The organism is Kitasatospora sp. NPDC034035 (assembly GCF_055575755.1).
Window position 1 is genome coordinate 1 of record NZ_JBVISA010000012.1, and the last position, 114,498, is coordinate 114,498.

Below are 114,498 nucleotides of genomic sequence, written 5' to 3' on the forward strand. Positions count from 1 at the left end.
GCCCGGTTACATTCCGAACCCGGAAGCTAAGCCTTACAGCGCCGATGGTACTGCAGGGGGGACCCTGTGGGAGAGTAGGACGCCGCCGAACAATCATTCAGAAGAACCCCCATCCGGATCCCGGATGGGGGTTCTTCGCGTTTCCCGGAAAATCGGCCGGACCCCGCCGGCCGGCCCCTGCCGAGTGACCCCCGCCAAGTGGCTGGTCCACCGTCAATATGCCGCTAAAACCGCCTGATCAGTGCATTGATCAGCGGAAAATCGCTGCTCACGCCGTAGTCTCGAAGGGGCGGGGAACAGGTGTCCGGGGGTGGCTCCCGGGCATGGCCGGATCAAGAATGGTGCTCATGGGACGAGGCAGGCTGCGCATCTACCTCGGGGCGGCCCCCGGGGTCGGTAAGACGTACGCCATGCTCGCCGAGGCGCACCGGCGGCACGAGCGCGGCACGGACGTCGTGGTGGCGTTCGTGGAGGACCACGGCCGCCGGCGTACCGCGGACATGGTCGCCGGGTTGGAAGTCGTGCTGCGGCAGCAGGTGGTGCACCGGAGCGCGCGGTTCTCCGAGATGGACCTGGACGCCGTCCTCGCCCGTCGCCCGCAGGTGGCGCTGGTGGACGAGCTGGCGCACACCAACGTGCCCGGCTGCCGCAACGAGAAGCGCTGGCAGGACGTCGAGGAGCTGCTGGCGGCCGGGATCGATGTGATCTCCACCGTGAACGTGCAGCACCTGGAGTCGCTCGGCGACGCCGTCGCGGGCATCACCGGAGTGCGTCAGCGCGAGACGGTCCCGGACGAGGTGGTCCGGCGGGCCGATCAGATCGAGCTCGTGGACATGTCCCCGCAGGCGCTGCGGCGGCGGCTGGCGCACGGGAACGTGTACGCGCCGGAGAAGATCGACGCGGCGCTCGCCAACTACTTCCGCCCCGGCAACCTGACCGCGCTGCGCGAGCTGGCGCTGCTGTGGACCGCCGACCGGGTGGACGAGTACCTGCAGAAGTACCGGGCCGAGCAGGGCATCGAGGGCACCTGGCAGGCCCGGGAGCGGATCGTGGTGGGCCTCACCGGCGGAGCCGAGGGGGCGACGCTGATCCGCCGGGCGGCCCGGATCGCGGCCAGGGTCTCCGGCGGTGAGCTGCTCGCCGTGCACATCTCCCGTTCGGACGGCCTGGTGGGCTCCGGCTCGCCGCAGACGCTGATCGAGCAGCGCGCGCTGGTGGAGAGCCTCGGCGGCTCCTTCCACGCCGTACTGGGTGACGACCCGGCCGCCGGGCTGCTGGACTTCGCCCGGGGCGTGAACGCCACCCAGATCGTGCTGGGCACCAGTCGGCGGCCCGCCTGGCAGTACCTGTACGGGCCGGGCGTCGGCACCACGGTGACCCGGGAGGCCGGGGACATCGACGTCCACATGGTCACCCACGAGCACGCCGGGCACGGGCGCGGCAGGGTTCCGGTCCGCCGGATCACCGACCTGGGCCGGACCCGGACCATCGCCGGCTGGTTGATCGGCCTGGCCGGTCCGCCGCTGATGGCGATCGTCCTGACGGCGATCGGCGGGCTGGGGCTCTCCACCGACATGCTGCTGTTCCTGTCGCTGACGGTGTGCGCGGCGCTGGTCGGTGGGCTGCTGCCGGCGATCGGCTCGGCGCTGGTCGGCTCCTCGGTGCTGAACTACTACTTCACGCCGCCGCTGCACACCTTCACCATCAACGAGCCGCAGAACATCATGGCGGTGGCGATATTCACCATCGTCGGCATATCGGTGGCGTCCGTGGTGGACCTGGCGGCTCGCCGGACCCACCAGGCGGCCCGCAGCCAGACCGAGGCGCAGACGCTCAGCGCGCTGGCCGGCACGGTGCTGCGGGGCGCGCCGAACGGGGACGGGGTGCTGACCGCGCTGATGGAGCAGGTCCGGGAGACCTTCGGGCAGGAGAGCGCCGCGCTGTTGGAGCGCCCGGAGCCGCTCGGCCCCTGGGTGCCGGTGGCCACCGCCGGGCCGCGGCCGCCGGAGCGGCCGGAGACGGCCGACGTGGACGTCCCGGTCGGCGAGAGCCTGGCGCTGGTGCTGCGCGGCCGGGTGCTGCCCGGGGCGGACCGGCGTCTGCTCGGGGCCTTCGCCGCGCAGGCCGCCGTGGTGCTGGAGCGCCGCCGGCTGTCCCGGGAGGCCGTCGCGGCCAGGCGGGAGGCCGAGGGCAACCGGATCCGTACGGCTCTGCTGGCCGCCGTCTCGCACGACCTGCGCACCCCGCTGGCGGGTATCAAGGCGTCGGTGAGCTCGCTGCGCTCGGCGGACGTCGACTGGGATCCGGAGGACGAGGCCGAGCTGCTGGCCGGGATCGAGGACGGCGCCGACCGGCTGGACCACCTGATCAACAACCTGCTCGACATGAGCCGGCTGCAGACCGGGACCGTCACCCCGCTGATCCAGGAGACCGACCTGGACGAGGTGGTGCCCTACGCGCTCGGCGGGGTGCCGCCGGACTCCGTCCGTCTGGACGTGCCGGAGACGCTCCCGATGATCCGGGCCGACGGTGGGCTGCTGGAGCGCTCGCTGGCCAACCTGGTGGAGAACGCCGTCAAGTACAGCCCGGACGGCGTCAAGGTGCTGGTCAAGGCCGATGCGCTGGTGCAGCCGGGGGTGCCGGGCCGGGTCGAGCTGCGGATCGTCGACCGCGGGCCGGGGGTGCCCGAGGAGGCCAAGGAGAAGATCTTCGCGCCGTTCCAGCGCTACGGCGACGCGCCGCGCGGCGCCGGCGTGGGTCTCGGGCTCGCGGTGGCGCGCGGCTTCGTCGAGGCGATGGACGGCAGCGTCACCGCCGAGGACACCCCCGGCGGCGGCCTGACCATGGTCGTCAGCCTGCCGGCCGTCGAGCGGCCGCCCGAGCCGGCGGAGTCGCCCGAGCCGCCGGAGCCGGGTGAGCCGAACGGCGGCGGGAGCGGCGCGGTCTCGGAGCTGATCACATGAGAAGGAAAGCCGAAAGCCGAAATCCCGTTCCACAGTCCTCAACTCACGACAAGCCCTGAAAGGCGGAGCCCGTAAATGACCCGGGTCCTCGTCGTGGACGACGAACCGCAGATCGTCCGCGCGCTGGTGATCAACCTCAAGGCCCGCAAGTACGAGGTGGACGCGGCCCATGACGGCGCGAGCGCCCTGGAACTGGCCGCGGCCCGCCATCCGGACGTCGTCGTCCTCGACCTCGGCCTGCCCGACATGGACGGGGTCGAGGTGATCCGCGGGCTGCGCGGCTGGACCCGGGTGCCGATCATCGTGCTGTCGGCCCGGCACGCCTCGGACGAGAAGGTCGAGGCCCTGGACGCCGGCGCCGACGACTACGTCACCAAGCCGTTCGGCATGGACGAGCTGCTCGCCCGGATGCGGGCCGCCGTGCGGCGGGCCGAGCCGGTGGCCGGGGAGGCCGACTCGCTGGTCGTCACCGAGAGCTTCACGGTCGACCTCGCCGCCAAGAAGGTCAACCGGGACGGCGCCGACGTACGCCTCACCCCGACCGAGTGGCACCTGCTGGAGGTCCTCGTCCGCAACGCGGGGCGGCTGGTCAGCCAGACCCAGCTGCTGCAGGAGGTGTGGGGCCCGGCCTACCGGACCGAGACCAACTACCTGCGGGTCTACCTCGCCCAGCTGCGCCGGAAGCTGGAGCGGGACCCCTCGCACCCGCGCCACTTCATCACCGAACCGGGAATGGGATACCGGTTCGAGAGCTGACCGCCGTTGCCCCCGGCGGCCGTACGACCTGCCGCCGGGGGCCCGGAAACCGGTACCCTTCCGACATGAGTGGTGACAACAGCAGTGGCCAGCCGCAGGGGCGGTTCCGCCGCATGCTCAGTCGGCTGACCTCCTCGGCCGAGGAACTGGACGCCGAGGACCTGCGTCAGGAGAGCGCCGCGGAGTCGGGATGCAGGCCGATCGCCGGCTGCGCGGACCGCGACCTGGTCACCGTCGCGGGCACGCTGCGCACGGTGACGCTCCGCCCGCGGGCCGGGGTGCCGGCCCTCGAGGCCGAACTCTTCGACGGCACCGAGGCCTTGGACGTGGTCTGGCTCGGCCGTCGCTCGATCGCGGGCATAGAGCCCGGCCGCAGGCTGGTCGCCAGCGGTCGGATCAGCCACGCGCGCGGGCGCCGCGTGCTGTTCAACCCCCGCTACGAGCTGCGTCCGGTCGGACACGGGAGCGAATGAGCGTGAGCAACCAGCCCGGCGGCGATGCCGCCCAGCTCGACCTGGCCCACGACGCGGCGGCCGAGGAGGCCGCCCGCAAGGCCGCCTCCAAGGAGGCCGCCGACACGGTCATGAAGGCCTTCGGCGGCGTGCGCGGCATGATCGACATGACGCTGCCCGGCCTGGTCTTCATCGTCACGTACAACCTCACCCACCAGGTCAGCACCTCGGCCTGGGCCGCGCTCGGCCTGAGCGCCCTGTTCGTGGTGGCCCGGCTGGCGAAGCGGGAGACCATCCAGCACGCCTTCAGCGGGGTGTTCGGCGTCGCACTCGGCGCCTGGATCTCGATGAAGAGCGGCAAGGCCGAGGACTTCTACCTGCCCGGCCTGCTCTGGAACGTCGCCTACAGCCTCGCCCTGGCGGTCTCCGCGCTGGTGCGCTGGCCGATGATCGGGGTGATGCTCGGCCCGATCACCGGCGAGATGTTCACCTGGCGCAAGGAGAACCCGGGTCGGCTCGCCGCCTACACCAAGGCGACCTGGGCCTGGGTGGTGATCATGGGCCTCAAGCCGGTGATCCTCTTCCCGCTGTACTTCACCCACAACGTCAACCTGCTGGGCTGGCTGAAGGTCGCCCTCGGCATCCCGCCGATGCTGCTGGCGATGTACGTCACCTGGCAGATCCTGCTGAAGGCGCCGCCGCCGATCAAGGCGCCGCTGGACGACGAGGAGGAGCCGGCGAAGTAGCCGTCTCCGCACGGCCGAGGGCCCGCACCCGTTCGGGTGCGGGCCCTCAGCCGTGTTTCGGGGTCCTACCGTCCTACTGGGCGCCGGAGGTGGCCGACAGCAGCTCCTCCAGCTCCTCCTCGCGCTCCTGGGCGGCGACGAAGAGCAGCTCGTCGCCGCCCTCCAGGGTGTCGTCCTTGCCCGGCACCAGCACCCGGCCCTCGCGGATGATGGTCACCAGCGCGGTGTCCTGCGGCCAGGCCACGTCGCCGACCCGGGTGCCGACCAGCTCGGTGTCGGAGGCCAGGGTCAGCTCGACCAGGTTGGCGTTGCCCTGGCTGAAGCGCATCAGGCGGACGAGGTCGCCGACGCTGACCGCCTCCTCGACCAGGGCGGACATCAGGCGCGGCGTGGACACGGCCACGTCCACGCCCCAGGACTCGTTGAAGAGCCACTCGTTCTTGGGGTTGTTCACCCGGGCGACCACCCGCGGCACCGCGTACTCGGTCTTGGCGAGCAGCGAGACGACCAGGTTGACCTTGTCGTCGCCGGTCGCGGCGATCACCACGTGGCAGCGCTGCAGGGCGGCCTCGTCCAGCGAGGTGATCTCGCAGGCGTCGGCCAGCAGCCACTCCGCCATCGGCACCCGCTCCACCGAGATGGAGTTGGGGTTCTTGTCGATCAGCAGGACCTCGTGGCCGTTCTCCAGCAGCTCGCCCGCGATCGAGCGGCCCACGGCACCGGCCCCGGCAATGGCGACCCGCATCAGTGACCCTCCTCCTTCGGCCCCTGCGCGAACGCGGCCTCGACGGCCGTCAGGTCGGCCCGGCGCAGCATCACGTGCACCAGGTCGCCCTCCTGCACCACCATCTGCGGCGTGGGCAGGACGCCCTCGCCGAGCCGGGTGACGAACGCCACCCGGGTGCCGGAGGCCTCTTCCAGCAGGCCGATCCGGTGGCCGACCCAGCGCGGGTCGTACGCGACCTCGGCCAGCTGCACGCCGCCGCTCGGGTCCTGCCACAGCGGCTCGGCGCCGCTCGGCAGCAGCCGGCGCAGCATCTGGTCGGCGGTCCAGCGGACCGTCGCCACGGTCGGGATGCCCAGGCGCTGGTACACCTCGGCGCGGCGGGGGTCGTAGATCCGGGCGGCGACGTTCTCGACGCCGAAGTTCTCCCGGGCCACCCGCGCGGCGATGATGTTGGAGTTGTCGCCGCTGGAGACCGCGGCGAACGCGCCGGCCTCCTCGATGCCCGCCTCGCGCAGGGTGTCCTGGTCGAAGCCGACACCGGTCACCCGGCGCCCCTTGAACCCGGCGCCCAGCCGGCGGAACGCGGTCGGGTCCTGGTCGACCACGGCCACCGAGTGGCCCTGTTTCTCCAGCGCTCTCGCGAGGGCGGACCCCACGCGGCCGCAGCCCATGATGACGATGTGCACCGGCGCTACCTCACCCGTTCCGTCGGGGTACTGACCTGCGCAAACACCGTTCATCTCCCTTTCTCGCCCGGCTGTCCGGGACGAGCGTTCTCGTGGGGCGCCGGCCTCGGCAACACCCGACAATCCGAGTGTTGCCCACCGACTCGTATCCGACACGCTAGCCGGTCCATAGAACGCAGTCGCGACGAAGGGGGGGACAAACGGCGGAGCCTTGTCCGGGAAGCCCCTACGATTCCTTAACGTGCCTATGCCGAAAGACCTTCCGAAACGCATCCTGATCGGGCGCGCGCTGCGCAGCGACAAACTGGGCGAGACCCTTCTCCCGAAGCGGATCGCGCTGCCCGTGTTCGCCTCGGACGCGCTCTCCTCGGTCGCGTACGCCCCCGAGGAGATCCTGCTCACCCTGTCCATCGCGGGCACCTCGGCGATTCACTTCTCGTGGCAGATCGGCCTCGTCGTCGCGATCGTCATGCTCGCCGTGGTGGCCTCGTACCGGCAGAACGTGCACGCCTATCCGAGCGGCGGCGGCGACTACGAGGTCGCGACCGTGAACCACGGGCCCAACTCGGGCATGGTGGTGGCGGCCGCCCTGATGGTCGACTACGTGCTCACCGTGGCCGTCTCCACCACCTCGGGCGTGGCCAACGTCGTCTCCGCCGTTCCCTCGCTCCGCGGCCACGAACTGACCTTGTCGGTGATCGTGGTCGTCCTGCTGATGGGCATGAACCTGCGCGGTGTGCGCGAATCCGGTACCGCCTTCGCCGTTCCCACCTACGCCTTCATGATCGGCGTCATCGGGATGGTCGGCTACGGGGTGTTCCGGCACTTCGCGCTCGGCCAGGACATGCCCGCCGAGAGTTCCGGCTTCCACCTCATGCCCACGCCCGGCAACGGTTCGCTGGCGGGCTTCGCGATGGTCTTCCTGCTGCTGAAGTCCTTCTCCTCCGGCTGCGCCGCGCTCACCGGCGTGGAGGCGATCTCCAACGGCGTGCCGGCCTTCCGCAAGCCCAAGAGCAAGAACGCCGCCACCACGCTGCTGATGATGGCGAGCATCGCCGTCGTGATGTTCATGGGCATCATCTGGCTGGCCCGCCTCACCGGCGTCCAGATGGCCGAGAACCCCGCCGAGCAGCTCGGCGGCGCCGCCTCCGACTACCACCAGAAGACCGCGCTGGCCCAGATCAGCGAGGCGGTCTTCAACAACTTCACGCCCGGCTTCTACTTCGTCGCCGCCGTGACCGGCCTGATCCTGGTGCTCGCCGCCAACACCGCCTTCAACGGCTTCCCGGTGCTCGGCTCGATCCTGGCCCAGGACCGCTACCTGCCGCGTCAGCTGCACACCCGCGGTGACCGGCTGGCCTTCTCCAACGGCATCATCCTGCTGGCGATCGCCGCGATCCTGTTCGTCATCGCCTTCGACGCCGACCCGAACCGGCTGATCCAGCTCTACATCGTCGGCGTCTTCGTCTCCTTCAACATGAGCCAGTCCGGCATGATCCGGCACTGGACCCGGCTGCTGCGCACCGAGGCCGACCCGGCCAAGCGCCGCCACATGCAGCGCAGCCGGGCGATCAACACCTTCGGCCTGGTGATGACCATGGCCGTGCTGATCGTCGTCCTGGTCACCAAGATCAGCCACGCCTGGATCGCGATCGCGGCGATGGTCGTGCTGTTCGTGATGATGAAGGGCATCCGGCGCCACTACGACCGGGTCTCCGCGGAGCTCATCGCCGCCGAGGAGGCGGACGACGTGGTGCTGCCCACCCGGGTGCACGCCATCGTGCTGGTCTCCAAGCTGCACAAGCCGGCGCTGCGCGCCCTCGCGTACGCCAAGCTGGCCCGCGCCCACACCCTGGAGGCCCTCACGGTCAACGTGGACCCGGCCGACACGGCGGCGCTGCGGCAGGAGTGGGACGAGCGCGGCATCGAGGTGCCGCTCAAGGTGCTGGACTCGCCGTTCCGCGAGATCACCGGGCCGATCCTGGACTACGTGAAGAACCTGCGGCGCAGCAGCCCGCGCGACGTGGTCTCGGTCTACATCCCCGAGTACGTGGTCGGCCACTGGTACGAGCACCTGCTGCACAACCAGAGCGCGCTGCGGCTCAAGGGCCGACTGCTGTTCAAGCCCGGTGTGATGGTCACCTCGGTGCCTTGGCAGCTGGAGTCCTCCGAGCGGCGCAAGCCGCAGAAGGCCTGGTCGGCGCCGGGTGCCGTCCGGCGTGGCGAGCCTCGGGCGCCGAAGGCCGTAAAGTCGAAGGATTCCGTCTCCACCGGTGCGAGCGCCGGCGACACCTCCGACCGCAGCAAGGACTCCTCCCAGTGACGCGCAACACTCCGCCCCGCTCCTCGGGCTCCTCCGGCAAGGGCTCCCACCGGGGCGGCTCCAAGCCCGGGCAGGTCGCCCGGCCGCGCTGGGGCCGGCCGTCCCGTCCGGAGGCCACCGACCGCGACGGCCTGACCGCGCGCACCGCGCCGGTCGTTCCGGGGGAACCGACCCCGTCGGAGGACCGGACGCCGGTCCGGGACGCGGGCGGCAAGAACGCGGGCAAGGGCACGGCCGGCAAGGGCGCCGGGAAGGGCGCTGCGAAGGGCGCGGGCGGCAAGGGTGCCGAGAAGAGCGCCGCCGGTACCGGCGGGGCCGCTCGGAAGGCGCCGCGCAAGCAGGCGGTGCGGCCGCCGAAGGTCCTGCGCACCGCCGCGCGGGTGCCGCGATCCGAGACGCCGTCCGGCGAGCCGCTGGCCGGACAGCGGTACGAGGTCGAGATCGGCCCGGTCGCGCACGGCGGCGGGCACTGCGTGGCCCGGCACGAGGGGCGGGTGCTGTTCGTGCGGCACGCGCTGCCCGGTGAGAAGGTCGTCGCGCTGGTGACCGAGGGCACCACCACCTCGCGGTTCCTGCGGGCCGACGCGGTGGAGGTCCTGGAACCCGCCAAGGAGCGGATCGAGGCGCCGTGCCCGTTCGCCGGACCCGGCAAGTGCGGCGGCTGCGACTGGCAGCACGTCACCCCGGGCGGGCAGCGCAAGCTCAAGGCGGCGGTGCTGACCGAGCAGCTGGCCAAGCTGGCCGGGCTCACCCCGGCCGAGGCGGGCTGGGACGGCAGCGTCGAGCCGGTCGGCGGCAAGCTCCAGGCCGGGGAGGTGCCGGCCTGGCGTACCCGGGTCCAGTACGCGGTGGACCCGGAGACCGGGAAGGTCGGCCTGCGCAAGCACCGCTCGCACGACCTGCAGCCGGTGGACCGCTGCCTGATCGCCGCCGAGGGCGTCACCGAGCTGGGCATCGAGGCCCGGGACTGGCCGGGCGTGGCCTCGGTCGAGGTGTTCGCCGCGTCCGGTTCCTCGGACCGCCAGGTGGTGCTGACCCCGCGGCCCGGCGCCCAGCTGCCGCTGGTCGAGCTGGACAAGCCGGTGTCGATCGCCCGGGTGGACGAGCAGGGCGACGTGCACCGGGTGCACGGGCGCAGCTTCGTGCGCGAGCGGGCGGCCGGGCGGACCTGGCGGATCAGCAACGGCGGTTTCTGGCAGATCCACCCGGAGGCGCCGGACACCCTGGTCGACGCCGTGCTGGACGGCCTGGACCCGCAGTGGGGCGAGAACGCGCTCGACCTGTACTGCGGCGTCGGCCTGTTCGCGGGCGCGCTGGCCGACCGGGTCGGCGAGGAGGGCGCGGTGCTCGGCATCGAGTCCGCCAAGCAGGCCGTGGTCGACGCCCGGCACAACCTGGCCGCGCTGGACAACGTGCGGATCGAGTGCGACCGGGTCGAGACGCTGCTGCCGCGCACCGGCATCACCGCCACCGACCTGATCGTCCTGGACCCGCCGCGTTCGGGCGCCGGGCGCGAGACCGTGGCGCACCTGGTCGGCCTGGAGGCGCGCCGGATCGCGTACGTGGCCTGCGACCCGGCGGCGCTCGCCCGGGACCTGAAGTTCTTCAGCGAGGGCGGCTACCGGCCGGTGTCGCTGCGGGCCTTCGACCTGTTCCCGATGACGCACCACTTCGAGTGCGTGGCGATCCTGGAGCCGACCGGGAAGTGACCCGTTCGGCCTAATCGGCCGATTCGGCCTCATCGGTAGGTTCGGTCGGTCTGACGCTGGTCGGAGGCTGGTCGGACTCAGGAGGCGGTACCCGCTCGGCGGGTGCCGCCTCCTCGTCGTTGCACGGCGGGGCAGGGCAAGGCAGGGCGGGCCGGATCGGGCCGGTCAGGGCTCGTTGTGTTCCTCCTCGTCGGCGCTGTGCGGGAGGTCGATGCCGTGCTGGGAGGCGAGCCGGAGGAGCGAGGCGACCCGGCCCTCGTACGCCTGGACGCCGTCGGCGTCCCCTTCGGCCCGCGCCGCCATGAGGTCCCGGCGGGCCTGGGCGAGCTGCTCGCGCAGCTCCTGGTCGAACATGGCTGTCATTGCCGGCCTCCACACCGGTCGGTGCCGCTCAGTGGATCGCTCAGGGGAGTTCAGAGTCCCGGATGGTGAAGGACTCTTCAAGTCTCGCTCCTCCTGCCGGGGGTGGGGTGGCGGTGGGCGGGTATGGGAGATGGGCGGCCCGGAGCGGTGGCGGGTGACGGCTTCGGCTGCGGATGGCGGGTTCGACCACGGCTTCGGTGACGGGGAGGTTGCGTGGGGGCGTGCGGCAGGTGTGCGGGCGGTGGGCGTGCGCCCTTGTTGTGCTAGCACTTCGGCGCTAGCTTGAAGGGCATGGCCAAGAAGCAGCTGAACGTCCGTGTGGACGCCACGACCGCGGAGATGGCCCGGGAACGGGCGGAGCAGCAGGGGATCAGCATGAACCAGTACATCGAGCGCCTGGTCCAGCAGGACATGGGCGAGTCCGGCCGGGCCTTCGTCGACGCGGCCGCGCAGTTCATGAAGGAGTACGAGTCGGCCTTCCTCGCCGAGTTCGGGGAGCCGGGCGATATCCAGGACGTGCGCCGTTGAAACTGGAGGTCGACCTCTCGTGGCTGCTCATGACCGCCGAGCAGTACACGCCCGGTGACCCGCAGGTCACCGACTACGGCTCGCTGCTCGCGGCCGTCACCCGGCACCAGGCCGAGATATTCGACATCGCGGTCTACCCCGAGCCGCAGGACCGCGCCGCGGCGCTGATGCACCAGCTGATCCGGGTGCCGGCCCTGGAGAAGACCAACGAGCTCTTCGCGACCGCCGTCGCGTACGCCTACCTCGTCGCCAGCGGCTGCACCGTCGCCACCACCGCCCGCGAGGTGCGCAGCCTCTCCCGGGCCATCCGCGAGGGACGGCTCGGGGTGTCCGGCGTCGCCGAGCGGCTGGCGGCGTGGGTGGTGGACGAGGCCGAGGGGGAGGGTGTCACCGGGGCGGACGAGGAGGACGAGGACGACGACTGACCTTCGTGGCCGTCGTCCCCATCGGCCCCATCGGCCGCATCGTGGCTGCTGTCCCCGCCGTCGCCGTCGTGTCTCGCTGGGGTGTGTCCGCTGCGCCACCGGCCCGGCTAGGCCTGGGGCGAGGCGGGCTCCGCGATCAGGGCCGTCGCGAACAGGCGGAAGCCGGCCCGGCGGTAGATCCGGGCGACGTCCTCGTCGGAGGCGGACAGGAACACCGTCCGTACGCCGTTGGCCCGGGCGTGAGCGACCAGGGCCGCCGTGACCGCGAGGCCCAGGCCGCGCCGACGGGCGGAGGGCAGGGTGCCCACGCCGACCAGCTCGCCGACCGGGCCCACCGGGTTGTACTGGCCGGCGGACAGGACGTCGCTGCCGTCCAGCGCGGCGGCTAGGGCGGTGACGCCGTCGGTGATCCGCTGCACGGTCCGCGCCACCCCGCCATCGGCCGTCAACCTCGCCGCGCTCTCGGCCAGTTCGGCCGCGCCGGCCGCGCCGATGGCGGTGCCCGGGGCGCCGAACGCCACGTGCGGAACGGCCACCGCCTCGGCCAGCTCGGGCGCGTCCGCGGCCAGTACCCGCACCTCGACCCCCTCCGCCGGTACCGGCGCCGGGGCCGGCTCGTCCTGCGGGCCCAGCACCAGCAGCGGGTGCTCGTGCACCGTCAGGCCCGCCGCTTCGGCCGCCGCGCGCAGCTCGGGGTTCTGCTCGGCCACCCACTCGAAGGCCTCCGGAACGCCCAGCTCGCGCTGCCGCTCCAGCACCCGGCGGACGTCCTCGGCGGTGGCGGCCGGGCCGTCGTGACCGAGCGTCGGGCGGGCGTAGTAGTGCCAGCCGGTCTCGCCCCTGCGGACGAAGAGGGTCAGCGGGCCGAAGTCCTCAGTACGGGCGGCGCTGCGCGGTACGGCGTCGTAGTAGTGCTCGATCTCGTCGAGCAGCGGGCGGTCGGGAGCATGATCGTCAGAAGTCACGGCGTGCATCCAAGCAGGCGCGCGGGTGGGCTGCCACCGATTTGCGGGCGCCGATCCGGCCGGTCGGGGGTCGGACGGGAGCGCTTCGGGCGGCGATTGTTGCCGAACGCTTACCGGTCCGCAGCGATCTTGTGCGCACACAGCGTGCATGCTGATGCTTTTACAGCTCTGCCGAGGGGGACGGCGGACGTCTGAACTCGGCGAGGCAAGGGGGAAGACAGGCCCATGAGGCTCTGCTTTCTGGTGGAGGAACACTACCGGCACGACGGCATGCCGCTCGATGTGGCACGCCAACTCACCGCGTGGGGGCACCGGGTCGACGTGCTGCGCCCCGGGGACTCGCTGCTGGCGATCTCCGAGGCGGTCCGGGCCGGCAGCCACGACGCCTGGGTGCTCAAGACCGTCTCCGGCGGGCCCGGGCTGACCCTGCTGGAGGCGGCCGCCGCCGTCGGCCTCACCACGGTGAACGACGTGCGCTCGATCCGCGGCGTCCGGGACAAGGCGCTCGCCGCGGTGATCGGCCGTACCCGAGGGCTGCCCGTCCCGGTGACGTACGCGGCCGCGCGGTGGGAGCGGCTCGCGGAGATCCCTGCGGCCGAGTACCCGCTGGTGGTCAAGCCCGCCGACGGCAGCTCCGGGCGCGCCGTCCGGCTGGTGCGCAACCCCGACCACCTCTTCGAGGTCGGGCCCGAGCTGGCCGGGGAGGGGCTGCTGATCGCTCAGCCGTACGTGCCGAACTCCGGCACCGACCTCAAGGTGTACTGCGTCGACGGCGACCTCTTCGCGACGGAACGCTCCTCCCCGCTGCACCCCGGGCAGGGCGTGCGGGAGCGGCAGGTGCCGCTGCCGGCGAGCGTCGCGCGGATCGTGGCGCAGGTCGGCGAGGTGTTCGGGCTGGACCTGTTCGGGGTCGACGTGCTGCTCGGGCCGGACGGGCCGGTGGTGGTCGACATCAACGACTTCCCGAGCTTCCGGCAGGTGCCGGACGCCGTGGCGAGGGTCGCCCGGGCGGTGCTGCGGCTCGCGCGCAGCGGGACGGCCGTCTCGGTGCCCGGCGAGCCCGCCGCCGCACTGGTGTCGGCGGGCGGGGTGCCCTACGGGCAACTGGGCTTCGGCGAGGGGGAGCTGCTGTGAGGGTCGGGCTGATCGCCGGGGACCCGGGGCACCCGGTGCTGGCGGCGACCGCCGCGCTGCTGGTGGAGCGCGGCCACGAGGTGGTGGCCGTTCCGCCCGCGGGGCCGGTCGGGGAGGCCCCGGGACTCGCGGACCTTGAGGGACTCGCGGACCTTGCGGGACTTGCGGATGTCTACCTGCTCAAGGCTCGTACGCCCCAAGCGCTGGCGCTGGCCGGTGAGTTGGAGCGACGGGGCGCGCCGGTGGTCAACTCGGCGGCGGCGACGGAACTCTGCCAGGACCGGGTGCGGATGGCCGACCTCGCGCGTGCCGCCGGACTGCCGTTCACGGCGACGGTCGACGCCGGACGACTGGGCGAACTCGCCGTCCCCGCCTACCCGTTCGTGGTCAAGAGCCGGCACAGCAGGCGGCGCGACCTGGTCGCGCGCGTCGACGGCCCGGACCGGCTGCGCGAACTCGCCGAGCGCTGGGCCGAGGAGCCCGTCGTCACCCAGCCGTTCGTCCCCGGGACCGGCTGGGACCAGAAGCTGTGGGTGATCGACGGGCAGGTGTTCGCCGCCCGGCGGCGGTCCGAGCTCGCCTCCGAGTCGGGGGAGTCGGGGCCGGCGGCGGACTGGGAGCCGCCCGCCGAGCGGGCAGCGCTCGCGCTGCGCGTGGGCGAGGTGTTCGGGCTCGACGTGTACGGGGTCGACCTGCTCGACGGGCCGGCCGAGCCCGTCATCGTCGATGTCAACGCCTTCCCCGGGGTCCGGGGTCGGCCCGGCGCGCCCGAGGCGCTCGCCGGGCTCGCGCTGCGGGTCGCGGCGGAGCAGGGGCGACCGCTGGTGGGGCGGGGGTGAACGCCGGCGGAGCCGGGCCGGCTGCTGGTGGGGCCGGGGTACCAGGCCGGACGCCGGGCCGGTTCGCACGGTCAGGCAGGAGGGGTCGTTAGGCTGGCTGGCGCCCCGACCGGCCGGGGCGCACGGCGAGAGAAGACGGAACGTTGCTGCAGGACATCGAGCGCTACCTGGCCTGCCCCCTCTGCGCGCAGGCCCTCACCCGGCACGACCGCAGCCTGCGCTGCACCGCCGGGCACAGCTTCGACCTCGCCAAGCAGGGCTACGTCAGCCTCCTCGCCGGCGACGCCCACACCGGCACCGGGGACACCGCCGAGATGGTCGCCGCCCGCGCCGACTTCCTCGCCGCCGGGCACTACCGGCCCATCGCGGACGCCCTCGCCGAGGCCGCCACTGAGGCCGCCCTCGACGAGGCCGCCGCCGCCGCGCCCGCCGGTGAGCCCGACGGGCTGGTCGCCGACCTCGGTGCCGGCACCGGCCACTACCTGGCCCACGTCCTCGACGCCCTGCCCGACCGGGTCGGCGCCGCCCTCGACATTTCCAAGTACGCGCTGCGCCGCGCCGCCAAGGCGCACCCGCGGATCGGCGCCGTCGTCTGCGACGCCTGGCGCCCGCTGCCGCTGCTCGACGGCTCCGCCGAGCTGATGCTCAACGTCTTCGCCCCGCGCAACGGGCCGGAGATCCGGCGGGTGCTGCGCCCCGGCGGCACCCTGCTGCTGGTCTCGCCCACCGCCCGACACCTGCGGGAACTCGTCGACGCCCTGGGGCTGCTGTCGGTGGACGAGGAGAAGCAGCGGCGGATCGACGAGAAGCTCGGCCCCTACCTGACGCCGGTGGGGCGGCGGGAGGTCGAGTTCACGCTGCGGCTCGGCCCGCAGGACGTGCGTACCGTCGTCGGCATGGGGCCCAGTGCCTGGCACACCGATCCGGAGCGGCTCGGTGCCGCGCTCGCGGCGCTGCCGGACCCGGTCGAGGTGACCGCCTCGGTGACGGTGGCCGCCTACCGGCGCTGAGCGCTTCGGGGCAGCTCGGGCCGCTTCGGGGCGCGAGCGGGGTGGGCGGTCAGCGGGTCGGGGTGGGGCGCCACGTTGGGATGAATCTGCCGTGCAGGCACGTTTCTGCCGGTCGGCCTGAGGCTAACGTCCGACGGGTGAACCGCGACGCCACCAGGCCTGCCGGGCCGGCCCCCCTCCGACCGGACGCCCCAGGGCCCGACCGGCCGCCCGTGCCACGCCCCACCGTCGAGGAGCTCCGGCTCACCTCGTTCAAGTCCTACCGGCGTGCGGTCCTGCCCCTCGCGCCCCTCACCGTGCTGCACGGGCCCGCCGGGGTCGGCAAGTCCAACGCCCTCGACGCGCTGGCGGTGCTGTCCCGGCTCGCGCTCGGCGAGGAGATCGCCGACTCGCTGGACGGGCTGCCCGACCGCACCGGCCCACTTGCCCTGCCCGTCCGGGGCGGACTGGACGGTTGCGTCCCGCACGGGCGGGACGCGATCATCCTCGGCTGCACCGTCCGCTCCCCGCACGGCCGGATCCGGCTCGACGTCGTGATCCGCACCGACGGCCCGGTCCGGATCGCTCGGGAGTCGCTCACCCTCGACGGCCGGACCCTCGTGGACACCGGCGAGCAGGACGTCCGCAACCGGCGGGTCAACGTCTGCTGGCACAACGACACCCGGCAGGGCGACATCCGGGCGCCCTTCCCCAGCGGCACCATGATCACCGCGCAGCTGCCGCTGCGGGTCGCGGGCTCCTCGGCCGGCGAGTGCCTGGTCCTGGCCGCCACCGAGGACCTGCTCACCGCGCTGCGCGAGGTCTTCCCGCTGCACCCCGTCCCCGCCCTGATGCGCGGCTGGGCCCGGGCCGACCCGCAGGCCCGGCTGCGCGGCAACGCCGCCAACATCTCCGCCGTCATCGCCCGGCTGGGCAACGAGTGCCCGCGCCGGTACGGGCAGCTGCTGCGCGTCGTGCAGTCTGCCGCGCCGCACCCACTGCTCGGGCTCACCGTGGCCGAGCGCGAGAGCGACGCGGGCGTACGGCGCGTCCTGGCCGTCTTCGACGAAGGCGTCCTCGGGCGCACCGGCGCCGACCAGGCCTCCGACGGCATGCTGCGCCACCTCGCCTTCGCCGCGGTGCTGCTGACCGGGGCCGGGGTGCTCGACCTCGACGTGGCCGCCGAGGTGCCGTGGGCGCACCGGCAGCTCATCGTGCTGGCCGAGGACCTGGGGGCCGGGCTCTCCACCGAGCAGGCCGCCTCGCTGCTGCGACTGGCCCGGGAGATGGCGGAGCGCAGCCAGCTCCGGGTGGTGGCCGCGCTGCAGGAGCCGGCGGCGGCACGGGAGGCACTGGGCGGTGCGGGCGAGGTGCGGTCGGGGGACGTTCGGGCGGCGGACGTTCGGGCGGGCGAGGTGCGGTCGGGTGCGGTGGTGGTCGTCGAGTGCCGGAGGGACCCGGACTCGGGGTTCACGGTGCTGCGGCCGGAGACGGGCCGGGTACCGGTCCAGGGCGGACGCGGGGAGGGGACGGACGGGGCCGCGGAGGGGGAGCGGTCGGCGGTGGAGGGGCCCGGGCCGGCGGCGGGCGGCGATGGGGTAGACCTGGAGGGGTGAGCGAACGAGTGACGGGACCGGGGGAGCCGACCCTGGAGGCCCTGCGGCAGCGGCTGGTGGACTTCGCGGCGGCCCGGCGGTGGGAGCCCTTCCACACGCCGAAGAACCTGGCGGCGGCGCTGAGCGTCGAGGCGGGGGAGCTGCTGGAGATCTTCCAGTGGCTGACGCCCGAGCAGGCGGCCGCGGTGATGTCCGAGCCGGAGCGTGCGCACCGGGTGCGGGACGAGGTCGCGGACGTGCTGGCGTACCTGCTGCAGTTCTGTACGGCGGTCGGGGTGGACCCCCTGGAGGCCCTCGCGGCCAAGATCGAGCGGAACGAGCACCGCTTCCCGGTGCCGGACGGATCGGCTGACGTCAACTCGGACGTGGGCGACCAACCCTTGTGAGGGACAGAAGTTATCCACAACCCCGGACTTGTCCACAGCTTCTGACAAGACGGATGCGGGCCCTCGCCCTCCCTCGCACGCTTACGCCGTGACCACCCGGCCGCCCCCTCGGCGGCCCGGGTCGACGGCGACAGCGAGCGAGAGGAGCGGTGGCCATGGAGGCACTGCGACTGATCAAGACGGCCCGGTACGCCCTGACCGAGGCCAGGCACGTACCGGATGTGCTGGCCGAGGCGCGGCAGGCGGCGCTGCTCACCGAGGCGGTGGGCGCGCGGCTGGCGGAGTCGGAGGACGAGGAGCTCACCGGGCTGGGCCAGCGGCTCTCCGAGGCCGGGGCGCATGCGGCGCTCTGCCTGGACCGCTCCGTCGTCCGGGCCGCCCTGGTGAGCGGCGGCCGGGCCGCGCGGCTCACCGAACTCGGGGAGCCGGCAGCGGCTCTGGGGGCGTTGGACGGGCTGCTGCAGGAGGTCGGGGAGACGCTCGTGGTGCTGGCCTGCGGGGCCGACACCGAGAGCCTCTACTGGACGTGCATCGACGGTGTTGACGCGGTGTCGGAGTGCAAGGACCTGGCCGGGCGACTGCGGGAGGCGGCGCTCCGGGTCGAGGGGACGGAGTGTGTGGCGCTCGGCGGGGCGGAACCCGAACGGGCCGACTGTGGTTCGCCGTTACTCGTCGTCCGGCTCGGACCGCCGGACGGCGAAGGGTCACCGGACGGCGAAGGGGCACTGGGCGGCGAAGGGGAGCCGGGCAGCGAAGGAGCACTGGACGGCGGCCCTCCGCCGGGCGACACCGGTCCGCCGGACGACATCGGCCCGCCGGGTGAGGGCGGGCCGACGGAACGGCAGCGCGCGGCCGGCTACCGGGTGCCCGGCGCGGCCGTGGCCTCGGAGGTGTCCGTGCCGGTCGGGTAGGGGGTGGGGTCGATGGTCGGGAAGGCGATGGGGTCGGCGTTCCGGGCGCCGGAGGACTGCAGCGCGGCGAGATCCGCGGTGACCGAGGCGAGCAGTTCCTGCATCCGGTCCAGCAGGCTCTTGGGGGTGGCGGGCCCGGCCCAGGCGCCGTCGGCCGAGCCCGTCGGGCTGCTCGGGAGCTGCGGCGTGGCAGATGGTTCGGACATGGCGGGACCTCTTCGGATCGGTGGTGCGGTGTGCCGCAACGGCCAACGACCCGCGCCGGTGGCGGGTCACCGGGCACCACCCGATGCGGTCCGACTCCGGTACGCCGTAAGCCTCCCGGGTGAGCCGGGGTTGCCGCCCCGCCACGGCCTGGGCTAGGCGGCGGCCTGGCGCAGCGCGATGCGGACCGGCACGGCACGGCGGTGAGGAGAAACAGAGGTGGGGGAAGGCGGAGAAGGGGGAGTACCCACCCCTTGCCACTCTCAACGTATAGCGCATGGGGGGTCTTGCGGCAAGGCCCCCGTGGTGCCGCACAATCGCAGGCCTCAGATCGGAGCTGATGCCATGACCCCCCTGACCACCAGCGCGTTCGACCTTCCCGACCGCCTCGTCGCCAAGGCCGACCCGGCGCTGATCGGCGGCGACGAGCGGCACTTCGCCGCCGTCGCGGAGAGCCTCGAGCAGGCGATCGCCGAGCTGTCCGACCGCCTCGACGCCCTGCGCCGGGCGCCGGGCGGTCTGGGCCGGGAGGCGATGGACCGGGACATCGAGGTCCACAGGCTGACCGGTCGGCTGCGCGCCCTGCGCCGCTTCGGCCTGGACCTGTGCCTCGGGCACGTCGTCGGCGCGGACGACCCCGAGCCGGTGTACATCGGGCGGCTCGGCCTCACCGACAGCGAGGGGCGCCGACTGCTGGTCGACTGGCGCTCGCCCGCGGCCGAACCGTTCTTCGCGGCGACCCACGCCGACCCGATGGGGCTGGTGAGCCGACGCAGGTACCGCTGGACCGGCGGCCGGATCGGCGACTACTGGGACGAGGTGTTCACCGCCGAGGCCCTGGAGGGGCACGCCGCGCTGGACGACCAGTCCGCGTTCATCGCGGGCCTGGGCGGCAACCGCTCGGCCCGGATGCGGGACGTGCTGGCCACCATCCAGTCCGACCAGGACGCCATCATCCGGGCCGGCTCCCGGGGCGCCCTCGTGGTCGACGGCGGCCCGGGCACCGGCAAGACCGTCGTCGCGCTGCACCGCTCCGCCTACCTGCTCTACTCCGACCCGCGGCTCGGCCACCGGCGCGGCGGCGTGCTGTTCGTCGGCCCGCACCAGCCGTACCTGGACTACGTCGCCGATGTCCTGCCGAGCCTCGGCGAGGACGGTGTGCGGACCTGCACCGTGCGGGACCTCGTCGCCGAGGGGGCGAAGGCGGGGGTCGAGGCCGATCCGGAGGTGGCCCGGCTGAAGTCCTCGGTCGACCTGGTGAAGGCGATCGAGAAGGCCGTCCGGTTCTACGAGGAGCCGCCCACCGAGGGGATGGCGGTCACGACCTACTGGTCCGACGTCTGGCTGAGCGCCGAGGATTGGTCCGACGCCTTCGACGCGCCGGACCCGGGCACCCCGCACAACGAGGCGCGCGAGCAGATCTGGGAGGAGCTCGCCACGATCCTCATGGAGAAGCTGGACGCGGACGAGGAGGAGGTGTCGCCCGAGCTGTTCCGCCGGTCGCTGCGGCAGGACCGGGAGCTGGTGGAGACCCTCAACCGCGCGTGGCCGCTGCTCGAAGCGGCCGACCTGGTCGGCGACCTCTGGTCGGTGCCCGCCTACCTGCGGATGTGTGCGCCGTGGCTCGACCCCGAGGAGGTCCGCAAGCTGCAGCGCAAGGACGCGCCCCAGGCCTGGACACTGTCCGACCTCCCGCTCCTGGACGCCGCCCGGCAGCGGCTCGGCGACCCGGAGGCGGCCGGGCGGCAGCGCCGGCGCGAGGCCGCGGCTGCCGCCGAGCGCGCCCGCATGGCCGACGTCATCGGGGACCTGCTCCAGGCCGACGACGACGGCGAGGGAGCGGTGACGATGCTGCGCGGACGCGATCTCCAGGACACCCTCGTCGACGAGACCGCCCTGCCCGTCGCCGACCCCGAGCCGCTGGCGGGCCCGTTCGCGCACATCGTCGTGGACGAGGCCCAGGAACTGACCGACGCGCAGTGGCAGATGCTGCTCCTGCGCTGCCCGTCCCGGAGCTTCACCATCGTCGGGGACCGCGCGCAGGCCCGGCACGGCTTCGCGGAGTCCTGGCCGGAGCGGCTGGAGCGGATCGGACTCGACCGGACCACGGTCGCCTCGCTGAGCATCAACTACCGGACGCCGGAGGAGGTCATGGCCGAGGCCGAGCCCGCCATCCGGGCCGCGCTGCCGGACGCCAACGTGCCGACCTCCGTCCGCAGCAGCGGCATCCCCGTCGTGTACGGGTCCGTGTCGGAGCTGGACGACGTCCTGGACGGCTGGCTCGCGGAACACGCGGAGGGTGTCGCCTGTGTGATCGGCGCACCGGACGTCCGGGACCGGCCCCGGGACCGGCCCCGGGTCCGGTCGCTGACCCCGGAGCTGTCGAAGGGGCTCGAGTTCGACCTGGTCGTCCTGGTCGATCCGGAGGCGTTCGGAGGAGGCATCGAGGGAGCCGTCGACCGCTATGTCGCGATGACCCGGGCGACCCAGCGGCTCGTGATCCTCAGGAGTACGTGAGACCGGAGAGCCGAGAACCGGGGAGTCGAGAACCGGAGAGCCAAGAACCGGAGAGCCAAGAACGGACAGAAGGGACAGGAGATACGCGAGGGAGCGGAGGGAGAAACGAGCCGGAACGCCCGTCGCCCGGTCGAGTGACGCGGGTGTCGGCCGACGGCGTCCGGACGCCAGACTGGGGCGATGGACGAGGAGGAATCGCTGGCGTCGTGGGCGGCCAGGCGGGAGCAACGGCTGCGGCCGGTCGGTCAGTTGCGGGCCGTACGGCTCGCGGGCAGGCAGCGGGGCGCCCATGTGGCGCCGGGCGAACCGAGGCTGATCGTGCGCTGGGACGGCTACCAGTGGTTGCCGGAGACGGTGGCCGAGGACTACGCCGCCGCCCAGCGGATCCTGCACGGGATCGAGGGTGACGGCCTGCTGCGCCCCGCCTTCCCGGTGCAGCGGCCGAAGAAGGCGCCGGGGCGCCACCGCAAGCCCCGAGAGGTGTGAGCCGCCGGGCGCCCGGAAATGCGAACGGGGTCCGGCGCCGCCCGGCGCCGAAACCCCAACCGCCTCTGCCCGTAGGTCAGTTGTGGGCGTGCAGGTCCGCGTTCAGGCCGCCCCAGGAGCCGGAGCGGGCGATGACCTCGACCGCGCCGGTCTGCGAGTTGCGGCGGAACAGCAGGTTGTCCTGGCCGGACAGCTCGACGGCCTTGGCCACCGTGCCGTCCGGGGTGGTGACCCGGGTGCCGGCGGTGACGTAGAGGCCGGCCTCGACCACGCAGTCGCTGCCGAGCGAGATGCCGATGCCCGCGTTGGCGCCGAGCAGGCAGCGCTCGCCGACCGAGACGACCTGCTTGCCGCCGCCGGACAGGGTGCCCATGATCGAGGCGCCGCCGCCGATGTCGCTGTGGTCGCCGACGACGACGCCCGCGCTGATCCGGCCCTCGACCATGGAGGTGCCCAGCGTGCCGGCGTTGAAGTTGACGAAGCCCTCGTGCATCACGGTGGTGCCGACGGCCAGGTGCGCGCCGAGCCGGACCCGGTCGGCGTGGGCGATGCGCACACCGGTCGGGGCGACGTAGTCGGTCATCCGCGGGAACTTGTCGATCCCGTACACGGCCAGCTGGCCGCCCTGGGCGCGCACCGCGAGGCGGGCCTGCTCGACCTTGTCCACCGGGACGGGGCCGATGCTGGTCCACGCGACGTTGGCCAGCAGGCCGAAGATGCCGTCCAGGTTCTGGCCGTGCGGCTTGACCAGGCGGTGGCTGAGCAGGTGCAGGCGCAGGTACACGTCGTGCGTGTCGAGCGGCTTCTCGTCCAGCGAGGCGATGGTGGTGCGCACGGCGACCACCTCGACGCCACGGCGCGCGTCGGCGCGCAGCGCCTCGGCCGCGCCGGCGCCGAGCTCGGCCTCGGCCTGCTCGGCGGTCAGCCGGACGGTGCCGGCCGGGCCGGGCTCGGCGGCCAGCACGGGGGCGGGGTACCAGGTGTCGAGGACGGTGCCGTCGGCGGCGATGGTGGCCAGACCGGCGGCCACGGCGCCGTTCGCCGGGGAGGTCGATGCGAGGGAGGTGGATTCAGCAGTCACATCGTGCACGTTAACCAATGCTGGGCCCCGGTGCCGAACACGCCCACCGTGCGGACCTGCCCACCGTGCGGCCGCGCCCGACGGATGTCCCGGCCACCGGGGGGCGGGACGGGAAAACCCGGTGCTCAGGGCCTGTCCGCTGGGCAATACTTCGGCGGGTGTTCATGTCGATCTCCACCACCGGCAGCGCCGAGAACCCGGCCACGGATCTCGGGTTCCTGCTGCACAAGCACCCTGGCAAGGTCCAGCGGTTCACGACGTCGCACGGCGAGGCCCACGTCTTCTACCCCGAGGCGGGGGACGAGGTCTGCACGGCGGCGCTGCTGCTGGACATCGACCCGGTCGCGTTGGTCCGCAAGGGCCGGGGCGACGGCAAGGGGCGAGGCGGTTCGCCCGACTTCGCGCTCGCCCAGTACGTCAACGACCGCCCGTACGCCGCGTCCTCGCTGCTCGCGGTGGCGCTGCGGACGGTGTTCCGGTCCGCGATGAAGGGCGCCTGCCCGGCCCGCCCCGAACTGCCGGGGCAGGCCCGCCCGCTGCGGATCGAGCTGCCCGCCGTGCCCGCGAACGGCGCGGGCGAGGGCGGCGGCCCGGCGATGGTGGCCCGGCTGTTCGAGCCGCTGGGCTGGCGGGTCGAGGCGACGGCGATCGCGCTGGACGAGGCGTTCCCGGAGTGGGGCGACTCCCGGTACGTGCGGATCGCGCTCGCCTCCGACACCGTACGGCTCGCCGACGCGCTCCAGCAGCTCTACGTGCTGCTGCCGGTGCTGGACGGCGCCAAGCACTACTGGGTCGCGCCGGACGAGGTGGACAAGCTGCTCGCCGCCGGCGAGGGCTGGCTGGCCGTCCACCCGGAGCGTGCCCTGATCACCCGCCGCTACCTCGCCCGGCGCTGGTCGCTGACCCGGGCCGCGATGGAGCGCCTGGAGCTGGCCCGGCTCGCGGAGGCGGACGACCGCGAGGCCGAGGAGATCGACAACGCGGTCGACGACCGGCCCGCGGAGGAGACCGGTGGGGACAACGGCGGGGAGCGCAGCGAGGAGACCGCCGGATTGACCGGCCGGCAGGACGGCCGGGAGCACGCGGAGCCGGCGCAGCCCCGCCCGCCGTCCCTCGCCGAGCAGCGCCGGACCGCGATCCTCGACGCCCTCCGCGAGACGGGCGCCACCCGTGTCGCCGACCTCGGCTGCGGCCAGGGCGAGCTGATCGGCGAACTGCTGAAGGACACCCGGTTCACCGAGATCCTCGGCGTGGACGTGTCCGTCCGGGCACTGCAGGCGGCCAACCGCAAGCTGCGCCTGGAGCGCCTGCCGGAGCGGCAGGCCGCCCGGGTGAAGCTGGCGCAGGGCGCGCTGACGTACACCGACGCCCGGTTGAAGGGCTTCGACGCGGCGGTGCTGTGCGAGGTGATCGAGCACCTGGACCTGCCGCGGCTGCCCGCCCTGGAGTACGCCGTGTTCGGCGCCGCCCGTCCGGGGGCCGTCGTGGTCACCACGCCGAACGCCGAGTACAACGTCCGCTGGGACACCCTGCCGGCGGGCAGCGTCCGGCACGCCGACCACCGCTTCGAGTGGTCCCGCGCCGAGTTCCGCGCCTGGGCCGAGAAGGTCGCGGCCGCCTACGGCTACACCGTGCTGCTGCGCCCGGTCGGCCCGCAGGACGGGGAGGTCGGCGCACCGACCCAGCTCGCCCTGTTCACCGCCGCAGCGTCGACCGACACAGCGACGACCGCCGCAGCCACGACGACCGACACAGCCACGACCACCGCCACGACGATGCCCGAAGGAGGCGACCCCCGATGACCGACGCCGCAGTCGACGAAACGGCCGAGAGCGCCGCCCCCCGCCGCCTCCCCGTCACCGACGTCTCCCTCGTCGTCCTGATCGGCACCAGCGGCGCGGGCAAGTCCACCTTCGCCCGCCGCCACTTCCTGCCCACCCAGGTCGTCTCCTCCGACTTCTGCCGCGGCCTGGTCGCCGACGACGAGAACGACCAGTCCGCCTCCGCCGAGGCCTTCGACCTCCTGCACTACATCGTCGGCAAGCGCCTGGCGGCCGGCCGGCTGACCGTCGTGGACGCCACCAACGTGCAGCCCGAGTCGCGCCGCCAGCTGGTCCGGATCGCCCGCGAGCACGACGTGCTGCCGATCGCGATCGTCCTGGACGTCCCGCCGGGGGTGTGCGCCGAGCGCAACCGGTCCCGTCCGGACCGCCAACTGCCCGCCCACGTCATCCCGCGGCAGAACCGCGAGCTGCGCCGCTCCTTGCGCGGCCTGGAGCGCGAGGGCTTCCGCAAGGTGCACGTCCTGCGCGGCGAGGCCGAGGTCGCGTCGGCCGGGATCGAGCTGGAGAAGCGTTACAACGACCTGCGCCACCTCACCGGCCCGTTCGACATCGTGGGTGACATCCACGGCTGCCGCTCCGAGCTGGAGACGCTGCTGACCCGTCTCGGCTACGCCCTGACCCGGGACGCCGAGGGCCGTCCGGTGGACGCCGCGCATCCCGAGGGCCGGACCGCCGTCTTCGTCGGCGACCTGGTCGACCGGGGCCCCGACACCCCGGGCGTGCTGCGCCTGGTGATGGGCATGGTGGCGGCCGGCCACGCGATCTGCGTGCCCGGGAACCACGAGAACAAGCTCGGCCGGGCGATGGACGGCAGGAAGGTCACCGTCTCGCACGGCCTGCAGGAGTCGCTGGACCAGTTGGCGGGCGAGTCCGAGGAGTTCAAGGCCCAGGTGCGTGCCTTCATGCGCGGCCTGGTCAGCCACTACCTGCTGGACGGCGGCGCCCTGGTGGTCTGCCACGCCGGGCTGCCGGAGAAGTACCAGGGCCGCAACTCGGGCCGGGTCCGCTCGCACGCGCTGTACGGGGAGACCACCGGCGAGACCGACGAGTACGGCCTGCCGGTGCGCTACCCGTGGGCGGAGGAGTACCGCGGCCGGGCGCTGGTGGTCTACGGCCACACCCCGGTGCCGACGGCGAGCTTCGTCAACAACACCATCTGCCTGGACACCGGCTGCGTCTTCGGCGGCAGCCTGACCGCGCTGCGCTACCCGGAGCGCGAGCTGGTGAGCGTCGAGGCCGAGCGCGAGTGGTACGCCCCGGTGCGCCCGCTGATCACCGACGCGCCGGGCGCCCGCGAGGGCCGTCCGCTGGACCTCGCCGACGTGGCGGGGCGCCGGATCGTCGAGACGGCCCTGCACGGGCGGGTCGCCGTCCGGGAGGAGAACGCGGCGGCCGCGCTGGAGGTGATGAGCCGCTTCGCGCTGGACCCGCGGCTGCTCGCCTACCTGCCGCCGACCATGGCGCCGAGCGCCACCTCCCGCCGGGACGGCTACCTGGAGCACCCGGAGGAGGCCTTCCTCGCCTACCGCGCGGACGGCGTGCGGCACCTCGTGTGCGAGGAGAAGCACATGGGCTCGCGCGCGGTGCTGCTGGTCGCCCGGGACGGGGCCGCGCTGGAGCGCCGCTTCGGCGTGGCCGGCCCGGGCGCGATCTGGACCCGCACCGGCCGCGCGTTCCTCGCCGACGACGGGCTGACCGCCGCCGTGCTCGACCGGGTCCGGGCGGCCGCCGAGCGCGCCGGCCTCTTCGAGGAGCTGGGTACCGGTTGGCTGCTGCTGGACGCCGAGCTGATGCCGTGGTCGCTGAAGGCGGTGGAGCTGCTGCGCCGTCAGTACGCGGCGGTCGGCGCGGCGGCGGGCGCCGCCCTGCCGGAGGTGCTGTCCGCGCTGGAGCGGGCGGCCGGGCGAGGCCTGGACCTGGCCGGGCTGACCGCCCGCCAGCGGCAGCGCTCCGCCGACGCGCGGGCGTTCACCGAGGCGTACCGGCGCTACTGCTGGCCGACCGAGGGCCTGTCGGGCATCCGGCTGGCGCCGTTCCAGCTGTTGGCCGCCGAGGGGGCGAACCTCGCGGTGCGCCCGCACGACGAGCACCTGGCCTGGATCGACCGCCTGGTGGCCGCCGACGACACGGAGGAGCCCGTGCTGCGCCGCACCGGCCGGATCCTGGTGGACACCGAGGACGAGGCCTCGACGGCCGCCGCCACCGCCTGGTGGGAGGAGCTGACCGGGGCGGGCGGCGAGGGCATGGTGGTCAAGCCGCTGGCCTCGCTGGTGCGGACGTCGCGCGGCGAGGGCCGTCCGGGCGGGCTGGTGCAGCCCGGGGCGAAGGTGCGGGGCCGGGAGTACCTGCGGATCATCTACGGCCCGGACTACACCGAGCACCTCGACCGGCTGCGGCAGCGCGCGCTGGGCCACAAGCGCTCGCTGGCGCTGCGCGAGTACGCGCTGGGCCTGGAGGCGCTGGACCGGCTGGCGGCCGGGGAGCCGCTGTGGCGGGTGCACGAGCCGGTTTTCGCGGTGCTGGCGCTGGAGTCCGAGCCGGTCGACCCGCGCCTGTAGCGGCGGCGGCTCCGGAGCACGGGTGAGGGGAGTCCCATCGGGTGGGGCTCCCCTCACCCGCTCCGCTTCTGTATAGAAATTCCGAGTATCGTATACACTTGCCAGCCTTCCCCTCGTCCCGTCACCCCAGGAGCCCGGTATGGCCTTCAACCTCCGGAACAGGCACTTCCTCAAGGAGCTCGACTTCACGCCCCAGGAGTTCCGCTTCCTGGTGGACCTCGCCGCCGGGCTCAAGGCGGCGAAGTACGCGGGCACCGAGCAGCCCCGGCTGCGTGGGAAGAACATCGCGCTGATCTTCGAGAAGACCTCCACCCGCACCCGTTGCGCCTTCGAGGTCGCCGCCCACGACCAGGGCGCCACCACCACCTACCTGGACCCGTCGGCCTCGCAGATCGGCCACAAGGAGTCCATCAAGGACACCGCCCGGGTGCTCGGCCGGATGTTCGACGGCATCCAGTACCGCGGCCACGGCCAGGAGGTCGTCGAGGAGCTCGCCGCGCACGCGGGCGTGCCGGTCTGGAACGGCCTCACCGACGAGTGGCACCCCACCCAGATGCTGGCCGACGTGCTCACCGTCACCGAGCACACCGTCAAGCCGCTGACCGACGTCGCCCTCGCCTACCTCGGCGACGCCCGCTCCAACATGGGCAACTCGCTGCTGGTCAGCGGCGCCCTGCTCGGCATGGACATCCGGATCGTCGCCCCGCGCGCGCTCTGGCCGACGGAGGACGTGCAGAAGTCGGCGCAGGCCCTGGCCGAGTCGACCGGCGCCCGGATCACCCTGACCGAGGACGTGGCCGAGGGCGTGGCCGGCGTCGACTTCCTCTACACCGACGTCTGGGTCTCGATGGGCGAGCCCAAGGAGGTCTGGGCCGAGCGGATCGAGCAGCTCAAGCCCTACCAGGTCTCCATGGACACGGTCCGGGCCACCGGCAACCCGGCTGTGAAGTTCCTGCACTGCCTGCCCGCCTTCCACGACCTCGGCACGGTGGTCGGACGGCAGATGTACGAGGCGACCGGCATGACCGAGCTGGAGTGCACCGACGAGCTGTTCGAATCGCCGCACTCCATCGTGTTCGACCAGGCCGAGAACCGCCTGCACACCATCAAGGCGGTCCTGGTCGCCACCCTCGGCTCCTGAGCGGGCGGGCCGCTTCGGGGCACCGCCGGCTGCCGCGGTCCACGTCTCGAGAAGGCTCGAGAAGTCTCGAGAAGCTCCTGCGGGCTACTTCGCGAGCTTGACGCAGGCCACCCGGTCGCCCGCCGCGTGCGGGCCGGCCGGGGTGCCCGCGTGCAGCACCAGTGAGCGCGCCTCGCCTGGCCGCGGCTGCCAGTCCACCGCGGTCGTGGCGGTGCCCTCGCCGGCCCCGTCGGTGCGCAGTACCAGTCGCAGTTCGTTGCGCGCGTTGGCGAACGCCGGGTCGGTGGACGGCTGCACCGGGTCGGCCACGTCCTGGTAGTGCGGCCCGGAGGACGCCGGGTCGGCCCCGCAGCTGCCGGTGTGCAGGTGCGCCGGGAACTCGTGGTCGGGGGCGAGCCCGGACATCGTCAGGGTGAGCACCGTCCGCCCGGGCAGCGAGCGGTCGGTGACGACCCGGGCATGCGAGCCGTACGGCACCAGGTCGTCCGCGTAGCTGATGGCGGCCGGCGGGACGAAGGCGGTGGCCGGGTCGAAGTCGGCCTCGACGACGGAGACCGGCGAGGCGGCGGGGGCGAGCAGGGCCAGTGGCAGCAGGGCGGCGGCGAGCGGAGCGGTCATCGGTCGGGCCTTCCACGGACAGGGCGACGGTCACCCTGCTAACGGCCCCGGCCCCCGAAGGACACCGCCGGCCCGTGACGGACACCGCCGGCCGGGAGGGAGAGCCGGCCGGGAGGGAGAGGCTGCCGGGAGGGAGAGGCGGCCGGGAGGGCCGGCAACCGCCCTCAGGCCGACTCGCGCCGGATCCCCCGGATCTCGCAGCGCGGCCCGCTGGCCCGCATCAGCCGCAGGTCGGCGGTGATCAGCGGCGCCCCGTACCGTTCGGCGACCGCGACGTAGGCGGCGTCGTCCGGGGTCAGGTTGTCCTTGAGCTCCCAGATCCGGCCGAGCAGCGGCGCCACCTCGACCTTGCGGATCGCCACCGCGGCCAGCTCGCCGGTGAGTTCGGCGACCCGTTCGGCGGTCAGTTCCTTGGCGAGGTAGAGCCCGCGCAGCGACTGCATCACCTCGACCACGATGTGCTCGGGCGCCAACCACTCGCCGTCGGCGGCGAGTTCGGCCCGGGCGGCGGCCCCGCGCGGGCCCTCGTCGGCCAGCGCCAGCACCAGCGCGGACGCGTCCACCACGATCATCGAAGGCCCCCTCTGCCGGTCACGTCACGGGTCACCGTACCCGGCCCCGGACTCGGCCCGCGGAGGCGGATGTCGACAGCGGTTCAGCGTCCGAGGAGGACTCCGGGCAGGAGTCCCGGCAGGAGCCCGGGCAGGAGGCCGGCGAGCATCGAGGCGGCGTTGGCGGTGGCGGAGGCGGCCCAGGGGAGTGCGGTGCGCGGCGACAGTCCGGTGAGCGGGGTGAGCAGGGCGCCCTCGACCAGGCAGACGCAGGCCTCGCCGAGCCCGAAGGCGGTCCAGTACGCTGCGGCGGGCCCGGTGGAGTACGGCCGCAGGGAGTGCCAGAGCAGCGGGTGCGTCGCCAGGTTGACCAGGACGGCGGCAACGGCGGCGCGGGACGCCCGCAGGCCGCCGGCCCGGGTGAGCGCGACGGTGTAGACGGGGACCTCGACCAGCAGGGTCAGGGCCAGGGCGAGGGCGTAGGGCACGGCGGGGATCGTGCCACGGGGAGGGGACCATGGCCACCGAGGTCGCACCCGTACCGGTGTCGACGGCCGCGCCGGTGTGGCCCGCGCCCGGGCCGGCGGCCCGCCTGGGCGTCGCGCCGTTCGCGGGTTTCGCACTGTCGGCGGCGGTGGCGCTGACGCTGGCCCTGCGGGCACCGACCGGCCTGGCGGTGCTGGGGCTGGCCGCCTTCGGCCTGCTGCACAACGTGCTGGAGCTGCGCTACGTGGCGGGCCGTTTCGCCACTGTGCTGGCCGGCCCGCTGCTGCGGCTGCTGCTGGCGCTGGTGACCGGCATCGTGGTGTGCCGCCTGCTGCCGCCCTCCCGGGTGTCCCAGGGGGCGGAGATCCTGCTCGGGTACGGTCTGCTGGCGGCGGCCTGCCGGTACGGGCTGCGCGGTCGGCCGCGGCTGCTGGCGGGGAGCGCGGTGCTGCTGGTCGGGGCCGGCGCGGCCTCGCTGGCCTTTCCCGCGTACCACTTCGTGGTGCTGGCCCACCTGCACAACGTGGTCCCGCTGCTGTTCCTGGCCGAGTGGTCGCGCCGGCTGCGGCGGGGGCGGGCGGCGTTCCTGGTGTTGCAGGGCGTCTGGGTGCTGCTGGTGCCGGCCCTGTTGCTGAGCGGTCTGTCGGACGGCCTGTTGTCGCAGCGCCCGGGTGGTTGGACGGACCGGCTGGCGGCCGCCTACACCCCGCCGGCCTGGCTGACGCCGGAGGCGGGCCTGCGCTTCCTGGCGGTGTTCGCCTTCCTGCAGACGATGCACTACGTCGTCTGGGTCTGGTTCCTGCCCAGGTACGCGCCGGAGGCGGCGGAGCGCTTCGACGCCCGGGTGCCCGCGTTGCGCGGTGTGCGGGCGTGGGCGCTGGGTGCGGGGGCCGGCGCGCTGTTGGCGCTGCTGTTCGCGGTGGACTACGCGCAGGGCCGGTCGCTGTACGCGGCGCTGGCCGGGTACCACGCGTATCTGGAGTTCCCGGTGCTGTTGATGCTGGTTCTGGGCCTCGGCGCGGAGCAGGCGCCTACCGAGCGGAGCGCGGATGGAGGGGAGGTGAAGACATGAGGACGATCCTGCTGGCGGACATCGCCCCCTCGCCGACCGGCGGTTCCGGTGGTGAGCTTGTGGTGGTGCTGCTGATGGCAGCCGCGGTGGTGGCGGGTGCGGTCTGGCTGATCAGGCTGGAGCGCAAGCGGCGCGGCCCGGACGACGAGTGAGTCACGGCATGCACTATGGTTTATCTCGACATCGAGATAACTGCCCCTTACGATATATCTCGACATCAAGATACTTGCCGAGAGGCGCTCACCGGCGATGCGGGCAAGGTCGGCCTAAGTAAGGCTGACCTTACCACCGCGTGGCGGCCGGATATCGCACGAAGCACCCAGAAGGAGTCAGTCGTGTCCGCGAACAGCTTCGACGCCCGCAGCTCGCTGCAGGTGGGCGACGAGTCGTACGAGATCTTCAAGCTCTCCGCCGTCGAGGGTTCCGAGCGGCTGCCGTACAGCCTCAAGGTGCTGCTGGAGAACCTGCTCCGCACGGAGGACGGCGCGAACATCACCGCCGACCACATCCGCGCCCTCGGCAACTGGGACAACAACGCCCAGCCGAGCCAGGAGATCCAGTTCACCCCGGCCCGCGTGATCATGCAGGACTTCACCGGTGTCCCGTGCGTGGTCGACCTCGCCACCATGCGTGAGGCCGTCAAGGAGCTGGGCGGCGACCCGGCCAAGATCAACCCGCTGGCCCCGGCCGAGCTGGTCATCGACCACTCGGTCATCGCCGACAAGTTCGGCACCAAGGACGCGTTCACCCAGAACGTCGAGATCGAGTACGGCCGCAACAAGGAGCGCTACCAGTTCCTGCGCTGGGGCCAGACCGCCTTCGACGAGTTCAAGGTCGTCCCGCCGGGCACCGGCATCGTCCACCAGGTGAACATCGAGCACCTGGCCCGCACCATCATGGTCCGCGGCGGCCAGGCCTACCCGGACACCTGCGTCGGCACCGACTCGCACACCACCATGGTCAACGGCCTGGGCGTGCTGGGCTGGGGCGTCGGCGGCATCGAGGCCGAGGCCGCCATGCTCGGCCAGCCGGTCTCCATGCTGATCCCGCGCGTGGTCGGCTTCAAGCTGACCGGTGAGCTGCCGGCCGGCACCACCGCCACCGACCTCGTGCTCACCATCACCGAGATGCTGCGCAAGCACGGTGTGGTCGGCAAGTTCGTCGAGTTCTACGGCGACGGCATCGGCTCGATCCCGCTGGCCAACCGCGCCACCATCGGCAACATGTCGCCGGAGTTCGGCTCGACCTGCGCGATCTTCCCGATCGACACCGAGACCATCAACTACCTGCGCCTGACCGGCCGTGACGAGCAGCAGCTCGCCCTGGTCGAGGCCTACGCCAAGGAGCAGGGCCTCTGGCACGACCCGTCGGTCGAGCCGGTCTACTCCGAGTACCTCGAGCTGGACGTCTCCACCGTCGTCCCGTCGATCTCCGGCCCGAAGCGCCCGCAGGACCGCGTGATCCTGGCCGAGGCCGCGAGCAAGTTCGCCGAGGCGCTGCCGACCTACTCCGCCGAGGCCTCGAAGCCGACCGCCGTCACCGCCCCCGACGGCTCGACCTACGAGATCGACAACGGCGCGGTCGTGATCGCCTCGATCACCTCCTGCACCAACACCTCCAACCCCTCCGTCATGCTGGGCGCCGCCCTGCTGGCGAAGAAGGCCGTGGAGAAGGGCCTCACGGTCAAGCCGTGGGTCAAGACCACCCTGGCGCCCGGCTCCAAGGTCGTCATGGACTACTACGAGAAGGCCGGCCTGCTCCCGTACATGGAGAAGCTGGGCTTCAACCTGGTCGGCTACGGCTGCGTCACCTGCATCGGCAACTCGGGCCCGCTGCCCGAGGAGGTCTCGGCCGCCGTCAACGAGGCCGACCTGGCGGTCGTCTCGGTGCTCTCCGGCAACCGCAACTTCGAGGGCCGGATCAACCCCGACGTCAAGATGAACTACCTGGCCTCCCCGCCGCTGGTGGTCGCCTACGCCCTCGCCGGCAACATGAACGTCGACATCACCAAGGACGCCCTGGGCCAGGACGCCGACGGCAACGACGTCTTCCTCGCCGACATCTGGCCGACCGAGCAGGAGGTCGCCGACACCGTCGCCGGCTCCATCGACGAGGCCATGTTCGACAAGGGCTACCAGGACGTCTTCGCCGGCGACCACCGCTGGCAGTCGCTCCCGGTCCCGACCGGCAACACCTTCGAGTGGGACGCCGAGTCCACCTACGTCCGCAAGCCCCCGTACTTCGAGGGCATGGCCAAGACCCCGAGCCCGGTGACCGACATCGCCGGCGCCCGCGTCCTGGCCAAGCTGGGCGACTCGGTCACCACCGACCACATCTCCCCGGCCGGCAACATCAAGCCGGGCACCCCGGCGGCGCAGTACCTGACCGCCAACGGTGTCGAGAAGCGAGACTTCAACTCCTACGGTTCCCGTCGTGGCAACCACGAGGTGATGATCCGCGGCACCTTCGCCAACATCCGCCTGCGCAACCAGATCGCGCCGGGCACCGAGGGCGGCTACACCCGCGACTTCACCCAGGCCGACGCGCCGGTGTCGTTCATCTACGACGCTTCGCAGAACTACCAGGCCGCCGGCACCCCGCTGGTCGTCCTGGCCGGCAAGGAGTACGGCTCCGGCTCGTCCCGCGACTGGGCCGCCAAGGGCACCGCGCTGCTCGGCGTCAAGGCCGTCATCGCCGAGTCCTACGAGCGCATCCACCGCTCGAACCTGATCGGCATGGGCGTCCTGCCGCTGCAGTTCCCGGAGGGCGAGAACGCCGACTCCCTCGGCCTCACCGGCGAGGAGACCTTCTCCTTCACCGGCGTGACCGAGCTCAACGAGGGCCGCACTCCGAAGACCGTCAAGGTCACGGCCGTCGCCGCGGACGGGGCCGTCAAGGAGTTCGACGCGGTCGTCCGCATCGACACCCCCGGTGAGGCGGACTACTACCGCAACGGCGGCATCCTGCAGTACGTGCTGCGCTCGCTCATCGGCTGAGCCGACGCCTAGCGCCTGAAGGGGCCGGACCGCACACCGCGGTCCGGCCCCTTCCGCATGCCGCACCGGCCTCCGCGGGCACCACCGGCGCCGACTTCCGCGTGCCGCACCGGCCTCCGCAGGCAGCACCGCCTTGGGCACGCCATGCAGAAAGGGGGCCCACCGCACGGGTGGGCCCCCTTCGCGCGAGGACCGTCAGGCCCGGTCGCAGGCCTGCGCCCGCAGCGCGCGGGCCAGGTCGTCACGGCGCTCCAGCACCAGGCGGCGCAGCGCCGGCGCGGCCTGCGGGTGCCCGTCCAGCCAGGCGTCGGCCTCGGCCAGGGTCTGCTCGTCGGTGTGGGCGCCCGGGAAGAAGCCGGCGACGAAGCGGATCGCGATCTCGATGGTCCGATCGGCCCAGATCTTCTCCAGCAGCTTGAAGTACGGGGCCGCGTAGAGGGTGGTCAGGTCGCGGTGGGCGGGCAGGGCGAAGCCCGCGATGTTGGCCTCGACCAGGGCGTTCGGCAGCTCGTCCGAGTCGACCACGGCCGACCAGGCGGCGGCCTTGGCCTCCGGGGTGGGCCGGGCGGCCAGGCACTGGGTGTACTGGCGCCTGCCGCTCGCGGTGTTGTCGGCGGCCAGCTCGGCTGCCAGCTCCTCGTCGGTGGCCTGGCCGGCGGCGGCCAGGGCCAGCCACAGCGACCAGCGCAGCTCCTGGTCGACGTCCAGGCCGTCGATCCGGGCGCTGCCGGCCAGCAGGCCGCGGACCAGGCCGAGGTGCTCGGCGCCGCCCGCGGTCTGGGCAAGGAAGCGGGCCCAGGCCAGCTGGTGGTCGCTGCCGGGGACGGCGTCGCGCAGCTCGCGCAGGGCGCCGTCGGCGAGCAGCCGGCCGCCCTCGCCGCGCCAGGCCGGGTCGGCGTACAGGTCGACGGCGGTCTTGGCCTGGCCGTGCAGCGACTGCAGCACGCCGATGTTGCCCTCCTGGCCGGCGAAGCGCAGCACCAGGGCGACGTAGTCGCGGGCCGGCATCAGGCCGTCCCGGGTGAGGTTCCAGACGGCGGACCAGGCGAGGGCGCGGGACAGCTCGTCGTGGATGTCGCCGAGGCCGGCGCGCAGGGTCTCCAGGGAGTCCCCGTCGAAGCGGATCTTGCAGTAGGTCAGGTCGTCGTCGTTGAGCAGGACGAGCGCCGGGCGGGGGCGGCCGGCCGCCTCGGTGACGACGGTGCGGGCGCCGGTGACGTCCAGCTCGATCCGCGCGGTGCGCACCAGGGCGCCGTCGGCGTCCCGGTCGTACAGGCCGACCGCGATCCGGTGCGGGCGGAGGACATCGCCGTCCTGCAGGACGGCGAGCTCGGTGATCCGGCCCTCGGCGTCGGTGGTGACCTGCGGGGTGAGCGCGTTGACGCCGGCGGTCTGCAGCCAGGCGGCGGCCCAGGTCTTGAGGTCGCGGCCGCTGGTCTCCTCCAGGATGTCCAGCAGGTCGGTGAGTTCGGTGTTGCCGAAGGCGTGGCGCTTGAAGTAGCGGCGGGCGCCCTCGAAGAAGGCCTCCGAACCGGCGTACGCCACCAGCTGCTTGAGGACGGAGGCGCCCTTGGCGTAGGTGATGCCGTCGAAGTTGAGCTTGGCGTCCTCGAGGTCGCGGATGTCCGCGGTGATCGGGTGCGTGGTGGGGAACTGGTCCTGCCGGTAGGCCCAGGCCTTGCGCTGGTTGGCGAAGGTGACCCAGGCGGAGGAGTAGCGGGTGCGGGCGCCGATCAGGCCGTAGGAGCCCATGAAGTCGGCGAAGGACTCCTTCAGCCACAGGTCGTCCCACCAGCGCATGGTGACCAGGTCGCCGAACCACATGTGCGCCATCTCGTGCAGGATGACGTTGGCCCGGCCCTCGTAGGCGGCGTCGGTGACCTTCGAGCGGAAGACGAACTCCTCGCGGAAGGTGACGCAGCCGGGGTTCTCCATCGCGCCGATGTTGTACTCGGGGACGAAGGCCTGGTCGTACTTGCCGAAGGGGTACGGGTAGTCGAACTCCTCGTGGAAGAAGTCGAGTCCGAGCTTGGTGACGCCGAGGATCTCGTCCGCGTCGAAGTACGGGGCGAGGGACTTGCGGCACATCGCGGAGAGCGGGATCTCCAGGGTGGTGCCGTCGGCGAGTTCGCGGCTGTAGTGGTCGCGGGCGACGTGGTACGGGCCGGCGACGACCGCGGTGAGGTAGGTGGAGATCGGCTTGGTCGGCGCGAACTCCCAGGTGCGACTGCCGCCCTGCCCGGTGCCGTCCTGCCCGGTGGCGTCCTCGGCGGTGACGCCCTCGTGCGGGGCGTTGGACCAGACGTCCCAGGCGGCCGGGGCGGTCACCGTGAAGGTGAACGGGGCCTTCAGGTCGGGCTGTTCGAAGGTCGCGAACACCCGGCGGGCGTCGGCCGGCTCGTAGTGGGTGTAGAGGTAGGTCTCGCCGTCCACGGGGTCGACGAAGCGGTGCAGGCCCTCGCCGGTGCGGCTGTACGCGCAGTCCGCCTCGATGGTCAGCACGTTCTCGGCGGCGAGGCCGTCGACGTGCACCCGGGCGCCGTCGTAGGCGGTGGCCGGGTCGAGGGCGCGCCCGTTGAGGGTGACCGCGCGGACGGCCGGGGCCAGCAGGTCGAGGAAGGTGTCCGCGCCGGGCTCGGAGCAGCGGAACGTGATCGTGGTGGCGGAGCGGAACGTGGCGGCGGCCGGGTCCGGGGCCGAGGTCACGTCGAGCCGGACGCGGTAGCCGTCCACGGCCAGGATGCTGGCCCGCTGCTGGGCTTCGTCGCGGCTGAGGTTCTTGCCCGGCACGGCGGTACTCCTTTGTCCGGCTCGCACGGTGGTGCGCGGGTGGGTGGTGCGGTCTCGGTGCGCGGTGTCCTCCGCGCACGCGGGGACATCCTTTCACGCTCCTCGCCGTCGGTACCATTGCACAGACCGACGCGTCGGTACCGGAATCAGCGGCGCCGGGCGGGTGTTGAGCCTCTGGGGGAGTTCACCCCTGCCCGGATCACCTGACGAAGGACGACTCGCAGTGACGACTGCCGCTGAGCGCAAGACCGCCGACTTCTGGTTCGACCCGGCCTGCCCGTGGGCGTGGATGACCTCCCGCTGGCTGATCGAGGTTCAGCAGCTGCGCCCGGTCGACGTGCGCTGGCACGTGATGAGCCTGTCGGTGCTGAACGAGCACCGGGACCTCCCGGAGAACTACCGGGCCCTGCTGGACAACGCCTGGGGCGCGGTGCGGGTGTGCATCGCCGCCGCCGAACAGCATGGCGAGGAGGTGCTCGGCCGGCTCTACACCGAGCTGGGCCTGCGCTTCCACAACCAGGGCCTGCCGCAGAACCGGGAGACCATAACCGCCGCCCTGGTGGCTGCGGGCCTGCCCGCCGAGCTGGCCGACGCGGCCGACACGGACAAGTACGACGAAGCCCTGCGCGCCTCCCACAAGGAGGGCATCACCCTGGTCGGCGAGGACGTCGGCACCCCGGTGATCGCGGTCGAGGGCGTGGACGGCGACCGGGTCGCCTTCTTCGGCCCGGTGGTCACCCCCGCCCCGAAGGGCGAGGCCGCGGCCCGCCTGTGGGACGGCACCCTGCTGGTGGCCTCCACCCCCGGCTTCTACGAGATCAAGCGCACCCGGACGGCAGGCCCGTCCTTCGAGTAGCCCTGGCGTCGAGCAGCTCCGGCTTCGGGTAGCCCCGGCGTCGAGTGGCTGTGACGCCGGCGACGGCGACGCGACAGGGCCCGGTACCGAGCGTCGGTACCGGGCCCTGTCGCATGTGCGGGACTCAGCCGGCGGCGGCGTCCCGGCGCTGCTTGAGCAGACCGGAGACGACCAGCACCGCGACCAGTACTCCGGCCGCGTACAGCTGCTGCCGGTTGCCCTCGGTGGTGGTCATCAGCGCGAGGATGCCGGCCACGCCGGCCATCGCGACCCAGGTCAGGTACGGGTAGCCCCACATCTTCACGGTGAGCAGCTCGGGCGTCTCGCGCTCCAGCCGGCGTCGCATCCGCAGCTGGACCACGCAGATGAACAGCCAGACCACCAGGATCGCCACGCCGGTGGTGTTCATCAGCCAGGTGAACACGGTGTCCGGCCAGAACTTGGCGGCCAGGACGGCGCCGAAGCCGAACAGGCAGGAGGCGAGCACGGCCCGGCGCGGCACCCCGCCGCTGACCTTGGCCAGCGCCTTGGGGCCCTGGCCGCGGCCGACCAGCGAGTACGCCATCCGGGAGGCGCCGTAGATGTTGGCGTTCATCGCGGACAGCAGTGCGATCAGCACCACGACCTGCATGATCGCCCCGGCGCCGGGCACCCCGAGGTGGCGCAGCACGGTGACGTACGGGCCGTCGGCGACGACCGCCGGGTCCTTCCAGGAGACCAGGGTGACCACCAGGGCCATCGAGCCGATGTAGAAGATCGCGATCCGCCACACCGCGGTGCGCACGGCGTTGGCGACGTTCTTCTTGGGGTCGTCGGACTCGGCGGCGGCGATGGTGACGGTCTCCAGACCGCCGTACGCGAAGACCGAGGCGAGCAGGCCGACGATCAGTCCGCTGACGCCGGTGGGCAGGAAGCCGCCGTGGCCGGTGAGGTTGCCGGTGCCGGGGGCGCCGGGGCCGATCACCCCGGCGATGCCGAGTCCGCCGAGCACCAGGAAGGCGATGATCGCGGCGACCTTGACGGTGGCGAACCAGAACTCGAACTCGCCGAAGTTCTTCACCGCGGTGAGGTTGCTGGCGCAGAAGAAGACCATGAACAGGGCGACCCAGACCCAGGAGGAGACGCCCGGTATCCAGCCGTTGACGATCTTCCCGGCGGCGGTGGCCTCGGCGGCGACGCCGCAGCAGAGCATCACCCAGTACATCCAGCCCGCCGTGATTCCGGCCCACGGGCCGATCTCCTTCTCGGCGTGCACCGAGAACGAGCCGGAGGCGGGGCGGGCCGCGGACATCTCGCCGAGCATCCGCATGATCAGCATGACCAGCAGGCCGGAGAGCACGAAGGCCAGGATGATCGCCGGGCCGGCGGCCGCGATGCCCGCGCCGGAGCCGACGAAGAGGCCCGCGCCGATCACACCGCCGAGGGCGATCATCGACAGGTGGCGCTGCTTCAGCCCGTGGGAGAGCTGCTGGCTACCCGACGCCGGTTGGGTGGCATCGGCGGTCCCGGACGCCGGGGGCGCGGAGGTGGGGGCCATAGGGGCGGTTCCAGACTGTGCGGTATGCGGCATGAGTTGTCCAATATCCGGGGCCACCTCTGTCCATGCCAAGCACGTTCGGCCCGGGCCCACATTGCGGACCGGGCGGCCACACGGAGTGGCCGAGGCGTGACCGCGCGTCGTTTCGGGCCGGTTCCGACAACACCCGAGGGCGGGGCTTTGTCCGAAACCGTGAACGGTCGCGCAGTGGATCACCACGTAGGTTCACAGGTGTTCACTCACCCGGACCCACGGAGGAGCCCCCCGATGGCCACTGCCACCACCCCGACTGCCGGCACCTCGATAGGGCGCCGCGTCGTCCTCGCCGACCTGCTGCCCGACGCCGCCACCCGCCTCGGCGGCCAGGTCCGCGACCTGGCCCTGGTGGCCGGCGGCGCCGCGCTGACCGGCGTGGCCGCCCAGCTGTCGGTGAACGTCCCCGGCTCGCCGGTGCCGGTCACCGGCCAGACCTTCGCCGCCCTGCTGGTCGGCACCGCGCTCGGCGCCCGCCGCGGCGTGGCCTCGCTCGCCCTCTACCTGCTCGCCGGCATGGCCGGCCTGCCCTGGTTCGCCGAGGGCACCTCCGGCTGGGCGATGCCCTCGTTCGGCTACGTGCTCGGATTCGTCCTCGCCGCCGCCCTGACCGGCGCGCTGGCCCGCCGTGGCGCCGACCGCACTCCGGTGAACACCGCGGTCACCATGGTCCTCGGTAGCCTCGCCATCTACGCGGTCGGCGTCCCGTACCTGGCCCTGTCGCTGCACGTGTCGCTCGCCCGCGCCGCCGAGCTCGGCCTCTACCCGTACCTGGTCGGCGACGCCCTCAAGGCCGCCTTCGCCGCCGGCGCCCTGCCGCTGGCCTGGAAGCTCCTCGGCCGGCGCTGAAGCCCGCGTCGTCCGTCCGGTGGGCGGGCCCCGGCCCCCGTTGTCAGGCCCGGGCGCACGCGCATGCCACACTCATGGCATGCGCGTGTACCTGGGCTCCGACCATGCCGGATACGAACTGAAGAACCACCTCGTGGAGTGGCTGAAGGAGGCGGGCCACGAGCCGGTCGACTGCGGGCCGCACATCTACGACGCCGAGGACGACTACCCGCCGTTCTGCCTGCGCGCCGCCGAGCGCACCGCCGCCGACCCCGAGGCGCTGGGCATCGTGATCGGCGGCTCGGGCAACGGCGAGGCGATCGCCGCCAACAAGGTCGAGGGCGTCCGGGCCGCGCTGGCCTGGAGCACCCAGACCGCCGAGCTCGGCCGCCAGCACAACAACGCCAACGTGATCTCCATCGGCGGCCGCATGCACACGCAGGAGGAGGCCACCAAGTTCGTCGAGGTCTTCCTCAACACCCCCTACAGCGGCGAGCCGCGGCACACCCGCCGGATCGAGATGCTGAGCGAGTACGAGACCACCGGCGAGCTTCCGCCGATCCCGGCCCACCACCCCCAGGGCTGATCTCCCCCCACCCCCGTCCTCCACGGCCGGCCGCACCCTCCCGTGCGGCCGGCCGCCGCCGTCCCGGGCGCCCCGGCCCTGCCCGCCCTGTGGGATCGGCCACAGGTCACCGGCGCGCGCACGATCCCGCGCGCGGGGCGCACGCGCCGCCCGCAGGTTTCGTCCGCCCAACGGGCGTACGCCTCCTGACGGCCCGCCCGCCACCACGCCCATCGGCCGAAACCCGCCGAGCGCCCCGCACTCCGGCGCCCCCGTCCGCGTCCGAGCCGTCGACGCCGGGCCGTGCCCGTGGATAGGGTCGTGCCCCATGGCTGGCAGACCGCCGGGCGCACCGCCCCAGACGACTGCGACGAGGCCCGGCGCCGCCCCGGCGTCCGACCCCGTGACGGCCCGGTTGCGCAAGAAGCTCCGCCGGGTCCGCCGAAGGCTGCGCACGGCCGGTGTCGACTACTTCCGCGGCGGCGCCGCCGACTGGCCGGTGCTCTGCGCGCTCGCCCTGCTCGTCCCGCTGCTGATCCTGCTCAACATCTGGCTCCCCGACTGGGCCCCGCCCACCTCCCTGGTCCTGCCGATCCTGGCCGGCGCGCTGCTGCTGCGCCCCGGCAGCCTGGTGGTGCTCTACGCGCTGGCCGCGCTCGGGCTGTCCGCCGAGTCCGTGATCCACACCGGCCAGCGGGTCGCCAGCGACAACCCGGAGGCCTACGTCTACGGCGTCACCCCGGGCGCGGCCCTGGTGGTCGGCGCCGCCGGGGTGGGCGGCCTGCTGCTGGCCCAGTTCCGGGCCCGGGTCGGCGTGCCCTGGTGGGGCGGCTCCACCATGCTCTTCGACCTGCGCGAGCGGCTGCGGGTGCAGAGCCGGGTGCCCGAGCTGCCGGACGGCTGGCACGCGGACATGGCGCTGCGCCCGGCCGGCGGCCAGTCCTTCTCCGGGGACTTCGTGGTCGCCGCCCGGACCGGCCCTGGCCGGCGGCTGCTGGAGGTGGTCCTGGCGGACGTCTCCGGCAAGGGCATGGACGCCGGCTCCCGCGCGCTGCTGCTCTCCGGCGCCTTCGGCGGCCTGGTCGGCTCCCTGCCCGCGCACGACTTCCTGCCCGCCGCCAACGGCTACCTGCTGCGCCAGTGCTGGGAGGAGGGCTTCGCCACCGCCGTCCACCTGGTGCTGGACCTGGACACCGGCGAGTACGAGCTGCTGTCGGCCGGGCACCTGCCGGGCATGCAGCGCCTCGCGGGCGCCGGCCGCTGGGAGGTCAAGGAGGCCGAGGGCCCGCTGCTCGGGATCTACGACGGCGCCAAGTTCGAGGGCGTGCGGGGCCGGCTGAACCGGGGCGACGTCCTGCTGCTGTGCACCGACGGCATGGTCGAGGCGCCGGGCCGGGACCTCACGGAGGGCATGGACCGGCTGATGGGGGAGGCGGACCGGCTGGTGCCGGGCGGCGGCGGGGGCGCGGGCGCGGGTGCCGCGGCCGGACTGATCGAGACGGTCGCCCGGGACATCAACGACGACCGCGCGGTGCTGCTGCTCTGGCGCGACTGAGCGGCTGAGCGTCCGCGCGACCGCGGGTCTCCGGGCACATGCCGCGGGCAGTGACTGTCAAGCCGGGCAGCTGATCTTCGGCCAAATCGGACGGCCCGTCGGCAGACCGGACCAGTGGCTTCCGTTCACCGCCCCCGACCGCTTCCCGGCCGCTCAGCACAGCCCCGCCGACGATCCGTCAGGACGGCTCGGCTATCGTCCCGGTCGGCGGAAACTCGTCTCGCATCGCAGGATATCGGCGTTGGGCTGACTGTCAGACCTTTACGCAATCGGCACGGTCGACCACACTGAGTCCGGGCGGGACTGTTCAGGATTCGGGGGATAGGGGGCGGCACGTGCGGCACGACAGACAGCGGTCGACCGTGGGCTCCCTCACCGGCGGTGTGTCGGACGGTCCGCGATTCCGCCTCGGGACCGTGGGACATGCCGGGGTCCGGCTTTCGCTGGTGTCGCCGGGTGGTGGCACCCCGCTATGAAAACGAGGAAGTGAGTCCGGGTGGCACTCTCCGTCTCCGCGCTGGTCCTGTTCGCGATCCTGTGCATCATCTTCATCCGCAACAAGCAGCTGAAGATCCCGCACGCGATCGTCGCCGCCCTGTTCGGCTTCATGCTGCACGAGACCACGGTCGCGACCTCGATCAACTCCCTGCTGGCGAACCTCGCGCACAGCATCTCCAGCATCACCGGAGGCTGATCCGGGCGCATCGCCCACCCCGAGCCGAAGAGCGCGCCGGTGCCGACGACCGTCGGCACCGGATCCCGAGCGCCCGGAGGCGAGCGGGCGAACAACAGTCACCGGCCGGCCCGTCTGGCCTCCCGCCAGCGAGCGAACAGACCCCGGGCGCGCGCCGCCGCCGGGGCCGGGACGCGTATCCGTGCGGGTGCCACGGCACCCGCCGACGCGGCCTGCTCCGGTGCTTCCCGTTCGGCCGTCAACAGGACGAACATCCGTGCCCAGCACAGCCGTTCGCCCCGGGGCCAGTCCAGCGCGCGCAGCGCCGCCGACGCCGCCTCCGACACCTCGCCGCCCACCCGGACCTCGGCGACGTCGTCCCCCGCCTTCCCGCCCAGGAAGAGCTTCACCCCGACCGGCCCGGGCCCGGCCAGCTCCGACCGCAGCGCGGGCGCCAGCGCCGACAGCACCCGGTTCTCGGCGAGCCAGCCCGCCAAGTGCTCGTTGCCGAAGCCGAACACCGCCGCCGGCCCCTGGACCGCGCGCCAGCCCGGGAGTTCGGGCAGGTCCGGGCGGTCGGCGTGGACCCCGCGCCCCTCCGCGAGCTCGACCAGCACCGAGGCGGTGGTGGTCGCCCACATCTTCACCGCGTTGGCGAGCTTCTCCTCCTCGGTCTTGCCGAGGCCGGCCGCGCAGTCCCACACCACCGGCGCGTCCGCCCGTCCGAGCTGCAGCACGAAGCCGAGGTCCACGTGCCCGGCGCCGCCGTCCCCCGGGTGCTCACGCACCGCCACCGCCGTGGTGCCCGGACCGCGCACCACCTCGCCGTCCAGGCGGAACACCTGGCCCAGTTGCGCCATCTCCCGGACCACACAGAGCTGTATGACGGCCAGTCGCTCGTGTGGACGCACCGGGACTCCTCCACTTCGGGAGCGCGGCTGCTGAGCTCGCGCTCGAACTGCGCTCGAACGCCGCCGAGGCTATCGGCCCGGAACCCAGCGGGGAAACCATCCGGACTCTCCGACCCTCCGGTCGCGAAAATGTCCTGAGTGCCCCACTTTGGGCAGCGGAACCCGCAAGCCTTCCGCCCGGAGAGCCCGCATGCCCCGCACCACCGACCTGACGACCCCTCCGCCCCCGGCCCGACCACTGCTGTCCGGCCCGGACGGCTCCGGCCTGGTCGCCGAGATCGAGGCCTACCTCGCCTCGCTGCCCGCCCCCGCCCGCACCCCGCTGCCGTACGTCTGCCCGTACGGCAGTGCCCCGCAGCCCTGGCACGCCGGCCACCCGGTGCCCCGGGCCACCCTGCTCGACCGGGCGCTGCGCCGCCCCGCCCGCCCCGTCCCGGTCACCGCGGCCGACCACCTCCGGCTCGCCTCCCGCTACATCGGCGCCCACGGCTGGCTGCAGGGCGCGATGTGGGACGAGGCCGGCCGGGTCTGCCTGCTCGGCGCCCAGGCCGCCGTGCTGGCGTACGGCTACGGCACCCCGGTCACCGTCCGCACCGCCCGGGTCCAGCTGATGGAGGTGCTGCACGGCACCGGCCGCCCGGCGCGCTCCCCGGACGAGTACAACGACCGCCCCACCACCCGGGAGGGCGACGTCCACCTGCTGCTCGACCGCGCCGCCGCCCGGGCCACCCGCCTCGGGCTCTGAGCCGCGCGGGGGAGGGCCGGGGGAGGCCGCGGGAGGCCCGTAAGGCCCCGGAAACGCAGCCGGCCCCGCTGCGCGGAATGCGCACCGGGGCCGGACGAGGAGCGGGCGACGAGAATCGAACTCGCGTGACTAGTTTGGAAGACTAGGGCTCTACCATTGAGCTACGCCCGCGCGATCCCCCAGCCGTGACCGGCCGGAAGTTCGGGGAACAGCGTACCTGGTCCGGCGCCCCGCGTGCACACCCCATTTCGAGCACCCCCTGCGCGCCCGCGCGGAATGTCACCGCCGTCGCGCCCGCGCGCGAATAGGCGGCGAGCCGAACAGGCCCGCCGTGTACGCTTCCTCTCGGCACCACGGGGTGTGGCGCAGTTTGGTAGCGCGTCCGCTTTGGGAGCGGAAGGCCGTCGGTTCGAATCCGGCCACCCCGACAGTGCGGCAGGGTCTCGCCAACCGTGGCGGGGCCCTGTTCTGTTCGCCGGTACGGCGGCGCCTGGCGTGCGCCTTTCGTGGTACCGGTAGGATGGGGCGCTGGCGGTAGTCCCTGCGGCGTCCACCCAGGTCAACCGCACGAGGGCGAGGAGTCAAGCTCACCGTCCACCCCACGGGAGATGCAGCTCCAACCGCCCATCGCCCGTCTCGTCCGACCCACCCGTACGGCTCCGGCCGGGCGGCGGGGGCCGGGCGGAGACAACCTGACCGCAAGCCCCTAGGAGACCTAACCGTGAAGAGCGCCGTCGAGACTCTGAACCCGACCCGGGTTCGACTCACCGTCGAGGTGCCCTTCGAGGAGCTCAAGCCCAGCCTCGACGCGGCGTACAAGAAGATCAACCAGCAGGTCACGGTTCCGGGCTTCCGCAAGGGCAAGATCCCGGCTCGCGTCATCGACCAGCGTTTCGGCCGTGGCGCCGTGCTGGAGGAGGCCGTCAACGACGCCCTGCCGCGCTTCTACACGCAGGCCGTCGACGAGGGCAAGATCGAGGTCCTCGGCCAGCCCGACATCACCAACATCGAGGGTGTCGAGCAGATCGCCGACGGCGGTGACCTGAAGTTCACCGCCGAGGTGGACATCCGCCCGGAGATCACCCTGCCGGAGTTCTCCTCCATCGAGGTGACCGTCGACCCGATCGTCGTCTCCGACGAGGACATCGAGAAGTCGCTGGAGCAGCTGCGCGAGCGCTTCTCGTCGGTCAAGGACGTCGAGCGCGCCGCGGCCGCCGACGACATCGTGGTCGTGGACCTCGTCGCGAAGGTCGACGGTGAGGTGCCGGAGGACGGCACCGCCACCGGCGTCAGCTACGAGATCGGCTCGGGCCGCCTGATCGACGGCATCGACGAGGCCGTCATCGGCCTGTCCGCCGGCGAGGAGAAGACCTTCGAGACCGAGCTCAAGGGTGGCACCCAGGCGGGCAAGACCTCCGAGGTCTCCGTCACCGTGACCGCCGTCCAGGAGAAGGAGCTGCCGGAGCTGGACGACGAGTTCGCCCAGCTGGCCAGCGAGTTCGACACCCTGGAGGAGCTGCGCGCCGACTCCCGCAAGCGCCTGGAGCGCATGAAGGAGTACGACCAGGCCACCCAGGCCCAGGAGAAGGTGCTGGACGCGCTGCTCGCGCTGGTTGAGATCGAGTACCCCGAGAAGCTCCTCAAGGACGAGATCGAGACCCGCAAGCACAACGTCGAGCACCACCAGCTCGAGCCGATGGGCCTGAACATCGAGGCCTACCTGGAGACCCAGGGCAAGTCCCGCGAGGAGTGGGACGCGGAGATCGAGGAGCAGGCGAAGAAGGGCATCAAGACCCAGTTCGTCCTGGACCAGATCGTCGCCGACGAGGAGCTGGGTGTTAACCAGGAGGAGCTGACCGAGCACCTCATCCGCCGCGCCGCCGGCTCGGGCCTCACCCCCGACCAGTTCGCGCAGCAGGTCGTCCAGGGTGGCCAGGTGCCGCTGCTGGTCGGCGAGGTCGCCCGCGGCAAGGCGCTGGCCACCGTGGTCGAGGCCGCCAAGGTCGTCGACACCGAGGGCAACGAGATCAACTTCGACGACGAGGACGAGACGGGCGAGACCGTCGAGGCCGAGGAGACCGCCGAGGAGAAGACCGAGGCCTGAGCCCCGGCAGCCCCCTGAGGCACACAGCGGGCCCGGACGCCGTCATGGTGTCCGGGCCCGCTGTCTTCCCTCCCGCGGGACGCCGCGACCCTGCGCTCACAGCGAACAGTTCTGCGTGAGGGATTCTGCGGCCGGGCCTGCGCGTTAGGGTCCTTGGACAGCAACAATCACGACGTGATACCCGGAAGCTGTGCGACATCGTGACGGCCGTGGATCGACCGTCCAAATCGACTGAGCAGGTGGCTAAGTGACGTTCCCGCAGATGCAGATGCCTGGCCCGATGGCGCCGCACGCCGCCGCTGGTGACGTACTCGGCGGCCTTGGCGACCAGGTCTACAACCGACTGCTCAACGAGCGGATCATCTTCCTCGGCCAGCAGGTCGACGACGACATCGCCAACAAGATCACCGCCCAGCTGCTGCTGCTGGCCGCGGACCCGGACAAGGACATCTTCCTCTACATCAACTCCCCGGGCGGCTCGATCTCGGCCGGCATGGCGATCTACGACACCATGCAGTACATCAAGAACGACGTCGTCACCATCGCGATGGGCATGGCCGCCTCGATGGGCCAGTTCCTGCTCACCGCCGGCGCCAAGGGCAAGCGCTTCTCGCTGCCGAACGCCAACATCCTGATGCACCAGCCCTCCGCGGGCCTCGGCGGCTCCGCCACGGACATCCGCATCCAGGCCGAGCAGCTGCTCCGCACCAAGAAGCGGATGTCCGAGCTGATCGCCTTCCACAGCGGCCAGTCCTTCGAGCAGATCACCAGGGACTCCGACCGCGACCGCTGGTTCACGCCGGAGGAGGCCCTGGAGTACGGCCTGATCGACGCGATCATGCACAGTGCCGCGGACGTCCCCGGCGGCGGCGGCACGGGCGCCTGAGCCTCGGCCCGGCCAACGAGACCACAGCCCCAACGCCCCGGAGGACAAGAACCCCCATGAACATCCCCAGCCTGTCGGCCGCCCAGGCCCGCGTCGAGGACATGCGCGCCGAGGGCCGCTACATCGTCCCGCGCTTCGTGGAGCGCACCACGCAGGGCATCCGCGAGTACGACCCGTACGCCAAGCTGTTCGAGGAGCGCATCATCTTCCTCGGCTCGCAGGTCGACGACGTCTCGGCGAACGACATCATGGCGCAGCTGCTGTGCCTGGAGTCGATGGACCCGGACCGCGAGATCCAGATGTACATCAACTCGCCCGGCGGCTCGTTCACGGCCCTGACGGCCATCTACGACACCATGCAGTACGTGAAGCCGGACATCACCACGGTCTGCATGGGCCAGGCGGCCTCCGCCGCGGCCGTGCTGCTCGCCGCCGGCACCCCCGGCAAGCGGATGGCGCTGCCGAACGCCCGGATCCTGATCCACCAGCCGTACACCGAGACCGGCCGCGGCCAGGTGTCCGACCTGGAGATCCAGGCCAAGGAGATCTTCCGGATGCGCGAGCAGCTGGAGGAGATGCTCTCCAAGCACTCCAACAAGTCGGTGGAGCAGGTGCGCGAGGACATCGAGCGCGACAAGATCCTGACCGCCGAGGAGGCCGCCGAGTACGGCCTGATCGACCAGATCATCTCCACCCGCAAGACGTCGCTGACCTCCTGAGGTCGGCTCCCTCCGCGCCCGCAGCCGGGCGGGAGGGAACCCCCGGGGCGGGGCGCGCACCCCTGGTGCGCGTCCCGCCCCAACCCGTCGGCGGGTCCGTGGCACGGCATCTGTTCGGTATCAATTCGCCCAGGGCGTAGGGCAGACCCGGCGAAGAGGACGGAATCACGGGCCCGGCAGAGTACCGTCGGATAGCGAGACCGAGCGCCGTCGGCGTTGACGGTCCACAGCACCAGGCCCCGGAACCCCTGCGGGGCCCCTGGCGAAGGGGAAGCACCTCGTGGCACGCATCGGAGACGGTGGCGACCTGCTCAAGTGCTCGTTCTGCGGCAAGTCGCAGAAGCAGGTGAAGAAGCTGATCGCCGGCCCAGGCGTGTACATCTGCGACGAGTGCATCGACCTGTGCAACGAGATCATCGAGGAGGAACTCGCCGAGACCTCCGAGGTGCGCTTCGAGGAACTCCCGAAGCCGCGCGAGATCTACGAGTTCCTGGACCAGTACGTGGTCGGCCAGGACCTCGCCAAGAAGGCGCTGTCGGTGGCCGTCTACAACCACTACAAGCGGGTCCAGGCCGGCGAGGCGGGCCGCAGCGGCGGCAACGGCCGCGAGGACGCCATCGAGCTGGCCAAGTCCAACATCCTGCTGCTGGGCCCCACCGGCTCCGGCAAGACGCTGCTGGCGCAGACCCTGGCCCGGATGCTCAACGTGCCGTTCGCGATCGCGGACGCCACCGCGCTGACCGAGGCCGGCTACGTCGGCGAGGACGTCGAGAACATCCTGCTCAAGCTGATCCAGGCGGCCGACTACGACGTCAAGAAGGCCGAGACCGGGATCATCTACATCGACGAGATCGACAAGGTCGCGCGCAAGAGCGAGAACCCGTCGATCACCCGGGACGTCTCCGGCGAGGGCGTGCAGCAGGCCCTGCTGAAGATCCTGGAGGGCACCACCGCCTCGGTGCCGCCACAGGGCGGGCGCAAGCACCCGCACCAGGAGTTCATCCAGATCGACACCACCAACGTGCTGTTCATCGTCGGCGGCGCGTTCGCCGGCCTGGAGCGGATCATCGAGGGCCGCGCGGGTGCCAAGGGCATCGGCTTCGGCGCCAACATCCGCTCCAAGCGGGAGTCGGACGCGAGCGACCACTTCCGCCAGGTGATGCCCGAGGACCTGGTGAAGTTCGGCATGATCCCCGAGTTCATCGGCCGTCTGCCGGTGATCACCAGCGTGCACAACCTGGACCGCGAGGCGCTGCTGCAGATCCTCACCGAGCCGCGCAACGCGCTGGTCAAGCAGTACCGCAAGCTCTTCGAACTGGACGGCGTGGAGCTGGAGTTCTCCCGGGACGCGCTGGAGGCGATCGCCGACCAGGCGATCCTGCGCGGCACCGGCGCGCGCGGTCTGCGGGCCATCATGGAGGAGGTGCTGATGTCCGTGATGTACGAGGTCCCCTCGCGTCAGGACGTCGCCCGCGTGGTGGTCACCGGGGACGTCGTCTCCAAGCACGCCATCCCCACCCTCGTCCCGCGCGACATGATCAAGCGCGAGCGCCGCGAGAAGAGCGCCTGACCGAGCCCGTCACGCACCGGCGCCCGTCACGCGAAGGGGCCCCGCACCGGATCCGGTGCGGGGCCCCTTCGCATGACCGGGGGGTGCTACTTGGCGACGACCATGGCGTCGCGGATCGTCCGGGTCTTGGCGGCCGCCTGCTCGGCGGTGAGCGGCTGGCCGCTGCCGCCGCTCAGGCTGACCTTGGTGAAGGAGACCCGGCCGGTGGTGGACTTGTCCGCCCACACACAGATCGTCGGGCCGGGCTTGCCGAGCATGGTCGACGTGCCGCAGGAGAGCTTCGCCGAGGAGTTGTTGGCGTCCTGTGCCGGGAAGTCGGTCATCGTCGTGGACAGGCCGTCGCCGTCCTTCTTGGAATCCTCGATGATCTGCGCGGGGTCGTTGAGGTTGCCGTAGACGCCGACCACCGAGAAGGTGTCCAGCGCGTCCGAGCCCTTGCTGTAGCTGGCCACCAGGACCTGCAGGTCGGTGCCGAACTTGGACGCCCCGGGCTTGCTCATGTCGGCGGCCTGCTCCTTGGCCGACTTCTGGACGTAGCCGTCGGCCAGGGTCTGCGGGGCGGTGATCTTGTACTTGCCGCCCGCGTCGCCGCCGAGGAACTTCCAGGCGGCGAAACCGCCGCCGCCCAGCACCAGCGCGCCGATCACCAGACCGATCACCAGGCCGCCCTTGCCCTTCGGCGGCGGCGCCACCGGGTAGCCCGGCTGCCCGTACGGCGCCTGCGGCGGCACGCCGTACGGCTGCTGCTGCGGCGGGTAGCCGTACTGGGGCTGCGGGGCGCCGTAGGGCTGCTGCTGCGGCGGCTGGCCGTACTGCGGCGGGCCCCCGTAAGGCTGCGGCTGCGGCTGACCCTGCGGATACTGCTGTCCCTGGCCGTACATCTGCTCTGTGCTCCCCCGCCGCACCCGCGGCCTGTCGTGGTGTGGAGTCGTTCCGTGCACGTCCGGTCAACCGGACGAGTGCCCGGGCACGGTACCGCACGGTGCCCGTCCGGGGCCCGTTCGGGCGTGGCGCGTCCGCGGACCGAAAGCGGTTCGTAACCCGCCCCCCCGGTTACGTAAACTGTGCGTCGTGACCGACACGACGAACCAGCGCCCCGTGAGCACCACCGGGGACGAAGCAGCAACCCTTGCGACGACCTACACCCCCGCGGACGTAGAGGGCGAGCTGTACGAGCGCTGGGTAGAGCGTGGCTACTTCACGGCCGACGCGAAGAGCGAGAAGCCGCCGTTCACCGTCGTCATCCCCCCGCCGAACGTCACCGGCAGCCTGCACCTGGGCCACGCCTTCGAGCACACGCTGATCGACGCCCTGGTCCGCCGCAAGCGCATGCAGGGCTTCGAGGCCCTGTGGCAGCCCGGCATGGACCACGCCGGCATCGCCACCCAGAACGTGGTCGAGCGCGAGCTCGCCAAGGAGGGCAAGTCCCGCCACGACCTGGGCCGCGAGGCCTTCGTCGAGCGCGTCTGGAAGTGGAAGGCGGAGTCCGGCGGCCAGATCTCCGGTCAGATGCGGCGCCTGGGCGACGGCGTGGACTGGTCCCGCGAGCGCTTCACCATGGACGAGGGCCTGTCCCAGGCCGTCCAGACCATCTTCAAGAAGCTCTTCGACGACGAGCTGATCTACCGCGCCGAACGCATCATCAACTGGTGCCCGCGCTGCCTGACCGCCATCTCGGACATCGAGGTGGAGTACCAGGACGACGACGGCGAGCTGGTCTCGATCCGCTACGGCGAGGGCGAGAACTCCATCGTCGTCGCCACCACGCGTGCCGAGACGATGCTGGGCGACACCGCGGTCGCCGTCCACCCGGAGGACGAGCGCTACAAGCACATGGTCGGCACCGAGATCGAGCTGCCGCTGACCGGCCGCCGGATCCCGATCGTCGCCGACGCCCACGTCGACCCGGAGTTCGGCACCGGCGCCGTCAAGGTGACGCCCGCGCACGACCCGAACGACTTCGAGATCGGCCAGCGCCACGACCTGCCGAACATCGCCGTCATGGACGAGCACGCCGTCATCACCGTGCACGGCCCCTTCCTCGGCCTGGACCGCCTGGAGGCCCGCTCGGCGATCGTCGCCGCGCTGCGCGCCGAGGGCCGGATCGTCGCCGAGAAGCGCCCGTACGTCCACTCGGTGGGCCACTGCTCGCGCTGCAAGACCACCATCGAGCCGCGGCTGTCCATGCAGTGGTGGGTCAAGGTCGGCCCGCTCGCCCAGGCCGCCGGTGACGCGGTCCGCGACGGCAAGGTCAAGATCCACCCGCAGGAGATGGAGAAGCGGTACTTCGACTGGGTCGACAACCTGCACGACTGGTGCATCTCGCGCCAGCTGTGGTGGGGCCACCGCATCCCGGTCTGGTACGGCCCGAACGGCGAGATCGTCTGCGTCGGCCCCGACGAGCAGCCGCCGACCGGCGAGGGCTGGCACCAGGACACCGACGTCCTGGACACCTGGTTCTCCTCCGGCCTGTGGCCGTTCTCCACGCTCGGCTGGCCGGAGCAGACCGACAGCCTCGCGAAGTTCTACCCGAACTCCGTCCTGGTCACCGGCTACGACATCCTGTTCTTCTGGGTCGCGCGGATGATGATGTTCGGTCTCTACGCGATGGACGGCACCCCGCCGTTCCACACCATCGCGCTGCACGGCATGGTCCGTGACCAGAACGGCAAGAAGATGTCGAAGTCCTTCGGCAACGTCGTCAACCCGCTGGACTGGATGGACAAGTACGGCTCCGACGCGCTGCGCTTCACGCTCGCGCGCGGTGCCAACCCGGGCGTCGACGTGCCGATCGGCGAGGACTGGGTCCAGGCGGCCCGCAACTTCGCCAACAAGATCTGGAACGCCACCCGCTTCGCGCTGATGAACGGCGCCACCGTCGAGGGCCCGCTGCCCGCGCCGGAGGAGCTGACCGCGGCCGACCGCTGGATCCTGTCGCGGCTCAACAGCACCGTCGCCGAGGTGGACGGGCTGTACGAGGACTACCAGTTCTCCAAGCTCTCCGAGGCGCTGTACCACTTCGCCTGGGACGAGGTCTTCGACTGGTACGTCGAACTCTCCAAGACCACCCTGGCCAAGGGCGGCCCGCAGGCCGACGCCGCGCGCCGGGTGCTCGGCGAGGTCCTCGACGTCACCCTGCGGCTGCTGCACCCGATCGTGCCCTTCGTCACCGAGACGCTGTGGACCACGCTCACCGGGGCCGAGTCGGTCGTCATCGCCGACTGGCCGACCGACAGCGGCTACCGCGACGCCGCGGCCGAGGCGGAGATCGCCACGCTGCAGCAGGTGGTCACCGAGGTCCGCCGGTTCGCCGTGAGCCAGGGCCTCAAGGACCGGCAGCGCGTCCCGGCCCAGCTGGACCTCGACGGCACCGTGCTGGCCGTCCACGAGGACGCGATCCGCTCGCTGCTGCGGCTGACCGTCCCCGAGGAGGGCTTCGTGGCCACTGCCTCGCTCCCGGTCGCCGGCGCCACCGTCTCGCTGGACCTCTCCGGCACCATCGACGTCCCGGCGGAGCGCAAGCGCCTCGCCAAGGACCTCGCGGCCGCCGAGAAGGAGAAGGCGCAGACCACCGCCAAGCTCGGCAACGAGGCGTTCCTCGCCAAGGCGCCGGACGAGGTGGTCGCCAAGATCAAGGTCCGCCAGGAGGCGGCCGAGGCCGACATCGCCCGGATCACCGCCCAGCTCGCGGCGCTGCCGCAGGGCTGAGCCCGTACCGGCCCGTGAGGGGCCGCACTCCGCGACGCGCGGGGTGCGGCCCCTCGGCGTTTCGCGGTCTCCGCTGCCGGTTTTCCGCCGAGGGACGCTTTCATTACGCCTAATAGCGCAGGAACATTGCTCCCTTCCGGCGAATATTCATCCTGGACCGGGTGAGGTCCTATTCCGAGCGAATTGATTCCGGTCTTGCCCGCGCGCGTTCGCGGAAGTTTGCAGGTTCGGATGTGTACGGTGTGCACGGAGTTTCCGAAGGACGTTTCCGCTGAGCGTTCCTGCGGGGTGTTCCTGATGGGCGACGGACGGGAGGGCACGGCGTGGTGGTGACCGAGGAGTTGGCCGACGAACTGCCTGCCGAGATGGTCGAGGAGGCGAAGGCCAGGGCGGCGACCCTGCTGCTCGCCTTCCGGCACGGGAATCAGCTCGCGTTCGACCAGGAGCTGGACCTGCTGTTCGCCGAGCAGGCCGAGCGCGAGGTGACCACCCTGCTCACCTGGATCGCCGCCGAGGCCGTCCGCAAGGCGTACGCCCCCGAGGTCGGCGACAGGGTGCTGCGGGCGATGGCCCGGCGGGCCCCGGCCGACACCGGCGCGGTCGCGGTGGACGAGGAGGGCGCGGACGCCGCCCGGCTGATCGAGGCGGTGGCGGCCGGCGAGGTGGCCGAGGTCCGCGGTCTGGTCGCCTCGACGGCCGACACCACCTTCCTGCTGGGCGGTCTGCTGCAGGGCGTCGCGATGATGCTGCCGCTGCTGCCCGAGGGCGAACTGGCCGAGATCACCGCCGAGTTGCGCCGTCGGCACGGCGGCGCCGCGCACGTGCCGGAGGCCCGGGCCGGGGTCTGAGCCCCGGGCCGGGCCCGCCGCAGGCCGCTGCCTGCCGCGCCTACGGCATGGCGTGCAGGTGGGCGCCGATCGTGCCGGCGACCGGGTTGCCCGCCCTGGCGTCCCAGTTGGTGGACCAGGTCATCGCACCGCCGATGCCGGGCCAGGTGGTGTCGGGCTTGTAGCTGCCGCAGCCGGTGCCGGAGGCCAGGCAGTCCAGCGCGTTGACGACGGTGCCGGCGCCGAGGTAGCCGCCGCCCGCCGCGCTGGTCGAGGCCGGCACCCCGAGGCCCACCTGGTCGGGCCGCAGCCCGCCCTTGAGCTGGATACAGGCCAGCGCGGTGAGGAAGTTCTCGGTGCCCTGCGCGTAGACGTTGCCGTCGCAGCCGTTCATCGCGCCGGAGTTGTAGTACTGCATGTTGACGATGGTGAGGATGTCCTTCACGTTCAGCGCCAGTTTGAAGTACTCCATGCCGGTCGACTGCATGTCGATGGTCTGCGGCGCCATGGTGAGGATGAATCCGCTGCCTGCCTTCGCCGCCAGGGCGTGCAGAGCCTGGCTCATGGAGGTGGCGCTGATGCCGTTCTCCAGGTCGATGTCGATCCCGTCGAAGCCGTAACTCTGCATCAGCGCCCACGCGGTGCTGGTGAAGTTCGCGGCGGAGGCGGAGTCGCCGACCCAGACCGTGCCGTTCTGGCCGCCGATCGAGAGCACCACCCGCTTCCCGGCCGCCCGTTTGGCGGCGATGTCGGCCTTGAACTGGGCGTCGGTGTAGCCGCCGAGGCGGGAGGAGAGGGCGGGGTCGAGGGTGAAGCTCAGCCCGCCGCGGGTGGCGGTGGCGTCGGCGAAGGAGACCGCGATGACGTCGTAGGCGGCCGGGACGTCGCTGATCCGCTGGACGGTGGCGCCGTTGTCGAAGTTCTGCCAGTAGCCGGTGAGGATGTGCTTCGGCAGGTCGGGCGGCCGGCCCGTCGAGGTGGCGGTCGGGCTCCCGGTGGCGGTGGGGGTTGTGGTGCCGGTCGGGGTGGCCGTCGGGCTCGGGCTCGGGGAGGTGGTGGCGGTGGCGGTCGGGCTCGGGGAGGGCTGCGGGCCGCCGGGGCCGAGCAGCGAGACGTCGTCGGCGAGGAAGGGCGGCTGCCCGTACCAGCCGTGCAGGTAGACGGTGACGCCGGTGGTGTCGGGGCCGGTGGTGAAGCTCGTGCTCAGCCGGGCCCAGCCCGGCGAGGACGTCCAGGTGCTCGGATCGGCCCCGCCGGTGCCGCGGGCGCCCAGGTAGACGTACGAGCCCTGGACCCAGGAGCTCAGCGTGTACGACGAGGAGGGCTTCACCGCGACGGTCTGGGCGCACTCGCCGGTGTCGCCCGCGCCCGGGGTGGACTGCAGGGCGTACCGGCCGGAGTGCGCGGTCGTGCTCTGGACGGTGCCGCCGGTGCAGGTCCAGCCGGTCGGGTTCCCGGTCTCGAAGCCGCCGTTGGTGATCAGGTCGGTGTCGGCGGCGTGCGCGCCGGTGCCGCCGGCGAGCACGAGCCCGCTCAGGCCGAGGGCGACGGCGCTCGCTCCGGCGAGCAGGGAGTGGACGGCGCGCGGGCGCCGGTGTCGGGCAGGTGGCATGACTCCGTCTCCAGTGGGGGAGGCCCGGCGGCGCTTCGTGGGGGAGCGCGGTCCGGGGTGTCGATGGTGCGCGTGCGGGAGCTACCGACAACTCAAGTCCCTGTCGGGAAAGGAGACTTGCCTCACAAGGTGGAGTAGACCAATCCGGCTGTCAAGAGGGAGCTAGGCGGCCAGAAGCGGCGCCGGGGCCCCGGCGGACCCGGACCCGGACTCGGACCCAGGCGCGGACTCGGCGAGCGCGGCGGTCAGCGCGGCGATCCGGGCCGAGGCCAGGCCGTCGCCGTACGGGCTCGGGGTGGCCGCGAGCCGGGTGAGGCGCTCGGGGGTGTCGGAGAGCCAGGCGCGGGCCAGCCCGCCCAGCTCCTCGCCGGGCGCCACCAGCGCGGCGAAGCCGGCCGCCACCGCCTCCGGGCGCTCGGTGGAGCGGCGCACCACCAGCAGTGGACGGCCGAGCACGGTGCACTCCTCCTGCACGCCGCCGGAGTCGGAGACCAGCAGTGCCGCGTGGCTCGCCAGGCCCAGGAAGTCGGCGTAGCCGACCGGGCCGGTGACGGCCAGTCGCGCGAGCAGGCCGTCCAGGCCGAAGCGCTCGACGGCGGCCCGGGTGCGCGGGTGCATCGGGAACAGCACCGGGGAGCCGGCCCGGGCGATCCGGTCCAGCTCGGCGAGTACGGCGCCGAGCGCCTCGGCGGTGTCGGTGTTCTCCGGGCGGTGCACGGTGGCCAGGACGTACCCGTCCGGGCGCAGCCCGTACGCGGCGAGCAGCGCGGCGCGGGCGGCCTCGTCCGGCAGCTGACGGCGGACCACCTCGACGACGGTGTTGCCGGTGAGCTCGATCCGGTCCTCGGCCAGGGACTCGGCGCGCAGGTTGGCGACGTTGTCCGCGGTGGCGGCGCAGAGCAGGTCGGAGACGTGGTCGACCATCACCCGGTTGTGCTCCTCGGGCATCGCCCGGTCGAAGCTGCGCAGCCCGGCCTCGACGTGGACCAGCGGGATCTCCCGGGCGTTGGCGGCCAGTGCCCCGGCGAGGGTGGCGTTGGTGTCGCCCTGGACGACCACCGCGGCGGGGCGGTCCTCGGCGAAGGCGGCGTCCAGCTGGCCCAGGGACTGGGCGATCTGGCCGGCCCGGGGGCGGCCGCCGACGCCGGTGAGCAGTTCGGGCCGGGGCAGGTCCAGGTCGCGCAGGAAGCGGCCGGACATCGCCTCGTCCCAGTGCTGGCCGGTGTGCACCAGTCGGGTGGCGTCGCCGAGTTCGTGGATCAGCGGGGCGAGCTTGACCAGCTCGGGGCGGGTCCCGAGGACGACGGCGACGCTGGACGGGGGCAGGCACATGCTCATGAGGGGGCTCCGGTGGGGGCGTTGGGGAGGGCGCGGGGCGGGGCGGCTCGAGCGCGACGGGCTCGGGGGCGCTCAGGACTCGAGCGCGGTGGGGGCGCCGAGGGCGACCTTCTCGGCGTTGCGGCGGGTCTTGGCCCAGCCGTTGCGTCCGAGCAGCAGCCGGACGGCGGCCCGGGCGGCGACCACGAAGAGGTGGTAGGCGTAGAGCCAGACCAGGACGCCCCAGAGCAGCCCGGTGAGCCGGCCGCGGTCGGGGTGGACGGCCTTGCGGTAGGCGAGGCCCCAGAACACCATCGGCAGCGTGGCGAGGACGAAGGCGAGCAGCATCCACGGCCCGAAGCGGAGCTGGAAGTCGGCGGTCTCGGCGGGGAAGAGCACCAGCCCGGCGGTGGTGATCGCGAGCGAGAGCGGGACCAGCAGCACCAGCAGCACGCAGACCACGGGCTGCAGGAAGGTGTACATCACCTCGGCCTTGCCGGACCAGGTGTAGTGCGGGGAGCGCAGCACCCGGCCGGTGTAGCGCAGGCACTGCATGTTTCCCTGGGCCCAGCGGGTGCGCTGGGTGAGGAAGCGGCGCGGCGAGACCAGGCCCTCCTGGGAGACCTGGGTCTCGGTGACGTGGGTGAGCCGCCAGCCGGCCAGACGCAGGTCCAGCCCGGACTCGTAGTCCTCCAGCAGCGCGCGCTCGGGCCAGGGGCGGCCGGCCCGGCCCTCCTCGGCGGTCAGCGAGTCGAGGGCGGTGAGCCGGACGAACTGGCCGTTGCCGCCGAGGCCGACGCTGCCGGTGCGGCGGCGCAGCAGCTGCATGCCGGCGTTGTTGGCCTGGAACTCGACGTCCTGCATCCGTACGAGCGCGCGGGCGAGGGCGTTGGCGGCGCGGCCGCGCCCGGGAAGCGGGTGTTCGTCGTCGGCGTTGCGCATCCGGACGCCGATCTGGACGGCGCCGGTGTCGGGGCGGCCGAGTGCCTTGTCGTTGCAGACCTGGGCGAGGGTGCCCGGGTCGAGTCGGCCGTCGGCGTCGACCACGCCGATCACCACGCGGGAGCGGTCGGTGCCCTCCGGCAGCCAGGCGGAGATCTCCCGGTAGGCGGCGTTGAGGGCGGCGCCCTTGCCGATCCGGGCGTGCGGGCGGCGGCGCTGGACGAGGTGGACGCGCGGGTCGCGGGCGGCCGCGGCGAGCACGAGGTCGCGGGTGGCGTCCTCGCTGTCGTCGTCGATCACCCACAGGTGGGCCTCGTGCGCACTGGTCCGCAGGCCGTCCAGGGTCTGGGTGACCACGGCCTCCTCGTCGCGGCAGGGGATCACCAGGTGCCAGCGGAAGGCGGCGGGGTCGCCGGGCTCGGCGGGCCGGTTGTGCCGGAAGGCGTGGCGGGAGCCGGCCCAGTACACGAGGAAGCGTCCGAAGACGAGCACCATGTAGCCCACGAGGGCCAGCGAGATCAGTCCGGCGACCCAGACGATGGCGTCCTGGCGCAGCGTGATCCAGTCGTGCAGGGCGTCGGGCATGGCGCGGTGCTCCTCGTAATCAAAGGCTGGCGGCTCCCGTTGGTTGCGAATCGATGCTTCATTGCGGGTCAAACTCGCTAAATGAATAGTAAAGGGATCAAACTGGTTGGTAGTGGCAAAGACGGGGCAAAGTGGCCGTTCTCACCCCGGCCCTCACCCTGTGAGGACGGCCCGCCACCGCTCCGTAGACTGTGGTCGTGAGCGACAAGGCCGACCCGAACCCGTACACCATCCGCCCCGCCGACAGCGGCACCGGCGACGCCCTGCGCGACGTGGAGACGGAACTCTCCCAGCGCTGGCCGGAGAACAAGCTGGAGCCCTCGCTCGACCGGATCGAGGCGCTGATGGACATCCTGGGCCAGCCCCAGCGGTCCTTCCCCTCCATCCACATCACCGGCACCAACGGCAAGACCTCCACCGCCCGGATGATCGAGCAGCTGCTCAACGGCTTCGAGCTGCGCACCGGCCGCTACACCAGCCCGCACGTGGAGTCCGTCACCGAGCGGATCAGCCTGGACGGCGCCCCCATCAGCCCGGAGCGCTTCGTCGAGGTCTACCGCGACATCGAGCCCTACGTGCAGATGGTCGACGCGGCGCAACCGGTGCCGATGTCCTTCTTCGAGGTGCTGACCGGCATGGCCTACGCCGCCTTCGCCGACGCCCCGGTGGACGTCGCCGTGGTCGAGGTCGGCATGGGCGGCTCCTGGGACGCCACCAACGTCATCGACTCCGCCGTCGCCGTGATCACCCCGATCGGCCTCGACCACACCGACAAGCTCGGCGAGACCACCGGCGAGATCGCCGTCGAGAAGTCCGGGATCATCAAGTCCGGTGCCGTCGCCGTCGTCGCCCAGCAGCAGCTGGACGCCGCCCAGATCATCCTGCGCCGCGCCGTCGAGGTGGACGCCACGGTCGCCCGCGAGGGCCTGGAGTTCGGCGTGATCCGCCGCGAACTCGCCGTCGGCGGCCAGCTGGTCACGCTGCGCGGACTCGGCGGCGAGGAGTACGAGGACATCTTCATCCCGCTGCACGGCGAGTACCAGGCGCACAACGCGGCGCTCGCCCTGGCCGCGGTCGAGGCCTTCTTCGGCGTCGGCGGCGCCCGCGGCGGACAGCTCGACGTCGACAAGATCCGCCACGCCTTCTCCGGCGTCTCTTCGCCGGGCCGCCTGGAGATCGTCCGCCGCAGCCCCACGATCGTCCTGGATGCCGCGCACAACCCGCACGGCGCCCGCGCCACCGTCGCCGCCCTCACCGAGTCCTTCGGCTTCACCCGGCTCGTCGGCGTGATCGGCACCTCCGGGGACAAGGACGTGGCCGGCGTGCTGGAGGCCTTCGAGCCGATCCTGGCCGAGGTCGTCATCACCCAGAACTCCACCCACCGCGCGATGGACGTCGACGCGCTCGCCGCCCTGGCCGTCGAGGTCTTCGGCGAGGACCGCGTCCAGGTCGAGCCCCGCCTCGACGACGCCATCGCCGCCGCCGTCACCCTCGCCGAGGAGGAGGGCGACCTCGGCGGCGCCGGCGTGCTGGTCACCGGATCGGTCATCACGGTGGGCGAGGCCCGCCTGCTGCTCGGGAGGAAGTGACATGAGGACGCTCTGCTCCTCGACCTTGATCGGCGAGGCACTCCTGGTCATGTTCGCGGCGCTGGTCGCGATGCGGCTCACCGACGTCTCCACCGGGGAGATCTGGACGGTCAGCGGCATCGCGATGGCCCTGTGCATCGCGCTCTGCGGCATGATCAACCGCCCCGGCGCGGTGCAGATCGGATGGGCGCTGCAGATCGGCCTGATCGCCAGCGGCTTTGTCCTGCCGACCATGTTCGGCCTCGGCGTGGTCTTCGCCGGCCTGTGGTGGTGCTCGGTGCACTACGGCCGCAAGGTGGACGCGTTCAAGGCCGCCCGCGCCGCCGCCACCGAGGCCGCCGCCGTACCCGCCTAGGGCCCCGGACCAGCACACCGACACGCCGTGTACGCAAGGTAATCTCTGCCGTGTCGGCCCACTCGTCGACCCGACTGTCTGCCGAACCGAATCCCCAGGAGACGCACCGTGTCCCAGCGCACTCTCGTCCTGCTCAAGCCCGACGCCGTCCGCCGCGGCCTGGCCGGCGAGATCATCAGCCGCATCGAGCGCAAGGCCGGCTGGCGCTTCGCCGCGATCGAGCTGCGCACCTTCGACCGGGCGACGCTGGAGCAGCACTACGCGGAGCACGTCGGCCGCCCGTTCTACGAGCCGCTGCTGGAGTTCATGACCTCCGGCCCGTCGCTCGCGCTGATCGTCGAGGGCGAGGAGGTCGTGCGCGGCATCCGCATGCTGGCCGGCGCCACCAACCCGCTGGAAGCCGGGGCCGGCACCATCCGCGGCGACTACGCGACGATCACCCGCGAGAACCTGATCCACGCCTCCGACTCCCCGGAGTCCGCCGAGCGCGAGATCAAGATCTTCTTCCCGGCGCACGCCTGAGTCGGGCCGGGCGACAACGCCCGGAGGACCTTGGGACTGCCCCGGTCGGGACCATTGGCCCGGCCGGGGCATTCTTATCGTGAAATAGGGAACTGGGGGGGCCGACACGGCGTCCCAATCCTCGGAGAAGCGATCACGCTCCGGACAATGGACGGTATGCCCCACGTCGACGTCCGTACCGTGCGGCGTGACTACGATGGACGCGACTCAAGGGCCCGGTAAGGCAGCTCAGCTGGTCTCCGCCCAAGCGTGGGCGCACGCAGTCGTCCACCCCTCATGAACTCCGAGCCCGGGAAGGCACCCACACCCCATGGCGAGCAACCTGTCGTTCATCGGCCGCGACTTGGCGATCGACCTCGGAACTGCCAATACGCTGGTGTACGTCAGGGGCAAGGGCATCGTCCTGAACGAGCCGTCGGTCGTCGCCGTGAACACCAACACCGGCGGCATCCTCGCCGTCGGCGCCGAAGCCAAGAAGATGATCGGCCGCACCCCGGGCAACATCGTCGCCATCCGCCCGCTCAAGGACGGCGTGATCGCCGACTTCGAGATCACCGAGCGGATGCTGCGGTACTTCATCCTCAAGATCCACCGCCGCCGCTACCTCGCCCGCCCGCGCGTCGTCGTCTGCGTCCCCTCCGGCATCACCGGCGTCGAGCGCCGCGCCGTCATCGAGGCCTCCTCGCAGGCCGGCGCCCGCCAGGTGCACATCATCGAGGAGCCGATGGCCGCCGCCATCGGCGCCGGCCTGCCCGTCCACGAGCCCACCGGCAACATGGTCGTCGACATCGGCGGCGGCACCACCGAGGTCGCGGTGATCTCCCTCGGCGGCATCGTCACCGCCCAGTCCATCCGGGTGGCCGGCGACGAACTGGACAACGCGATCGTCCAGCACATCAAGAAGGAGTACTCGCTCCTCCTCGGCGAGCGCAGCGCCGAACAGATCAAGATGAGCATCGGCAGCGCCTTCGGCCTGGAAGGCGAGAAGGACGAGCACGCCGAGATCCGCGGCCGCGACCTGGTCAGCGGCCTGCCCAAGACCGTCGTCATCTCCGCCGCCGAGGTCCGCGAAGCCATCGACGAGCCGGTCAACTCGATCATCGACGCGGTCAAGACCACCCTCGACCAGTGCCCGCCCGAGCTGGCCGGCGACGTCATGGACCGCGGCATCGTGCTCACCGGCGGCGGCGCCCTGCTGCGCGGCCTCGACGAGCGGCTGCGCCGCGAGACCGGCATGCCGATCCACATCGCCGAGAACCCGCTCGACTCCGTCGCACTCGGCTCCGGCAAGTGCGTCGAGGAGTTCGAGGCGCTCCAGCAGGTACTCGACGCACAGCCGCGCCGTTAGCACCACAGCACAACATCCGACACGACTGAACGGGCCGCCGCCCGGGCCCCACAGCCCCGGGCGGCCGCCAGGTACGAAGGGGCAGTACCAGCACCGTGAGGGACACACGAGAGAGCCGGCTACTGCTCATCCTGCTGGTGGCCGTCGCCTTCGCGCTGATCACCGTCGACATCAAGGGCGGTGAGGACTCCCCGCTCGGCCCCGCCCGACACGCGGCCGCCGGCGTCCTCGGCCCGGTCGAGCGCGGCGCCGCCACCGTCGTCGACCCGGTCGCCAACACCGTCCGGGCCTTCCGGGACGCCGCCACCAACAACGGCCGCACCGACCAGCTCGCCCGCGAGAACACCGAACTTCGGCAGAAGCTCGCCTCCTCCGACATGGCCACCGGGCGCACCAAGCAACTCGACGACCTGCTGCGCACCGCCGGCGCCGGCGGCTACACCGTCAAGGCCGCCCAGGTCATCGCGATCGGCCCGGCCCAGGGCTTCTCCTGGACCATCACCATCGACGCCGGCAGCGACGACGGCCTCACCCGCGACATGACCGTGATCAACGGCCAGGGCCTGGTCGGCCGGATCACCACCGTCGGCCCGACCACCGCCACCGTGCTGCTCGCCTCCGACCCCGGCTTCTCGGCCGGCACCCGCCTGGAGGGCACCGGCGAGATCGGCTTCGCCTCCGGCGGCGGCGACAGCCCGATGAAGGTCTCCCTCCTCAACGGCAAGGCCCAGGTCAAGGCCGGCGACCGGCTGGTCACCTTCGGCTCGCAGAGCGGCCGCCCGTTCGTGCCCGGCGTCCCGGTCGGCAAGGTCACCGAGGTCCAGGCCAACGCGGGCCAGCTGACCAAGACCGTCCTGGTCGAGCCCTTCGTCCAGTTCACCCGGCTGGACCTGGTCGGCGTGGTGGTCGTGCCGCCGCGCGCCGACCCGCGCGACGCCGTCCTGCCGCCGGCCCCCGCCCCGGGCCAGGCCCCAGCCGCGCCCACCCCGGGACAAGCCCCCGCCGCCGCGCCCGCCAAGCCCACTGGGGGGAACTGAGCCATGCGCCTCGCCCGCATCCCCGTCTCCGCCGGCCTGATCCTGTTCGGCCTGATCCTCCAGGTCAGCGTCTTCGGCCGACTCCAGCTCCCGGGAGCCACCCCGGACATACTGCTGCTCGTCGTGGTCGGCCTCGCCATGGTCTACGGGCCCACCGGCGGCTGCCTGGTCGGCTTCGCGGCCGGCCTGCTGGCCGACGTCGCGCCGCCCTCCGACCACGCGATCGGCCGCTACGCGCTCGTGCTCTGCCTGATGGGCTACGCCGCCGGGCTGCTGCGCCCCGACCACGGCCGCCAGCGCTCCGTCGCGAGCTCGCTGCTGGTGGTGGGCGCCGCGGCCGTCGCCTCCACCCTGCTGTACGCCATGGTCGGCGCCCTGGTCGGCGACACCGCGGCCCGGCACGTCGGCCTCGTCGGCCTGGTGATCAGCGCCCTGCTGTACGACCTGCTGCTGGCGCCGTTCGTGGTGCCGCTGGTGATGCTGCTCGGCCGCCGCTTCGGGCGCGACCCGGTGACCGCCGCCGACGACGACCAGAGCGGCCCGGGCCTGGGCCTCGGCTCGCTGGCCCGCTACCGCACCACCCGCGAGGTCTCGTCCGGCCCGTCCTACAAGAAGCGGCGCGTGCCCGGCTTCGCCCGCCGCCCGTAGCCGGCCCGGCCCCCGACCTCCCGACTTCCCCGCATCCTGGAGCGCACGAGACGTGAGCAACATCCCCGAGACCGGCCGCACCCGGCGGGTGACGATCCGTCTGGTGGTGCTGCAGATCCTGGTGCTGTCGCTGCTCGCCACCCTCGGCGGGCGGCTGTGGTACCTGCAGATCCGCAACGCCAAGGAGTACACCGCCAAGGCGACCGGCAACCACATCCGCGAGGTGGTCGAGCCGGCCGTCCGCGGCGAGATCCTGGACGCCTCCGGGCGGATACTGGCCGGCAACGAGACCCGGCTGGTGGTCTCGGTCAGCCGCACCTCGCTGCTGCAGCAGAAGGACGGCGGCAAGGCGGTGCTGGCCCGGCTGGCCGAGGTGCTGGGGATGCCCGCCAAGGACGTGCAGGAGAAGGTCCGGCTCTGCGACGCCAAGACCCCGCAGCCCTGCTGGAACGGTTCGCCCTACCAGCCGATCCCGGTCACCAAGGAAGCGACCACCCAGCAGGCGATGCAGATAATGGAGCGCCGCGAGGACTTCCCCGGGATCACCGCGCAGCCCACCGCCGTGCGCCGCTACACCGGAGCCGAGGGCGCCAACCTGGCCCAGGTGCTCGGCTACCTCTCGCCGGTCACCGACGACGAGGTCAGCAAGACCGCCGACAAGAGCGGCCTGGACCGCTACCTGCCGGCCGACCAGATCGGCCGGGCCGGCCTGGAGTCGGTGTACGACCGCGACCTGCGCGGCACCGCCGGCATCACCAAGCTGGAGGTGGACAACCTCGGCCGGGTGATCGGCACCGCCGGTGCCGTCGCCCCGCAGACCGGCGACAACCTGGTCACCAGCATCGACGCCCGGGTGCAGAAGGTGGTCGAGGACAACCTGGCGCAGGCCATCGCGGACGCCCGGAACACCTTCGACAAGGTCACCAACCGCAACTACGAGGCCGACTCCGGCGCCGCCGTGGTGATGGACGTGCACACCGGGCGGATCATCGCCATGGCGAGCGCCCCGACCTATGACCCGAACCTCTGGGTCGGCGGCATCAGCGGCAAGGACTACCAGTCGCTGACCAGCAAGGAGTCCAACTTCCCGCTGCTGAACCGGGCCATACAGGGTCAGTCCGCCCCCGGTTCGACCTTCAAGGTCATCTCCACCACCGCCGCCGTGCAGGCCGGCTACTCGCTGGACGGCACCTACCCGTGCCCCAAGAGCATGACCATCGGCGGCCGCGAGTTCAAGAACTTCGAGAGCGAGAGCTTCGGCTCCATCACGCTGGAGAAGGCGCTGGAGGTCTCCTGCGACACCGTCTTCTACGGTCTGGCCAACGACCAGTGGCTGAAGGACGGCGGCATCAAGCCGAAGAAGGACCCGGGCGACTGGTTCTTCAAGACCGCCCACGAGTTCGGCCTCGGCGCCAAGACCGGCATCGACCTGCCGTCCGAGGTGACCGGCCGGGTGCCGGACCGGCAGTGGAAGCAGTCCTTCTACGACAACAACAAGGACGCCTGGTGCGCGCAGGCCAAGAAGGGCGGCAACAGCTTCTCCGACCAGATCGCCCGGGAGAACTGCGTCGACGGCTACCAGATGCGCGCCGGTGACGCCGTCAACTTCGCCATCGGCCAGGGCGACACCCTCGTCACCCCGGTCCAGATGGCCCGGATCTACTCGGCGCTGGCCAACGGCGGCACCTTCTACCGGCCGACCATCGCCAAGGCGGTGATAAGCCCGGGCGGGGATCTCGTCCGCGAGATCGCCCCGCAGGCGGACGCCAAGTTCCCCGGCGACCAGAAGCTGCTGAGCTACATCAACCAGGCCACCGAGGGCGTCGTCAAGAGCGGTACGGCCGCCTGGAAGTTCTCGCAGGCCGGCTGGCCGCAGGACAAGATCGCGCTGCACGCCAAGACCGGCACCGCCGAGGTCGAGGGCAAGCAGACCACCTCCTGGCTGGCCACGTACAGCAAGGACTACGCGATCATCATGACGATCAGCCAGGGCGGCACCGGCTCCGGCGGTTCCGGTGACTCCGTCCGCCGGATCTACCAGGCGCTGTACGGCGTGGACGACAAGGGCAACATCGACAACGGCAAGGCGCTGCTGCCCGTCCCGCAGGGCGAGCTGCCGAAGTTCAACCCGGACGGCACCGCGATCATCAAGCCGGCGTCCTACACCGGCGACCCGGCCCCGGTGTCGGCCCCGGTGTCGGCCCCGGTGTCGGCCTCTGCCGACCAGGTGGCGGAAGCTTCGGCCCTGGTGCCGGCCCCGGCTTCGGCTCCGGTGCCGCTCGACGCGGCGTCGGCGCAGGCGGACCCGGCCCCGGCAGCGGCCTTCCTCGACCAGGCACCGCCGACCGACCGTCCGGCGATCTACACCGCGGCCGACGCCGCGCTCGAACCCGGCCGAAGCCCGGGAAGGGGACGGGCATGACCTCCTACGGCTCCTACCGCCAGTTGCGGCTGGCCCCGCAGCGCCGCGGGGTCTCCAAGGCCCTCGCCAAGGACTCCCCGCTCTGGCGGCTGGACTGGATACTGCTGTTGGCCGCGCTGGCCCTCTCGGCCGGCAGCTCGCTGCTGGTCTGGTCGGCCACCCGCGGACGCGACTCGCTCACCCACGGGGACCCGCAGTACTTCCTGTACCGGCACCTGACCAACTTCGTGGTCGGGCTGGTGCTGTGCGCCGTGGTGATAGCGATAGGGAGTCGTCGCTTCCGCACGATCGTGCCGTTCCTGTACGTCGCCGTGATCCTGCTGCTGCTGGCGACGCTCAGCCCGCTGGGCTCGACCATCAACGGCGCGCACTCGTGGATCCAGCTCGGCGGCGGCTTCTCGATCCAGCCCGCCGAGTTCGCGAAGCTGGGGATCGTGCTGGCGATGGCGGTCGTGCTGGCGGACCAGGTGGACGCGGGGGAACGGGAGTTCCCCTCGCACCGGGCCGTGTTCCGCGGCCTGGTCTGGGCCGGGCTGCCGATGTGCATAGTGCTGCTGATGCCGGATGCCGGCTCGGTGATGGTGATGGCCGCGATCGTGCTGGGCATCCTGCTCGGCTCCGGCGCGGCGAACCGCTGGGTCCTCGGGCTGCTGGTGATGGGCGCCGCCGGATGCGTGGCGATCTGGAAGTTCGGCCTGCTGAGCAAGTACCAGATCGACCGCTTCGCCGCCTTCGCCAACCCGCAGCTGGACCCGAACGGCGTCGGCTACAACACCGCGCAGGCCCGCATCGCGATCGGCTCCGGCGGGCTGACCGGCAAGGGGCTGTTCCACGGGACGCAGACCACCGGGCAGTTCGTGCCGGAGCAGCAGACCGACTTCGTGTTCACCGTCGCCGGCGAGGAGCTGGGCTTCGTCGGGGCACTGGCGATCATCCTGCTGGTCGGCGTGGTGCTGTGGCGGGCCTGCCGGATCGCGCGGCAGGCGACCGACCTGTACGGCACGATCGTGTCGGCCGGGGTCATCGCCTGGCTGTCCTTCCAGGCCTTCGAGAACATAGGGATGTGCCTGGGCATCATGCCGGTCGCGGGCATCCCGCTGCCGTTCGTCTCGTACGGCGGGTCCTCGATGTTCGCGAACTGGATGGCCATCGGGCTGCTCCAGGCGGTTCGCAGCCAACGGCCGATAGCGGCCTGAGCAGTCGCAGCAGTCGCACCAGTCGCAGCAGTCCGAGGGGCCTGAGCGGGTGTGCGAAGGGGCCGGTCCGGGGAATCCCGGGCCGGCCCCTTCGCGTCCTCGCGGGTGAGCCGGACCAGCGCGTTGCCGACGACGCGTCAGGTCGACTGGAGCAGGCAGTCGGCGGCGGTGAGGACGGCCCGGGTCTGGTGGGCCAGCTGCTCCTGGACCGGCACCCAGCGGGCGCCGAAGCGGTGCCGCAGCCGCTCCAGGCTGTCGGTGACGACCGCGCGGGCGCGCTCCCGGGCGGCCTCCGCGCCCGGGCCCCGGGCGTCCGCGAGCAGCCGCAGCAGGATCGACGCGACCCGCAGCGGCAGACGGGCCGCCACCAGCCCGGCGGTGGTCACCCGCGAGGACGAGAGCGGCTCGGGGCACCAGCGCTCCAGCCACTCCTCGGCCACCCGCGGGGCCACCGCCAGGCTGAACTCGGCGGTGCGCACCAGCGAGCCGTACGCCTCGTGGCCGTGCGCGGGGACCCACGGGAGCAGGGCGGTGAGCTCCTCGGCGCGTGCGGTGAGGTCGCGGGCGGCGGCGGTCACGGCCCGCGCTCCGGCCGGGTGGGGGCGGGCGTCGCCGACCGCGTCCACGGCCCACATCGGGACCTCCAGGACGGCCGTGACCGCGCCGCGTCGGGCGGCGTAGGACCAGGTGGACAGCTCGGGCTCGTCCGGCAGCGCCCGGGAGACCCCGGAACTGCCCGGGGCGGGCATCAGGTACGTGCCGGGGGCGGGGCTGGCCCAGCCGATCGCGTCGTAGGAGTCCACGTCGAGCGGGAGGCCGGCCCGTTCGGCGGAGCGCGCGAAGCGCTCGGCCAGGCCCGGCACCGGGCCGGTGAGCTGGACGAACGCGCCGCCGAAGTCCACCCCGTGCAGCGAGCACTGCAGGAACGGGCGCAGCTCGTCGATCAGGCCGGTCAGCGCCACGCTCTCCGGCATCGGCGGGCGGCCGGAGCCGGGGGCGGGCAGCAGCTCGGGCTGCTCCTCGAAGGCGGGGCGGAAGAAGTGCTCGTAGTGGCGACGCATGGAGAGCGGGCCGTCCAGCCAGCCGGCGTTGAGCGCGGCGCCGTCCGGGTCGAGGCAGAGCAGGAGGTGCCAGGAGAGGCCGGGGCGGGCGGGGCGGTCCAGCAGCAGCTCCGCCAGCCGGACCGCCCCGGCGGTGCCGACCGGCTCGTTGGGGTGCGGGCCGCCGACCACGAGCACGGCGCGCGGGCCGCGGTCGACCGAGAGCAGCAGCAGCGGGCGCCCGGCCCGGGAGCGGCCCACCTCGCGCAGCCGGCAGCGGTCCGGATGGCGCAGGGCGAGCCGCCGGGCGGCGCACTCGGCCTGGGCCGGCGTGGGGTAGCGGGCCGGCCGGGCGTCGAGGGGTCGGAGGGGGCGGATCCGCCGACCGGTGTCGGTCATGGTTCTCCTTGCGCCGGTCGTACGGATCGTACGGCCGCCGGGGCGCGGACGCGGTGGTGCGCCGCCGGGCACGGAGCGCGGGCGGAGGACGGGGCACCGCGGGCCGGGGACGGCGGCCGGGCGGACACGGGACGGGCCTGGTGAGGGTGGACGGGGCCGTGTGCGGGGGCGGGAGAGGGCAGCGCCGGGGGGAACTCCGACGAGGGCCGAGCGTACGACCCAACTCCCTTGTCCGGAAGGGGCACAGGCCTCCTTGGCGGAGCCCCGTCAGTACCGCACGGGCCGTCCGGGCATGTCAACGGCGGACGGCGCCGGGCGGCGGGCGCGCACTGCGCGTACCGGGGCGGGTGCCGAACGGCCGGTCGCGCCGGGGCACGGAGGGCCCGTGCTCCGGGGCAGACCGGCCCGTCCCCGGATTGGGCTACCCTTGAGGGTCACCCCTCCCGTGCCGACTCGCGGCACCGAATCACGTCGTAAGGGTTCCTAGTACATGACTGTCGAATCGGTCTTCCCACGCCTGGAGGCCCTCCTCCCGCACGTCCAGAAGCCGATCCAGTACGTCGGCGGCGAGCTCAACTCGACCGTCAAGGACTGGGACGCCTGCGACGTCCGCTGGGCGCTGATGTACCCCGACGCCTACGAGGTCGGCCTGCCCAACCAGGGCGTCATGATCCTCTACGAGGTGCTGAACGAGCGCGAGGGCGTGCTCGCCGAGCGCACCTACAGCGTCTGGCCGGACCTCGAGGCGCTGATGCGCGAGCACGACGTCCCGCAGTTCACCGTCGACGCCCACCGCCCGGTGAAGGCCTTCGACGTGTTCGGCCTCTCGTTCTCCACCGAGCTCGGCTACACCAACATGCTGACCGCGCTCGACCTGGCCGGCATCCCGCTGGAGGCCAAGGACCGCACCGACGAGGACCCGATCGTCCTCGCCGGCGGCCACGCGGCCTTCAACCCGGAGCCGATCGCGGACTTCATCGACTGCGCGGTGGTCGGCGACGGCGAGCAGGCCGTCCTCGACATGACCGAGATCATCCGGGCCTGGAAGGCCGAGGGCCGCCCCGGCGGGCGCGACGAGGTGCTGCTGCGCCTCGCCCGCACCGGCGGGTTCTACGTGCCGAGGTTCTACGACGTGGAGTACCTGGCCGACGGCCGGATCGCCCGTGTCGTGCCGAACGCCCCCGGTGTGCCGTGGCGGGTGTCCAAGCACACCGTGATGGACCTGGACGAGTGGCCCTACCCCAAGCAGCCGCTCGTCCCGCTCGCGGAGACCGTGCACGAGCGGATGTCCGTGGAGATCTTCCGCGGCTGCACCCGCGGCTGCCGCTTCTGCCAGGCCGGCATGATCACGCGCCCCGTGCGGGAGCGAAGCATCACCGGCATCGGCGAGATGGTCGAGCGCGGACTGAAGGCGACCGGCTTCGAGGAGGTCGGCCTGCTGTCGCTGTCCAGCGCCGACCACACCGAGATCGGCGACATCGCCAAGGGCCTGGCGGACCGCTACACCGAGGACAAGATCGGCCTGTCGCTGCCGTCCACCCGCGTCGACGCCTTCAACATCGACCTCGCCAACGAGCTGTCCCGCAACGGACGCCGCTCGGGCCTCACCTTCGCCCCCGAGGGCGGCAGCGAGCGCATGCGCAAGGTGATCAACAAGATGGTGTCGGAGGAGGACCTGATCCGCACCGTCGCCACCGCCTACGGCAACGGCTGGCGCCAGGTGAAGCTGTACTTCATGTGCGGCCTGCCCACCGAGACCGACGAGGACGTGCTCCAGATCGGCGAGATGGCGAAGAACGTCATCCAGAAGGGCCGCGAGGTCACCGGCCAGAACGACATCCGCTGCACCGTCTCCATCGGCGGGTTCGTGCCCAAGCCGCACACCCCGTTCCAGTGGGCCCCGCAGCTGTCCGCCGAGGCCACCGACGCCCGCCTGGCCAAGCTGCGCGACTCGATCCGCGGCGACCGCAAGTACGGCAAGAACATCGGCTACCGCTACCACGACGGCAAGCCGGGCATCATCGAGGGCCTCCTGTCCCGCGGCGACCGCCGGATCGGCGCGGTCATCCGCGCGGTCTACGAGGACGGCGGCCGCTTCGACGGCTGGCGCGAGTACTTCTCGTACGACCGCTGGATGGCCTGCGCCGAGAAGGGCCTGGCCGGCACCGGCGTCGACGTCGACTGGTACACCACCCGCGAGCGCACCTACGAGGAGGTGCTGCCCTGGGACCACCTGGACAGCGGCCTCGACAAGGACTGGCTCTGGGAGGACTGGCAGGACGCGCTGGAAGAGGTCGAGGTCGACGACTGCCGCTGGACGCCGTGCTTCGACTGCGGCGTGTGCCCGCAGATGGACACCCAGATCCAGATCGGCCCCACCGGCAAGAAGCTGCTGCCGCTGACGGTCGTCAACAAGTAGCCGTCGGTCGTCGGCGGGCGGTCGTCGGCGGGTGACGGTTACACCCTGGACCCCAGGCCGGAACCTTCCGGCCTGGGGTCTCGGGTATGCGGCTGACCAGGGGCGGAGCGAGCGGGTCGGCGGGGCGCGTACCCTTTGAGGTGACAGAGTCCGGACAGTGGCGGGAACACGCCACGCCGGACGGGGACAACTGACTAAGGACTGAGCGACCCTGGCACGCCGTACGCCCGACGGTCCGCCGCCCGCGCCGACGGTGCAGCGGATTCGTCTCCGCTACACCAAGCGCGGCCGGCTCCGCTTCACCAGCCACCGCGACTTCCAGCGCGCCTTCGAGCGCGCCCTGCGCCGGTCCGCCGTTCCGATGGCCTACTCGGCCGGCTTCACCCCGCACCCGAAGGTCTCCTACGCGAACGCGGCCCCGACCGGGGTGGCGAGCGAGGCGGAGTACCTGGAGATCGGCTTGGCCGCCTTCCGCGACCCCGAACAGCTGCGGGCGCAGCTGGACGAGTCACTGCCGACGGGCCTGGACGTGATCGACGCGGTCGAGGTGCGGACGCCGAACTTTGTGGAACGCCTGCAGGCCTCCGAGTGGCTGGTCCGGCTGGACGGCGTCGAGCCGGACGAGGCGGCCGGCGCGGTGGCGCGCTTCCTCGCCGAGGAGCGGGTCGAGGTCGAACGCCTCACCAAGAACGGCGTGCGGGTCTTCGACGCGCGCGGTGCGGTGGCGGCGCTCGAGATCGTCCCGTCCCAGGTCGACGGCGGTGCGGACACGGAGGCCGGAACCGACCTCGATGTTCGGACCGGCCGTCCCTGTGCGATACTGCGCCTGGTAGTACGACACGCCACACCCGCCGTACGACCTGACGACGTATTGTCCGGTCTCCGTGCGACGGCCGACCTGGCGCCGCCGGTCCCCGCAGAGGTGACCAGGCTGGCGCAGGGGCCGCTCGACGAGGGGACCGGCACGGTGACCGACCCGCTGGCGCTCGACCGCGCCGCGGCCCAGGCCGGCTCGGAGCCGGGCGCCGGGCCGCGCGCTACCGCGCCCGCCTAGCGGGCGGAGGCCGGGTCCAGTGACTCACTGGACCCGATGGTCCCTCCAGGGTTCCCGCGGCTCCCCAGGGGAGCGAGCGTCGTCGCAGCACAGGCCTTGCCACCCGGGGCCTGCCGGCCAGGACGGTCGGTGGGCCCGGGGCCCCGTCCGGGAGCCACCCGGGGTTGGGGGACGGCGCAGCTTGGGAAAACCTCAGAAGACTGGTCAGAACCAGAAGACTTTCGACACCCCGCCGAGCGTGGGGCGCCGAGCGAGACTACGAGCCCCTGTGCGGCCTCGCGTCCGCGCGGCGGCACCGTGAAAGGGTCCGGCCCGAGCATCTCGCGATGCCGGCCGCCCACCGGTGTCGCGCCGTGCCCGGATGCGGAGCCCGGGGGCCTGACGGGAGATCCACCCGCATGCTCGATAACACCGATCCGCAGCAGACTGCGGCCACGGAACAGAACGAAACCGCCGCGACCGGCAGCGAGGGCGCGTCCGCCGCGCCGCCGCGCCGTCGTCGCCGCGCGGTCTCCCGCCCGGCGGGCACCCCGCAGGGTGCGGCCGCCGAGGCGGCCGAGACGGTCCTGCCGGCCGAGGCGCCGGCGGCCGAGACCGCTCCGGCTCCGGTCGCCGAGCCGGTCGCCGAGAAGCCGGTCCGGGCCCGTCGGACCCGCAAGCGCGCCGAGGCCCCGGCCGGGGCGCCGGAGGCGACCCCGATCGTGACCACCGCGCCGGAGGCCGCAGAGGCTCCCGCGGCGGAGCAGGCCGCCCCGGCTCCGGCTGCCGAGCCGGTCGCGGAGAAGCCCGCCCGGGCCCGCCGCACCCGTAAGCGCGCCGAGTCCCCGGCGGGCGCGCCCGCCGTCGAGGCACCGGCCGTCGAGACCCCCGCCCCCGTCGCCGCCGAGCCGGCGGCCGAGGAGGCCCCCGCCGCTCCCGCCCGCCGCCCCCGCCGCCGCCGCGTGGTCGAGGCCGCGCCGGTCGTCGAGGCCCCGGTCGAGGAGCCGCAGGCCGAGGAGCCCGCCGTCGCGGAGGAGACCGAGGAGGAGGCCGTCGAGGCCGCCGCCGCGCCGACGGCCGAGCCCGTCGCCCCGGCCCCCGTCGTCGCCCCGGCCGCCGAGGCCGAGCCGCACCACCGGGTGCGCCGCCGCGCCGTCCGCCCGGCCACCGCGGTCTTCCAGGCCCCGGTCTTCCAGGAGCCGGCCCCCTACGTCGCGCCGTCCGTGCCGTCCGCGGTGTCCGCGCCGCAGCAGCCCGCCGAGGCCGAGGCCCCGGCGCCGGTCGAGGCCCCGGCCGCCGCCGCGCACGAGGAAGACGAGTTCGAGTACAGCGGCGTCGGCCGCCGCCGCCGGGTCCGTGCCCGGGTCGAGCCGGGCCGCCGCAAGTCGGCCGCCGGCAAGCCGAGCACCGCCAGGGCAGCCGCCACCAAGCCGACCCCCGCCAAGTCGGCCCCCGCCAAGCCGGTCGCCGAGGCGCCGGCCGCCGTCGCGCCGATCGAGGCCCCGGCCGTCGAGGTGCCCGTCGTCGAGGCCCCCGCCGCCGGTCCGGAGACCGAGGGCGAGTGGGAGGAGGACGGCCGTCCGTCGCGCCGTCGCCGCCGGGGCGGCCGCCGCCGTCGCCGTGGCGAGGCCGAGGAGTTCGAGGCCGCCGAGGCCGTCGAGGTCGAGCAGCCCGCCGCCGAGGAGCCGGCCGCGGCCGACGAGGAGGACGAGGACGACGACGACCTGGCTGCCGGCCTGTCCTCGTCCCGTCGCCGCCGTCGCCGCCGCCGTCGCAGTGGTGAGGCCGGCGCCGTCGAGACCGCCGAGACCACCGAGGACGGCGTCCGCACGGTGGTGAAGGTGCGCGAGCCGCGCCGCCGCTCCACCGAGCCGTCCTTCGACCCGGACGAGGTGCAGTCCATCAAGGGCTCGACCCGCCTGGAGGCGAAGAAGCAGCGCCGCCGCGAGGGCCGCGAGCTGGGCCGCCGCCGGGTGCCGATCATCACCGAGGCCGAGTTCCTGGCCCGCCGTGAGTCGGTCGAGCGCGTCATGGTGGTGCGCCAGAACGGCCAGCGCACCCAGATCGGCGTCCTCGAGGACGGCGTGCTGGTCGAGCACTACGTCAACAAGGAGCAGGCCACCTCGTACGTCGGCAACGTGTACCTGGGCAAGGTCCAGAACGTGCTGCCGTCCATGGAGGCCGCCTTCGTCGACATCGGCAAGGGCCGCAACGCGGTGCTGTACGCCGGCGAGGTCAACTTCGGCGCGCTCGGCCACGGCGGCCCGCGCCGGATCGAGTCGGTGCTGAAGTCCGGCCAGTCCGTGCTGGTGCAGGTCTCCAAGGACCCGATCGGCCACAAGGGCGCCCGCCTGACCAGCCAGATCTCGCTGCCCGGCCGCTACCTGGTGTACGTGCCCGAGGGCTCGATGACCGGCATCTCGCGCAAGCTCCCCGAGAACGAGCGCGCCCGCCTGAAGCAGATCCTCAAGAAGATCGTCCCGGACGACGCGGGCGTCATCGTGCGCACCGCCGCCGAGGGCGCCTCCGAGGAGGAGCTGACCCGCGACGTCCAGCGGCTGCAGCAGCAGTGGGAGGACATCCAGAAGAAGGCCGCGACCGGCAACGCCCCGGCGCTGCTGTACGGCGAGCCGGACATGACCGTCCGGGTCGTCCGCGACATCTTCAACGAGGACTTCACCAAGGTCATCGTCTCCGGCGACGAGGCGTGGAAGACCATCCACGAGTACGTCTCCAACGTGGCCCCGGACCTCGCCGAGCGCCTCCAGCGGTGGACCTCCGAGGTGGACGTCTTCGCCACCTACCGGATCGACGAGCAGCTGATGAAGGCGCTGGACCGCAAGGTCTGGCTGCCCAGCGGCGGTTCGCTGGTGATCGACCGCACCGAGGCGATGGTCGTCATCGACGTCAACACCGGGAAGTTCGTCGGCCAGGGCGGCAACCTGGAGGAGACGGTCACCCGGAACAACATCGAGGCGGCCGAGGAGATCGTGCGCCAGCTGCGGCTGCGCGACCTCGGCGGCATCATCGTGATCGACTTCATCGACATGGTGCTGGAGTCCAACCGCGACCTGGTGCTGCGCCGCCTGCTGGAGTGCCTGGGCCGGGACCGGACCAAGCACCAGGTGGCCGAGGTCACCTCGCTGGGCCTGGTGCAGATGACCCGCAAGCGGGTCGGCCAGGGCCTGCTGGAGTCCTTCTCCGAGCCGTGCGTGCACTGCAACGGCCGCGGTGTGATCGTCCACATGGAGCAGCCGAGCGTCCACGTCCACGCCCCGTCCGCCCCGGCGGGCGAGGCCGTCTCGGGCGGCAAGCGCCGTCGCCGGGGCAAGGGCGGCGCGGGCCAGGAGGAGCCGCTGGGCGTCGAGGCCGCCGTGGCCGAGGCCGCCGAGCAGGTCGCGCAGGCCGCCGTCGCGGCCGTCGCCGAGCTGCCGGCCGAGCCGGTGCGCGAGGAGATCGAGGGCCAGCTGGCCCTGGAGGTCCCGGGCGTCGAGGCTCCGGTCGCCCCGGCGCCGGTCGTCGAGGAGGCCCCGGTGGCCGCTCCGGCGGGCCGCCCGCGTCGCCGCGCGGTGCGCAAGGCGACGGCTCCGGCCGGTTCTCCGGGCAGCGCCGAGATCGTCGTGCTGCAGGCCAAGGCCGAGGCGGCGCTGGAGGCGGCCCTGGAGGCCGCCGCCCCGGTCGTCGTGGAGGCCGCCGTCCAGGCCGCCGCCGAGGCGCCGGGTGAGCCGGTCGTCGTCGCGGAGGCCGCGGTCGTCGAGGCCCCGGCCGCGGAGGCCGCCGAGGCTCCCGCCGTCGAGGCCCCGGTCGAGGAGGCCGCCGCCGAGGAGGCGCCGGCGCCGAAGAAGCGGGCCGCCCGCAAGACCGCCGCGCAGAAGACCGCCACGCAGAAGACCGCCGCCAAGAAGACCGCCGCCAAGAAGACGGCCACGGCGGCCAAGAAGACCACCGCCCGCAAGACCGCGACCAAGCGGACCAGTGCGGCGGCCAAGAAGGCCGCGGCCGCCGAGGGTGATACGGCGGCCGAGTAGTGCCCACGCCCGGGGCGGGAGCCATCCCGCCCCGGGCCGTACGGGCCGGTTTGCCCCTCGGGCTGCCGGTCCGTATTCTTGACCATCGGCGTGTCTACGCCATTGCTCCCGAGCACATCACCTTCCCGAGGTCGCCGCGTCCGCGCGGAGGGCCGGGGAGAGGCTCCTGTGTCCGTACCCAGGTGGCTGGCGTCGGGGGTTCCGACCGAGCAAGGAAAGCAGGTACCGCATGTACGCGATCGTTCGCGCAGGCGGCCGCCAGCACAAGGTCGCCGTCGGCGACGTGCTGGAGATCGACCGTATCGAGGCCAAGCCGGGTGACTCGGTCGAGCTCTCGACCATCCTCATCGTCGACGGTGACGCGGTCACCTCCGACCCGTGGGTCCTGGCCGGCGTGAAGACTCACGCCGAGGTGGTCGACCAGACCAAGGGTGACAAGATCGTCATCCTGCGTTACAAGAACAAGACCGGCTACCGCCGCCGTCAGGGCCACCGTCAGCGCCACACCGCGGTGCGCATCACCAGCATCGACTCGGTCAGCAAGTAAGGGGATAGCGAGATATGGCACACAAGAAGGGCGCAAGCTCTACCCGTAACGGCCGTGACTCGAACGCCCAGCGCCTCGGCGTGAAGCGCTTCGGCGGCCAGGTCGTCTCGGCCGGCGAGATCATCGTCCGCCAGCGCGGCACCCACTTCCACCCGGGTGCGGGCGTCGGTCGCGGTGGCGACGACACCCTGTTCGCGCTGACCGCCGGTGCCGTGCAGTTCGGCAACCGTCGCGGCCGCAAGGTCGTCAACATCGTGGCCGTCGAGGCCTGAGTCCCCGCGGACTCCCGAGTCGTATAGAGACTCACTGTGAGGGGTGGGCCGGAATTCTCCGGTCCACCCTTCACGCTTTACGCAGGTAGCAAGCAGACTCTCGCGCACTGGAGGCACACCCATGACCACCTTCGTGGACCGCGTCGAACTTCACGTCGCCGCGGGTAACGGGGGCCACGGCTGCGCCTCCGTGCACCGCGAGAAGTTCAAGCCGCTCGGCGGCCCGGACGGCGGCAACGGCGGTGAGGGCGGCAGCGTCATCCTCACCGTGGACTCGCAGGTCACCACCTTGCTCGAGTACCACCACTCGCCCAAGCGCAAGGCCACCAACGGCAAGCCGGGCGCGGGCGGCCACCGCACCGGCGCGGCCGGCGAGGACCTCGTCCTCGTCGTGCCGGACGGCACCGTGGTGCTGGACCGCCAGGGCAACGTGCTGGCCGACCTGGTCGGACACGGCACCAGCTTCGTCGCCGCCCAGGGCGGCCACGGCGGCCTCGGCAACGCCGCGCTGGCCTCGGCCCGCCGCAAGGCGCCCGGCTTCGCGCTGCTCGGCGAGCCCGGCGAGGCCCGCGACATCGTGATGGAGCTCAAGTCCGTCGCCGACGTGGCCCTGGTGGGCTACCCGAGCGCCGGCAAGTCCTCGCTGATCTCGGTGCTCTCCGCCGCCAAGCCGAAGATCGCGGACTACCCGTTCACCACCCTGATCCCCAACCTCGGGGTGGTCACCGCGGGCGAGATCGTCTACACCGTCGCCGACGTGCCCGGCCTGATCCCCGGCGCCAGCCAGGGTCGCGGCCTGGGCCTGGAGTTCCTGCGGCACGTCGAGCGCTGCTCGGTGCTGGTGCACGTGCTGGACTGCGCCACCCTGGAGCCCGGCCGCGACCCGCTGACCGACCTGGAGACCATCGAGGCCGAGCTCGCCGAGTACGGCGGCCTGGACGACCGCCCGCGCCTGGTCGCGCTCAACAAGGTGGACGTGCCGGACGGCCAGGACATCGCCGACCTGACCCGCACCTCCCTGGAGGAGCGCGGCTACCGGGTGTTCGAGGTCTCCGCCGCCTCCCGCAAGGGCCTGCGCGAGCTGAGCTTCGCGATGGGCGGGATCGTCGCCGAGGCGCGCGCCGCCAAGCCGGTCGAGGAGTCGACCCGGATCGTGCTGCGGCCCAAGGCCGTCGACGACGCCGGCTTCACCATCACCGAGGAGGAGGGCGCGTACCGCATCCGCGGTGTCAAGCCGGAGCGCTGGGTCCGCCAGACCGACTTCTCCAACGACGAGGCCGTCGGCTACCTCGCCGACCGGCTGGCCCGCCTCGGCGTCGAGGACAAGCTCTGGAAGGTCGGGGCGCACGAGGGCGACACCGTCATCATCGGCCCGGACGAGAACGCCGTCGTCTTCGACTGGGAGCCGACCATGGCCGCCGGCGCGGAGATGCTCGGTCGCCGCGGTGAGGACCACCGCATGGAGACCCAGCGCCCGGCGGTCGACCGCCGCCGCGAGAAGCAGAAGGGCCGGGACGCGGCCGAGGCCGAGTTCCTCGCCTTCGAGGCGCTGTCCAGCGGCCGCCAGGCCGCCGTCGAGGGCGACGACGACGAGGACTGAGCCGGTCGGACCGGCTGACGCGAACGGCCCCCGCCACCTGTCGAGGTGGCGGGGGCCGTTCCCGTGCTCAGGGGTGGCGCGGCGTCACTTGGTCCAGGCCGCCTGGACCTTGGAGACGTCGGTCGAGTCGCCGTAGCCGACCATCGCCGGGGAGCCGCCGGCCGGGAAGCTGACGATGTCGCAGCCCTTGAACTCGACGCCCTTGGTGGCGCCCGAGAAGCTCGGGGTGGTGCACTTGGCGATCGGGGTCGAGCCGACCGGGTTGGCGAACATCCCGAGGTTGCCGGAGGCGTCGTAGACCCTGAACTTGGAATCGGGGGCGGCGAAGGTCAGCTTGGTGTCCCCGAGGTTCTTCATGGTCCAGCTGACGTAGTACAGCGCGCGGCCGTCCAGGCCGGTGGTGTTGGCCTTGGCGTCCTGGAAGTCCTTGAGCGAGCCCGGGGCGACGCCGGTGACGTTGATCTCCAGCTTGGCGGCGGCGTTGAAGGTCTTGTCGGCGAAGTCCACGGTGGCGGGCTGGCCGAACTTCACCGAGGTGCCGGCCTGCGGCAGCTTGCCGCCACCGGCCCCGCCGCCCGCGGCGCCGGCCGTACCGGCACCGCCCGTGGCCGCACCGCCGGTCGCTCCGGCCGCGGCCGCGCCGCCGGTGGCCCCGCCGGTCGGGGCGGCGGTCGAACCGCCGCTCGCACCGCCGGTGGCCGCCCCTCCGCCGGTGGCCGCACCGCCGGCGGTGGCATCCGGGGCACCGCTGGTCGGCGCCGGAGCGGCACCGGTGGAGCCGCCCGCCGGAGCGGCCGGGTCGGCGTTGTCCGGGCCACAGGCCGCGAGGGACAGGGCGGTGGCCACCGACAGGGCGGCGACGGTCAGCTTGGTGGTGTACGAACGCATGATGCGCTTTTCTCCTGGGCGTGCGGCCGCGAACCGTTGCCGGCCTGCCCAGTGCGGCGCCGCCGCCTTCTCGTGACACGAAGAGTCGAAGACGAAAATGGGTCCAGCGGGCAAGAAGCCGTCCCCCGATCTGGCTTTCGGTCAGGGACCATACCAGCCATCCGGATTGGCGGACGGCCTGTGGCAAGCCCGTGACCAGGCCGGGTCCAGCCGGTGAAACAGCCTGCGGGGGACCCGCACGAATCGCGTAGATTTCGGGAGTGACGACCGGGCCCGGGCCCGCCGTACCCGCACCACACCGGAAGGGCGTACAGCGAGATGAGCGAGGACTCTCTGCGGGAGGAGGTGCTGACCGCACGGCGGATCGTGGTCAAGGTCGGCTCCTCCTCACTCACCACGGCGGCCGGCGGCCTGGACGCCGACCGCGTCGACGCCCTGGTGGACGCGCTCGCCAAGGTGCGCAACCGCCCCGACGCCCCGGAGGTCGTACTCGTCTCCTCCGGCGCCATCGCCGCCGGACTCGCCCCGCTCGGCCTGGACAAGCGCCCCAAGGACCTGGCCCGCCAGCAGGCCGCCGCCAGCGTCGGCCAGGGACTGCTGGTCGCCCGGTACACCGCCTCCTTCGCCCGGTACGGCATCCGGGTCGGCCAGGTGCTGCTCACCGCCGAGGACGCCAGCCGCCGCGCCCACTACCGCAACGCCTACCGCACCCTGGACCAGCTGCTGGCGATGGGCGCGATGCCGATCGTCAACGAGAACGACACCGTCGCCACCGCCGAAATCAAATTCGGCGACAACGACCGGCTCGCCGCACTGGTCGCCCACCTCGTCCGGGCCGACCTGCTGGTGCTGCTCTCCGACGTGGACGGCCTCTACGACGGCGACCCGTCCCGCCCCGGCACCAGCCGGATCGCCCGGGTGGGCGGCCCGCACGACCTCGACGGCATCGAGATCGGCAGCGCGGGCAAGGCCGGGGTCGGCACCGGCGGCATGGTCACCAAGGTCGAGGCGGCCCGGATCGCCACCGGCGCGGGCATCCCGGTCGTGCTCACCGCGGCCAGCCAGGCCGCCGACGCCCTGGCCGGCCGCCCCACCGGCACGCTCTTCCTGCGCACCGGCGCCCGCACCTCCGACCGGATGCTCTGGCTGGCCCACGCGAGCAGCCCGCGCGGCGCCCTGCACCTGGACGCGGGCGCCGTCGAGGCGGTCGTCTCCGGCGGCGCCTCACTGCTGCCGGCCGGGGTCACCAAGGTCGACGGGGAGTTCGCCGCGGGTGATCCGGTGGACCTTCTTGCCGAAAACGGCCACATCGTGGCTCGCGGACTGGTCAACTTTGATGCGAGGGAGTTGCCCCGCCTGCTCGGCCGGTCCACCCGCGACCTGGCCCAGGAGTTCGGCGCCGCATACGAGCGCGAGGTCGTCCACCGCGACGACCTGGTCGTTCTGCGCGGCTGACCGGCCGGCGGGCCGGCACCGGCCGCCGGCCGATCGGCACAGTGCGGACGGCGGGCCGTTCCGTACCGGGAACGGCCCGGCCGCGGGCGAGGAGGGGCGCAGCCCAACCGGTCGGCCGAAGGGCCGACGGGGCCGGTGGGGACGACACGAGATCGCCGAACAGGAGGCCGCCGGTGGAACGCAGGCGCGAGGCAGCGCTGACCGGAAGGACGGCGGGCCGGCGGCTGACCAGCATCGACGGCGGACGCGGGGACGGCCCCGCCGAGCCGGCCGGTCCGCCGCTGCAGGGACCCGGCGGGTCGCGCGGACTGCGGTCCCAGCGCGCGGACGCGGCGGAGCCGCCCACCGTGCCCGAACAGGCGCGGCTGTGGCACGTGGTGCTGAGCGTGGCCGGGCAGGTCACCCCGCTGTCCTCGCTGCGCGCCTCACTGGAGCAGCTGGCGCACGACCACTCGTTCTTCCTGACCGCCCGCTACGCGGCCGACCACGCCGAGATCCGGTACTGGGAGCAGGCCCGGGACCTGCACGACGCGGCGGCGATCGCGCTGCGGCTCTGGGGCGAGCACAAGGTCACCGCCAACCTCCCGCCGTGGGAGATCGTCGGGCTGGAAGTGGTCGACCGGGCGACGTACCACAAGCGGGTCGCGGAGGGCTTCGGCACCCCGTCGCCGAAACTGGGCGGCGTCTACCCGTACTGACCGGACCACGCGTACCGACCGGACCACGCGTACCGACCGGACCACGCGTACCGACCGGACCACGCGTACCGACCGGACCTCCTCGCACGTTCGCGCGTGCGCACGGGCGGCACGTACCCGTACCGACCGGCCCTGTTCGGATGGCGAAACGCGGGCGGGCGGGGCGGGCACAGTCGCTACCCTTGGCGGCATGACCAGCGACCTCGCCACCGCCGACAGCCCCGTCCTCGCCGTAGCGCGCCGAGCCCGGGAGGCCGCCGCGGCGCTCGCCCCGCTGCCGCGCAAGGCGAAGGACGCCGCGCTGCTGGCGATCGCGGACGCGCTGGTGGCCCGCAGCGCCGAGATCGTCGCGGCCAACGCCGAGGACGTGGCCCGGGCCCGGGAGGCCGGGACGCCCGAGTCGGTGATCGACCGGCTGACCCTGACCGGCGAGCGGATCGCCGCGATCGCCTCCGACGTGCGCGACGTGGCCGGACTGCCCGACCCGGTCGGCGAGGTGGTGCGCGGCTACACCCTGCCGAACGGCCTGGACGTGCGGCAGGTCCGGGTGCCGCTCGGCGTGGTCGGCATCATCTACGAGGCCCGCCCGAACGTCACCGCCGACGCCGCCGCGCTCTGCCTCAAGTCCGGCAACGCGGCGCTGCTGCGCGGCTCGGCCTCGGCCTACCGCTCCAACACCGCGCTGGTCGCCGTCCTGCGGGACGCCGTCGCCGCGGCCGGGCTGCCCGCCGACGCGATCCAGCTGGTGCCGGGGGAGAGCCGCGACTCCGTGCAGGAGCTGATGCGCGCCCGCGGCCTGGTCGACGTACTGATCCCGCGCGGCGGCGCCTCGCTGATCCGCACCGTCGTCGAGGGCTCGACCGTCCCGGTGATCGAGACCGGCACCGGCAACTGCCACGTGTACGTGGACGCCGACACCGACCTCGCGATGGCCGTCGGCATCCTGCTGAACTCCAAGGCGCAGCGGGTCAGCGTCTGCAACGCGGCCGAGACGCTGCTGGTCCACCAGGACGTCGCGGACGCCTTCCTGCCGCTCGCCCTGACCGCCCTCGCCGAGGCCGGGGTGACCGTGCACGGCGACGAGGCGGTGCTCAAGGCCGCCGAGGGCGGCCCGGCCGCCGTGGTGCCCGCGACCGACGAGGACTGGGGCGCGGAGTACCTCTCGCTGGACCTGGCCGCGGCCGTCGTGCCCTCGCTGGAGGCGGCGGTCGAGCACATCCGCCGCTGGTCCTCCGGCCACACCGAGGCGATCGTCACCACCTCGCAGGCCGCCGCCCGGCGCTTCACCCAGCTGGTCGACTCGACCACGGTGGCCGTCAACGCCTCCACCCGCTTCACCGACGGCAGCGAATTCGGCTTCGGCGCGGAGATCGGCATCTCCACCCAGAAGCTGCACGCCCGCGGCCCGATGGGCCTGCCCGAGCTGACCAGCACCAAGTACATCGTCACCGGTGACGGGCACGTGCGGGGCGAGGCGGCGCAGACCGTCGGCGGGGCCCCGGACGCCCGCTGAGCGGGACCCGGCAGTTGGTCCGTCACACGTGTGACGGACCAACTGCCGGGAGCCACAGACAAAACGCCCGACCGGTAATACGCTGAATCCGTGGCTGAGGATGTGGGGGGCTTGCCGTACCCCGACGGCGCCGACCACGGTGGTGCGGACGACGAGTTCGCCACCGTGGTCTTCGATGAGGCCTTCGTCCGGTCCGCCGCCGTGCACGAGCCGACCGCCAAGGAGCGGCAACTCGCCGCCGCCGAGGCCCGGTTCGAGCCGGAGACGGCGGGCCCGGGCTGGGGCTATGAGGTCTCGGCCGGCGACGGGCTCCCGCTGGAGCTGCGCCCGTACCCGAGCGGACTCGACGCGGACCACCTCTACCCCGACCCCTGGTCGGGCCCGGGCCGGTCGGCCGACCGCCGGGGCCGGCGCCGGTGGCGGCCCGGCTACGACCCGGTGCGCGCCCGCGGCCGGTACGTGGCCCAGCAGCGCTGGCACCGGCCGGTGGCCTGGGTGCTCGCCGTGATCATGGGCGTGAGCCTGGTGGCGGTCGCGGTCGCGGCGATCTACCAGGGCACGGGCGGCACCTCGGGCACGCCCCGGAGACCGGAGTCCGGCAACAGCAGCGCCGGGGTGGACCTGCGCCCCGCGCCGGCCGAGCCGTCGCTGGTGGTCGGCGCACCGGCGGGCTAGTCGCCGCCCGGGACGCCGCGCGGGCGCACGCCCGGGGCGGGTGGTCACGGAGCGTCCCCAGGAATCTGCGCAGGGGCCCTCGTGGCGGCGCGGGTGTCCGCCTACCCTGGTGTTATGGGTGACCCGCGAGAGCCTCCTGAGGGTACGCCCGAGGGCGGCTCCGGCAACGAGGACGAATTCCGGTCCGTCGTGTTCGACGAATCGTTCGTCCGGGCCGCCCGGATCCAGGAGCTGTCCGCCCGGGAGCGACTGGCGGGCTCCTTCGGCAAGGCCACCCGGAAGCGGGTGCGGCTGGGCCCGCTGGGCACCGTGCCGCGCCAGGCACTCGCCCTGCTGCTGCTCATCCTGCTCGCCTTCGGGGCCGCGGTGTACTTCGGGGTCACCTCGCCGAAGGGGCTCGCGGCGCGACCCGAGGGAAGCCAACTGACCGTCAGTCTGGTCGCGTTGAGCCCGGCTTCGGCCGTCCACCCGGTCGCCGACCCGGCGAACCCCTTCGCCGTGCTGCCGCCCGGGTACGGGGACGGCACGGTCGGGCTGAACACCCCGACCGGGGCGCCCACCGAGCACTTCAGCCGGGTCGAGGTGACCAAGGCGCTCGACACCGTCCAGCGCTACCTGGTCTCCTCCTCGCTGGCCCCGGCCGCCCTGGTCCAGGGCGCCACCGCGGACGTGCGGGCCTTCGTCACACCCGGTGAGCAGGCGGAGTTCGACGCGAGCGTGACCCAGCCGGTGGACGACCGGCACCACGCGGTGACCGGCTGGCTGGTCCGGTTCGACCCCGCGCAGGTCGCACTGGCCTCGGACACCGTGAAGGTGGTCGGCGCGATGCGGATCGACGAGGCGGACAGCGGGACGCTGCAGATCACCACCGACCACACCTTCGTCTACGCGCTGAAGCCGGCCGGAGCCCCGGCCGGAGCGCCGGTCACCCTGGAGACCGTGCGGCGGCAGCTGACCTTCCAGTTCGACCGGGTCGACCTGGCCTCGGCGCAGCTGCGGCTGGTGGACTCGGTGCTGCAGGCCGGGCCGGCGCCCTGCGGCACCTCGATGGCGGGCTTCCTGCAGCCGGTGCTGGCCACCGGGCAGGGCACGGTGGTCACGCCGCCGACGGCGGTCGACCCCGGCAACCACGCCCGCCCGGCGTGGCAGGTGTGCGGGGTACTGGCGGGGAGCTGAGGGGCCGGCGAGCTGACGGGACGGGGAGCCGGAGCCGCGGAGGCGGACGGCCGGTGACCCGGGCGGGTCACCGGCCGTCGTCGGTGCTCAGCGGTCGGCGGCCGCTGGGGTCAGCCGTCAGTTCTCGCTGTGGTCGGTCGAAGCGGTCGAAGCGGTCGAGCCGTTCGAGGCGCCGCGGTTGCCGCCGGTGAAGGTGTCGCGAAGCTTGCCGCCCACCGTCGCGGCGCCGCCGGCGACGTCCCGGAGCAGGCCCATCAGCGGGTCCTTGCTCTCCTTCACCGAGGTCGTGTAGTGGTCGGCGGCGGCCTTCCACTGCTCGCCGACCGAGGTGTCCGAGTCGTCCGCGCGGCGCGGGTAGGCGCCCGTCATGATCGAGCGGTACTCGTCGCTCTCCGCCCACTTCTTCAGCTGGGCGACCCGGACCACCGCGAAGGGGTGGGTCTGCGGCAGCACCTGGAGCAGCTTGAGCACGCTGTCGCGCAGGTCGCCGGCCCTCTCGTACTCCGCTGCCTGCTCCAGGAAGGCGTCGACGTTCATCTCGGCCAGGTTGTGCCCGCCGGCCAGCTTCATCAGGGCCCGCATGGACGCCTGGAGGTCCTGCCCGGCGAGCAGGCCGGCCCGGTCGCTGGACAGCTCCGCCTTGCGGAACCACTCCTTGAGCGCGGTGACGAGGGCCATGATCGCCAGGTTGCCGAGCGGCACCCAGGCGATCCGGGCCGCGATGTTGGTGAGGATCATCAGCATCGTCCGGTAGACGGCGTGGCCGGACATCGCGTGGCCGACCTCGTGGCCGATGACCGAGCGCAGCTCCTCCTCGTCGAGCAGCTCGACCAGGCCGCTGGTGACCACGATGATCGGGGTGTCGATGCCGATGGTGAACGCGTTGACCGTCGGGTCCTGGGTCACGTACAGGTCCGGGACCTGCTCCAGGTCGAGCACGTAGGCGGTGTCGCGCACCATGTCGTACAGCTCGGGGAACTGGCGCTCGGAGGTCTTCACCGCGGTGGCCAGGAACATCAGCCGGATCGCCCGCTCGGAGACCAGCCCGGCGAGCTTCTTCAGGATGTCGTCGAAGCCGGACAGCTTGCGCAGGGCGACCAGCGCCGAGCGGTCCGCCGGGTGCTCCCAGGCCCGGGTGGAGATCCCGGGGAAACGCTCGCGGCGGCGGCTCGGGGTCTTCGCGGTCGTGTCGGTCATGGTCTGAGTACCTCCTGGTCGACGGCGGCCGCGGCCCGCTGGCCGGCCCCCCGCTGGTCTTCGCCTGAAACGACTGTCTGTGCAACGTCCGTGGTTGCGTACTCGTCCCCGCGGGCCGGCGTACGTGCGGGCCCGGCCGCGCCGAAGGGGTCGGTGGGCGGCGCCGGTGTGAGGCCGGTTTACCCTGAATGCCCTGGACCACCGAGACCGGACCCGGCCGCGGTACCGAGCAGTTCGAGGAGCCCCGCAGATGTCCACCGACACGCTTGTCAGCCTGGCCGCGCCCATCTCCGACGAGGCCGGCCCGGGCCTCTTCCTGCGGATCATCGTGATCGCGTCCTTCGTGGGCATCGGCCTGCTGGTCTGGCTGATGGCCCGCGCCTTCCGCGGCAACTAGGCCCACGGCCTGGCTCCGGGCCCGGCCCCCGGCCTCGCTCTCGGCCCGGCCTCGCTCTCGGCCGGGCATCGGTTTCTTGGTCTCCCGCCTTCCGGTGGCTCGTACCGGCTCACGTCCGGTCAGCGGCGGTGGGCCGCCGAGCGGTTGCCGTGCCACCCCCCGTACGATGACGGGTGGGCCCTCACCGGCCCGGAACAACCCCCAGGTCCGTTCAACCGAGCCGAGAAGGTCCCGACGACCATGAGCACTGCTGCCGCACTCCCCGTTCTGAACCTGCTCGCCGAGGGCGAGGGGGGCAACCACGACAGCCTGAACCCGGCCCTGACGGGTGGCGCCGCCCTGGTGATCCTGCTGCTCCTGCTCTTCATCACCACCCGTTTCAACCGGGACCGCTGAGCCCGGTTCGGGGACCGCTCGGGGAGCGTCCGGCCACCGGCCGGCCGCTCCCTCACGCATCTGCGGACAACCCCCACCGGGTCTGCGAGCAACCCCCACCCGGGCGTTCCCGCACCGTAACGGGCGTCGCGTAAGGTGTGGCGGCATGGGAGAGCAGGCCGGGAATCCCGGCGGACCGGAGCCGGTGAAGAAGCGACTCGGGGTGATGGGCGGGACCTTCGACCCGATCCACCACGGCCACCTCGTCGCCGCCAGTGAGGTCGCGAGCGCGTTCCACCTGGACGAGGTGATCTTCGTTCCGACCGGGCAGCCGTGGCAGAAGAGCGACCGCCACGTCACGCCGGCCGAGGACCGCTACCTGATGACGGTCATCGCCACCGCCGAGAACCCGCAGTTCTCCGTCAGCCGGATCGACATCGACCGCAAGGGCCCCACCTACACCGTCGACACCCTGCGCGACCTGCACGCCCTGCACCCGGACGCCGACCTCTTCTTCATCACCGGCGCCGACGCGCTCGCCCAGATCCTGTCCTGGCGCGACTCCGACGAACTCTTCTCGCTGGCCCACTTCATCGGATGCACCCGCCCGGGGCACACTCTGTCGGACGCCGGGCTTCCGGTGGGCGGGGTCTCCCTGGTGGAGGTCCCGGCGCTGGCCATCTCCTCCACGGACTGCCGCAACCGGGTCGCCAAGGGCGAGCCGGTCTGGTACCTCGTTCCGGACGGCGTGGTCCGCTACATCGACAAGCGGGCGCTGTACGCGCCGCGCGGGACCTGAGCCAGGAGCGGCGCATGACCGAACGCAGCGATGGCCAGCAGCGGCCGGAGGACTGGTCCACCGGGCAGTACCAGCAGCGGTACCAGGGGCAGGGCCACGGCCAGGGCCAGGGGTACCGGCAGCACCCGCAGCAGCAGTCGTACGAGTCGTACGAGCAGCAGCAGCCGCAGTACGACCAGTACGGGCAGCCGGTGTACACCCAGGACCCGTACGGCTACCAGCAGCAGGGGTACCAGGGGCAGCAGGGGTACGAGGGGTACCAGCAGGCCGGGCAGACCGGTGAGGCCGGTCAGGCCGGTCAGACCGGGCAGTTCCCGCAGCAGCAGTCGTACGAGTCCTACGAGTCGTACGGGCAGCAGCCGCAGTACGACCAGTACGGGCAACCGGTGTACACCCAGGACCCGTACGGCTACCAGCAGCAGGGGTACCAGGGGCAGCAGGGCTACCAGCAGCCGTACCAGGCCGCCCCGGGGGTCGCCGAGCCGCAGGCGCAGCCCGAGGCCGCCTCGCCTGTCGCCGCTGCGCCCGTCGCTCCTTCCGCACCCGTGACGCCGCGTCCGCGGGTGCCCAGGCCCGCCGCCGAGGCGGCGCCGGCCGAGCCCGCGGCGCCGTCCGAGCAGGTCGCCGGGGCGCGGGGTGGCAAGGCCGGGAGCAAGGCGCCCAAGGACAGCTACACCACGGGCGAGTTCACCTTCGTCGACGAGGAGCCGGAGGAGTCCGAGGACGTCATCGACTGGCTGAAGTTCGCCGAGTCCCGCAGCGAGGTGCGCGCCGAGCGCCGCCGCAAGCTGCGCAACCGGCTGATCGGCCTCGGCGTGGTGCTGGCGCTCGCGGCGGGCGGCGTCGGCGGTTACCTGTGGTTCAGCGGCGACAAGCCGACCGCGGCCGCCGCGGCCGGCGGGCGCCAGGTCAACGTCGTCCACCTGCGCGACCTGCAGGGCAAGGTGTCCAGCGCGCTGCTGGTCGACGACGCCTCCGGGAAGAAGGGCACCGTGCTGCTGCTGCCCGACACCCTGCGGCTGCCCGGCCCTGCCGACCCGCCGGTCACCACCGTCGGCCAGGCCATGGACGCCATCGGCGCCTCGGCGACCCGGGACGGCCTGTCCACCGTGCTCGGCGCCCCGGTGGCCGGCACCTGGCGCCTGGACACCCCGTACCTGGAACTGCTGGTCTCCCAGCTCGGCGGCGTCCGGGTGGACACCAACGCAGAGACCCACGAGGGCGGCAAGCCGGACGGCAAGCTGCTGTCCGCGGCCGGGAAGAACACCATGCTCAGCGGGAAGGCCGCGGTCGCGTACGCCACGCTTCAGAACCCCGGCGAGAGCCGGGACGTCCAGCTGGCCCGGTTCGGGCAGGTCATGGAGGCCGTGCTGCGCACCATGCCGACCGAGTTCAAGGACGCCAAGGACGACGTGCACCGGATGAACGCGGTGCTCGACCCCTCGCTGCCCGAGGACGCCCTCGCCGGGGTGCTCGCCCAGCTCGCCCAGCAGGCGAAGGAGGGCCACGTCGGCACCACCGCGCTGACCGTCAAGCCGGACGGCAGCCTGGACGAGGCGACCGCCGGCAAGCAGGTCAAGGACGTGCTGGGCGGCACCGTGAAGTCCGCGGCCGTCGGCGACGCCCCGGCCCGGGTCGCGCTGCAGGACGCCAGCGGCAACGACGCGGCGGCCGCCGCCGCGCAGGTCCAGATCGTCAACTCGGGCCTGACGTTCATCCCCGGCGGAGCCAAGACCGCCGCGCAGGCAAGCAGTGAGATCCGCTACACCGACGACGCCCGGCAGGGCACGGCGAAGTCGCTGGCGACCAGCCTCGGCCTGCCGGACACGGCGGTGAAGAAGGTCACCGGGGACACCCAGAACGCGGACCTGCTGGTCGTCCTCGGCAAGGACTACCAGGCGCCGAAGAACCAGTAGGGCCGGCGGTGGGCCGTTCGACGGCCCGGCCCGCGGTGGCGCCACGGCCGGGCGGCCCCGGAAAACGGTTCCGGGCCCGCCCTGGCGGCGTGAGATCCTGGAAGGCGACCCCGGCCCTGTGCCGGGGCGCCGCCCCACGCCGCCGAGCCGGAAGAACACCGTGACCGTCACCGACCACAGCCAGCAGCTCATCACCGTCGCCGCCCAGGCGGCGGCCGACAAGCTCGCGCACAACATCATCGCCTTCGACGTCAGCGAGGTGCTGTCGATCACCGACGCCTTCCTGATCGCCTCCGCGAACAACGACCGCCAGGTCCGCTCGATCGCCGAGGAGATCGAGGACCAGCTGCGCGAGCAGCTGGACATCAAGCCGGTGCGCCGCGAGGGCGAGCGCGACGGCCGCTGGATCCTGCTCGACTACCTGGACATCGTCGTGCACGTCCAGCACTCCGAGGAGCGCTCCTTCTACTCGCTCGACCGGCTCTGGAAGGACTGCCCCGAGCTGCCGCTGCCCGAGGACGCCCTGGCCTCCCGCAACCGCCCCGACGCGCACACCGACGAGGCCGGCAACGCGCTCGCCCCGGCCGACGACTTCGGCAAGCCCGAGGACCTGCACTGAGCCGCGGCGCGCGCGGCCCGCGCATCGTCTTCTGGCGACACGGTCAGACCTCCTGGAACCTCGAATCGCGGTTCCAGGGCACCACTGACATCGAGCTGACCGGCCAGGGCGTGCTGCAGGCCCAGCGAGCGGCCCGGCTGCTCTCCGGGCTCCACCCCGACCTGCTGATCTCCTCGGACCTCGAGCGCGCCCGACGCACCGCCGACGAGCTCGCCAAGGTCACCGGACTCGACGTGACCCACCACGAGGGCCTGCGGGAGACCTATGCGGGCTCCTGGCAGGGCCTGACCAACGCCGAGATCCGCGAACGCTTCCCGGAGGAGTACGCGGCCTGGGCGGCCGGCGAGCCGGTGCGGCGCGGCGGTGGCGGCGAACTGGCCGCCGAGGTCGCCGACCGCTCGGTGCCGGTGGTGCTGGAGGCCGCGGCCAAGCTGCCGGACGACGGCACCCTGGTCGTGGTCAGCCACGGCGGGACGATCCGCACCATGCTCGGGCGGCTGCTGGACCTGGAGCCGGCCCAGTGGGAGTGCTTCGGCGGACTGTCCAACTGCTGCTGGTCGGTGCTGGGCCAGGGAGCGCGCGGCTGGCGCCTGCTGGAGCACAACGCGGGCACGCTCCCGCAGCCGGTCATCGGCGACGACACCTGAGGCGACGCCTGAGGCGGCCTGGGGCGACACCTGGGGCGACACCTGAGCGGCTCCGCCGCGGTCGTCTGACACGGGCGTGCGGGGGCCTCGAAGGGCCGGATTTCGCAGTTCCGGCCCTGACCAGCTAGAGTCTTCCTCGTTCGCACGGAAGGGAACGCGGCCCGAAAGGGAAGCGGAAGATCCGGTGAAGTGCGGGGCTGTAGCTCAGTTGGTAGAGCGCTTGCATGGCATGCAAGAGGTCCGGGGTTCAATTCCCCGTAGCTCCACTCCGCATCGGCGGTCGTGGTCATCCAGGGTCGCCCGTGTCGCGGGGCTGTAGCTCAGTTGGTAGAGCGCTTGCATGGCATGCAAGAGGTCCGGGGTTCAATTCCCCGTAGCTCCACAGGAGTTCGGAAGGCCGTCACCCATCGGGTGGCGGCCTTCCGGCGTTCCGGGCCCTAAGCCCCCGCTACACGCAGATGTGCGTCCAGCCGCCCGGCGGCAGCGAACCGAGCAGCTCGACCCGCTCCCGGTCCTCCGGGCCGGCCGGCACGTACACGACGATGTAGCACTCCGGCACGCCCGGCATCGTCAGATAGGTGGCGTTCAGCCGCAGCACCCCGAGCTCCGGATGACGGAACAACCGCAGCCAGGTCTCCGGCGGCGCGACCTCCTGGCGGTCCCACAGCTCCCGGAACAGCTCACTGCGCGCCGACAGCTCCTGCACGTGCTGCTCCCAGGCCGGCTCGCCCACGTGCTTGCCGTAGGCCGACCGCAGCACCGCCACCATCCGCGGCAGCGCCTCGTCACGGTTCTCGCACGGGTTGCAGCACGGCGGCGCGGTCAGCATGCACCAGAGGCTGTTGAAGGCGACCCCACGGGACGGGCGCATCCGCTCGGCGCCGAACAGCGAGCGGTACGGCCCGTTGTAGCTCAGCACGTCGAAGCGGGTGTTGGAGACCGCCGCCGGCAGCGGGGCGAGCGAGTCCAGGATCACCTGGATCGACGGGCTCAGCTCCGGCGGGGCCGGCTGCGCGTGCGGCGACGGGGACATCCCGGCCAGCCGGAACAGGTGCTCGCGCTCGGTGCCGTCCAACCGCAGTGCCCGGGCCACCGCCAGCAGCACCTGCTCGCTCGCGTTGATCGGCCGCCCCTGCTCCAGCCACGTGTACCAGGTGACCCCGACCCCGGCGAGCTGCGCCACCTCCTCGCGCCGCAGCCCCGGCGTACGACGGCGCAGCCCGGGCGGCAACCCGACCTCCTCGGGAGTGACCCGCGCCCGGCAGGCCTTCAGGAAACGGGCCAGCTCGGTGCGGCGGCGGTCGCGCCCGCCCGTGGCGGTCGGCAGTTCCTCCAGGACGGTCATGGCCACCATCGTGCCGCAGGTCCGCCGGGCGATACAGGTGCTGCCAGTACCAGGATCAGCAGGCTCTAACCACCAGTACCGGCACGGCCGCAGGCTGGTGGCCATGACGGACCTTCAGATCCGGCCCAGTGTGGCCGGACGCACCATCGGGGCCCCGGCCGTACGGCCCGGTCTCCTCCTCACGCTCGTCCTGTGCGGGCAGTTCATGGCCGTCCTCGACGTCTCCATCGTCAATGTCGCGGTACCCACCATCCGGACCGACCTGGGCGCCTCCGGCGCCGCCCTGCAACTGGTGATCGCCGGCTACACCATCGCCTACGCCGTGCTGCTCATCACCGGGGCCCGGCTGGGCGCCCGGTACGGCTACAGCCGACTGTTCCAGATCGGCCTGGCCGCGTTCACCGCCACCTCGCTGGCCTGCGGCCTCGCCCCGTCCACCGGCTGGCTGATCGCCTTCCGACTGCTCCAGGGCGCCGGCTCGGCACTGATGGTGCCCCAGGTGATGAGCCTGCTGCAGCGCACCTTCACCGGCGCCGCCCGCACCCGGGTGCTCGGCCTCTACTCGGCGGTGCTGGCCGGCGGCATGGCGCTCGGCCAGGTGCTCGGCGGCGTGCTGGTCAGCGCCGACCTGTTCGGCAGCGGGTGGCGGCCGGTGTTCCTCGTCAACGTGCCGATCGGGGTGCTGCTGCTGGCCGCCGGCGCCCGGCTGCTGCCCCGGACCCCCGGCGACGCCTCGCGCGGCTTCGACATCCCCGGCCTGGTGGTGCTCGGCGCGGCACTCGGCCTGCTGGTGGTGCCGCTCGTCCTCGGCCACGAGCTCGGCTGGCCCGCCTGGGGCTGGGCGATGATCGCGGGCAGCGTGCTGCTGTTCGGCCTGTTCGTGGTAGTCGAGCGCCGGATCGCCCGCGGCGGCGGGCAGCCGCTGATCCCCGGACGGGTGCTGCGCGCCCCCGGGCTGCGGCCGGCGGCGGCCGGACTGTTCGCGATCATGGCCGCCTTCGCCGGCTTCATGTTCTCCTTCGCCCTGCACCAGCAGGCCGCGCTCGGCCACACCGCCCTGAAGGCCGGGCTCTGCTCGGCGCCCGTCGCGATCGGCTTCGGCGTGTCCAGCATGCACTGGCACCGGCTGCCCGGACGGCTGCACGCGGCCCTGCCGACGCTCGCTGCGGTGCTCCTCGGCGGTGGCTACCTGCTGCTGGGCGTCCTGCTCGGCGGCGGCGCCGAGATCGGCGCGGGACCGCTGGCCGAGATGGCCGCGCTCGGCCTGATCGCCGGCTGCGCGTACGCGCCGCTGTTCGCCCGGGCGCTCGCGGGGGTGGCGCCCGAGGACGCGGCCGACGCCAGCGGGGTCATGGTGACGGTCATCCAGCTCGGGCAGGTGATCGGGGTCGCGGTGCTCGGCTCGGTGTTCCTCGGGCAGGTCGACCTGCCCGCACCGGCCGCCGACTCCGGACACGCGCTGCAGACCACGCTGCTGGTCAACGCCGTCGCGGTCCTGGCCGCCGCGGGCTTCGCCGCGCGCAGCCGGCGGGCCGTGCGTTAGGAGGAAGGTGCCGTCGTGCATAGGGGACGGTCCTGCGGCGGGGGACGGAAGGCGGAGGGTGGAGGGTGGAGGGCGGGGGGCGGACTCGGGGGCGCGGAGCGCCGCTCCTCGGGAGCCCCCGCCGGGACCTCAGGAAACGGATTTCTGGAGCACGCCCCTGACCGTGTAAAGTAGTCGATGTCGCCGAGGGAAACCGGACGGAAACGGCCAAGAACCCGGTGACATCGCAGGTCAAGGGGCTGTAGCTCAGTTGGTAGAGCGCTTGCATGGCATGCAAGAGGTCCGGGGTTCAATTCCCCGTAGCTCCACAGCAGTCGAGAGCCGCCTCCCGTTTCGGGAGGCGGCTCTTCGCCGTTTCGCCCCCGCCACCGGCGGGAGCACCCGGAATCCCGCTACCGTCGTGCCATGGCCGATCTGGAGCGAAGGCGGAACGAGGAACTGGCCCGGATACTCCACCAACTCGGCTGGAGTCCGGAACGGCTCGCCCGTGAAGTGAGCCTCGCGCTGCCGCCGGGCCTGGCCATCAGCTCCACCGCCCCGTACAAGTGGCGCGACCGCGGCATGGTGCCACGCAGCCCGCACGACCAGGCGGTCTGCGAGGTCCTCAGCCGCACCCTCGGCATCGCGGTCACCTACGAGCAGCTCTGGGGCCGGATGGGCGGCCACCGCGGCGCCAAGATCCTCTCGCCCCGGCTGCTCACCGACCCGTGGACCGCCGACACCGCCCAGACCGCGCTGCGCGAAGCCGCCACCGACGCCGGACCGGTCCGCCTCACCGACCTGTTCCGCAACGCCGACCTCGACCAGGCCGCCGCCCGGCTCGCCTCCCCGCCGCCACCCGTCGGAGGCGGCGAGGGCGCGCTGTGCGTCGAAGCCGGACTGGTCGGCGAACTCGGCCTGTCCTACCGCAGCAAGCAGCGGCTCGAACGCTCCTGCGGCGGCGGCCTCGTCCTCGGCCCCACCCGGGCCGAACTCGCCATGCTGGCCAAACTGCTGGAACTCGGCGCGTACGACGAACGGCTGGGACGCGAGCTCTACGGCACGGCCAGCCGGCTCGCCCGGCTAGCCGGCTGGGCCGCGTACGACCTCGGCCACGACGCGGCCGCCCAACGCGCCTTCGTCGCCGCCCTGCGCGCCGCCCACGTCAGCGGAGACCCCCGGCTCGGGGTCGCCGTGCTCGGCGCGCTGGTCGTGCTCGCCACCCAGGGCCCGGGCGGACGCGGCCTGGACGCCGTCTCCGCACTCGAAACCGCCCTGGAGGCCCACGGCGCCGCGCTCGGCCCCACCGGCCGGGCCCGCCAGCTCGGCCGGCTCGCCCGCGCGTACGGCCGCCGGGACGAGCCGGAGCGGGCCGAGGCCGCCGCCGCCCGCGCCTTCGCCGAACTGGACGGCGTGCCCGGCACCGAGGAGGCCCATGCCTCCCTCGCCGGGATGGTGGGGGAAGCGTGGCTGGCGCTCGGCCGGAACCGGCTCGCGAAGGCCCTGCTCGCCGAGGCCGTGGCCGGACTCGGCCCCGGGCGGGCCCGCTCCAAGGTGCTGCTGATGGTGCGCCTCGCCGAGACCCACCGGCGGCTCGGCGACCAGCGGGAGGCGGCCCGCACGGCGGCGCTGGCGCGCTCGCTCGCGGCGGGGATGCAGTCCGAGCGGCTGGCTAAGGCGCTGCGGGACTTCGACGCGGCGGGGCGGGTGGCGGCGGCGCGGTGAGGGTGGCGGGGTGGTGGTGCGGGTGGTGGCGCGGGTGCGGGTGCGGTGGGGTGTTGGGGCGGTGGTGCGGCGGTTGGCCGCTGGTTCCGGGTGCGTGGGGCTGTCCTGGTGGGACGGTCGCCGTGGGGCTGCCGTGGTGGCGGTCCGGCTGGTCGGCGAGGCTGGTGCGGGGCGGCCGTCCCGGCGGGTATACCCGGGAGCGCGCTGAGTCGCTTGCGGTACCCTGAGCCCATGCGAACCGTGCGCCTGCTCCTTAGCCGGCCGCGCTGACCAGGACCGGCTGAGCCCTCGGGCGGTGCCGGAGTCGGCGTGGCGTCCCCTCCTGCGAGGGGCTTTTTTGTTTTCCGCCCCCGACCCCGTCCCGGGCGGGGCCCACGGGCCGGCCTCCTGCGCGGTTCGCCAACCGACATCGATGGAGCTTGAAGGACCATGAGCGAGACGACCCCTGCGTCCGGCGCGGCCGAGACCGCGACCGAGCAGTTCCGGTACAGCGCCGCGCTGGCGGCCGAGATCGAGTCCCGCTGGCAGGACATCTGGGAGAAGGAGGGCACCTTCCACGCCCCCAACCCCACCGGTGCGCTGGCCGACCCGTCGGCCGGTGACGTCGCCGCGAAGCCGCACAGCTTCATCATGGACATGTTCCCGTACCCCTCGGGCGCGGGCCTGCACGTCGGCCACCCGCTGGGCTACATCGCCACCGACGTCTTCGCCCGCTACCAGCGGATGACCGGCCACAACGTGCTGCACACGCTGGGCTACGACGCCTTCGGCCTGCCCGCCGAGCAGTACGCGGTGCAGACCGGCACCCACCCGCGGGTCTCCACCGAGGCCAACATCGCCAACATGCGCCACCAGCTGCGCCGGCTGGGCCTGGGCCACGACCCGCGCCGCTCGATCTCCACGATCGACCCGGAGTACTACCGCTGGACCCAGTGGATCTTCCTGCAGATCTTCAACTCCTGGTACGACGAGGCCGCCCGCAAGGCCCGTCCGATCACCGAGCTGGTCGCGCAGTTCGAGTCCGGCGAGCGGCAGACCCCGGACGGGCGCCCGTGGGCGTCCCTGTCCGCCGCCGAGCGCGACGAGGCGCTGAGCGAGTACCGCCTGGCGTACGCCAAGGAGGTGCCGGTCAACTGGTGCCCCGGCCTGGGCACCGTACTGGCCAACGAGGAGGTCACCGCGGACGGCCGCTCCGAGCGCGGCAACTTCCCGGTGTTCAAGTCCAACCTGCGCCAGTGGATGATGCGCATCACCGCGTACTCCGACCGGCTGATCGAGGACCTGGACCTGCTGGACTGGCCCGAGGCCATCAAGCTGCAGCAGCGCAACTGGATCGGACGCTCCGAAGGCGCCCGGGTCGACTTCGCGGTCGGTTCCGGAGAGAAGATCACCGTCTTCACCACCCGCCCCGACACCCTGTTCGGCGCCACCTACATGGTGCTGGCGCCCGAGCACGGCCTGGTCGACTCGATCGTCCCCGCCGCCTGGCCGCAGGACGTGCCCGCCGAGTGGACCGGCGGCGCCGCCACCCCCGCCGAGGCCGTCGCCGCCTACCGGGCCACCGCCGCCGCCAAGTCGGACGTCGAGCGCCAGGTCGACGCCAAGGTCAAGACCGGCGTCTTCACCGGCGCCTACGCCGTCAACCCGGTCAGCGGCGCGTCCGTCCCGGTGTTCATCGCCGACTACGTGCTGATGGGCTACGGCACCGGCGCCATCATGGCCGTCCCCGCCCACGACCACCGCGACTTCGCCTTCGCCCGCGCCTTCGCCCTGCCGATGCGCTGCGTCGTCGAGCCGACCGACGGACGCGGCGAGGACCCGACGCAGTGGGACGACGCGTTCGACACGTACGACTCCGTCATCGTCAACTCCGCCCGGGAGCAGGGCTCCGCGGGTTCCGGTGACGGGCTGACCCTGGACGGCCTGAGCGTCGTCGACGCCAAGGCCCACGTGACCGCCTGGCTGGCCGAGCGCGGCATCGGCGAGGGCACCGTCAACTACCGCCTGCGCGACTGGCTGTTCAGCCGCCAGCGGTACTGGGGCGAGCCCTTCCCGATCGTCTACGACGAGGACGGCGTCATGCACGCGCTGCCCGAGTCGATGCTGCCCGTCGAGGTCCCCGAGGTCGACGACTACTCGCCGCGCACCTACGACGCGTTCGACTCCAGCTCCTCGCCCGAGACCCCGCTGTCGCGCAACGAAGCCTGGGTCAACGTCGAGCTGGACCTGGGCGACGGGCCGAAGCAGTACCGCCGCGAGACCAACACCATGCCCAACTGGGCGGGTTCGTGCTGGTACGAGCTGCGCTACGTCGACCCGGCCAACTCCTCGGCGGTCGTCGACCCGGCCAACGAGCAGTACTGGCTGGGCCCGACGGAGACAAAGCCGGCCGGCGGCGTCGACCTGTACGTCGGCGGTGCCGAGCACGCCGTGCTGCACCTGCTGTACGCGCGCTTCTGGCACAAGGTGCTGCACGACCTGGGCCACGTCTCCTCCGTCGAGCCGTTCCACAAGCTGTTCAACCAGGGCATGATCACCGCCGACGTCTACCGCGACGAGCGCGGCTTCCCGGTGCCCGCCACCGAGGTCGAGGAGCGCGACGGCCAGTACTCCTGGCAGGGCGAGCCGGTCAAGCGCGAGGCCGGGAAGATGGGCAAGTCCCTGAAGAACGCCGTCGCGCCGGACGACATCGCCGACGAGTACGGCGCCGACACGCTGCGCCTGTACGAGATGTCGATGGGCCCGCTGGACGTCTCCCGCCCGTGGGACACCCGCGCCGTCGTCGGCTCCTACCGCTTCCTGCAGCGGCTGTGGCGCAACGTCGTCTCCGAGACCACCGGCGAACTGGTCGTCACCGAGGAGACGCCGGACGAGGCGACGCTGCGCGCCCTGCACAAGGCGATCGACGGCATCCGCGGCGACATGGCCGCGCTGCGCTTCAACACGGCCGTCGCCAAGGCCATCGAGCTGAACAACTTCCTGGTCAAGCGCGGCTCGACGCCGCGCGCCGTGGCCGAGCAGCTGGTGCTGATGGTCGCGCCGCTGGCCCCGCACATCGCCGAGGAGCTGTGGCGCCGGCTGGGCCACGGCGAGTCGCTGGCGCACACCGACTACCCGGTCGCCGACCCGGCGTACGTGGTCGACGAGTCGGTGACCTGCGTCGTGCAGATCAAGGGCAAGGTCAAGGCCCGGCTGGAGGTCGCGCCGAGCATCTCGGACGCCGAGCTGGAGGCCCTGGCGCTGGCGGACCCGGCGGTGGTCACGGCGATCGGCGGCGCGGAGGTGCGCAAGGTCATCGCGCGTGCTCCGAAGCTGGTGAACATCGTCACCGGCTGATTCCGGGGCCGGGGCTGACCGGGCGGGCGTCCTTCGGGGCGCCCGCCCGGTGCCATGTGAGGGGGAGGGGGACGGGCTCGGGGCCGTGTCGAGGCGGAGGGGACGGGCTCGGGGTCCTGTCGAGGGGGACGGGGACGGGCTCGGGGCCCTGTCGAGGGGGACGGGGACGGGCTCGGGGCCCTGTCGAGGGGGACGGGGACGGGCTCGGGCCCTCGGGGAGATCCCGGATCTGTCCCTGATCTCGGGCCGCGGGGCCCGCTCGGGCCGCCCCGGGGAGGGCTCCGGCGCTACCGTGGAACCCTCGGCGATGAGGCCCGCGTTGGGCCCGGTGGGGGCCGAAACGGTGGCGGAAGGTGGCGCACGATGGACGTGTTCGGCGTGATGATCGGCCTGGTCCTGCTCTTCGGGATCGCGGGGGTCGTCCTGGCGGTGGTCGGCACGGTCAAGGCGGCCAAGGCCGTCGGCGCGAAGATCGAGAAGCACGAGGCGAACGCCCGGCGCGCCGTGGAGACCGCCACCCTCAAGGCGAAGACGTACACCAGGATCGGCCCGCCCGCGCAGATCGCCACCGTCCGGCTCGGCCTGCGGACCTCGCTCGACGGCACCCGGCAGGTGCTCGAAGGCGGACTCGGGCAGGACGGCCAGCTTGCCGAGGCGCTCGCCCTGCTCACCCGGCTCGACGCCCACGCGGCGGAGCTCGACGGCGAGCTGCGGATGCTCGAACGCGAGCCGGACACCGCGCGGATCGCCGCCAAGCTGCCGGAGCTGCGCGAGCGGGCGGAACGGATCACGCACGCGGCGGAGACCATGCGCTGGGCGGCGCAGGACCGGATGCACCGGTTCGCCGAGGACGAGCTGAGCCGGCTCAGCCAGGAATGCGAGAGCGAGGCGGGGGCGCTGCGGCACTGGGACGGGGCCGGTCCTGCTCCCGCCGGTTCTGCTTCCGCCGACTCTGGTCGCGCCGACTCTGGTCGCGCCGGTGCAGGGTCCGGCTCGAGTGCCGGTGGCTCGGCGGGGGCGGCCGCGGGTACGGCCGCAGGTACAGCTCGGGCCGGGCTGACGGACGGGAAGGGGCGTGCGAGCGCGGAGGAGCTGTTGGGGCTCGCCGATCCGCTGGCCAAGCTGGCGCAGCGGCTGCGAAAGCCTTCGGCGGGGCCCTCGGCGGGCTGACTTCCCCGGCGCTCACCGGGCTCGGCTCTCTGAGCAGTTCGTGGGTTGGCTCGTGGGCGGGTCGCGGGCACCTTGCGGGCGGTTCGCGGGCACCTCGCGTCCGCGGCGCGGTGGTCCGCCGACGGCCGCTGTTCCCGCGCACGAACGGGGAGTAACCTCCGCCTCATGCCCTCCGACCTCGCGCTTGTCACCGATTCCACGGCCTATCTGCCGCAGGAGGCCCTCGACCGGCACGGGATCACGGTGGTCCCGCTGAGCGTCGCGGTCGGTGACTCGGTCCTGAGCGAGGGCGTCGAGATCTCCCCGAAAGACGTCGCCGAGGCGCTGCACGGCAAGCAGCGGGTGACCACCTCACGGCCGAACCCGGAGACCTTCGCCGCCGCGTACCGGGCGGCCGCCGAAGCCGGGGCGAAGGGGATCGTCTCGGTGCACATCTCGGGAGAGCTGTCCGGCACCGTCGAGGCCGCCCGGCTGGCGGCCGCCGAGGCGCCCGTCCCGGTGCGCGTGGTGGACAGCCGGCTGGTCGGGATGGCGCTCGGGTACGGGGTGCTGGCGGCGGCCGAGGCGATCGCGGCCGGGCAGAGCCTGGCCGGGGCGGCCGAGGCGGCGGGCCGGCGGGCGGCGGAGACCAACGGCTTCTTCTACGTCGACACCCTGGAGCACCTGCGCAGGGGCGGGCGGATCGGGGCGGCGCGGGCGCTGCTCGGGTCGGCGCTGGCGGTCAAGCCGCTGCTGCACCTGGACGGGGGGCGGATCGAGCCGCTGGAGAAGGTGCGGACGGCGTCGCGGGCGATCGCGCGGCTGGAGGAGATCGCGGTCGAGCGGTCGGGGGAGCGGGAAGTCGACATCACCGTGCACCACCTCGCCGCCGAGGACCGGGCCGAGCCGCTCGCGGAGCGGCTGCGGGCGCGGGTGCCGGGGCTGCGGGAGCTGTACGTCGGCGAGGTGGGGGCGGTGATCGGCGCGCATGTCGGGCCGGGGCTGCTCGCGGTGGTGGTCGCTCCGCGCTGACGGGGCGGGCTGGTTTCGGGCGGTTCGGGAACGGCGGGCCGAGCGCCGTGCCGGTCAACTTGTGATGGCCTTGATCGCTCGTGTGAGTGACAATTTTTGTCCACAACCCCCGGGTTATCCACAGGCTTTCGGTAATTTCGGCGCGCTCGTCGGGGGACTCCTACCGTCCTCGGCATGACGACGATGGGCCCGGGCGCGGCGAAGCGCCAAGCGATCAACGAGACGGTGCGGCTGCGGATGGCGGCGCTGCTGCCGACGGCCGACGAGCCGGTGGGCGGCCGGGGCACGGGGGAAGGCGGGGGAGGTTCCCCGGGGGCGGCTACGGCTGCGGGTGCCGCTGCGGGCGCGGTCTCGTCCGCGACGGGGGAGCTGCCGGCGACCGGGCCGCCGACGGGCGCGGCGCCGTTGCCACCGGGTGCGGGTGCGGGTGCGGGTGCGGGTGCGGGTGCGGGTGCGGGTACGGGTCTGGGCGCCGCCGCGGAGCCACCGGGCGCTGCTGTGGAGCCACCGGGCGCCGGGGCGCGTCCGCGGTTCGGTTCGTTCGCTCCGGCGGTGGTGCTTGACCGGCGCGCGGTGGCCGGGCTGGTCATCCTGCTGCTGTTCGCGGTCGGCTATGCCGTCCAGCACTTCTGGCTGGCCAGACCGGAGACGGTCGCCGTTCCCGCGCTGGCGGCTGCCTCGGCGCTGCCGGGGCCGGACGCGTCGGCCCCCGCCGATGCGACGTCAGGGGTCGGTGCGGTCGGTGCGGTCGGTGCCGTCGAGGCCGGTCCCGCCGTCTCGGGCGGCGCCGTGCCCGGCGCTGGTGCTGGGGTCGGCGTCGGTGCGGCCGTCGTGATCGACGTCGGTGGGCGGGTCCACATCCCCGGCCTGCACACCCTGCCCGGCGGCTCGCGGGTGGCCGACGCCCTGCGGGCCGCGGGCGGAGTGCTACCGGAGACGGACACCAAGAACCTCAACCTGGCCCGCGTCCTGACGGACGGTGAGCAGCTGCTGGTCGGCGAGCAGGCCCCTGCCCCCGCCCCGGCCCCGGCCGCCGGAACCGGCAGCGGACCCCCGGGCCCCGCCGTACCCCGGCCACCCGTCAGCCTCAACCGCGCCACCCTCGAACAGCTCGACACCCTCCCCGGCGTCGGCCCGACCCTCGCCCAGCGCATCCTCGCCTACCGCACCTCGCACGGCTCCTTCCGCTCCCTCGACCAGCTCCGGCAGGTCAGCGGCATCGGCACCCGTACGTACGCGGAACTCCGTCCGCTGCTCACCCTCTGACGCTTCCCCCATCCGTCCCCCTCGCTGCGAAGGGAGGTACCGCCGTGTCCGCAGCCACCGCATCGAACCCGCCTGCCCGCTCTTCGGACACCGACTTCCGGCTTCTGCTGCCCGCCGTCTCGGCCTGGGTGGTCACGGCGGCGCTCCTGCGCCTGGAGTCGGGATACGAGGCCTCCGTCTTCGCGATGGCGGGCGTCGCCGCGCTCGCGGCCGTTCTGCTGCTCATCCGGCCGGGCGTCCTGCGTCGGCGCGGGGCCGCGGTGACGCTGGCCGCCGCCCTGCTCACCGGAGCGGCGGCCGCGATCGCCACCCCGCTGCACACGGCCGACCTGCACCGGGGCCCGCTGCCCGAACTCGCCCGCGCGGCCGAGCACGCCGCGCCACGGTCGCCGGCCGCGCCCGCCCCCGCCCCGGCGGTGGAGGTTGAGCTGACCGTCACGGGAGACCCCAAGGTCCACACCTCCCGGGGCGGCACCACCGGCGGGCAGGCGCTCCTCACCGTGGACGCGATGGCCGACCGCGTCGTCCTGCTCCCGGACAGGCGGACCACCCGGACGCGCACACCCGTGACCGTCATGGTCCGAGGGGCAGACAGCGAGACCTGGCAGCGGCTGCTCCCGTCCGAGCGGCTGGCCGTGGAGGCCGAGGTGCAGCCGGCGGGGGAGGGCCATGACACCGAGTCCGCGGCGCTGCTGCTCGTCCACGGCCCGCCCCGGCAGCTGGCACCGCCGAGCCTGCCGCAGCGAATCGCCGGCCGGCTGCGCGAGGGCCTGCGCGCGGCCACCGAGGGGCTCCCGCCGGACGCGCGCGGGCTGCTCCCGGGCCTGGTGGTGGGCGACACCTCGCGCCTGCCCGACGACCTCGAAGACGCCTTCCGGGCCACCGACCTGGTCCACCTGGTGGCGGTCAGCGGGGCCAACCTGGCGATCGTCCTCGGCGCACTGCTCGGCGCGCCCGGCCAGGCCGGCACTGCGGAACGGCGCGGGCTGGCCGCGGTGCTGGGGCTGTCGCTGCGCACCGCCGCCCTGCTCGGCACGGGGCTGACGCTGGCCTTCGTGACCGTCTGCCGCCCCGAGCCCAGTGTGCTACGGGCGGCCGGGACGGGGCTGATCGGCATGCTGGCCCTGGCCACCGGCCGCCCCCGCCGGGCCGTGCCCGCGCTCGCCGGAGCCGTTCTGGTGCTGGTCCTGCTGGACCCGTTCCTGTCGCGCTCGTTCGGCTTCCTGCTCTCGGTGCTCGCCACGGCCGGGCTGCTCGTCCTCGGGCCGCACTGGGCCGAGGCCCTGCGGGCCCGGCGCTGGCCGCACCACCTGGCCGGCGCCTTCGCGGCGACGGCGGCCGCGCAGGCACTGTGCGCGCCGGTGACGGTGGTGCTGTCCGGGCACATCAGCCTGGTCGGCATCCCGTGCAACCTGCTGGCCGAGCTGGCGGTGGCCCCGGCGACGCTGCTCGGCTTCGGAGTGCTCGTCCTGCAGCCGCTCTTTCCGGCCCTGGCAGGCCTGCTCGCGATGCCGGCCGGGGTGCCGGCCGGCTGGCTCGCCCTGGTCGCGCGACGCGGCGCCGAGCTGCCGGGCGGCCAACTGTCCTGGCCGGGAGGTTGGTTCGGGACGGCGACGGTCGCATTGGCGGTCCTGGCGGTCTGCTGGGCGGCGCCGCTCCTGCTGCCCCGCCGGGCGGAGCCCGACATCCGGGCGCCCGTCCGCCCCCGCCCCGGGCGCCGCAGAGTGCGGGTACTGGTGACGAGCGCGTTGCTGGTGGTCCTGCTGGCCGTACTGCTGCGCCCGCCGCAACTCACCCGGATCGCCACCGGCTGGCCACCGCCGGGGTGGCGCCTGGCGATGTGCGACGTCGGCCAGGGAGACATGTTGGCCCTCGCGGCCGGTGCGCCGGACAGCGCCGTGGTGATCGATGCCGGGCCGGATCCGGACGCCGCCGACAGATGCCTGCGCGACCTCGGCATCACGACGGTGCCGCTCGTGCTGCTGACACACTTCCACGCTGACCATGTCGAGGGCGTGCCAGGGGTGTTGCGGGGGCGCAAGGTCGGCGCGGTCGAGGGCACGACGCTGGACGAGCCGCCGGGCGAGGCGGCCCGGGTGAGGGGCTGGGCCGCCGGGGCCGGAGTTCCGATGCTGAGGGCCGGCCGCGGCGAACGGCGGTCGATCGGAGCGGAGTTGGCCTGGGACGTGGTGTGGCCCGTTCCGGGGGCGGACATCGAGGCGCCCGGGGCGAACAACGCGAGCGTCGCACTGATGGTGACACTGACAGGAGGACTACGGATGGCACTGCTTGGAGATCTCGAACCACCGGCCCAGTCGGCCCTGTTGGGCCGCCTGGGGAGGGTCGACGTCCTGAAGGTCGCGCACCACGGTTCGGCCCACCAGGACTGGGACCTCGCCGGCGCCCTGCGGCCCCGACTGGCCCTCATCTCCTGCGGCGAGGGCAACGCCTACGGACACCCTTCCCCGAAGACGGTCGACCGGCTGCGCGCGCTCGGCGCGACCGTGCTGCGGACCGACCGGGCGGGCGACATCGCGGTGACCGGCGACTCTCCGGCCACTCTCGGCGTGTCCGTCCACCCGCAGCCCACCCACGCGGCCCACAAGCCGCGTGCCCGCGGCGCGAGCAACTCGGTGGTCCCCACCCGCCCCGGGCAGACCCCGGGCACACCGCGGGCCCCGCCCGCGTGACCCCCGCTTTCCTCCTCCTCCCAACCACGAAGTGGGGAAGGGAAAGGGGTTGGGGGTTGGGTTGGGGGAGGAGTGGAGGGGCGGGGCGGGGCCAGAAGAAACGTTTCGGCGCGCTCCGGGCCAAGCCCGGAGCGCGCCGAAAATAGCAGGAACAAAATTGGCCCTAACTGGCCCGCCCCACAGCACTTCGCAGAGCCGGGAGCAGGGTTCCCCGGCAAGACTCGATCCGTCAGGCCTGACGGCACGATCCGCCCGTCAGACCCGTCAGACCCGTCAGACCCGTCAGACCCGTCAGACCCGGCCGACGAGGCCCGGCCCTCAGGCCTGCTCGCGCCAGCCCTCGTGCTCAGCGGCCAGGGCGTCGAGCGCGTGCAGCAGGGCGGGGGTCCAGCCGGTGTCCGGGGCTTCGACCACGATGAGCCACTGGGCGTCTTCGGCGTCGTCCTCGCCGGCGAGCGCGTCGCGTACGATCTCGAGCTCGCCGAGGTCGGGTTGGGTGGCGCTGAGCTCCTCGGCGGCTTCTTCGGCGGTGTCGCGGTCGGGCAGGACGAGCAGCTGCCGGGCGTGCGGGTCGTCGAGGTCCGCGAGGTCGGTGGTGTGGTTCTCGGTCACCCGGCCATTGTCCAGGCTGCCCGGCTCGGCCGATCGGGCGGGAGTGTCCGCGGCCCGTGGGATGCTGGTAGACGATGGCCAGGAAGAGTGCACCCGACGACCTGCTCGCCCCGCTGACCCTCGCGGTCGGCCAGGAGGAGCTGCTGCTGGACCGCGCGGTCGCCCAGGTGGTGGCGGCGGCGAAGGCTGCGGACCCGGACACCGACGTACGGGATCTGCCGCCCGGCGGGCTGCAGCCCGGCAGCCTGGCCGAGCTGACCACGCCGTCGCTGTTCGCCGAGCGCAAGGTCATCGTGGTCCGCGCCGCCCAGGACCTCTCCGCCGACTCGGTGAAGGAGGTCAAGGCGTACATCGAGGCCCCGGCCGAAGAAGTGATCATGGTGCTGGTGCACGCCGGCGGTGCGAAGGGCAAGGGCCTGCTGGACGCCGGGCGCAAGGCGGGCGGCCGCGAGGTGGCCTGCGCCAAGCTGACCAAGGCGAGCGAGCGGCTGGCCTTCGTCAAGGGCGAGTTCCGCACGCTGGGCCGCTCGGCGACCCCGGAGGCCTGCCAGACGCTGCTGGACGCGCTCGGCAGCGACCTGCGCGAGCTCGCGGCCGCGTGCAACCAGCTGACCTCGGACGTCGAGGGCACGATCGACGAGACGGTGGTGGCCCGCTACTACAGCGGCCGGGCCGAGGCGACCGGCTTCGAGGTGGCCGACCTGGCGGTCACCGGCCGGGCGGCCGAGGCGCTGGAGCGGCTGCGCTGGGCCCTGGCCGTCGGCCAGCCGCCGACCGGTATCACCTACGCGCTGGCCTCCGGCGTGCGCAGCATCGGGCGGCTGGCGACCACCGGGCGGAACATGCGCCCGGCCGACCTGGCCCGCGAGCTGGGCATGCCGCCGTGGAAGGTCGACCGGGTCCGCCAGCAGATGCGCGGCTGGACGGGCGACGGGGTGGCCACCGCGCTGACCGCGATCGCCCAGGCCGACGCCGCCGTCAAGGGCGGGTCGGACGACCCGGCCTTCGCCCTGGAGCGCGCGGTGGTCGCCGTCGCCCGGGCCGCGCGGGCCGGCTCCCGCCCCGCCTACTGACGCCCCGCCTACTGACGCCCACCGACGCGGCGGGGCCATTCGACGCGGCGGGCCCGGCGGTGCCCGGCGGTGCTCGGCGGGGCTCGGCGCGGGCCGACGCGAACAGCGGGCCGGGCCGGAGGGCTACTTCTTCATGGCCCGGACGGCGTCCTGGCCGTCGGACTGCAGGGCGCTGCGCAGGTCGTCCTTGGACGGCGGCTTGGCCTTCCCCTCGGTGTAGCTGGCGCTGTAGTTGATGTAGTACGTCATCCCGCCGTCGCGGATGTCCAGCTCCGCGTAGACGCTGTGGTACTTGTCCGAGGCGTCGTCCTTGTACAGGAAGTACGCTTCCTCGCCGATCCCGGGGACGTCGGTGACCTGGTAGCCGCGGGCCCGGTACAGCTCCTTGTTGGCCGCCAGCTCGGGCGCGGGGTTGACGGCCTTGTGCAGGTCGGCGCGCAGGTAGACCGAGGCGTACTCGCTGTCGCTGTTGCCGCCGGTCCGCTTGAGGCTCATCGAGCAGTTCATGCTGTCCAGGGCCGGGTGCCGGTCGGTGTGGTGGGTCGGTGCCGAGGTGTCCGAGACGGAGTACGTCTGCAGCAGCTTGGTGGGCTTCGCGGTGGTGCAGAAGTCGTCCGAGAGGTGGTAGCTGCCGAGGCTGCGCGGCGAGGAGTCGCTGCTGACCATGCCGGGGACGGCCACCACGGCGGCGGTCCAGCCGGCCGAGGCGAGTATGGCGCCGACGAAGGCCCAGACGGCGTTGCGCCGCAGGTTCCCTCCGGAGCGGGGCGGCGTCCCCGCGCCCGGAGCGGTCGGCATCCCGGGCGACGTGGGCAAGCCCGGCGGCGGACCGAAGCCCGCGGGCCCCGGCGCACTGGGTGCGGGCTGCGCGCCCGGTACCGGGTGCATTCCCGGCGGCGGCTGCTGCGGGAAGCCGTATCCCGGCCCGTTCGGCGCCGACGGTGGCGGTGGCGTCGTCATGAAGTTCCCCCCTGGGCCTGGCGTCGGGGCGCTCCCCCGCACCTCGATCGCACCTGACCGACCATAGCGGCCGGACCGTGGAACGCGACAGGCGCCGCAGTGGCCTCCGGGGAGGAGGCCGACTGCGGCGCCTGCCGTACTGCTTCGTGCACCGCACCCGCGTGGCGAACGCAGGCCGCGTGCGGTGCGAGTCTCGTGCGTCTCAGGGTCCGGGTAGAGGGCCGGATCGTCCTGGGACGATCGGGGGTCGGAACCCCCGGGGGCGTCAGGCCTGGACGGCCGTGTTGACGCGCTTGGTGATGGCCGACTTCTTGTTGGCGGCCTGGTTGGCGTGGATGACGCCCTTGCTCACGGCCTTGTCGAGCGCCTTGGAGGCGGCGCGGGCCAGCACGGCGGCCTTCTCGGTCTCGCCGGCGGCAGCGGCCTCACGGGCCTTGCGCAGAGCGGTCTTCAGCGAGGACTTGACGGCCTTGTTGCGCAGGCGCGCCTTCTCGTTGGTCTTGTTGCGCTTGATCTGGGACTTGATGTTCGCCACGAAGGAGCCTCAGTCTGTCTAAAGGTTCTGAACGGGATCACACCGGGCGGCCGTCGGTCCAGCTGAGAGGGCATGCCGAGGCCAGGTGCAGCTGACCACGCTACCAGGGGCCCGCCGCCCGCCCCAAACCGGCCGCCTCAGTGACCGGGTCACACGGGCTCGGGGGCGGCGGGAGCGCCACCCACGGGGGCGGTCGGCGCGGTCGGAGCAGACCTGCCGGACGCCGCTACGGGCCCGCCAGGCGTCGGCACGAACCCGCCAGGCACCGGAGCAGCCCCGGCGGGCACCGGTACGGGCACCGCTTCCGCGGCCGGAGCGCCGCCCTGGGCGGGGAGCGGAGCGCCGGCGCCCCGGGTGTCGGTCGGGCCGCCGGTGTGCCGCCGGAGCCAGGTGAGGAACCGCCGGCCGAGCTTCTGGAACGGCACCTCGACCAGCCGGTACATCAGGTAGCTGACCGCGAGCGTGATGGCGAGGAAGGTCAGGGTGAAGACGATCGCGAACTTGGTCGACTTCGGCGCCGGCGCCCCCTGGAACAGCCACGGCATGCCGTAGAGCCAGTCCATGCCGTCGATGACCAGCCAGTGCAGCAGGTACACCGAGTAGCTGACGGTGCCCAGCCAGGTGAGCGCCTTCGGGAAGCGCCGCTTCTTCAGCGCCATCCCCAGGATCAGCATGATCCAGGCTCCGGCGTAGGCGAAGGACCACGCCATCCAGCTGGTGGTCCAGGTCCGCCACAGGGCGTCCCCGTGGTTGTACATGCGCCCGCCGAGGACCCCGGCGAGGACGACGAAGCCGCAGTAGGCGATGGCCTGGATGCGGTCGATCTGGCCGTGCTCCGCGCGGTAGATGACGGTTCCGGCGAACATGGTCGCGAAGATCATCATCGTTTCGAACAGCGCGGACCGGCTGCTGCCGAACGCCAGCAGGACGCCGAGCGCGCCGAGCAGCAGGGCTCCGGTGCGGGTGAGCTGGGAGTTGCCGCTGATCGCACAGAGCAGGCCCATGGCCGCGACGAGTCCGGTGGCCAGGACCAGGTTCTCGGTCGACAGTCCCTGCTTGGCGAGGTTCGCCGGGGCGATCACCCCGCCGAGCAGGACCGCGCAGGTGGCGAAGCCCACGGCGATCGGTCCGCTCTGCCGGTGCTTGCGGAGCACGAACAGGGCGGACACGAAGTAGTAGAACACCATCTCGTAGGTGAGGCTCCACATGATGCCGATGGCGTTGGGCACGCCCAGCAGGTCCTGGAGCAGCATGCTGTTGGCCCCGAGCGAGAGCAGCGGGCGATCGAAGACGGATCGGTCGATCAGCATGTTGTGCCCGGCCGGGAGGATCACCAGCGCCGCGACGAACCCGGCGATGAGTGCCGGGTAGATCCGGAACGCCCGGCCGACCCAGAACGCCTGCATGTCGCCTCGGCGTTCCAGGGAGGCGGGCACGATGTAGCCGCTGACCAGGAAGAACAGCATGACCCCGAACAGGCCGAGGTCGAAGTGGTGGGTCAGCGCCGTGCCGTGCGGGATGAAGAACCGCAGCCCGAAGTGGTGCATGGCCACGGCGAGGGCGGCGAGGCCGCGCAGCGCGTCCAGCCAGCCGAGCCTCGCTGGGGCCGCTGCGGCCTTGTCGTGCGGTCTGTTCCGCGCTCCGCGGCGCACGCGGCTGAGTTCGATCCGTCTCACGGCTGGGCAGATTAGCTTACCGATCGCCTGGCGGAACATATCCGCAGGCGAACCAGGTCGAGCCGACCGGGCCGGGAGGCCCCGTCCCCGACCTCAGGAGAACCTGACGGACCTCAGGAGACCTCACGGACCTCAGGACCTCACGAGTCGGGCCGGCCAGGCGTCGAGCAGGGGCTCGCCGTAGTGCTCGACCTCCGGGAACGGGCGGTAGAAGTGGTGCAGCAGGGCGCGCCAGCGCTGGTACTCGGGGGAGGTGCGGAAGCCCTCGGTGTGGTCGGCGAGGGTCTCCCATTCGACCTGGAGGAGGAAGCGCGAGCCGCGGCCCTCGTCGAGGCAGCGGCGTAGTTGCAGGGAGCGGAAGCCGCGCTGGACGGCGATCAGCGGGCGGGCCTCGGCGAAGGCGGCGAGGAATTCTTCCTCCCGGCCGGGCAGGACGTCGAGCAGGGCGCTTTCGAGGATCACGGGAGGCCATCCTGCCGCCCGGGGACGGGTGGCGGAAGGGTCGGGCGGTGCCCGAACGGCAGCACGGCCCGCGCTCGTGGGAGGATGGGAGGAACTATTTCGATCGGACGAGACTGTCCGGTCCCCGGGAAACCGGTCAGCGATGACCCGGACACCCCCGGCCCCGGACCAACGGAGAATCGGACCAAGGTGCCCGCGACCCCCAGCAATGTGCCAGAGCCCAGCCGTACCGACCCGGCGCTGATCCGCAACTTCTGCATCATCGCCCACATCGACCACGGCAAGTCGACGCTCGCAGACCGGATGCTGCAGATCACCGGTGTCGTCGACCCCCGGCAGATGCGTGCCCAGTACCTCGACCGCATGGACATCGAGCGTGAGCGCGGCATCACCATCAAGTCGCAGGCGGTCCGCCTCCCGTGGGCGCCGACGACCGGGCCGAACGCCGGGGCGACGCACATCCTCAACATGATCGACACCCCCGGCCACGTGGACTTCACGTACGAGGTGTCCCGTTCCCTCGCCGCGTGCGAGGGCACGATCCTGGTGGTCGACGCGGCCCAGGGCATCGAGGCGCAGACCCTCGCCAACCTGTACCTGGCGCTGGAGAACGACCTCACGATCGTCCCGGTGCTCAACAAGATCGACCTGCCGGCCGCCCAGCCGGAGAAGTACGCGGCGGAGATCGCGCACATCATCGGCTGCGACCCCTCGGACGTGCTGCAGGTCAGCGCCAAGACCGGTCTCGGCGTCGAAGGCCTGCTGGACCACATCGTCGACACCATCCCGGCCCCGGTCGGCGTCAAGGACGCCCCGGCCCGCGCGATGATCTTCGACTCGGTCTACGACTCCTACCGCGGCGTGGTCACCTACGTCCGGGTGGTCGACGGCCAGCTCACCAAGCGTGAGCGGATCGCGATGATGTCCACCGGCGCGACGCACGAGCTGCTGGAGATCGGCGTCATCTCGCCCGAGCCGAAGGTCGCCGACGGCCTCGGCGTCGGCGAGGTGGGCTACATCATCACCGGTGTGAAGGACGTCCGGCAGTCCAAGGTCGGTGACACCATCACCTCGATGCACAAGGGCGCGACCGAGGCGCTGGGCGGCTACAAGGACCCGCGCCCGATGGTGTTCTCCGGCCTCTACCCGCTGGACGGCTCGGACTACCCGCTGCTGCGCGACGCCCTGGACAAGCTGCGGCTCAACGACGCCGCGCTGGTCTACGAGCCGGAGACCTCGGTCGCGCTCGGCTTCGGCTACCGCTGCGGCTTCCTCGGCCTGCTGCACCTGGAGATCATCCGGGAGCGCCTGGAGCGCGAGTTCAACCTCGACCTGATCTCCACCGCCCCCAACGTGATCTACCGGGTGATCATGGAGGACGGCACCGAGCACACCGTCACCAACCCGAGCGAGTTCCCGACCGGCAAGCTCGCCGAGGTCTACGAGCCGATCGTGCGCGGCACCATCCTGGCGCCGAACGAGTTCGTCGGCGCGATCATGGAGCTCTGCCAGGCCCGCCGCGGCAACCTCCAGGGCATGGACTACCTCTCCGAGGACCGCGTCGAGCTGCGCTACACCCTGCCGCTCGCCGAGATCGTCTTCGACTTCTTCGACCAGCTGAAGTCCAAGACCCGCGGCTACGGCTCCTTCGACTACGAGCCGATCGGCGAGCAGAGCGCCCAGCTGGTGAAGGTCGACATCCTGCTGCACGGCGACGCGGTGGACGCCTTCTCCGCGATCGTCCACAAGGACAAGGCCTACGGCTACGGCGTGATGATGGCGGGCAAGCTGCAGAAGCTGATCCCCCGCCAGCAGTTCGAGGTGCCGATCCAGGCCGCGATCGGCTCCCGGGTGATCGCCCGTGAGACGGTCCGCGCGATCCGCAAGGACGTCCTCGCCAAGTGCTACGGCGGTGACATCTCGCGTAAGCGCAAGCTGCTGGAGAAGCAGAAGGAAGGCAAGAAGCGGATGAAGATGGTCGGCCGCGTGGAGGTCCCGCAGGAGGCCTTCATCGCCGCGCTGTCCACCGACGCCGAGGCGCCGAAGGACAAGAAGTAACCGAGGCGAGCCGAAGGGCCCGGGCATCCCGCCCGGGCCCTTTTGCGTTCCCGGAGGCCGTCCAGGCCGTCCAGGCTGTCGAGGCTGTCGAGGCCGTCGAGGCCGTCGAGGCCGTCAAGGCCGCTTCGGCGGCTACCCGGGCGGCTACTTCAGCGCGCTGAAGACGGCGGAGACGATCCCGGCCTTGGCCAGCCGCCCCGCGGTGCCGGTGAACACGGTGGGCTTCATCGAGTCGTCCGCGTGGACCAGTTGGAGCAGCCCGTCCCGCCGGCCGAGGCTGACGCACTGCACGAGGTACCGGAACGAGAACGGCTTCTCCGTGCGCCCGCCGAGCAGCTTGCCGACGTACTGGCCCTGCGGCAGGGCGGTGGCGCAGCCCATCCGCAGGGTGCCGACGCCGGGGACGGTGACGGCGGCGGCGTCGCCGACCACGTGGACGTCGGGGTGCGAGACGGACCGCAGGTGGTCGTCCACCAGGGCCCGGCCGCGCTCGTCCACGGCCAGCCCGGCCTCGGCGGCCAGCGGGTGCGGCTCCAGCGAGGCGGCCCAGAGGGTGAGGTCGGCGTCGATCGGGCCGGCGGTGGTGCGCAGCCCGTCCGGGGTGACCTCGGTGACGGTGGCGTCCTCGTGGACGGCGACGCCGAGCCGGTCGAGGACGCGCCGGACGTGGGCGCGGCCCTTGGGCGAGTAGATGCCGCCGACCCGGCCGGCCGCGATGATCCGCACCCGCCAGTCGGGGTGGGCTTCGGCGAGTTCGGTGGCCAGTTCGATGCCGGTGGTGCCGCCGCCGACCACGGCAAGGGTGCCGGGCCGGGCGGCCTCGCGGATCAGGCGCCGGACCTCGGCGGCGCGCTCGACGGGGTGGGCGTTTTCGACGGCGCCGGGGACGCCGTGCCAGGCGGTGCGGCTGCCGAGGGCGTAGACCAGGGTGTCGTAGGCGAGGGTGGTGCCGTCGTCCAGCAGGACCTTGTGTCCGGTGAGGTCGAGTTCGACGGCGCGGGCCCGGTGGTGCCGGATCGTGCGGCCGCGGGCCAGGTCGGTGATGGCCGGCCAGTCGCGGCCGCGGCCGGCCGCCGCTTCGTGCTGGCGGATGCGGTGCAGGAGTCGCTCCTCGGGGGCGACCAGGGTGACGGTGTGGTGCCGTCCGGCGCCCTTGGCCGCGGTGAGTCCGGCGTATCCGGCGCCCAGGACGACGATCCGCTTCCCGGGGATGGTGGTGCTGCTGCTCATCTCGTCCGCCTCCATTCGGTGCGCCCTCGTGGAGCGCTGCTCGGGAAGGGGACGACGCGGCCGGTCGGGATGTGACCGTGACCCGCGTCACATCGCCGCGGGTCTGGGGCGAGCCCGGGGTGGGGCTCGGGGCGGGGGTGTCGTGGGGTCGGTCAGGGGGCGGTGACCGGGCTGATCCGGCC

At 72.8% G+C, this 114,498-nt stretch carries 95 protein-coding genes, 5 tRNA genes and 1 rRNA gene (1 of these 101 only partly in view); 73 read left to right on the plus strand and 28 right to left on the minus strand.

What is annotated here, in order from left to right; all coding sequences use genetic code 11:
* The 5 genes from rrf to ACZ52J_RS18500 all read left to right on the plus strand — a co-directional run.
* Positions 1-91 (plus strand): 5S ribosomal RNA (gene rrf / locus ACZ52J_RS18480); the annotation flags it as partial.
* A 256-nt stretch (positions 92-347) separates the two neighbouring features.
* Positions 348-2,963, plus strand: a complete 2,616-nt coding sequence (locus tag ACZ52J_RS18485) for an ATP-binding protein (protein WP_465620024.1) — start codon at positions 348-350, stop codon at positions 2,961-2,963.
* A gap of 75 nt (positions 2,964-3,038) precedes the next feature.
* A complete protein-coding gene (locus ACZ52J_RS18490; protein ID WP_049657530.1) occupies positions 3,039-3,719 on the plus strand; it encodes a response regulator in 681 nt (226 codons plus the stop codon).
* Between the two features lie 65 nt (positions 3,720-3,784).
* The gene (locus tag ACZ52J_RS18495) at positions 3,785-4,192 is read left to right on the plus strand and encodes an OB-fold nucleic acid binding domain-containing protein (protein WP_360504025.1); all 408 of its coding nucleotides are present in this window, start codon (positions 3,785-3,787) and stop codon (positions 4,190-4,192) included.
* The gene (locus ACZ52J_RS18500) at positions 4,189-4,917 is read left to right on the plus strand and encodes a DUF3159 domain-containing protein (protein ID WP_465620027.1); all 729 of its coding nucleotides are present in this window, start codon (positions 4,189-4,191) and stop codon (positions 4,915-4,917) included. Before ACZ52J_RS18495 ends, ACZ52J_RS18500 begins: the two co-directional genes overlap by 4 nt.
* Before the next feature lie 73 nt (positions 4,918-4,990).
* On the opposite strand, the gene ACZ52J_RS18505 is transcribed toward ACZ52J_RS18500, so the two are convergent.
* Together ACZ52J_RS18505 and ACZ52J_RS18510 are read right to left on the minus strand one after the other, a co-directional pair.
* Positions 4,991-5,662, minus strand: a complete 672-nt coding sequence (locus ACZ52J_RS18505; protein ID WP_030060763.1) for a potassium channel family protein — start codon at positions 5,660-5,662, stop codon at positions 4,991-4,993.
* Positions 5,662-6,330 (minus strand): potassium channel family protein, encoded by a 669-nt coding sequence (locus ACZ52J_RS18510; RefSeq protein ID WP_465620029.1) that lies wholly within the window; start codon positions 6,328-6,330, stop codon positions 5,662-5,664. Before ACZ52J_RS18510 ends, ACZ52J_RS18505 begins: the two co-directional genes overlap by 1 nt.
* 247 nt (positions 6,331-6,577) lie before the next feature.
* Here ACZ52J_RS18510 and ACZ52J_RS18515 point away from each other — a divergent pair, with 247 nt between their 5' ends.
* Together ACZ52J_RS18515 and ACZ52J_RS18520 are read left to right on the plus strand one after the other, a co-directional pair.
* Positions 6,578-8,653, plus strand: coding sequence for an APC family permease (locus ACZ52J_RS18515; protein ID WP_465620287.1), 2,076 nt, complete (start codon positions 6,578-6,580; stop codon positions 8,651-8,653).
* Between the two features lie 380 nt (positions 8,654-9,033).
* On the plus strand, positions 9,034-10,362 hold the full coding sequence (locus ACZ52J_RS18520) for a class I SAM-dependent RNA methyltransferase (RefSeq protein WP_465620289.1): 1,329 nt from the start codon (positions 9,034-9,036) through the stop codon (positions 10,360-10,362).
* 165 nt (positions 10,363-10,527) lie between these two features.
* Here the strand turns inward: ACZ52J_RS18520 and ACZ52J_RS18525 are convergent, their stop codons facing one another.
* Entirely contained in the window at positions 10,528-10,725 is a 198-nt protein-coding gene (locus tag ACZ52J_RS18525; RefSeq protein ID WP_360504031.1) for a hypothetical protein, read from the minus strand.
* Positions 10,726-11,016: 291 nt separating this feature from the next.
* Between ACZ52J_RS18525 and ACZ52J_RS18530 the strand changes: the two genes are divergently transcribed.
* Together ACZ52J_RS18530 and ACZ52J_RS18535 are read left to right on the plus strand one after the other, a co-directional pair.
* Positions 11,017-11,253: a toxin-antitoxin system HicB family antitoxin gene (locus tag ACZ52J_RS18530; RefSeq protein ID WP_360504033.1), complete on the plus strand. Its 237-nt coding sequence runs from the start codon at positions 11,017-11,019 to the stop codon at positions 11,251-11,253.
* Positions 11,250-11,678 (plus strand): fic family toxin-antitoxin system, toxin component, encoded by a 429-nt coding sequence (locus tag ACZ52J_RS18535; RefSeq protein ID WP_224284003.1) that lies wholly within the window; start codon positions 11,250-11,252, stop codon positions 11,676-11,678. The genes ACZ52J_RS18530 and ACZ52J_RS18535 overlap by 4 nt, the downstream gene beginning before the upstream one ends.
* A gap of 107 nt (positions 11,679-11,785) precedes the next feature.
* Here ACZ52J_RS18535 and ACZ52J_RS18540 read toward each other — a convergent pair whose 3' ends face one another.
* Positions 11,786-12,643: a GNAT family N-acetyltransferase gene (locus ACZ52J_RS18540; RefSeq protein ID WP_465620031.1), complete on the minus strand. Its 858-nt coding sequence runs from the start codon at positions 12,641-12,643 to the stop codon at positions 11,786-11,788.
* Between the two features lie 225 nt (positions 12,644-12,868).
* Here ACZ52J_RS18540 and ACZ52J_RS18545 point away from each other — a divergent pair, with 225 nt between their 5' ends.
* The 6 genes from ACZ52J_RS18545 to ACZ52J_RS18570 all read left to right on the plus strand — a co-directional run bounded on the left by ACZ52J_RS18545 (position 12,869) and on the right by ACZ52J_RS18570 (position 18,518).
* A complete protein-coding gene (locus ACZ52J_RS18545) occupies positions 12,869-13,777 on the plus strand; it encodes an ATP-grasp domain-containing protein (RefSeq protein ID WP_360504037.1) in 909 nt (302 codons plus the stop codon).
* Positions 13,774-14,616, plus strand: a complete 843-nt coding sequence (locus tag ACZ52J_RS18550; protein ID WP_465620033.1) for an ATP-grasp domain-containing protein — start codon at positions 13,774-13,776, stop codon at positions 14,614-14,616. Before ACZ52J_RS18545 ends, ACZ52J_RS18550 begins: the two co-directional genes overlap by 4 nt.
* A gap of 143 nt (positions 14,617-14,759) precedes the next feature.
* Positions 14,760-15,626, plus strand: coding sequence for a putative RNA methyltransferase (locus ACZ52J_RS18555; RefSeq protein ID WP_465620034.1), 867 nt, complete (start codon positions 14,760-14,762; stop codon positions 15,624-15,626).
* Between the two features lie 212 nt (positions 15,627-15,838).
* On the plus strand, positions 15,839-17,221 hold the full coding sequence (locus ACZ52J_RS18560; RefSeq protein ID WP_465620036.1) for an AAA family ATPase: 1,383 nt from the start codon (positions 15,839-15,841) through the stop codon (positions 17,219-17,221).
* Complete coding sequence (locus tag ACZ52J_RS18565; RefSeq protein WP_360504045.1) at positions 17,218-17,607, plus strand: nucleotide pyrophosphohydrolase; 390 nt, start codon at positions 17,218-17,220, stop codon at positions 17,605-17,607. Before ACZ52J_RS18560 ends, ACZ52J_RS18565 begins: the two co-directional genes overlap by 4 nt.
* Positions 17,608-17,762: 155 nt before the next feature.
* Positions 17,763-18,518 (plus strand): DUF6099 family protein, encoded by a 756-nt coding sequence (locus ACZ52J_RS18570; RefSeq protein ID WP_465620038.1) that lies wholly within the window; start codon positions 17,763-17,765, stop codon positions 18,516-18,518.
* On the opposite strand, the gene ACZ52J_RS18575 is transcribed toward ACZ52J_RS18570, so the two are convergent.
* Complete coding sequence (locus tag ACZ52J_RS18575) at positions 18,464-18,724, minus strand: hypothetical protein (protein ID WP_360504049.1); 261 nt, start codon at positions 18,722-18,724, stop codon at positions 18,464-18,466. The two genes, ACZ52J_RS18570 and ACZ52J_RS18575, sit on opposite strands and share 55 nt — an antisense overlap.
* Before the next feature lie 343 nt (positions 18,725-19,067).
* Between ACZ52J_RS18575 and helR the strand changes: the two genes are divergently transcribed.
* On the plus strand, positions 19,068-21,239 hold the full coding sequence (gene helR / locus ACZ52J_RS18580) for an RNA polymerase recycling motor ATPase HelR (RefSeq protein WP_465620041.1): 2,172 nt from the start codon (positions 19,068-19,070) through the stop codon (positions 21,237-21,239).
* Between the two features lie 180 nt (positions 21,240-21,419).
* Positions 21,420-21,725 (plus strand): DUF6087 family protein, encoded by a 306-nt coding sequence (locus tag ACZ52J_RS18585; RefSeq protein ID WP_465620042.1) that lies wholly within the window; start codon positions 21,420-21,422, stop codon positions 21,723-21,725.
* 76 nt (positions 21,726-21,801) lie between these two features.
* Here the strand turns inward: ACZ52J_RS18585 and dapD are convergent, their stop codons facing one another.
* Entirely contained in the window at positions 21,802-22,806 is a 1,005-nt protein-coding gene (gene dapD / locus ACZ52J_RS18590; protein WP_465620044.1) for a 2,3,4,5-tetrahydropyridine-2,6-dicarboxylate N-succinyltransferase, read from the minus strand.
* A 158-nt stretch (positions 22,807-22,964) separates the two neighbouring features.
* Here dapD and ACZ52J_RS18595 point away from each other — a divergent pair, with 158 nt between their 5' ends.
* The 3 genes from ACZ52J_RS18595 (at position 22,965) to argF (ending at position 28,349) form a co-directional block, all read left to right on the plus strand.
* Positions 22,965-24,608 (plus strand): 3' terminal RNA ribose 2'-O-methyltransferase Hen1, encoded by a 1,644-nt coding sequence (locus ACZ52J_RS18595; protein ID WP_465620046.1) that lies wholly within the window; start codon positions 22,965-22,967, stop codon positions 24,606-24,608.
* Positions 24,605-27,208, plus strand: coding sequence for a polynucleotide kinase-phosphatase (locus tag ACZ52J_RS18600; protein ID WP_465620048.1), 2,604 nt, complete (start codon positions 24,605-24,607; stop codon positions 27,206-27,208). Before ACZ52J_RS18595 ends, ACZ52J_RS18600 begins: the two co-directional genes overlap by 4 nt.
* A gap of 139 nt (positions 27,209-27,347) precedes the next feature.
* Positions 27,348-28,349 carry an ornithine carbamoyltransferase gene (gene argF / locus ACZ52J_RS18605; RefSeq protein WP_465620050.1) on the plus strand — a complete coding sequence of 334 codons (1,002 nt, stop codon included), beginning with the start codon at positions 27,348-27,350 and terminating at the stop codon, positions 28,347-28,349.
* Between the two features lie 84 nt (positions 28,350-28,433).
* Here argF and ACZ52J_RS18610 read toward each other — a convergent pair whose 3' ends face one another.
* From ACZ52J_RS18610 to ACZ52J_RS18620, 3 genes are all read right to left on the minus strand, one after another.
* On the minus strand, positions 28,434-28,967 hold the full coding sequence (locus ACZ52J_RS18610) for a superoxide dismutase family protein (protein WP_465620052.1): 534 nt from the start codon (positions 28,965-28,967) through the stop codon (positions 28,434-28,436).
* A 164-nt stretch (positions 28,968-29,131) separates the two neighbouring features.
* Positions 29,132-29,539, minus strand: a complete 408-nt coding sequence (locus ACZ52J_RS18615; protein WP_360504064.1) for a type II toxin-antitoxin system VapC family toxin — start codon at positions 29,537-29,539, stop codon at positions 29,132-29,134.
* Positions 29,540-29,622: 83 nt separating this feature from the next.
* Complete coding sequence (locus ACZ52J_RS18620) at positions 29,623-30,006, minus strand: hypothetical protein (RefSeq protein ID WP_465620053.1); 384 nt, start codon at positions 30,004-30,006, stop codon at positions 29,623-29,625.
* A gap of 29 nt (positions 30,007-30,035) precedes the next feature.
* On the opposite strand from ACZ52J_RS18620, the gene ACZ52J_RS18625 reads away from it, so the two are divergent.
* The 3 genes from ACZ52J_RS18625 (at position 30,036) to acnA (ending at position 34,072) form a co-directional block, all read left to right on the plus strand.
* A complete protein-coding gene (locus tag ACZ52J_RS18625; RefSeq protein WP_465620054.1) occupies positions 30,036-31,076 on the plus strand; it encodes a hypothetical protein in 1,041 nt (346 codons plus the stop codon).
* Positions 31,073-31,228: a hypothetical protein gene (locus tag ACZ52J_RS18630; protein ID WP_360504070.1), complete on the plus strand. Its 156-nt coding sequence runs from the start codon at positions 31,073-31,075 to the stop codon at positions 31,226-31,228. The genes ACZ52J_RS18625 and ACZ52J_RS18630 overlap by 4 nt, the downstream gene beginning before the upstream one ends.
* A gap of 183 nt (positions 31,229-31,411) precedes the next feature.
* Positions 31,412-34,072, plus strand: a complete 2,661-nt coding sequence (gene acnA, locus ACZ52J_RS18635) for an aconitate hydratase AcnA (protein WP_465620056.1) — start codon at positions 31,412-31,414, stop codon at positions 34,070-34,072.
* 195 nt (positions 34,073-34,267) lie between these two features.
* Here the strand turns inward: acnA and pepN are convergent, their stop codons facing one another.
* Complete coding sequence (gene pepN / locus ACZ52J_RS18640) at positions 34,268-36,862, minus strand: aminopeptidase N (RefSeq protein WP_465620058.1); 2,595 nt, start codon at positions 36,860-36,862, stop codon at positions 34,268-34,270.
* 223 nt (positions 36,863-37,085) lie between these two features.
* Between pepN and ACZ52J_RS18645 the strand changes: the two genes are divergently transcribed.
* Complete coding sequence (locus tag ACZ52J_RS18645; RefSeq protein ID WP_360504076.1) at positions 37,086-37,718, plus strand: mycothiol-dependent nitroreductase Rv2466c family protein; 633 nt, start codon at positions 37,086-37,088, stop codon at positions 37,716-37,718.
* Between the two features lie 124 nt (positions 37,719-37,842).
* Here the strand turns inward: ACZ52J_RS18645 and ACZ52J_RS18650 are convergent, their stop codons facing one another.
* A complete protein-coding gene (locus tag ACZ52J_RS18650; protein WP_465620061.1) occupies positions 37,843-39,255 on the minus strand; it encodes an amino acid permease in 1,413 nt (470 codons plus the stop codon).
* A gap of 267 nt (positions 39,256-39,522) precedes the next feature.
* On the opposite strand from ACZ52J_RS18650, the gene ACZ52J_RS18655 reads away from it, so the two are divergent.
* The 4 genes from ACZ52J_RS18655 to ACZ52J_RS18670 all read left to right on the plus strand — a co-directional run bounded on the left by ACZ52J_RS18655 (position 39,523) and on the right by ACZ52J_RS18670 (position 42,930).
* A complete protein-coding gene (locus ACZ52J_RS18655; protein WP_465620063.1) occupies positions 39,523-40,137 on the plus strand; it encodes a biotin transporter BioY in 615 nt (204 codons plus the stop codon).
* 79 nt (positions 40,138-40,216) lie between these two features.
* On the plus strand, positions 40,217-40,702 hold the full coding sequence (locus ACZ52J_RS18660) for a ribose-5-phosphate isomerase (protein WP_360504080.1): 486 nt from the start codon (positions 40,217-40,219) through the stop codon (positions 40,700-40,702).
* A gap of 307 nt (positions 40,703-41,009) precedes the next feature.
* The gene (locus ACZ52J_RS18665; RefSeq protein ID WP_360504082.1) at positions 41,010-42,236 is read left to right on the plus strand and encodes a PP2C family protein-serine/threonine phosphatase; all 1,227 of its coding nucleotides are present in this window, start codon (positions 41,010-41,012) and stop codon (positions 42,234-42,236) included.
* 496 nt (positions 42,237-42,732) lie between these two features.
* Entirely contained in the window at positions 42,733-42,930 is a 198-nt protein-coding gene (locus ACZ52J_RS18670) for a hypothetical protein (RefSeq protein ID WP_360504084.1), read from the plus strand.
* A 98-nt stretch (positions 42,931-43,028) separates the two neighbouring features.
* Here ACZ52J_RS18670 and ACZ52J_RS18675 read toward each other — a convergent pair whose 3' ends face one another.
* Positions 43,029-43,820 carry a DUF6348 family protein gene (locus ACZ52J_RS18675; RefSeq protein WP_465620066.1) on the minus strand — a complete coding sequence of 264 codons (792 nt, stop codon included), beginning with the start codon at positions 43,818-43,820 and terminating at the stop codon, positions 43,029-43,031.
* 190 nt (positions 43,821-44,010) lie between these two features.
* Here ACZ52J_RS18675 and ACZ52J_RS18680 point away from each other — a divergent pair, with 190 nt between their 5' ends.
* A complete protein-coding gene (locus ACZ52J_RS18680) occupies positions 44,011-44,565 on the plus strand; it encodes a DUF6197 family protein (protein WP_465620068.1) in 555 nt (184 codons plus the stop codon).
* Positions 44,566-44,665: 100 nt separating this feature from the next.
* Here the strand turns inward: ACZ52J_RS18680 and ACZ52J_RS18685 are convergent.
* Positions 44,666-44,736, minus strand: a tRNA-Gly gene (locus tag ACZ52J_RS18685).
* A gap of 183 nt (positions 44,737-44,919) precedes the next feature.
* Here ACZ52J_RS18685 and ACZ52J_RS18690 point away from each other — a divergent pair.
* From ACZ52J_RS18690 to clpX, 5 genes are all read left to right on the plus strand, one after another.
* Positions 44,920-44,993 (plus strand) — tRNA-Pro (locus ACZ52J_RS18690).
* A gap of 293 nt (positions 44,994-45,286) precedes the next feature.
* Positions 45,287-46,669, plus strand: a complete 1,383-nt coding sequence (tig, locus tag ACZ52J_RS18695; protein ID WP_465620070.1) for a trigger factor — start codon at positions 45,287-45,289, stop codon at positions 46,667-46,669.
* A gap of 268 nt (positions 46,670-46,937) precedes the next feature.
* Entirely contained in the window at positions 46,938-47,555 is a 618-nt protein-coding gene (locus ACZ52J_RS18700) for an ATP-dependent Clp protease proteolytic subunit (protein WP_380303373.1), read from the plus strand.
* 56 nt (positions 47,556-47,611) lie between these two features.
* Complete coding sequence (locus tag ACZ52J_RS18705) at positions 47,612-48,274, plus strand: ATP-dependent Clp protease proteolytic subunit (protein WP_218204740.1); 663 nt, start codon at positions 47,612-47,614, stop codon at positions 48,272-48,274.
* Between the two features lie 280 nt (positions 48,275-48,554).
* Positions 48,555-49,844, plus strand: a complete 1,290-nt coding sequence (clpX, locus tag ACZ52J_RS18710) for an ATP-dependent Clp protease ATP-binding subunit ClpX (protein WP_045696864.1) — start codon at positions 48,555-48,557, stop codon at positions 49,842-49,844.
* A gap of 86 nt (positions 49,845-49,930) precedes the next feature.
* Here clpX and ACZ52J_RS18715 read toward each other — a convergent pair whose 3' ends face one another.
* Positions 49,931-50,725: a hypothetical protein gene (locus tag ACZ52J_RS18715; RefSeq protein WP_465620071.1), complete on the minus strand. Its 795-nt coding sequence runs from the start codon at positions 50,723-50,725 to the stop codon at positions 49,931-49,933.
* Between the two features lie 190 nt (positions 50,726-50,915).
* Between ACZ52J_RS18715 and ACZ52J_RS18720 the strand changes: the two genes are divergently transcribed.
* Together ACZ52J_RS18720 and ACZ52J_RS18725 are read left to right on the plus strand one after the other, a co-directional pair.
* Positions 50,916-53,552, plus strand: coding sequence for a valine--tRNA ligase (locus ACZ52J_RS18720; protein ID WP_465620073.1), 2,637 nt, complete (start codon positions 50,916-50,918; stop codon positions 53,550-53,552).
* Between the two features lie 323 nt (positions 53,553-53,875).
* The gene (locus ACZ52J_RS18725) at positions 53,876-54,400 is read left to right on the plus strand and encodes a hypothetical protein (protein ID WP_360504096.1); all 525 of its coding nucleotides are present in this window, start codon (positions 53,876-53,878) and stop codon (positions 54,398-54,400) included.
* Between the two features lie 40 nt (positions 54,401-54,440).
* Here the strand turns inward: ACZ52J_RS18725 and ACZ52J_RS18730 are convergent, their stop codons facing one another.
* The 3 genes from ACZ52J_RS18730 to ACZ52J_RS18740 form a co-directional block, all read right to left on the minus strand.
* Positions 54,441-55,991 (minus strand): chitinase, encoded by a 1,551-nt coding sequence (locus tag ACZ52J_RS18730; protein ID WP_465620075.1) that lies wholly within the window; start codon positions 55,989-55,991, stop codon positions 54,441-54,443.
* A gap of 162 nt (positions 55,992-56,153) precedes the next feature.
* Complete coding sequence (wecB, locus tag ACZ52J_RS18735) at positions 56,154-57,323, minus strand: non-hydrolyzing UDP-N-acetylglucosamine 2-epimerase (RefSeq protein WP_465620292.1); 1,170 nt, start codon at positions 57,321-57,323, stop codon at positions 56,154-56,156.
* Positions 57,324-57,401: 78 nt separating this feature from the next.
* The gene (locus tag ACZ52J_RS18740) at positions 57,402-58,835 is read right to left on the minus strand and encodes a glycosyltransferase family 2 protein (protein WP_465620077.1); all 1,434 of its coding nucleotides are present in this window, start codon (positions 58,833-58,835) and stop codon (positions 57,402-57,404) included.
* 197 nt (positions 58,836-59,032) lie between these two features.
* Here ACZ52J_RS18740 and folC point away from each other — a divergent pair, with 197 nt between their 5' ends.
* The 8 genes from folC (at position 59,033) to rodA (ending at position 67,952) form a co-directional block, all read left to right on the plus strand.
* Positions 59,033-60,424: a bifunctional tetrahydrofolate synthase/dihydrofolate synthase gene (gene folC, locus ACZ52J_RS18745; RefSeq protein WP_465620079.1), complete on the plus strand. Its 1,392-nt coding sequence runs from the start codon at positions 59,033-59,035 to the stop codon at positions 60,422-60,424.
* 1 nt (position 60,425) lies between these two features.
* Positions 60,426-60,779: a DUF4233 domain-containing protein gene (locus tag ACZ52J_RS18750; protein ID WP_360504106.1), complete on the plus strand. Its 354-nt coding sequence runs from the start codon at positions 60,426-60,428 to the stop codon at positions 60,777-60,779.
* Between the two features lie 108 nt (positions 60,780-60,887).
* Positions 60,888-61,301, plus strand: coding sequence for a nucleoside-diphosphate kinase (gene ndk / locus ACZ52J_RS18755; protein ID WP_360504108.1), 414 nt, complete (start codon positions 60,888-60,890; stop codon positions 61,299-61,301).
* 322 nt (positions 61,302-61,623) lie between these two features.
* Positions 61,624-62,649 carry a rod shape-determining protein gene (locus ACZ52J_RS18760; protein ID WP_360504176.1) on the plus strand — a complete coding sequence of 342 codons (1,026 nt, stop codon included), beginning with the start codon at positions 61,624-61,626 and terminating at the stop codon, positions 62,647-62,649.
* A gap of 95 nt (positions 62,650-62,744) precedes the next feature.
* Entirely contained in the window at positions 62,745-63,686 is a 942-nt protein-coding gene (mreC, locus tag ACZ52J_RS18765; protein ID WP_465620082.1) for a rod shape-determining protein MreC, read from the plus strand.
* A 3-nt stretch (positions 63,687-63,689) separates the two neighbouring features.
* Positions 63,690-64,334 (plus strand): rod shape-determining protein MreD, encoded by a 645-nt coding sequence (gene mreD, locus ACZ52J_RS18770; RefSeq protein WP_360504112.1) that lies wholly within the window; start codon positions 63,690-63,692, stop codon positions 64,332-64,334.
* 52 nt (positions 64,335-64,386) lie between these two features.
* Positions 64,387-66,756, plus strand: a complete 2,370-nt coding sequence (gene mrdA / locus ACZ52J_RS18775; protein ID WP_465620084.1) for a penicillin-binding protein 2 — start codon at positions 64,387-64,389, stop codon at positions 66,754-66,756.
* The gene (rodA, locus tag ACZ52J_RS18780; RefSeq protein ID WP_360504116.1) at positions 66,753-67,952 is read left to right on the plus strand and encodes a rod shape-determining protein RodA; all 1,200 of its coding nucleotides are present in this window, start codon (positions 66,753-66,755) and stop codon (positions 67,950-67,952) included. The genes mrdA and rodA overlap by 4 nt, the downstream gene beginning before the upstream one ends.
* A gap of 137 nt (positions 67,953-68,089) precedes the next feature.
* Here rodA and ACZ52J_RS18785 read toward each other — a convergent pair whose 3' ends face one another.
* Positions 68,090-69,391: a M14 family zinc carboxypeptidase gene (locus ACZ52J_RS18785; protein ID WP_465620086.1), complete on the minus strand. Its 1,302-nt coding sequence runs from the start codon at positions 69,389-69,391 to the stop codon at positions 68,090-68,092.
* A 490-nt stretch (positions 69,392-69,881) separates the two neighbouring features.
* On the opposite strand from ACZ52J_RS18785, the gene ACZ52J_RS18790 reads away from it, so the two are divergent.
* From ACZ52J_RS18790 to obgE, 6 genes are all read left to right on the plus strand, one after another.
* Positions 69,882-71,810 carry a TIGR03960 family B12-binding radical SAM protein gene (locus tag ACZ52J_RS18790; RefSeq protein ID WP_465620088.1) on the plus strand — a complete coding sequence of 643 codons (1,929 nt, stop codon included), beginning with the start codon at positions 69,882-69,884 and terminating at the stop codon, positions 71,808-71,810.
* A 253-nt stretch (positions 71,811-72,063) separates the two neighbouring features.
* Complete coding sequence (locus ACZ52J_RS18795) at positions 72,064-72,864, plus strand: TIGR03936 family radical SAM-associated protein (RefSeq protein ID WP_360504154.1); 801 nt, start codon at positions 72,064-72,066, stop codon at positions 72,862-72,864.
* Positions 72,865-73,262: 398 nt separating this feature from the next.
* Positions 73,263-76,871, plus strand: coding sequence for an Rne/Rng family ribonuclease (locus ACZ52J_RS18800; protein ID WP_465620090.1), 3,609 nt, complete (start codon positions 73,263-73,265; stop codon positions 76,869-76,871).
* Between the two features lie 229 nt (positions 76,872-77,100).
* A complete protein-coding gene (gene rplU, locus ACZ52J_RS18805) occupies positions 77,101-77,418 on the plus strand; it encodes a 50S ribosomal protein L21 (protein ID WP_360504158.1) in 318 nt (105 codons plus the stop codon).
* Between the two features lie 14 nt (positions 77,419-77,432).
* A complete protein-coding gene (rpmA, locus tag ACZ52J_RS18810) occupies positions 77,433-77,690 on the plus strand; it encodes a 50S ribosomal protein L27 (protein WP_030233756.1) in 258 nt (85 codons plus the stop codon).
* A 121-nt stretch (positions 77,691-77,811) separates the two neighbouring features.
* Positions 77,812-79,290, plus strand: a complete 1,479-nt coding sequence (gene obgE / locus ACZ52J_RS18815; protein WP_360504160.1) for a GTPase ObgE — start codon at positions 77,812-77,814, stop codon at positions 79,288-79,290.
* Between the two features lie 84 nt (positions 79,291-79,374).
* Here the strand turns inward: obgE and ACZ52J_RS18820 are convergent, their stop codons facing one another.
* A complete protein-coding gene (locus tag ACZ52J_RS18820) occupies positions 79,375-80,178 on the minus strand; it encodes a hypothetical protein (RefSeq protein WP_360504162.1) in 804 nt (267 codons plus the stop codon).
* A gap of 318 nt (positions 80,179-80,496) precedes the next feature.
* On the opposite strand from ACZ52J_RS18820, the gene proB reads away from it, so the two are divergent.
* From proB to ACZ52J_RS18845, 5 genes are all read left to right on the plus strand, one after another.
* A complete protein-coding gene (gene proB / locus ACZ52J_RS18825) occupies positions 80,497-81,633 on the plus strand; it encodes a glutamate 5-kinase (protein ID WP_360504164.1) in 1,137 nt (378 codons plus the stop codon).
* A 173-nt stretch (positions 81,634-81,806) separates the two neighbouring features.
* Complete coding sequence (locus ACZ52J_RS18830; RefSeq protein ID WP_465620094.1) at positions 81,807-82,331, plus strand: hypothetical protein; 525 nt, start codon at positions 81,807-81,809, stop codon at positions 82,329-82,331.
* A 190-nt stretch (positions 82,332-82,521) separates the two neighbouring features.
* Positions 82,522-83,844 carry a glutamate-5-semialdehyde dehydrogenase gene (locus ACZ52J_RS18835; protein ID WP_465620096.1) on the plus strand — a complete coding sequence of 441 codons (1,323 nt, stop codon included), beginning with the start codon at positions 82,522-82,524 and terminating at the stop codon, positions 83,842-83,844.
* 102 nt (positions 83,845-83,946) lie between these two features.
* The gene (locus ACZ52J_RS18840; protein ID WP_465620294.1) at positions 83,947-84,519 is read left to right on the plus strand and encodes an SCO2584 family spore wall biosynthesis protein; all 573 of its coding nucleotides are present in this window, start codon (positions 83,947-83,949) and stop codon (positions 84,517-84,519) included.
* A 114-nt stretch (positions 84,520-84,633) separates the two neighbouring features.
* A complete protein-coding gene (locus ACZ52J_RS18845) occupies positions 84,634-85,695 on the plus strand; it encodes an SCO2583 family membrane protein (protein ID WP_465620098.1) in 1,062 nt (353 codons plus the stop codon).
* 117 nt (positions 85,696-85,812) lie between these two features.
* On the opposite strand, the gene ACZ52J_RS18850 is transcribed toward ACZ52J_RS18845, so the two are convergent.
* Entirely contained in the window at positions 85,813-86,892 is a 1,080-nt protein-coding gene (locus tag ACZ52J_RS18850) for a M48 family metallopeptidase (RefSeq protein ID WP_465620100.1), read from the minus strand.
* Between the two features lie 250 nt (positions 86,893-87,142).
* On the opposite strand from ACZ52J_RS18850, the gene ACZ52J_RS18855 reads away from it, so the two are divergent.
* The 8 genes from ACZ52J_RS18855 to ACZ52J_RS18890 all read left to right on the plus strand — a co-directional run bounded on the left by ACZ52J_RS18855 (position 87,143) and on the right by ACZ52J_RS18890 (position 92,027).
* Entirely contained in the window at positions 87,143-87,289 is a 147-nt protein-coding gene (locus ACZ52J_RS18855; RefSeq protein WP_360509512.1) for a hypothetical protein, read from the plus strand.
* 240 nt (positions 87,290-87,529) lie between these two features.
* Complete coding sequence (locus ACZ52J_RS18860) at positions 87,530-87,685, plus strand: hypothetical protein (RefSeq protein ID WP_224284513.1); 156 nt, start codon at positions 87,530-87,532, stop codon at positions 87,683-87,685.
* 145 nt (positions 87,686-87,830) lie between these two features.
* Positions 87,831-88,463, plus strand: coding sequence for a nicotinate-nucleotide adenylyltransferase (gene nadD / locus ACZ52J_RS18865; RefSeq protein WP_360509510.1), 633 nt, complete (start codon positions 87,831-87,833; stop codon positions 88,461-88,463).
* A gap of 14 nt (positions 88,464-88,477) precedes the next feature.
* The gene (locus ACZ52J_RS18870) at positions 88,478-90,379 is read left to right on the plus strand and encodes an LCP family protein (protein ID WP_465620102.1); all 1,902 of its coding nucleotides are present in this window, start codon (positions 88,478-88,480) and stop codon (positions 90,377-90,379) included.
* A 160-nt stretch (positions 90,380-90,539) separates the two neighbouring features.
* On the plus strand, positions 90,540-90,998 hold the full coding sequence (rsfS, locus tag ACZ52J_RS18875; protein WP_360509506.1) for a ribosome silencing factor: 459 nt from the start codon (positions 90,540-90,542) through the stop codon (positions 90,996-90,998).
* Positions 90,995-91,645, plus strand: a complete 651-nt coding sequence (locus tag ACZ52J_RS18880; protein WP_465620296.1) for a histidine phosphatase family protein — start codon at positions 90,995-90,997, stop codon at positions 91,643-91,645. The genes rsfS and ACZ52J_RS18880 overlap by 4 nt, the downstream gene beginning before the upstream one ends.
* Positions 91,646-91,838: 193 nt before the next feature.
* Positions 91,839-91,911: transfer RNA gene (locus ACZ52J_RS18885), tRNA-Ala, on the plus strand.
* Between the two features lie 43 nt (positions 91,912-91,954).
* Positions 91,955-92,027: transfer RNA gene (locus ACZ52J_RS18890), tRNA-Ala, on the plus strand.
* A 66-nt stretch (positions 92,028-92,093) separates the two neighbouring features.
* Here the strand turns inward: ACZ52J_RS18890 and ACZ52J_RS18895 are convergent.
* The gene (locus tag ACZ52J_RS18895) at positions 92,094-92,990 is read right to left on the minus strand and encodes a helix-turn-helix transcriptional regulator (protein ID WP_360509504.1); all 897 of its coding nucleotides are present in this window, start codon (positions 92,988-92,990) and stop codon (positions 92,094-92,096) included.
* A gap of 103 nt (positions 92,991-93,093) precedes the next feature.
* Here ACZ52J_RS18895 and ACZ52J_RS18900 point away from each other — a divergent pair, with 103 nt between their 5' ends.
* The 8 genes from ACZ52J_RS18900 to ACZ52J_RS18935 all read left to right on the plus strand — a co-directional run bounded on the left by ACZ52J_RS18900 (position 93,094) and on the right by ACZ52J_RS18935 (position 105,710).
* Positions 93,094-94,533 carry an MFS transporter gene (locus ACZ52J_RS18900; RefSeq protein WP_465620105.1) on the plus strand — a complete coding sequence of 480 codons (1,440 nt, stop codon included), beginning with the start codon at positions 93,094-93,096 and terminating at the stop codon, positions 94,531-94,533.
* 235 nt (positions 94,534-94,768) lie between these two features.
* A tRNA-Ala gene (locus ACZ52J_RS18905) sits at positions 94,769-94,841 on the plus strand.
* 97 nt (positions 94,842-94,938) lie between these two features.
* On the plus strand, positions 94,939-96,237 hold the full coding sequence (locus tag ACZ52J_RS18910) for a hypothetical protein (protein WP_465620107.1): 1,299 nt from the start codon (positions 94,939-94,941) through the stop codon (positions 96,235-96,237).
* Between the two features lie 429 nt (positions 96,238-96,666).
* Positions 96,667-99,573: a leucine--tRNA ligase gene (gene leuS, locus ACZ52J_RS18915; RefSeq protein WP_465620109.1), complete on the plus strand. Its 2,907-nt coding sequence runs from the start codon at positions 96,667-96,669 to the stop codon at positions 99,571-99,573.
* 363 nt (positions 99,574-99,936) lie between these two features.
* The gene (locus ACZ52J_RS18920) at positions 99,937-100,743 is read left to right on the plus strand and encodes a hypothetical protein (RefSeq protein ID WP_465620111.1); all 807 of its coding nucleotides are present in this window, start codon (positions 99,937-99,939) and stop codon (positions 100,741-100,743) included.
* Positions 100,744-100,908: 165 nt separating this feature from the next.
* The gene (locus ACZ52J_RS18925; protein WP_465620113.1) at positions 100,909-101,754 is read left to right on the plus strand and encodes a DegV family protein; all 846 of its coding nucleotides are present in this window, start codon (positions 100,909-100,911) and stop codon (positions 101,752-101,754) included.
* A gap of 552 nt (positions 101,755-102,306) precedes the next feature.
* Entirely contained in the window at positions 102,307-103,020 is a 714-nt protein-coding gene (locus ACZ52J_RS18930; RefSeq protein WP_465620115.1) for a ComEA family DNA-binding protein, read from the plus strand.
* A gap of 44 nt (positions 103,021-103,064) precedes the next feature.
* Positions 103,065-105,710, plus strand: a complete 2,646-nt coding sequence (locus ACZ52J_RS18935) for a ComEC/Rec2 family competence protein (RefSeq protein ID WP_465620117.1) — start codon at positions 103,065-103,067, stop codon at positions 105,708-105,710.
* A 318-nt stretch (positions 105,711-106,028) separates the two neighbouring features.
* Here the strand turns inward: ACZ52J_RS18935 and ACZ52J_RS18940 are convergent, their stop codons facing one another.
* Complete coding sequence (locus ACZ52J_RS18940) at positions 106,029-106,322, minus strand: hypothetical protein (protein ID WP_465620119.1); 294 nt, start codon at positions 106,320-106,322, stop codon at positions 106,029-106,031.
* A gap of 74 nt (positions 106,323-106,396) precedes the next feature.
* Between ACZ52J_RS18940 and holA the strand changes: the two genes are divergently transcribed.
* Positions 106,397-107,395, plus strand: a complete 999-nt coding sequence (gene holA, locus ACZ52J_RS18945) for a DNA polymerase III subunit delta (protein WP_465620120.1) — start codon at positions 106,397-106,399, stop codon at positions 107,393-107,395.
* A gap of 123 nt (positions 107,396-107,518) precedes the next feature.
* On the opposite strand, the gene ACZ52J_RS18950 is transcribed toward holA, so the two are convergent.
* The 4 genes from ACZ52J_RS18950 to ACZ52J_RS18965 all read right to left on the minus strand — a co-directional run bounded on the left by ACZ52J_RS18950 (position 107,519) and on the right by ACZ52J_RS18965 (position 111,028).
* Positions 107,519-108,193, minus strand: coding sequence for a hypothetical protein (locus ACZ52J_RS18950; protein WP_465620122.1), 675 nt, complete (start codon positions 108,191-108,193; stop codon positions 107,519-107,521).
* Positions 108,194-108,620: 427 nt separating this feature from the next.
* The gene (gene rpsT, locus ACZ52J_RS18955; RefSeq protein WP_045938443.1) at positions 108,621-108,890 is read right to left on the minus strand and encodes a 30S ribosomal protein S20; all 270 of its coding nucleotides are present in this window, start codon (positions 108,888-108,890) and stop codon (positions 108,621-108,623) included.
* 149 nt (positions 108,891-109,039) lie between these two features.
* On the minus strand, positions 109,040-110,566 hold the full coding sequence (locus ACZ52J_RS18960) for an acyltransferase family protein (RefSeq protein WP_465620125.1): 1,527 nt from the start codon (positions 110,564-110,566) through the stop codon (positions 109,040-109,042).
* A 132-nt stretch (positions 110,567-110,698) separates the two neighbouring features.
* The gene (locus ACZ52J_RS18965; protein WP_465620127.1) at positions 110,699-111,028 is read right to left on the minus strand and encodes an antibiotic biosynthesis monooxygenase family protein; all 330 of its coding nucleotides are present in this window, start codon (positions 111,026-111,028) and stop codon (positions 110,699-110,701) included.
* 189 nt (positions 111,029-111,217) lie between these two features.
* On the opposite strand from ACZ52J_RS18965, the gene lepA reads away from it, so the two are divergent.
* Entirely contained in the window at positions 111,218-113,086 is a 1,869-nt protein-coding gene (gene lepA / locus ACZ52J_RS18970) for a translation elongation factor 4 (RefSeq protein WP_360504336.1), read from the plus strand.
* Between the two features lie 144 nt (positions 113,087-113,230).
* Here lepA and ACZ52J_RS18975 read toward each other — a convergent pair whose 3' ends face one another.
* Together ACZ52J_RS18975 and sigJ are read right to left on the minus strand one after the other, a co-directional pair.
* The gene (locus tag ACZ52J_RS18975; protein ID WP_465620129.1) at positions 113,231-114,316 is read right to left on the minus strand and encodes an NAD(P)/FAD-dependent oxidoreductase; all 1,086 of its coding nucleotides are present in this window, start codon (positions 114,314-114,316) and stop codon (positions 113,231-113,233) included.
* Between the two features lie 152 nt (positions 114,317-114,468).
* Positions 114,469-114,498, minus strand: the 3' portion of a protein-coding gene (sigJ, locus tag ACZ52J_RS18980) for an RNA polymerase sigma factor SigJ (RefSeq protein WP_465620131.1). The gene runs 882 nt beyond the window's last position; 30 of the gene's 912 nt are visible here — the last part of the coding sequence; its start codon lies off the right edge, out of view; it ends in the stop codon at positions 114,469-114,471.

What these genes read in the sequence shown, in the direction of transcription:
- ACZ52J_RS18485 (WP_465620024.1), top strand. Translation starts at nt 348, where the DNA reads ATGGGACGAGGCAGGCTGCGCATCTACCTCGGGGCGGCCCCCGGGGTC.
- ACZ52J_RS18490 (WP_049657530.1), top strand. Translation starts at nt 3,039, where the DNA reads ATGACCCGGGTCCTCGTCGTGGACGACGAACCGCAGATCGTCCGCGCG.
- ACZ52J_RS18495 (WP_360504025.1), top strand. Translation starts at nt 3,785, where the DNA reads ATGAGTGGTGACAACAGCAGTGGCCAGCCGCAGGGGCGGTTCCGCCGC.
- ACZ52J_RS18500 (WP_465620027.1), top strand. Translation starts at nt 4,189, where the DNA reads ATGAGCGTGAGCAACCAGCCCGGCGGCGATGCCGCCCAGCTCGACCTG.
- ACZ52J_RS18505 (WP_030060763.1), bottom strand. Translation starts at nt 5,662, where the DNA reads ATGCGGGTCGCCATTGCCGGGGCCGGTGCCGTGGGCCGCTCGATCGCG.
- ACZ52J_RS18515 (WP_465620287.1), top strand. Translation starts at nt 6,578, where the DNA reads ATGCCGAAAGACCTTCCGAAACGCATCCTGATCGGGCGCGCGCTGCGC.
- ACZ52J_RS18525 (WP_360504031.1), bottom strand. Translation starts at nt 10,725, where the DNA reads ATGACAGCCATGTTCGACCAGGAGCTGCGCGAGCAGCTCGCCCAGGCC.
- ACZ52J_RS18530 (WP_360504033.1), top strand. Translation starts at nt 11,017, where the DNA reads ATGGCCAAGAAGCAGCTGAACGTCCGTGTGGACGCCACGACCGCGGAG.
- ACZ52J_RS18545 (WP_360504037.1), top strand. Translation starts at nt 12,869, where the DNA reads ATGAGGCTCTGCTTTCTGGTGGAGGAACACTACCGGCACGACGGCATG.
- ACZ52J_RS18570 (WP_465620038.1), top strand. Translation starts at nt 17,763, where the DNA reads ATGGAGGCACTGCGACTGATCAAGACGGCCCGGTACGCCCTGACCGAG.
- ACZ52J_RS18575 (WP_360504049.1), bottom strand. Translation starts at nt 18,724, where the DNA reads ATGTCCGAACCATCTGCCACGCCGCAGCTCCCGAGCAGCCCGACGGGC.
- helR (WP_465620041.1), top strand. Translation starts at nt 19,068, where the DNA reads ATGACCCCCCTGACCACCAGCGCGTTCGACCTTCCCGACCGCCTCGTC.
- ACZ52J_RS18585 (WP_465620042.1), top strand. Translation starts at nt 21,420, where the DNA reads ATGGACGAGGAGGAATCGCTGGCGTCGTGGGCGGCCAGGCGGGAGCAA.
- ACZ52J_RS18600 (WP_465620048.1), top strand. Translation starts at nt 24,605, where the DNA reads ATGACCGACGCCGCAGTCGACGAAACGGCCGAGAGCGCCGCCCCCCGC.
- argF (WP_465620050.1), top strand. Translation starts at nt 27,348, where the DNA reads ATGGCCTTCAACCTCCGGAACAGGCACTTCCTCAAGGAGCTCGACTTC.
- ACZ52J_RS18610 (WP_465620052.1), bottom strand. Translation starts at nt 28,967, where the DNA reads ATGACCGCTCCGCTCGCCGCCGCCCTGCTGCCACTGGCCCTGCTCGCC.
- ACZ52J_RS18615 (WP_360504064.1), bottom strand. Translation starts at nt 29,539, where the DNA reads ATGATCGTGGTGGACGCGTCCGCGCTGGTGCTGGCGCTGGCCGACGAG.
- ACZ52J_RS18625 (WP_465620054.1), top strand. Translation starts at nt 30,036, where the DNA reads ATGGCCACCGAGGTCGCACCCGTACCGGTGTCGACGGCCGCGCCGGTG.
- ACZ52J_RS18630 (WP_360504070.1), top strand. Translation starts at nt 31,073, where the DNA reads ATGAGGACGATCCTGCTGGCGGACATCGCCCCCTCGCCGACCGGCGGT.
- ACZ52J_RS18650 (WP_465620061.1), bottom strand. Translation starts at nt 39,255, where the DNA reads ATGGCCCCCACCTCCGCGCCCCCGGCGTCCGGGACCGCCGATGCCACC.
- ACZ52J_RS18655 (WP_465620063.1), top strand. Translation starts at nt 39,523, where the DNA reads ATGGCCACTGCCACCACCCCGACTGCCGGCACCTCGATAGGGCGCCGC.
- ACZ52J_RS18660 (WP_360504080.1), top strand. Translation starts at nt 40,217, where the DNA reads ATGCGCGTGTACCTGGGCTCCGACCATGCCGGATACGAACTGAAGAAC.
- ACZ52J_RS18665 (WP_360504082.1), top strand. Translation starts at nt 41,010, where the DNA reads ATGGCTGGCAGACCGCCGGGCGCACCGCCCCAGACGACTGCGACGAGG.
- ACZ52J_RS18680 (WP_465620068.1), top strand. Translation starts at nt 44,011, where the DNA reads ATGCCCCGCACCACCGACCTGACGACCCCTCCGCCCCCGGCCCGACCA.
- ACZ52J_RS18700 (WP_380303373.1), top strand. Translation starts at nt 46,938, where the DNA reads ATGCCTGGCCCGATGGCGCCGCACGCCGCCGCTGGTGACGTACTCGGC.
- ACZ52J_RS18705 (WP_218204740.1), top strand. Translation starts at nt 47,612, where the DNA reads ATGAACATCCCCAGCCTGTCGGCCGCCCAGGCCCGCGTCGAGGACATG.
- ACZ52J_RS18715 (WP_465620071.1), bottom strand. Translation starts at nt 50,725, where the DNA reads ATGTACGGCCAGGGACAGCAGTATCCGCAGGGTCAGCCGCAGCCGCAG.
- ACZ52J_RS18730 (WP_465620075.1), bottom strand. Translation starts at nt 55,991, where the DNA reads ATGCCACCTGCCCGACACCGGCGCCCGCGCGCCGTCCACTCCCTGCTC.
- wecB (WP_465620292.1), bottom strand. Translation starts at nt 57,323, where the DNA reads ATGTGCCTGCCCCCGTCCAGCGTCGCCGTCGTCCTCGGGACCCGCCCC.
- ACZ52J_RS18740 (WP_465620077.1), bottom strand. Translation starts at nt 58,835, where the DNA reads ATGCCCGACGCCCTGCACGACTGGATCACGCTGCGCCAGGACGCCATC.
- ACZ52J_RS18750 (WP_360504106.1), top strand. Translation starts at nt 60,426, where the DNA reads ATGAGGACGCTCTGCTCCTCGACCTTGATCGGCGAGGCACTCCTGGTC.
- mreD (WP_360504112.1), top strand. Translation starts at nt 63,690, where the DNA reads ATGCGCCTCGCCCGCATCCCCGTCTCCGCCGGCCTGATCCTGTTCGGC.
- rodA (WP_360504116.1), top strand. Translation starts at nt 66,753, where the DNA reads ATGACCTCCTACGGCTCCTACCGCCAGTTGCGGCTGGCCCCGCAGCGC.
- ACZ52J_RS18785 (WP_465620086.1), bottom strand. Translation starts at nt 69,391, where the DNA reads ATGACCGACACCGGTCGGCGGATCCGCCCCCTCCGACCCCTCGACGCC.
- ACZ52J_RS18790 (WP_465620088.1), top strand. Translation starts at nt 69,882, where the DNA reads ATGACTGTCGAATCGGTCTTCCCACGCCTGGAGGCCCTCCTCCCGCAC.
- ACZ52J_RS18800 (WP_465620090.1), top strand. Translation starts at nt 73,263, where the DNA reads ATGCTCGATAACACCGATCCGCAGCAGACTGCGGCCACGGAACAGAAC.
- rplU (WP_360504158.1), top strand. Translation starts at nt 77,101, where the DNA reads ATGTACGCGATCGTTCGCGCAGGCGGCCGCCAGCACAAGGTCGCCGTC.
- rpmA (WP_030233756.1), top strand. Translation starts at nt 77,433, where the DNA reads ATGGCACACAAGAAGGGCGCAAGCTCTACCCGTAACGGCCGTGACTCG.
- obgE (WP_360504160.1), top strand. Translation starts at nt 77,812, where the DNA reads ATGACCACCTTCGTGGACCGCGTCGAACTTCACGTCGCCGCGGGTAAC.
- ACZ52J_RS18820 (WP_360504162.1), bottom strand. Translation starts at nt 80,178, where the DNA reads ATGCGTTCGTACACCACCAAGCTGACCGTCGCCGCCCTGTCGGTGGCC.
- proB (WP_360504164.1), top strand. Translation starts at nt 80,497, where the DNA reads ATGAGCGAGGACTCTCTGCGGGAGGAGGTGCTGACCGCACGGCGGATC.
- ACZ52J_RS18835 (WP_465620096.1), top strand. Translation starts at nt 82,522, where the DNA reads ATGACCAGCGACCTCGCCACCGCCGACAGCCCCGTCCTCGCCGTAGCG.
- ACZ52J_RS18845 (WP_465620098.1), top strand. Translation starts at nt 84,634, where the DNA reads ATGGGTGACCCGCGAGAGCCTCCTGAGGGTACGCCCGAGGGCGGCTCC.
- ACZ52J_RS18850 (WP_465620100.1), bottom strand. Translation starts at nt 86,892, where the DNA reads ATGACCGACACGACCGCGAAGACCCCGAGCCGCCGCCGCGAGCGTTTC.
- ACZ52J_RS18855 (WP_360509512.1), top strand. Translation starts at nt 87,143, where the DNA reads ATGTCCACCGACACGCTTGTCAGCCTGGCCGCGCCCATCTCCGACGAG.
- ACZ52J_RS18860 (WP_224284513.1), top strand. Translation starts at nt 87,530, where the DNA reads ATGAGCACTGCTGCCGCACTCCCCGTTCTGAACCTGCTCGCCGAGGGC.
- nadD (WP_360509510.1), top strand. Translation starts at nt 87,831, where the DNA reads ATGGGAGAGCAGGCCGGGAATCCCGGCGGACCGGAGCCGGTGAAGAAG.
- ACZ52J_RS18870 (WP_465620102.1), top strand. Translation starts at nt 88,478, where the DNA reads ATGACCGAACGCAGCGATGGCCAGCAGCGGCCGGAGGACTGGTCCACC.
- ACZ52J_RS18895 (WP_360509504.1), bottom strand. Translation starts at nt 92,990, where the DNA reads ATGACCGTCCTGGAGGAACTGCCGACCGCCACGGGCGGGCGCGACCGC.
- ACZ52J_RS18900 (WP_465620105.1), top strand. Translation starts at nt 93,094, where the DNA reads ATGACGGACCTTCAGATCCGGCCCAGTGTGGCCGGACGCACCATCGGG.
- ACZ52J_RS18910 (WP_465620107.1), top strand. Translation starts at nt 94,939, where the DNA reads ATGGCCGATCTGGAGCGAAGGCGGAACGAGGAACTGGCCCGGATACTC.
- leuS (WP_465620109.1), top strand. Translation starts at nt 96,667, where the DNA reads ATGAGCGAGACGACCCCTGCGTCCGGCGCGGCCGAGACCGCGACCGAG.
- ACZ52J_RS18920 (WP_465620111.1), top strand. Translation starts at nt 99,937, where the DNA reads ATGGACGTGTTCGGCGTGATGATCGGCCTGGTCCTGCTCTTCGGGATC.
- ACZ52J_RS18925 (WP_465620113.1), top strand. Translation starts at nt 100,909, where the DNA reads ATGCCCTCCGACCTCGCGCTTGTCACCGATTCCACGGCCTATCTGCCG.
- holA (WP_465620120.1), top strand. Translation starts at nt 106,397, where the DNA reads ATGGCCAGGAAGAGTGCACCCGACGACCTGCTCGCCCCGCTGACCCTC.
- ACZ52J_RS18950 (WP_465620122.1), bottom strand. Translation starts at nt 108,193, where the DNA reads ATGCCGACCGCTCCGGGCGCGGGGACGCCGCCCCGCTCCGGAGGGAAC.
- ACZ52J_RS18975 (WP_465620129.1), bottom strand. Translation starts at nt 114,316, where the DNA reads ATGAGCAGCAGCACCACCATCCCCGGGAAGCGGATCGTCGTCCTGGGC.